Annotated in this window: 111 protein-coding genes, 1 tRNA gene and 1 riboswitch (2 of these 113 only partly in view); of the genes, 66 read left to right on the forward strand and 46 right to left on the reverse strand. The window is 69.0% G+C overall.

Annotation, left to right across the window (positions count from 1 at the left end):
• Positions 1–730, reverse strand: the 5' portion of a protein-coding gene (locus EV192_RS22485) for an alpha,alpha-trehalose-phosphate synthase (UDP-forming) (protein WP_243727000.1). The gene continues 695 nt to the left of window position 1, outside the view; the window shows 730 of its 1,425 coding nt (coding positions 1–730); it begins with the start codon at positions 728–730; its stop codon lies off the left edge, out of view.
• Positions 731–901: 171 nt separating this feature from the next.
• Here EV192_RS22485 and EV192_RS22490 point away from each other — a divergent pair.
• From EV192_RS22490 to EV192_RS22505, 4 genes are all read left to right on the forward strand, one after another.
• Positions 902–977: transfer RNA gene (locus EV192_RS22490), tRNA-Thr, on the forward strand.
• A gap of 197 nt (positions 978–1,174) precedes the next feature.
• A complete protein-coding gene (locus tag EV192_RS22495; protein WP_132118495.1) occupies positions 1,175–2,503 on the forward strand; it encodes a hypothetical protein in 1,329 nt (442 codons plus the stop codon).
• Between the two features lie 28 nt (positions 2,504–2,531).
• On the forward strand, positions 2,532–3,671 hold the full coding sequence (locus EV192_RS22500; RefSeq protein WP_132118497.1) for a type VII secretion target: 1,140 nt from the start codon (positions 2,532–2,534) through the stop codon (positions 3,669–3,671).
• Between the two features lies 1 nt (position 3,672).
• On the forward strand, positions 3,673–4,116 hold the full coding sequence (locus EV192_RS22505; protein ID WP_132118499.1) for a hypothetical protein: 444 nt from the start codon (positions 3,673–3,675) through the stop codon (positions 4,114–4,116).
• Between the two features lie 54 nt (positions 4,117–4,170).
• Here the strand turns inward: EV192_RS22505 and EV192_RS22510 are convergent, their stop codons facing one another.
• The 3 genes from EV192_RS22510 to EV192_RS22520 form a co-directional block, all read right to left on the reverse strand.
• A complete protein-coding gene (locus EV192_RS22510) occupies positions 4,171–4,986 on the reverse strand; it encodes a hypothetical protein (RefSeq protein ID WP_132118501.1) in 816 nt (271 codons plus the stop codon).
• Between the two features lie 114 nt (positions 4,987–5,100).
• Positions 5,101–7,326, reverse strand: a complete 2,226-nt coding sequence (locus tag EV192_RS22515; RefSeq protein WP_132118503.1) for a molybdopterin-dependent oxidoreductase — start codon at positions 7,324–7,326, stop codon at positions 5,101–5,103.
• Positions 7,327–7,383: 57 nt separating this feature from the next.
• Positions 7,384–7,947, reverse strand: a complete 564-nt coding sequence (locus tag EV192_RS22520; protein WP_207926195.1) for a TetR/AcrR family transcriptional regulator — start codon at positions 7,945–7,947, stop codon at positions 7,384–7,386.
• A gap of 105 nt (positions 7,948–8,052) precedes the next feature.
• Between EV192_RS22520 and EV192_RS22525 the strand changes: the two genes are divergently transcribed.
• The 6 genes from EV192_RS22525 to EV192_RS22550 all read left to right on the forward strand — a co-directional run bounded on the left by EV192_RS22525 (position 8,053) and on the right by EV192_RS22550 (position 15,859).
• A complete protein-coding gene (locus EV192_RS22525; protein ID WP_207926196.1) occupies positions 8,053–8,790 on the forward strand; it encodes an Abi-alpha family protein in 738 nt (245 codons plus the stop codon).
• Entirely contained in the window at positions 8,787–10,022 is a 1,236-nt protein-coding gene (locus EV192_RS22530) for a DUF445 domain-containing protein (protein ID WP_132118505.1), read from the forward strand. Before EV192_RS22525 ends, EV192_RS22530 begins: the two co-directional genes overlap by 4 nt.
• A gap of 116 nt (positions 10,023–10,138) precedes the next feature.
• Positions 10,139–10,849 carry a Crp/Fnr family transcriptional regulator gene (locus EV192_RS22535; protein ID WP_165960547.1) on the forward strand — a complete coding sequence of 237 codons (711 nt, stop codon included), beginning with the start codon at positions 10,139–10,141 and terminating at the stop codon, positions 10,847–10,849.
• A 133-nt stretch (positions 10,850–10,982) separates the two neighbouring features.
• On the forward strand, positions 10,983–11,717 hold the full coding sequence (locus EV192_RS22540; protein ID WP_132118509.1) for a hypothetical protein: 735 nt from the start codon (positions 10,983–10,985) through the stop codon (positions 11,715–11,717).
• 68 nt (positions 11,718–11,785) lie between these two features.
• A complete protein-coding gene (mgrA, locus tag EV192_RS22545; protein ID WP_207926197.1) occupies positions 11,786–12,814 on the forward strand; it encodes an L-glyceraldehyde 3-phosphate reductase in 1,029 nt (342 codons plus the stop codon).
• A 282-nt stretch (positions 12,815–13,096) separates the two neighbouring features.
• On the forward strand, positions 13,097–15,859 hold the full coding sequence (locus EV192_RS22550) for an AfsR/SARP family transcriptional regulator (RefSeq protein ID WP_132118513.1): 2,763 nt from the start codon (positions 13,097–13,099) through the stop codon (positions 15,857–15,859).
• A 158-nt stretch (positions 15,860–16,017) separates the two neighbouring features.
• Here the strand turns inward: EV192_RS22550 and EV192_RS22555 are convergent, their stop codons facing one another.
• Positions 16,018–16,794 carry an SGNH/GDSL hydrolase family protein gene (locus EV192_RS22555; protein ID WP_132118515.1) on the reverse strand — a complete coding sequence of 259 codons (777 nt, stop codon included), beginning with the start codon at positions 16,792–16,794 and terminating at the stop codon, positions 16,018–16,020.
• Positions 16,795–17,011: 217 nt separating this feature from the next.
• Here EV192_RS22555 and EV192_RS22560 point away from each other — a divergent pair, with 217 nt between their 5' ends.
• Genes EV192_RS22560 through EV192_RS22580 form a run of 5 tightly spaced genes read left to right on the forward strand, consistent with a single transcriptional unit; the run spans position 17,012 to position 20,762 of the window.
• The gene (locus tag EV192_RS22560) at positions 17,012–17,488 is read left to right on the forward strand and encodes a hypothetical protein (protein ID WP_132118517.1); all 477 of its coding nucleotides are present in this window, start codon (positions 17,012–17,014) and stop codon (positions 17,486–17,488) included.
• A 20-nt stretch (positions 17,489–17,508) separates the two neighbouring features.
• Complete coding sequence (locus tag EV192_RS22565) at positions 17,509–18,042, forward strand: DUF3558 family protein (RefSeq protein WP_132118519.1); 534 nt, start codon at positions 17,509–17,511, stop codon at positions 18,040–18,042.
• An 8-nt stretch (positions 18,043–18,050) separates the two neighbouring features.
• The gene (locus EV192_RS22570) at positions 18,051–19,265 is read left to right on the forward strand and encodes a hypothetical protein (RefSeq protein ID WP_132118521.1); all 1,215 of its coding nucleotides are present in this window, start codon (positions 18,051–18,053) and stop codon (positions 19,263–19,265) included.
• A complete protein-coding gene (locus tag EV192_RS22575) occupies positions 19,262–20,005 on the forward strand; it encodes an ESX secretion-associated protein EspG (protein ID WP_132118523.1) in 744 nt (247 codons plus the stop codon). The genes EV192_RS22570 and EV192_RS22575 overlap by 4 nt, the downstream gene beginning before the upstream one ends.
• A gap of 13 nt (positions 20,006–20,018) precedes the next feature.
• Positions 20,019–20,762, forward strand: coding sequence for a DUF3159 domain-containing protein (locus EV192_RS22580; protein ID WP_132118525.1), 744 nt, complete (start codon positions 20,019–20,021; stop codon positions 20,760–20,762).
• Here EV192_RS22580 and EV192_RS22585 read toward each other — a convergent pair.
• On the reverse strand, positions 20,663–21,613 hold the full coding sequence (locus tag EV192_RS22585; RefSeq protein WP_132118527.1) for an N-acetylglucosamine kinase: 951 nt from the start codon (positions 21,611–21,613) through the stop codon (positions 20,663–20,665). The genes EV192_RS22580 and EV192_RS22585 overlap by 100 nt on opposite strands.
• Positions 21,614–21,776: 163 nt before the next feature.
• On the opposite strand from EV192_RS22585, the gene nagA reads away from it, so the two are divergent.
• Positions 21,777–22,961, forward strand: a complete 1,185-nt coding sequence (nagA, locus tag EV192_RS22590; RefSeq protein ID WP_132118529.1) for an N-acetylglucosamine-6-phosphate deacetylase — start codon at positions 21,777–21,779, stop codon at positions 22,959–22,961.
• A 305-nt stretch (positions 22,962–23,266) separates the two neighbouring features.
• On the opposite strand, the gene EV192_RS22595 is transcribed toward nagA, so the two are convergent.
• A complete protein-coding gene (locus EV192_RS22595; RefSeq protein WP_132118531.1) occupies positions 23,267–24,310 on the reverse strand; it encodes an SIS domain-containing protein in 1,044 nt (347 codons plus the stop codon).
• 163 nt (positions 24,311–24,473) lie between these two features.
• On the opposite strand from EV192_RS22595, the gene EV192_RS22600 reads away from it, so the two are divergent.
• Together EV192_RS22600 and EV192_RS22605 are read left to right on the forward strand one after the other, a co-directional pair.
• A complete protein-coding gene (locus EV192_RS22600) occupies positions 24,474–25,238 on the forward strand; it encodes a GntR family transcriptional regulator (RefSeq protein WP_132118533.1) in 765 nt (254 codons plus the stop codon).
• Between the two features lie 5 nt (positions 25,239–25,243).
• Complete coding sequence (locus tag EV192_RS22605; protein WP_279493901.1) at positions 25,244–26,728, forward strand: MFS transporter; 1,485 nt, start codon at positions 25,244–25,246, stop codon at positions 26,726–26,728.
• 4 nt (positions 26,729–26,732) lie between these two features.
• Here the strand turns inward: EV192_RS22605 and EV192_RS22610 are convergent, their stop codons facing one another.
• Together EV192_RS22610 and EV192_RS53975 are read right to left on the reverse strand one after the other, a co-directional pair.
• The gene (locus tag EV192_RS22610) at positions 26,733–27,680 is read right to left on the reverse strand and encodes a threonine ammonia-lyase (protein ID WP_132118537.1); all 948 of its coding nucleotides are present in this window, start codon (positions 27,678–27,680) and stop codon (positions 26,733–26,735) included.
• A 520-nt stretch (positions 27,681–28,200) separates the two neighbouring features.
• On the reverse strand, positions 28,201–28,338 hold the full coding sequence (locus EV192_RS53975) for a hypothetical protein (protein WP_165960549.1): 138 nt from the start codon (positions 28,336–28,338) through the stop codon (positions 28,201–28,203).
• Positions 28,339–28,799: 461 nt separating this feature from the next.
• On the opposite strand from EV192_RS53975, the gene EV192_RS22615 reads away from it, so the two are divergent.
• Positions 28,800–29,756, forward strand: a complete 957-nt coding sequence (locus EV192_RS22615) for a S1 family peptidase (RefSeq protein ID WP_341770890.1) — start codon at positions 28,800–28,802, stop codon at positions 29,754–29,756.
• Here the strand turns inward: EV192_RS22615 and thiE are convergent.
• Entirely contained in the window at positions 29,737–30,396 is a 660-nt protein-coding gene (gene thiE, locus EV192_RS22620; RefSeq protein ID WP_132118541.1) for a thiamine phosphate synthase, read from the reverse strand. The genes EV192_RS22615 and thiE overlap by 20 nt on opposite strands.
• Before the next feature lie 26 nt (positions 30,397–30,422).
• Positions 30,423–30,533, forward strand: a riboswitch (TPP riboswitch).
• Between thiE and thiO the strand changes: the two genes are divergently transcribed.
• The 4 genes from thiO (at position 30,524) to EV192_RS22640 (ending at position 33,035) form a co-directional block, all read left to right on the forward strand.
• A complete protein-coding gene (thiO, locus tag EV192_RS22625; protein ID WP_132118543.1) occupies positions 30,524–31,591 on the forward strand; it encodes a glycine oxidase ThiO in 1,068 nt (355 codons plus the stop codon). (Overlaps the previous riboswitch by 10 nt.)
• Positions 31,588–31,788 carry a sulfur carrier protein ThiS gene (thiS, locus tag EV192_RS22630; protein WP_132118545.1) on the forward strand — a complete coding sequence of 67 codons (201 nt, stop codon included), beginning with the start codon at positions 31,588–31,590 and terminating at the stop codon, positions 31,786–31,788. Before thiO ends, thiS begins: the two co-directional genes overlap by 4 nt.
• Position 31,789: 1 nt before the next feature.
• On the forward strand, positions 31,790–32,545 hold the full coding sequence (gene thiG, locus EV192_RS22635) for a thiazole synthase (protein ID WP_132118547.1): 756 nt from the start codon (positions 31,790–31,792) through the stop codon (positions 32,543–32,545).
• Between the two features lie 61 nt (positions 32,546–32,606).
• Entirely contained in the window at positions 32,607–33,035 is a 429-nt protein-coding gene (locus EV192_RS22640; RefSeq protein ID WP_165960603.1) for a MarR family winged helix-turn-helix transcriptional regulator, read from the forward strand.
• Positions 33,036–33,161: 126 nt separating this feature from the next.
• Here EV192_RS22640 and thiD read toward each other — a convergent pair whose 3' ends face one another.
• Both thiD and thiC read right to left on the reverse strand, forming a co-directional pair.
• Positions 33,162–33,983 carry a bifunctional hydroxymethylpyrimidine kinase/phosphomethylpyrimidine kinase gene (gene thiD, locus EV192_RS22645; RefSeq protein ID WP_132118551.1) on the reverse strand — a complete coding sequence of 274 codons (822 nt, stop codon included), beginning with the start codon at positions 33,981–33,983 and terminating at the stop codon, positions 33,162–33,164.
• Entirely contained in the window at positions 33,983–35,662 is a 1,680-nt protein-coding gene (gene thiC, locus EV192_RS22650) for a phosphomethylpyrimidine synthase ThiC (protein ID WP_132118553.1), read from the reverse strand. Before thiC ends, thiD begins: the two co-directional genes overlap by 1 nt.
• Positions 35,663–35,851: 189 nt before the next feature.
• On the opposite strand from thiC, the gene EV192_RS22655 reads away from it, so the two are divergent.
• Genes EV192_RS22655 through EV192_RS22665 form a run of 3 tightly spaced genes read left to right on the forward strand, consistent with a single transcriptional unit; the run spans position 35,852 to position 38,091 of the window.
• Positions 35,852–36,454: a hypothetical protein gene (locus EV192_RS22655; protein WP_243727001.1), complete on the forward strand. Its 603-nt coding sequence runs from the start codon at positions 35,852–35,854 to the stop codon at positions 36,452–36,454.
• 31 nt (positions 36,455–36,485) lie between these two features.
• Positions 36,486–37,184 (forward strand): aldo/keto reductase, encoded by a 699-nt coding sequence (locus EV192_RS22660; protein ID WP_165960550.1) that lies wholly within the window; start codon positions 36,486–36,488, stop codon positions 37,182–37,184.
• A gap of 10 nt (positions 37,185–37,194) precedes the next feature.
• The gene (locus EV192_RS22665) at positions 37,195–38,091 is read left to right on the forward strand and encodes a TIGR03619 family F420-dependent LLM class oxidoreductase (protein WP_132118559.1); all 897 of its coding nucleotides are present in this window, start codon (positions 37,195–37,197) and stop codon (positions 38,089–38,091) included.
• On the opposite strand, the gene EV192_RS22670 is transcribed toward EV192_RS22665, so the two are convergent.
• Both EV192_RS22670 and EV192_RS22675 read right to left on the reverse strand, forming a co-directional pair.
• On the reverse strand, positions 38,088–39,380 hold the full coding sequence (locus EV192_RS22670; protein WP_132118561.1) for a caspase, EACC1-associated type: 1,293 nt from the start codon (positions 39,378–39,380) through the stop codon (positions 38,088–38,090). The genes EV192_RS22665 and EV192_RS22670 overlap by 4 nt on opposite strands.
• Before the next feature lie 23 nt (positions 39,381–39,403).
• Positions 39,404–39,976, reverse strand: coding sequence for a peptide deformylase (locus tag EV192_RS22675; RefSeq protein ID WP_132118563.1), 573 nt, complete (start codon positions 39,974–39,976; stop codon positions 39,404–39,406).
• Between the two features lie 167 nt (positions 39,977–40,143).
• Here EV192_RS22675 and EV192_RS22680 point away from each other — a divergent pair, with 167 nt between their 5' ends.
• From EV192_RS22680 to EV192_RS22690, 3 genes are all read left to right on the forward strand, one after another.
• Entirely contained in the window at positions 40,144–40,440 is a 297-nt protein-coding gene (locus EV192_RS22680; RefSeq protein WP_132118565.1) for a DUF3263 domain-containing protein, read from the forward strand.
• Complete coding sequence (locus EV192_RS22685; protein ID WP_132118567.1) at positions 40,437–41,060, forward strand: LytR C-terminal domain-containing protein; 624 nt, start codon at positions 40,437–40,439, stop codon at positions 41,058–41,060. The genes EV192_RS22680 and EV192_RS22685 overlap by 4 nt, the downstream gene beginning before the upstream one ends.
• A gap of 118 nt (positions 41,061–41,178) precedes the next feature.
• Positions 41,179–42,036 carry a S1C family serine protease gene (locus EV192_RS22690; protein WP_424923372.1) on the forward strand — a complete coding sequence of 286 codons (858 nt, stop codon included), beginning with the start codon at positions 41,179–41,181 and terminating at the stop codon, positions 42,034–42,036.
• Here EV192_RS22690 and EV192_RS22695 read toward each other — a convergent pair.
• The 4 genes from EV192_RS22695 to moeA form a co-directional block, all read right to left on the reverse strand.
• Positions 42,033–44,252, reverse strand: coding sequence for an AAA family ATPase (locus EV192_RS22695; RefSeq protein ID WP_132118571.1), 2,220 nt, complete (start codon positions 44,250–44,252; stop codon positions 42,033–42,035). The genes EV192_RS22690 and EV192_RS22695 overlap by 4 nt on opposite strands.
• 110 nt (positions 44,253–44,362) lie before the next feature.
• Complete coding sequence (locus EV192_RS22700; protein WP_132118573.1) at positions 44,363–45,370, reverse strand: CDP-alcohol phosphatidyltransferase family protein; 1,008 nt, start codon at positions 45,368–45,370, stop codon at positions 44,363–44,365.
• A 3-nt stretch (positions 45,371–45,373) separates the two neighbouring features.
• Complete coding sequence (locus EV192_RS22705; protein ID WP_132118575.1) at positions 45,374–46,081, reverse strand: phosphatidylserine decarboxylase; 708 nt, start codon at positions 46,079–46,081, stop codon at positions 45,374–45,376.
• Positions 46,082–46,418: 337 nt separating this feature from the next.
• Positions 46,419–47,642 carry a molybdopterin molybdotransferase MoeA gene (gene moeA / locus EV192_RS22710; protein WP_243727003.1) on the reverse strand — a complete coding sequence of 408 codons (1,224 nt, stop codon included), beginning with the start codon at positions 47,640–47,642 and terminating at the stop codon, positions 46,419–46,421.
• Positions 47,643–47,730: 88 nt separating this feature from the next.
• On the opposite strand from moeA, the gene EV192_RS22715 reads away from it, so the two are divergent.
• The 3 genes from EV192_RS22715 to groL all read left to right on the forward strand — a co-directional run bounded on the left by EV192_RS22715 (position 47,731) and on the right by groL (position 51,494).
• On the forward strand, positions 47,731–48,354 hold the full coding sequence (locus tag EV192_RS22715; RefSeq protein ID WP_132118579.1) for an AIM24 family protein: 624 nt from the start codon (positions 47,731–47,733) through the stop codon (positions 48,352–48,354).
• A 65-nt stretch (positions 48,355–48,419) separates the two neighbouring features.
• The gene (locus EV192_RS22720; RefSeq protein WP_132118581.1) at positions 48,420–49,655 is read left to right on the forward strand and encodes a serine/threonine-protein kinase; all 1,236 of its coding nucleotides are present in this window, start codon (positions 48,420–48,422) and stop codon (positions 49,653–49,655) included.
• Positions 49,656–49,871: 216 nt separating this feature from the next.
• Positions 49,872–51,494 carry a chaperonin GroEL gene (groL, locus tag EV192_RS22725; protein ID WP_132118584.1) on the forward strand — a complete coding sequence of 541 codons (1,623 nt, stop codon included), beginning with the start codon at positions 49,872–49,874 and terminating at the stop codon, positions 51,492–51,494.
• Positions 51,495–51,551: 57 nt separating this feature from the next.
• Here the strand turns inward: groL and EV192_RS22730 are convergent, their stop codons facing one another.
• A complete protein-coding gene (locus EV192_RS22730) occupies positions 51,552–53,723 on the reverse strand; it encodes a HelD family protein (protein WP_132119728.1) in 2,172 nt (723 codons plus the stop codon).
• 168 nt (positions 53,724–53,891) lie between these two features.
• Here EV192_RS22730 and EV192_RS22735 point away from each other — a divergent pair, with 168 nt between their 5' ends.
• Both EV192_RS22735 and EV192_RS22740 read left to right on the forward strand, forming a co-directional pair.
• Positions 53,892–54,209, forward strand: a complete 318-nt coding sequence (locus EV192_RS22735; protein WP_132118586.1) for a hypothetical protein — start codon at positions 53,892–53,894, stop codon at positions 54,207–54,209.
• Positions 54,210–54,222: 13 nt separating this feature from the next.
• A complete protein-coding gene (locus EV192_RS22740; RefSeq protein WP_132118588.1) occupies positions 54,223–54,738 on the forward strand; it encodes a GNAT family N-acetyltransferase in 516 nt (171 codons plus the stop codon).
• A 56-nt stretch (positions 54,739–54,794) separates the two neighbouring features.
• Here the strand turns inward: EV192_RS22740 and EV192_RS22745 are convergent, their stop codons facing one another.
• The 4 genes from EV192_RS22745 to EV192_RS22760 form a co-directional block, all read right to left on the reverse strand.
• On the reverse strand, positions 54,795–55,271 hold the full coding sequence (locus tag EV192_RS22745; RefSeq protein ID WP_132118590.1) for a carboxypeptidase regulatory-like domain-containing protein: 477 nt from the start codon (positions 55,269–55,271) through the stop codon (positions 54,795–54,797).
• Positions 55,268–55,873, reverse strand: coding sequence for an RNA polymerase sigma factor (locus tag EV192_RS22750; RefSeq protein ID WP_132118592.1), 606 nt, complete (start codon positions 55,871–55,873; stop codon positions 55,268–55,270). Before EV192_RS22750 ends, EV192_RS22745 begins: the two co-directional genes overlap by 4 nt.
• 437 nt (positions 55,874–56,310) lie before the next feature.
• Positions 56,311–57,363: a C1 family peptidase gene (locus EV192_RS22755; RefSeq protein ID WP_132118594.1), complete on the reverse strand. Its 1,053-nt coding sequence runs from the start codon at positions 57,361–57,363 to the stop codon at positions 56,311–56,313.
• Between the two features lie 74 nt (positions 57,364–57,437).
• Positions 57,438–57,635: a PspC domain-containing protein gene (locus EV192_RS22760; protein WP_132118596.1), complete on the reverse strand. Its 198-nt coding sequence runs from the start codon at positions 57,633–57,635 to the stop codon at positions 57,438–57,440.
• A gap of 99 nt (positions 57,636–57,734) precedes the next feature.
• On the opposite strand from EV192_RS22760, the gene EV192_RS22765 reads away from it, so the two are divergent.
• The 8 genes from EV192_RS22765 (at position 57,735) to EV192_RS22800 (ending at position 66,571) form a co-directional block, all read left to right on the forward strand.
• Positions 57,735–58,610 carry an AAA family ATPase gene (locus EV192_RS22765; protein ID WP_132119730.1) on the forward strand — a complete coding sequence of 292 codons (876 nt, stop codon included), beginning with the start codon at positions 57,735–57,737 and terminating at the stop codon, positions 58,608–58,610.
• 3 nt (positions 58,611–58,613) lie between these two features.
• Positions 58,614–59,708 carry a vWA domain-containing protein gene (locus EV192_RS22770; protein ID WP_132118598.1) on the forward strand — a complete coding sequence of 365 codons (1,095 nt, stop codon included), beginning with the start codon at positions 58,614–58,616 and terminating at the stop codon, positions 59,706–59,708.
• Positions 59,701–60,822, forward strand: a complete 1,122-nt coding sequence (locus EV192_RS22775) for an XdhC family protein (RefSeq protein ID WP_132118600.1) — start codon at positions 59,701–59,703, stop codon at positions 60,820–60,822. Before EV192_RS22770 ends, EV192_RS22775 begins: the two co-directional genes overlap by 8 nt.
• Before the next feature lie 151 nt (positions 60,823–60,973).
• Positions 60,974–61,516, forward strand: coding sequence for a (2Fe-2S)-binding protein (locus EV192_RS22780; protein WP_132118602.1), 543 nt, complete (start codon positions 60,974–60,976; stop codon positions 61,514–61,516).
• An 11-nt stretch (positions 61,517–61,527) separates the two neighbouring features.
• The gene (locus tag EV192_RS22785) at positions 61,528–63,897 is read left to right on the forward strand and encodes a xanthine dehydrogenase family protein molybdopterin-binding subunit (RefSeq protein WP_132119732.1); all 2,370 of its coding nucleotides are present in this window, start codon (positions 61,528–61,530) and stop codon (positions 63,895–63,897) included.
• Positions 63,894–64,745, forward strand: a complete 852-nt coding sequence (locus EV192_RS22790; protein WP_132118604.1) for an FAD binding domain-containing protein — start codon at positions 63,894–63,896, stop codon at positions 64,743–64,745. The genes EV192_RS22785 and EV192_RS22790 overlap by 4 nt, the downstream gene beginning before the upstream one ends.
• A gap of 5 nt (positions 64,746–64,750) precedes the next feature.
• The gene (locus EV192_RS22795) at positions 64,751–65,401 is read left to right on the forward strand and encodes an SRPBCC family protein (protein WP_132118606.1); all 651 of its coding nucleotides are present in this window, start codon (positions 64,751–64,753) and stop codon (positions 65,399–65,401) included.
• A gap of 21 nt (positions 65,402–65,422) precedes the next feature.
• Entirely contained in the window at positions 65,423–66,571 is a 1,149-nt protein-coding gene (locus EV192_RS22800; RefSeq protein WP_132118608.1) for a CapA family protein, read from the forward strand.
• On the opposite strand, the gene EV192_RS22805 is transcribed toward EV192_RS22800, so the two are convergent.
• The 3 genes from EV192_RS22805 to EV192_RS22815 form a co-directional block, all read right to left on the reverse strand.
• On the reverse strand, positions 66,572–66,973 hold the full coding sequence (locus EV192_RS22805; protein WP_132118610.1) for a DUF5655 domain-containing protein: 402 nt from the start codon (positions 66,971–66,973) through the stop codon (positions 66,572–66,574).
• 107 nt (positions 66,974–67,080) lie between these two features.
• The gene (locus EV192_RS22810) at positions 67,081–67,674 is read right to left on the reverse strand and encodes a DUF4253 domain-containing protein (protein ID WP_132118612.1); all 594 of its coding nucleotides are present in this window, start codon (positions 67,672–67,674) and stop codon (positions 67,081–67,083) included.
• Positions 67,675–67,762: 88 nt separating this feature from the next.
• Positions 67,763–69,424 carry a DNA repair helicase XPB gene (locus EV192_RS22815; protein WP_132118614.1) on the reverse strand — a complete coding sequence of 554 codons (1,662 nt, stop codon included), beginning with the start codon at positions 69,422–69,424 and terminating at the stop codon, positions 67,763–67,765.
• Between the two features lie 60 nt (positions 69,425–69,484).
• Here EV192_RS22815 and EV192_RS22820 point away from each other — a divergent pair, with 60 nt between their 5' ends.
• Positions 69,485–69,982: an LppU/SCO3897 family protein gene (locus tag EV192_RS22820; RefSeq protein WP_132118616.1), complete on the forward strand. Its 498-nt coding sequence runs from the start codon at positions 69,485–69,487 to the stop codon at positions 69,980–69,982.
• A 47-nt stretch (positions 69,983–70,029) separates the two neighbouring features.
• Here EV192_RS22820 and EV192_RS22825 read toward each other — a convergent pair whose 3' ends face one another.
• The 5 genes from EV192_RS22825 to EV192_RS22845 form a co-directional block, all read right to left on the reverse strand.
• Complete coding sequence (locus EV192_RS22825) at positions 70,030–71,034, reverse strand: ABC transporter substrate-binding protein (RefSeq protein ID WP_165960551.1); 1,005 nt, start codon at positions 71,032–71,034, stop codon at positions 70,030–70,032.
• A gap of 204 nt (positions 71,035–71,238) precedes the next feature.
• Positions 71,239–72,108 (reverse strand): ABC transporter ATP-binding protein, encoded by an 870-nt coding sequence (locus EV192_RS22830; protein WP_132118620.1) that lies wholly within the window; start codon positions 72,106–72,108, stop codon positions 71,239–71,241.
• A gap of 5 nt (positions 72,109–72,113) precedes the next feature.
• Positions 72,114–72,926, reverse strand: coding sequence for an ABC transporter permease (locus EV192_RS22835; RefSeq protein WP_132118622.1), 813 nt, complete (start codon positions 72,924–72,926; stop codon positions 72,114–72,116).
• Positions 72,923–73,708, reverse strand: a complete 786-nt coding sequence (locus EV192_RS22840; RefSeq protein ID WP_132118624.1) for an ABC transporter permease — start codon at positions 73,706–73,708, stop codon at positions 72,923–72,925. The genes EV192_RS22835 and EV192_RS22840 overlap by 4 nt, the downstream gene beginning before the upstream one ends.
• A 305-nt stretch (positions 73,709–74,013) precedes the next feature.
• Positions 74,014–75,051: an ABC transporter substrate-binding protein gene (locus EV192_RS22845; protein ID WP_165960552.1), complete on the reverse strand. Its 1,038-nt coding sequence runs from the start codon at positions 75,049–75,051 to the stop codon at positions 74,014–74,016.
• 1,042 nt (positions 75,052–76,093) lie between these two features.
• On the opposite strand from EV192_RS22845, the gene EV192_RS22850 reads away from it, so the two are divergent.
• The 5 genes from EV192_RS22850 (at position 76,094) to EV192_RS22870 (ending at position 82,008) form a co-directional block, all read left to right on the forward strand.
• Positions 76,094–79,180 (forward strand): sensor histidine kinase, encoded by a 3,087-nt coding sequence (locus tag EV192_RS22850; RefSeq protein WP_243727004.1) that lies wholly within the window; start codon positions 76,094–76,096, stop codon positions 79,178–79,180.
• A complete protein-coding gene (locus EV192_RS22855; RefSeq protein ID WP_132118628.1) occupies positions 79,177–79,602 on the forward strand; it encodes a roadblock/LC7 domain-containing protein in 426 nt (141 codons plus the stop codon). Before EV192_RS22850 ends, EV192_RS22855 begins: the two co-directional genes overlap by 4 nt.
• A gap of 25 nt (positions 79,603–79,627) precedes the next feature.
• Positions 79,628–80,407 (forward strand): DUF742 domain-containing protein, encoded by a 780-nt coding sequence (locus tag EV192_RS22860; protein ID WP_243727005.1) that lies wholly within the window; start codon positions 79,628–79,630, stop codon positions 80,405–80,407.
• The gene (locus EV192_RS22865) at positions 80,388–80,996 is read left to right on the forward strand and encodes a GTP-binding protein (protein WP_132118630.1); all 609 of its coding nucleotides are present in this window, start codon (positions 80,388–80,390) and stop codon (positions 80,994–80,996) included. The genes EV192_RS22860 and EV192_RS22865 overlap by 20 nt, the downstream gene beginning before the upstream one ends.
• Positions 80,997–81,105: 109 nt before the next feature.
• The gene (locus tag EV192_RS22870) at positions 81,106–82,008 is read left to right on the forward strand and encodes a patatin-like phospholipase family protein (RefSeq protein ID WP_132118632.1); all 903 of its coding nucleotides are present in this window, start codon (positions 81,106–81,108) and stop codon (positions 82,006–82,008) included.
• Positions 82,009–82,010: 2 nt separating this feature from the next.
• Here the strand turns inward: EV192_RS22870 and EV192_RS22875 are convergent, their stop codons facing one another.
• Positions 82,011–84,278, reverse strand: a complete 2,268-nt coding sequence (locus tag EV192_RS22875) for a helicase-associated domain-containing protein (RefSeq protein ID WP_132118634.1) — start codon at positions 84,276–84,278, stop codon at positions 82,011–82,013.
• 84 nt (positions 84,279–84,362) lie between these two features.
• On the opposite strand from EV192_RS22875, the gene EV192_RS22880 reads away from it, so the two are divergent.
• Genes EV192_RS22880 through EV192_RS22890 form a run of 3 tightly spaced genes read left to right on the forward strand, consistent with a single transcriptional unit; the run spans position 84,363 to position 86,870 of the window.
• Positions 84,363–84,545: a hypothetical protein gene (locus tag EV192_RS22880; protein ID WP_132118636.1), complete on the forward strand. Its 183-nt coding sequence runs from the start codon at positions 84,363–84,365 to the stop codon at positions 84,543–84,545.
• A gap of 25 nt (positions 84,546–84,570) precedes the next feature.
• Entirely contained in the window at positions 84,571–85,953 is a 1,383-nt protein-coding gene (locus EV192_RS22885) for an NAD-dependent malic enzyme (protein ID WP_132118638.1), read from the forward strand.
• On the forward strand, positions 85,950–86,870 hold the full coding sequence (locus tag EV192_RS22890; protein WP_132118640.1) for a molybdenum cofactor biosynthesis protein MoaE: 921 nt from the start codon (positions 85,950–85,952) through the stop codon (positions 86,868–86,870). The genes EV192_RS22885 and EV192_RS22890 overlap by 4 nt, the downstream gene beginning before the upstream one ends.
• Here EV192_RS22890 and EV192_RS22895 read toward each other — a convergent pair.
• Complete coding sequence (locus EV192_RS22895; RefSeq protein ID WP_132118642.1) at positions 86,857–87,777, reverse strand: GbsR/MarR family transcriptional regulator; 921 nt, start codon at positions 87,775–87,777, stop codon at positions 86,857–86,859. The two genes, EV192_RS22890 and EV192_RS22895, sit on opposite strands and share 14 nt — an antisense overlap.
• Positions 87,778–87,974: 197 nt before the next feature.
• Here EV192_RS22895 and EV192_RS22900 point away from each other — a divergent pair, with 197 nt between their 5' ends.
• Both EV192_RS22900 and EV192_RS22905 read left to right on the forward strand, forming a co-directional pair.
• Complete coding sequence (locus EV192_RS22900) at positions 87,975–88,868, forward strand: ABC transporter ATP-binding protein (RefSeq protein ID WP_132118644.1); 894 nt, start codon at positions 87,975–87,977, stop codon at positions 88,866–88,868.
• Positions 88,868–89,716, forward strand: a complete 849-nt coding sequence (locus EV192_RS22905; protein WP_132118646.1) for an ABC transporter permease — start codon at positions 88,868–88,870, stop codon at positions 89,714–89,716. The genes EV192_RS22900 and EV192_RS22905 overlap by 1 nt, the downstream gene beginning before the upstream one ends.
• Positions 89,717–89,797: 81 nt before the next feature.
• Here the strand turns inward: EV192_RS22905 and EV192_RS22910 are convergent, their stop codons facing one another.
• A complete protein-coding gene (locus tag EV192_RS22910) occupies positions 89,798–90,436 on the reverse strand; it encodes a LysM peptidoglycan-binding domain-containing protein (protein ID WP_132118648.1) in 639 nt (212 codons plus the stop codon).
• Positions 90,437–90,820: 384 nt separating this feature from the next.
• The gene (locus tag EV192_RS22915) at positions 90,821–91,096 is read right to left on the reverse strand and encodes a MoaD/ThiS family protein (RefSeq protein ID WP_132118650.1); all 276 of its coding nucleotides are present in this window, start codon (positions 91,094–91,096) and stop codon (positions 90,821–90,823) included.
• Between the two features lie 45 nt (positions 91,097–91,141).
• Between EV192_RS22915 and EV192_RS22920 the strand changes: the two genes are divergently transcribed.
• On the forward strand, positions 91,142–92,008 hold the full coding sequence (locus tag EV192_RS22920) for an alpha/beta fold hydrolase (protein WP_132118652.1): 867 nt from the start codon (positions 91,142–91,144) through the stop codon (positions 92,006–92,008).
• A gap of 5 nt (positions 92,009–92,013) precedes the next feature.
• Positions 92,014–92,595: a TetR/AcrR family transcriptional regulator gene (locus EV192_RS22925; protein WP_132118654.1), complete on the forward strand. Its 582-nt coding sequence runs from the start codon at positions 92,014–92,016 to the stop codon at positions 92,593–92,595.
• Here EV192_RS22925 and EV192_RS22930 read toward each other — a convergent pair.
• Complete coding sequence (locus EV192_RS22930) at positions 92,585–94,213, reverse strand: MFS transporter (RefSeq protein WP_132118656.1); 1,629 nt, start codon at positions 94,211–94,213, stop codon at positions 92,585–92,587. The two genes, EV192_RS22925 and EV192_RS22930, sit on opposite strands and share 11 nt — an antisense overlap.
• A gap of 116 nt (positions 94,214–94,329) precedes the next feature.
• On the opposite strand from EV192_RS22930, the gene EV192_RS22935 reads away from it, so the two are divergent.
• Positions 94,330–94,821: a MarR family winged helix-turn-helix transcriptional regulator gene (locus EV192_RS22935; protein ID WP_132118658.1), complete on the forward strand. Its 492-nt coding sequence runs from the start codon at positions 94,330–94,332 to the stop codon at positions 94,819–94,821.
• Positions 94,821–95,219 carry a TOBE domain-containing protein gene (locus EV192_RS22940; protein ID WP_132118660.1) on the forward strand — a complete coding sequence of 133 codons (399 nt, stop codon included), beginning with the start codon at positions 94,821–94,823 and terminating at the stop codon, positions 95,217–95,219. Before EV192_RS22935 ends, EV192_RS22940 begins: the two co-directional genes overlap by 1 nt.
• On the opposite strand, the gene EV192_RS53980 is transcribed toward EV192_RS22940, so the two are convergent.
• Positions 95,209–95,361, reverse strand: a complete 153-nt coding sequence (locus EV192_RS53980; protein WP_165960554.1) for a hypothetical protein — start codon at positions 95,359–95,361, stop codon at positions 95,209–95,211. The genes EV192_RS22940 and EV192_RS53980 overlap by 11 nt on opposite strands.
• Positions 95,362–95,503: 142 nt before the next feature.
• On the opposite strand from EV192_RS53980, the gene EV192_RS22945 reads away from it, so the two are divergent.
• Positions 95,504–96,289 (forward strand): HAD-IIA family hydrolase, encoded by a 786-nt coding sequence (locus EV192_RS22945; protein ID WP_132119738.1) that lies wholly within the window; start codon positions 95,504–95,506, stop codon positions 96,287–96,289.
• A gap of 54 nt (positions 96,290–96,343) precedes the next feature.
• Complete coding sequence (locus tag EV192_RS22950; protein ID WP_132118662.1) at positions 96,344–97,150, forward strand: metallophosphoesterase; 807 nt, start codon at positions 96,344–96,346, stop codon at positions 97,148–97,150.
• Here the strand turns inward: EV192_RS22950 and EV192_RS22955 are convergent.
• The gene (locus tag EV192_RS22955; RefSeq protein ID WP_165960555.1) at positions 97,132–98,307 is read right to left on the reverse strand and encodes a DUF1444 family protein; all 1,176 of its coding nucleotides are present in this window, start codon (positions 98,305–98,307) and stop codon (positions 97,132–97,134) included. The two genes, EV192_RS22950 and EV192_RS22955, sit on opposite strands and share 19 nt — an antisense overlap.
• A gap of 63 nt (positions 98,308–98,370) precedes the next feature.
• Between EV192_RS22955 and EV192_RS22960 the strand changes: the two genes are divergently transcribed.
• Together EV192_RS22960 and EV192_RS22965 are read left to right on the forward strand one after the other, a co-directional pair.
• Complete coding sequence (locus EV192_RS22960; RefSeq protein ID WP_132118666.1) at positions 98,371–100,008, forward strand: AMP-binding protein; 1,638 nt, start codon at positions 98,371–98,373, stop codon at positions 100,006–100,008.
• A 10-nt stretch (positions 100,009–100,018) separates the two neighbouring features.
• The gene (locus tag EV192_RS22965) at positions 100,019–100,993 is read left to right on the forward strand and encodes a Gfo/Idh/MocA family protein (protein WP_132118668.1); all 975 of its coding nucleotides are present in this window, start codon (positions 100,019–100,021) and stop codon (positions 100,991–100,993) included.
• Here the strand turns inward: EV192_RS22965 and EV192_RS22970 are convergent.
• The 3 genes from EV192_RS22970 to EV192_RS22980 are packed head-to-tail and all read right to left on the reverse strand — an operon-like array spanning position 100,972 to position 103,803.
• A complete protein-coding gene (locus EV192_RS22970; protein ID WP_243727006.1) occupies positions 100,972–102,210 on the reverse strand; it encodes an Nramp family divalent metal transporter in 1,239 nt (412 codons plus the stop codon). The two genes, EV192_RS22965 and EV192_RS22970, sit on opposite strands and share 22 nt — an antisense overlap.
• 10 nt (positions 102,211–102,220) lie before the next feature.
• Positions 102,221–103,189 carry a R2-like ligand-binding oxidase gene (locus EV192_RS22975; RefSeq protein WP_132118670.1) on the reverse strand — a complete coding sequence of 323 codons (969 nt, stop codon included), beginning with the start codon at positions 103,187–103,189 and terminating at the stop codon, positions 102,221–102,223.
• The gene (locus EV192_RS22980) at positions 103,186–103,803 is read right to left on the reverse strand and encodes a TetR/AcrR family transcriptional regulator (protein ID WP_132118672.1); all 618 of its coding nucleotides are present in this window, start codon (positions 103,801–103,803) and stop codon (positions 103,186–103,188) included. The genes EV192_RS22975 and EV192_RS22980 overlap by 4 nt, the downstream gene beginning before the upstream one ends.
• A gap of 82 nt (positions 103,804–103,885) precedes the next feature.
• Here EV192_RS22980 and EV192_RS22985 point away from each other — a divergent pair, with 82 nt between their 5' ends.
• Positions 103,886–104,503 (forward strand): HAD family hydrolase, encoded by a 618-nt coding sequence (locus EV192_RS22985; RefSeq protein ID WP_132118674.1) that lies wholly within the window; start codon positions 103,886–103,888, stop codon positions 104,501–104,503.
• Here EV192_RS22985 and EV192_RS22990 read toward each other — a convergent pair.
• Positions 104,475–104,666 carry a hypothetical protein gene (locus EV192_RS22990; protein WP_132118676.1) on the reverse strand — a complete coding sequence of 64 codons (192 nt, stop codon included), beginning with the start codon at positions 104,664–104,666 and terminating at the stop codon, positions 104,475–104,477. The genes EV192_RS22985 and EV192_RS22990 overlap by 29 nt on opposite strands.
• A 148-nt stretch (positions 104,667–104,814) precedes the next feature.
• On the opposite strand from EV192_RS22990, the gene EV192_RS22995 reads away from it, so the two are divergent.
• Positions 104,815–105,201 (forward strand): cold-shock protein, encoded by a 387-nt coding sequence (locus EV192_RS22995; protein WP_132119742.1) that lies wholly within the window; start codon positions 104,815–104,817, stop codon positions 105,199–105,201.
• Here EV192_RS22995 and EV192_RS23000 read toward each other — a convergent pair whose 3' ends face one another.
• Genes EV192_RS23000 through EV192_RS23010 form a run of 3 tightly spaced genes read right to left on the reverse strand, consistent with a single transcriptional unit; the run spans position 105,202 to position 108,308 of the window.
• Positions 105,202–105,657, reverse strand: coding sequence for a DUF2771 family protein (locus EV192_RS23000; RefSeq protein WP_165960556.1), 456 nt, complete (start codon positions 105,655–105,657; stop codon positions 105,202–105,204).
• Between the two features lie 10 nt (positions 105,658–105,667).
• Positions 105,668–107,485 (reverse strand): MFS transporter, encoded by a 1,818-nt coding sequence (locus tag EV192_RS23005; protein WP_132118680.1) that lies wholly within the window; start codon positions 107,483–107,485, stop codon positions 105,668–105,670.
• Between the two features lie 46 nt (positions 107,486–107,531).
• Positions 107,532–108,308 carry a glutaminyl-peptide cyclotransferase gene (locus EV192_RS23010; RefSeq protein WP_424923373.1) on the reverse strand — a complete coding sequence of 259 codons (777 nt, stop codon included), beginning with the start codon at positions 108,306–108,308 and terminating at the stop codon, positions 107,532–107,534.
• A gap of 37 nt (positions 108,309–108,345) precedes the next feature.
• Between EV192_RS23010 and EV192_RS23015 the strand changes: the two genes are divergently transcribed.
• The gene (locus EV192_RS23015; RefSeq protein ID WP_132118682.1) at positions 108,346–109,089 is read left to right on the forward strand and encodes a DUF3027 domain-containing protein; all 744 of its coding nucleotides are present in this window, start codon (positions 108,346–108,348) and stop codon (positions 109,087–109,089) included.
• Complete coding sequence (locus tag EV192_RS23020; RefSeq protein WP_132118684.1) at positions 109,086–111,935, forward strand: sacsin N-terminal ATP-binding-like domain-containing protein; 2,850 nt, start codon at positions 109,086–109,088, stop codon at positions 111,933–111,935. Before EV192_RS23015 ends, EV192_RS23020 begins: the two co-directional genes overlap by 4 nt.
• Here the strand turns inward: EV192_RS23020 and EV192_RS23025 are convergent.
• On the reverse strand, positions 111,932–112,192 hold the full coding sequence (locus tag EV192_RS23025; protein ID WP_132118686.1) for a DUF2530 domain-containing protein: 261 nt from the start codon (positions 112,190–112,192) through the stop codon (positions 111,932–111,934). The genes EV192_RS23020 and EV192_RS23025 overlap by 4 nt on opposite strands.
• An 18-nt stretch (positions 112,193–112,210) precedes the next feature.
• On the opposite strand from EV192_RS23025, the gene EV192_RS23030 reads away from it, so the two are divergent.
• Positions 112,211–113,368 carry the 5' portion of an NCS2 family permease gene (locus EV192_RS23030; RefSeq protein WP_132118688.1) on the forward strand. Its footprint extends 300 nt past the window's final position, so the window shows 1,158 of its 1,458 coding nt (coding positions 1–1,158); it begins with the start codon at positions 112,211–112,213; its stop codon lies off the right edge, out of view.

The following is a 113,368-nucleotide window of genomic DNA, read 5'->3' on the forward strand; positions in this document are numbered from 1 at the left end:
TCGAGATGGGGAACGCGCCCACCCGCACCGGCCGGTCACCGACGTGGATCAGGCCGGGCCTGGTCCGCACGCCGACCGCGGCCCGGCTCGGCTCCAGCCCGACCAACCGCCGCGCCAGCCACAGAAAGTTCTGCGCACCACCCGGACGGTGGAACCCGACCAGGTCAGCGCCGAGCAGTCCGCGAACGATCTCCGACCGCCACGGCAGCTGCATGAACAGCTCCACCGGCGGGAACGGAATGTGCAGGAAGAACCCGATCCGCAGGTCAGGGCGTTGTTCCCGGAGCAGAGCGGGCACCAGCTGCAGTTGGTAGTCCTGGATCCACACGGTCGCGCCCGGCTCGGCGATGGCCGCGGTGGCCTCGGCGAACCGGTGGTTGACCTTCACATAGCTGTCCCACCAGGCCCGGTCGAACACCGGCGCCTCCACGACGTCGTGGTAGAGCGGCCACAACGTGGCGTTCGAGAACCCTTCGTAGTAGTCCCGCACCTCGGTCGAGGACAACGTGACCGGCGACAGCCGCAGCCCCTCGTCCTCGAACTCGTCGACGTCGACATCGGCCACCCCCGGCCACCCCACCCAGGCGCCCTTCCGGGACCGCAGGAACGGCTCCAGGGCACTGACCAGACCACCGGGGCTGTGCTTCCAACGCTGCGTGCCGTCCGGCGCGCGATCGAGGTCGACCGGGAGCCGGTTGGCCACGACGATGAAATCCGCACCACTGTTCACCGGGAGAAAGCCTCCTTGTGACGACACTGCCTCCACGACAGTAGTCAGTCATTCCCCACGGCGCGTCCGGCAAACGGTTGGGTGGCAGGCGTCACGCTCCCGGGAGTGGCCTGCGCCACTCCGACCGGTGTGCGAATGCGGTGGACTCGTTGCCTACGATGAACGTGTCCGGCCGGTGTAGCTCAATTGGCAGAGCACTCGCCTTGTAAGCGAAAGGTCGCGGGTTCGAGTCCCGCCACCGGCTCCACAGCTTGACCAGCGGGAACAGCTCGTCCGCTGAGCGCTGTAGCTGATCGATGACCGCGGCGGTGACGGCAACTCCCACCAAGGCGTCGGTCCACTCCGCGGCAAAGGGCCGCCGGCCCGCGCGAGGAAAGTGCGAACAAACCACCGACAAAGTGGCGTCAGCAAACCTGAACTGTCAATTGACAGGCAGGGGGAACGATGACGCCATGGGTTCTGTCTCGGCGCACGGGTGTGCTCGCCGCCGCTGGGCTGGCGGTGCTGCTGACCGCGGGGTGCGGCGGCGGTGGCCGGGTCCCGCCGGGTGCGCCGGCGCCGAAACCGGGGGGCATCGCGCGGCCGTCGACCTCGGCGGCCAAGCCGGCCGAACTGCGTGACATCACCGGTGAGGACCTGTGCTCCTTCGTCTCGGCACAGACCGTGGCGAAGAACATCCCCGGGGCGCACACCAGTCCGTCGACGTCCGAGTCGTCCAGGACCGGCAAGAAGGTCCGCTGCACCTGGAGTCGCGACACGACCAACGACAAGCAGATCATCAAGTCCCGCGGCATCGACGTGGACGTCTCCGGGTACCTCGCGCCGGACAGGGACCCGGTGGAATCGGTGAAGAAGACATTTCAGGAGTGGAAGCAGACGGCCCAGCGCAAACACGACGAAGGTCTGCGGACCGGGTCGTCCGGGACGACCACCTACACCGAGCCGCGGGACCTGCCCGGCGTCGGTGATGAAGCGTTCTCCCAGTACAACAGCACCGACGGCAAGCTGAGCGAGACGATGATCCGGCTCCGGGTCGGCGTGTGGCAGGCGGAGCTCAGCTTCCACGGGAAGGACGTGCCGGAGGATCGAAGCACCCCGGCGAAGGCGCTTTCGGACGCCGAATCGACGGCCATCGCCACCGAGTTCGCCAAGGAGATCGCGGTCAAGCTCGCCGACGATTCGGCCAGGGGCGGCCAACAGGGGGCCGGATCCGCACTGTGCAAGCTGCTCTCCGCGGCCACCGCGGAGAAGTACGCGCCGAACGCGAAAACCGAGAACCACGTCTCCACCGGAAGCGTCAAGGTAACGGAATGCTCGTGGCAGAGCTCTGAGCCCCAGGAGGGCGGTAAAGGCCTCAAATTCCGCAGTTTCGGTGCTCGGGTCGAGGAATACGGAAAGCAGGGCCAAGCGATCTTCGACGACCACCGGAAGAAGGCCAAGGAGGACCACGATGCCGGGCCGGTGCACGGAAAGGGACCGGCGACCGAGGGGCAGACCAAGGGTGAGGTGAAAGACGTGCCGGGACTTGGCCAGGCGGCCTACTCGCAAGTGACCGGCAACATCAAGTACCAACCCGGTGAGGCGGGCGGCGCCACGGTCACGGTCCTGCTCAGCGGCGGCCGGATCGCCACGGTGAGTTTCGGTGGCTACGACGGCAAGGGCCTGACCACCAGCCCGGGTCAGGAGGCCGGCCAGGACAGGACTTTGCAAGAGGCCGAAATCCTGGCGGCCGTCAACGCCGCGGCTAAGGAAATCATCCCCGGCCTCGCCTGAGCCGGGCCGACGAGAAAGGAGAAAGAGCATGAGTTTCGAGGTTGATCCGGACGCCTTGGACAGGTTCGCGGCCTTGCTGGGCCGATATGCCGAAGACGCCACGGCGCTCAAGAATCACATTCAGGAAAAGGCCGCCTTCGCCAACTGGTCGGACTGGGGGCTGCTGCTCAGCCAGCTCGCGCCAACGCACGACCTGGCGGTCCAGGTGTCGACGGAACGTGCCAATCTCATGTGGACAATCGGAACCCGCTCGTCCAGCGGCGTCACCGAGGCCGCCTCCTGGTACCGGTCGACCGACCAGGAGAGCGCGGCGGATCTCGACACGACGTATGCGGCGGTGACACCGCAGGAAACGCTGGACGACCGGTTCACCCTGAATTCCTATGGAATGAGTGGCGACGAGCTGAACCGCTTCGCCGACCGCAGCGAACCCACCGCCCTGCTCCAGAACCCCACTGTGGACTGGAACAGTCTTGCGCCCGACGTCAACCCGATCGACACAGCTTTTCGCAATGTGACCGGCGTCATCAGTGGAATGAACTATGTGCGCGAGTTCTGCAAGGACACGTTCGGTCACGACCCGTTCGGCATAGTCGCCGAGTTCCTGGCCGGGGACTGGCAGGACTTCGCCAAGGTCGCGGTGGTCTGGCATGCCTGTGGCGACGCGGTCGCCGGCATGGCGGAGAACCTGCGCTTCAGTGACGAGAGTCTGGCCAGCGTGTGGTCCGGCAACGCCGCCGACGCCGCGATCGACTACTTCCAGCAGTTCCATTCGGCGACCCAGGCCGAGATCAAGCTCTACAACCTGCTGTACAGCAACTACTGCGAATACGTCAAGATCGCCTGCCATGCCGCACAGATCCTGAACGACACCATCGACTCCATCATGGACAAGGTGGTCACCGTTCTGGTCGCGATCGCGGCCGGTTATTCGGCGGACGGTGTCCTCGGGGCCATTTTCGGCGGAATAGTAGGGGCGATCCTGGAGGCCATCGGATTCGTCGTCAACGTCTGCACCTTTGCCCTTGATGCGGCGCGACTCGTCCAGATCGTCGAGTCCTACAGCAATCTCTCCTACGACATACCGCCGTCGGAGCTGGACGCGCTGAGCTATGTCGGCGGATCATCGTTACCCGGGTATCACCACCCGGCGTCCGTGGGGCCGTGACATGGTCGAGCACACACCGCCGGCGTCGTTCGACAAGGACAAGATGCGCAGGTTTACCGAGCTGGCCATGCGCAGGCTGGAGAACGGCCCCGATCCGCTGCTCGCCGAGATGGCCCGCGAGGTCAGGTCCGGCCGAATGACGCTCATTGAAGCGGCCGCCAGCTCCGCCTATCGCGAGGCGTTCGCCACAATCGCCGACAAGGCCACTGAACGGCTGCGTGGCGTGGACATCGACACGCTGGTCGCCGCGGCCGACGATTCGGCGCTCGACAAGCTGATCGCGGAACTCGAAGCCGAGCCGGCCGCCGACGATCCGAAACCGGACCCACCGGCCGAGGACGATTTCGATTTCTCGGCGCCTCTTGCCCAGTCGCAGCCACCGCCGCGTTCCGCGTCTGGAACGCCGCCTCAGCGGGCCCGGTGGAAAGGCCGGCGACAGGGCTGACTTTTTTCGCGGCCCTGACCAGCAGGGGTAGCTGGTCAGGGCGCTGCGGTAGGGCTATCCGCGGGCTGCTGAATAGTTTCGGAACAACAGGTATGTGTTGATGATGTCCGATTTGGCGCTCTCGACGGAACGGTAGATTCCCCACTTCGGGCGCACGTAGTCGCCCTGGTCGGGGATGTTCACGTTCGACATCTTGCCCTGGGCCACGATCGGCGCGCTCGACCCTGTTCCGTTACGGATCACGCAGGCTGCCGTGCCTTTCGAGCCGGGGGTGAAGGTCCACTCGATAGTGATCCACTTGTCGCGCAGCGGGGCCAGGTCGGTCGCGGCGATGTCCGGCGACCCGGAGTTCGCGTAGGCGCGGGCCCGCAGCATTTCCTTGCTGCCGCTGCGGGTGAGGTCCAGGGTGACCCAGGGGCCGCCGTTGGTTGACGGTGTCTTGGTCTGGAAGATGTGGGTGAACCGGCTGGTGCCGTGCAGGGTCGACGGCATGAACATCTCGTAGGCGATCTTCCAGGTCTCGCCGTTGTGCATCTTCAGCGTGGTGCCGTTCTGCACCATGCCCTTGGACTCGGTGCGTTGCCTGTCGCCGCCGCCGGTGGTGTCCCGGTCGTCGGCCCAGATGTTGAAGCGGTAGTGGTCGCCTTCCACGATCACGTACTTGCGGTCCGGGTGGTGGTTGCCGCGGTCGGCCTCGATGCCCTCGAAGGCTTTCAGGCCGTCCGTGGCCGGGTCGGGATGCCACAGTGGCGCGGCGGCGACCGCCTGGTGCAGTGGGCTGAGCATGGCCGGCGCGGCGATCGCGGTGACGGCCAGCGAACGAAGGGCGGTCCTCCGGGAGAATGCGCGGGGGTGCAGGGGTTCCGGCATCGTCGGTGTGTCCTTCCTGGCGGCGTTCGACAGGGGTGCACATCGGGCGGCGGATATCCAGACGCGGACATCCGATGTCTTACCGCACGAACGTAGGACGGTCGGCCATCCGTGTCAATGGAGTGCCCCATTCATCGGAGCGGTCGTGGCCTGGATCCGGGCGGGGACGTGTTTGTGCCAGGGCGTGCCGGACAGCGGGTCCCGCCAGGCGCTGTCGGTCAGCTCGTTCGGCGCCGCGCCGGTCCGGCCCTGGTCGGGGAAGTCGAGGCCGAGCCCGTTGGGCAGGGACACGTGGCCGGGCTGCATCCGGTCGGTGATCTCGACCGCGGTGTGGACCGTGCCGCGGCTGGTGGTGACGACCGCGGTCCCGGTCTCCGAGAGGCCGAGGGACTCGGCGTCCTGCGGGCTGATCCGCAGGGCGCCTTGGGTGTCCTTCCGGCGCCACGACGGGTTCCGGATGATCGTGTTGGCGGTGAACGACCGGCGCTCGCCCGCGGACAGCACGAACGGGAACTCGGCCGTCGTCCACCTGGCCGGGGCGTCCCGCAGGCCGTCCAGTTCGGCCAGCAGGGACGGGATGGCCAGGGTGATCGCCTTGTCCGCCGCGCCGACGTACGTCCAGGTGTCACGGTAGTCGTCGACGGTGAACGTCACCCCCGAAGGCGACGACAGGATGGCTTCGAAGAGGGCGTCGCCGGACGCGTGGCCGGCGCGGCGGACCGCGTCCGGGTAGGTCAAGAAGCACCGCTGGGCGATCAGCCAGAGAGCGGCGGGCGACGGGTTCGGGAGCGTCGGGCCGAGCACCTCGTACATCACGAACGGGGCCAGCCCAGCGAGTTTGCCGGTCATCATCTCGAGGACCGCCTGCGCGAACTGGCCGGCGGCGAGTGCGGCGTGCAACGGGGCGAGGTCCTCGGCCGTGACCACGTCCAGCGCTCTGATCAGCCGGGCGTACATCTCTGGTTCGGTCAGCGTGCCGGGCAACGGCGGCAGGGCCGGTGCGCGCAGGTGGAACGTGTTGCGCGGGAACTCCAGGTTGAAGAACGTGGCCTCGTACTTCTCGAACTGGGACGCCGCCGGCAGGACGTAGTCCGCGTGCCGCGCGGTCTCGGTCATCGCCACGTCGATCACGACCGTCAGGTCCAACGCGGCCATCGCGGCCCGGAACCGCTGGGAGTCGGCCAGCGAGTGGGCGGGATTCGACGACTCCACGACCATCGCGCGGAACCGTTGGGGATGGTCGGTGAGGATCTCGTCCGCGATCACGTTGCCGGGGACGAGGTTCGCGATGAGACGCGCGCCGGTGACCGGGGTGCGCCGGTCGTGCCGGGCGTTGTGCTGAGCCAACGGCTGCAGCCACGAATGCGCGTTCATCGCTCCCCTCTTGGCGAAGTTGCCGGTCAACAACCACAGCAGCTTCTCCAGGTATGACGAGAGTGTGCTGTGCGGCGCCTGCTGCACACCCAGGTCCTCGAAGATCGACACGCTCGCGGCCGATCCGATCCGCCGCGCCGCCGAGCGGATGCGCGAGACGTCCACGCCGCATCGGGACGCGAACTCCGCCACCGGGATCCGGTTGAGCGCGTCCAGGACCGCCGCGGAGTCTCGCGTGTGGGCGGCGAGGAACTCGTGGTCCACGAGGTCTTCCTGGACCAGCACGGCACCGAGGGCGGCCAGGCACCACGCGTCCGTGCCGGGGCGGACCTGCAGGTGGTGGTCTGCCAGGTCAGCGGTCTCCGTCCGGACCGGATCGATCACCACGATGGCCCGGCCCGGGTCGCGGGCGATCTCGCGCAGGGTGACCCGGGCGCGCGGGAAACTGTGCGACTGCCAGGGGTTCTTGCCGACGAACACGGCCACCTCGGCGTGCTCGAAGTCGCCGCGGGTGTGCGCCTGGTACAGCTGCGAGTCCACCCAGAACTCGCCCGTTTTCTCCTGTGCCAACGCGTTCGACCGGTATCGCGCGCCCAGCGCCCGCATCAGCGCGCTGCTGTACATGCCGCCGAGGTGGTTTCCCTGGCCGCCACCGCCGTAGAAGAAGATCGACTCGCCGCCGTGGGCGTCCCGGACCGCGGCGAGCCGGGCGGCGATCTCGGCGATCGCGGTGTCCCAGGAGATCGGCTCGTACGTGCCGTCGGCCTTGCGACGCAACGGGCTCGTCAGCCGGTGCGGTCCGTTCTGGTAGTGCGGCAGGCGCAGTGCCTTGTTGCAGGTGTAGCCCTGGGAGGAGACGTGGTCCTTGTCGCCGCGCACCCGCTCCAGCAGGCCATCGGAGGTGAACACCTCGATGCCGCAGTTGCACTCACAGAGGATGCACGCCGACTTGTGCCACTGCGCCATGACGCCTCCCGACGATCACTATGCCAGTCGTCATAATCGACTGGCCGGCGCGGTCCGTCAAGCCGTGTCCACGAGCAGGTGGCTCACCAGCCGGACCAGCTCGGCCTCGACCCGGTCGAGCGCTTGGACACTGCGCTGGGCCCGAGCGACCACGATCGCCCCCTCGACGGCCGCGATCATCAGCGAGGCCGTCGCCATCGCCCGTGAGCTGGGAACTCCCTGCCGAACGAGGATGCTGGCGACGGCCGTCTCCCACTCGGTGAACGCCGCACCCGCCGCCGCGTACGCCGACGCCGATTCGGCCTCGGCGAGCGCGGCGGCCATCACCGGGCAGCTGGTCCGGAAGTCCCCGCCCAACTCGGCCCGCCAGAATCCGGCGAGTCCGCGGACCAGCGCGACCGGGTCGTCCGCCCGGTCGATCAGCCGGGTCATCAGGCCGGCCGCCCACCGGGTGGCCTCCTGCGCGAGTTGGTCCTTCCCGCCGGGAAAGTGGTGGTAGATCGAACCTCTCGGGGCGCCGCTGTGCTCGACGACGTCCGCCAGTGACGTCCCGGCGACACCGCGTTCCCGGAACAGGACGGCGGCGCTGCGGATCATCTTGGTACGTACGTCGTTGCCCACGGCGCCACTCTACTATGACGGCCGTCATAGCCGGTCGGCATAGGAAGCGTGAGCACCGCGTCTGACCTGTGATAAACCTGATCCGCCGAAGGGTGGGAGGGTGCGGTGGCCGAACAGCGGGATGGGATCGACCGGGTGGTGGAGCAGGCCGGGCGGGTCGCCGGCTGGCTGGCGCGCGCGAGTTGGGAGGCAGCGGCGCGGTTGCCTGGCGGCGAGGCGGCCCAGAGGCAGTTCCGCAAGGCTGAACGGGCCGTGCTCGACCAGATGCGCAAACGCCTGGACGAAGTGGACGAGGAAGGCACGCTGAGCGGCCGGATCATCGCCCCCGCCACGCCGATGGTCCTGGACGGCCAGGTCGACCCGCTGCGCACGGCCATGGCCGAGTTGCTGCGCCGGTCCGCCGAGATGGACCGGGAGCAGAGCCGGGAGTACGTGTTCACGTCCCTCCTGCGCCAGCTCCTGCCGGACGAGGCCCGGATCCTGTCCGCGCTGTCCGACGGGGCCCCGTACGCCCTGGTGCACGTGGCCGCGCGGGCGGCGCTGGGCGGGCAGCAGCGGATCGTGCTGCGCAACGCGTCGTCGGTCGGCCGGGCCGCCGGCGTCACCCTGCCGGACCTGGTGCCGAACTACGTGACCAGGCTGGAGCATCTCGGCCTGGTGGAGGTCGGCCCGGAGGATCCCGGCCTGTCGGTCCAGTACGACATATTGTTGACCGAGGACCGCGTGCGCGCGGCCGAGGAGGAGGTGCGCACGGTCCGCAAGACGACGCCGCGGTTCGCCCGGCGCACCCTGCGACTGTCCACTTTGGGCAGGCAGTTCTGGGACGCGGCCCGGCCCGGATGAGCGAGATCCTCGCGGACTTCGCGCGCAACTGGTACGTCTACGTGTCCATGCCGGTGATCGCCGCGCTGATCGGGTACGGCACCAAGGTGGTCGCGATCCGGATGATGTTCCAGCCGATCGAGTTCACCGGCGTCCGGCCGTTCTTCGGCTGGCAGGGCATCGTCCCGCGGAAGGCCGCGCGGATGGCCGCGATCGCGTGCGACACCATGACCGACCGGCTGATCTCGGCCGGCGAGGTGGTCAGCCGGCTGGACCCGGACCGGGTGGCCAAGGAACTGGAGCAGCCGCTGCTCGAGGCGGTCGGCGAGATCACCCAGGAGATCGCCGCCGAGTACGAGCCGGGACTCTGGGACTCGCTCCCGCAGCAGGTGCGCGACCTGGTCGTGAACCGGGTGCGGGCGGAGGCGCCCAAGGTGGTCAAGGCCATCCTGGCCAGCGTTCAGTCCGATGTGGACTCGGTGTTCGACCTCAAGGGCATGGTGGTCGAGAACCTGGTGAAGGACAAGGAACTGCTCAACCGGATGTTCCAGCGGGCCGGCCACAGGGAGTTCCAGTTCATCGCCCGGTCCGGGCTGGTGTTCGGGTTCGTGATCGGCCTGGTGCAGATGGGCGCGTGGGCGGTGCTGCGGTCACCGTGGGTGATGCCGATCTTCGGCGGGCTGACCGGATGGTTCACCGACTGGCTCGCGTTGCGGATGATTTTCCACCCCAGGGAACCAAAACGGTATTTCGGCGTGTTCCGTTGGCAGGGCCTGTTCCTCAAACGACGCCAGGAGGTCGCGGCCGACTACGGCGACCTGATCGCCAAGGAGATCATCACGCCGCACAACGTGATGGCGGCGGTGCTGCGCGGGCCGTTGGCCGACAGGTTGTTCGCGGTCGTCGAACGGCAGGTCACCGCCGCGTTGGACCGGCAGACCCGGCTGGCCAGGCCGTTGATGGCGGTCACCGTGGGCAGCCGGCGATACCAGGAGATCAAGCACAGCGTCGCGGAGAAGGTGATGCGGCGGATGCCGGACACCCTCGCGTACATCGAGGACTACGCCGAAGAGGCGATGGACATCCGCAACACACTGGTCCAGAAGATGCGGGAGTTGTCGGCCGAAGAGTTCGAGGAACTGATCCGTCCGGCCTTCCAGCAGGACGAGTGGATTCTGATCACCGTGGGCGCCGTCCTGGGCTTCGCTGTTGGCGAGCTGCAAGTCGTCCTGGTCGAGAACCTGACCCACTGATGGCTGCTCGGCGTTATCGGTGTGTCAGTATTGCTAACGGCTAGCGGAAACCCACCGATCGTCGGGTGGTCGGCTCGAGGAGTATCCGCGATTCGGGTCCCCCAGATTCCGGCGAGGTGGGAAAGATCAATTCAAGAAAAGCGCACGCCAGCGCGCTGCCGTACCCCGCTGCCAGCCTTCTCGGCCGGCTCTCCGAGCGGACGAGGGAGGAATTCCTGGCGGTCGGTGTTTCGGAGAGCCGACCGGCCAACGCGACACTCATCAAACAGGGCGAGCAGGATTCGAGCGCGCTGTTGTTGCTGCACGGCTCGGTGAAGGTGCAGGCCACCGACCCGACCGGGGAGCGCACCCTGTTGGCCATCCGGGTCGCCGGCGACCTGCTCGGCGAGATGGCCGCACTGGACGTGGGGCCGCGTTCGGCGACCGTCATCTCGTGCACCGAGATCTTCTACAAGCGGATGAGCCGGGCCGAACTACGCAATTTCCTGGCCCGGCACCCGGACGCGGCGATCGAGGTCGCGAGCATGCTCGGCGAACGGCTGCGCTGGGCCGACCGGCGCCGAACCGAACACGGCCGGCCGGCGAGCGTCCGGGTCGCGCGGGTGCTCGTCGACCTGTGTGAGGCATACGGCACCCGGACCGGCAGCAAGTGGGAACTGGGCGTCCCGCTGACCAGGGAAGAGCTGGCGTCGATCGCGGGTATCAAACTCAGCACGGCCGAGAAGATCATTCGTTCATTTCAGCAGGAGGGGCTGGTGACCGGCCGTTATCGGGGCATCGTCGTGCTCGACATGCCCCGGTTGAAGGAACAGGCCGAGTTAACGTAACGAGCGTACTGACAGGCAGTGGTTCTGCTAATAGTGTTGAACCCGCATCAATACCGCTTTCATACGGAAGAACTATTGCATAGTTACGCAGAGCACCACACTCCCTCGGATGCGTACACGAAAGGGCTAGTGGATGGGACATACGCACTTCCGGCGCTCGTTGTACGTCGGAGTGGATATCCGTGGGTACGGAGCCGCGCCCGAGCAGCGCCAGGAGAAATGGCAGGAGACACTGCTGCGGTGTCTCGACCGGGCGGCCGCGTCGATGCGGCTGAACAGGCAGACATGGGCACGCCAGCAACACGGCGACGCGGAACTGTGCGTCCTGCCGGCCGAGGAACCAGAGCCGCTTGTGGTGGACGGCTTCACCCGTCGGCTGGAGTCCGAACTCCGGGTCTACAACGAGGAAGTGATGCCGTGGGCGCGCCTGCGCCTGCGGATGGCCGTACACCACGGCGTGGTGGTGGACGGTCCCAACGGCTATCCCTGCCGTGACGCGGTGGTGGTGAGCCGGCTGCTGAACTCCAAGCCGCTGCGCGGTGTCCTGGAGCAGTGGCCGCAGGCCAACCTCGCGGTCATGCTGTCCGAACTGGTCTACCACTCGGTGGTCGAGGCCGGGCACACGTCACTGCGGACTGATCAGTTCCGCAGGCTGGCGGTGCGAGAGAAGGAGTTCAAGGGGTACGGCTGGCTGTGGCTGCCGGGCCGCTCGGACTCGATCGACATGTTCAGCCGGCCGGTGGTGCCGAGATGGGACTCCGCCGAGGTGCACGCGCGGCCATATGTTGTCCGTGCCGATGAGGTGTCCGAAGTCGCCATCCGAGGGCGGCACCGGGCAGCTGTGCAGCGCGGGTTCATCGGCGGATGAGGTCGGGGTGGCCTGCCCCCAACGCCGGCCACCCCGCCTGTAACCGTTTTCGCATAGGATCGGTCGCCGTGGTGTACCAGGCCGATGAGCGGCGATACGACAGGGCGGAATTCCGACGGAGCGGGCGCAGCGGGCTGAAGTTGCCGCTGGTCTCGCTCGGACTGTGGCAGAACTTCGGCGGTGCACGGCCGTACGAGAACGCGCAGGCGATCGCCCGGCGGGCGTTCGACCTCGGCGTCACGCATTTCGACCTGGCCAACAACTACGGCCCGCCGTACGGGTCGGCCGAGGAGAACTTCGGCCGGATCATCGCGGACGATCTGCGGCCGTACCGGGACGAGCTGGTCATTTCGACCAAAGCGGGCTATGACATGTGGCCCGGCCCGTACGGCGACCTGGGGTCGCGCAAGTACCTGCTGGCGTCGCTGGACCAGTCGCTTGGCCGGATGGGCCTGGACTACGTCGACATCTTCTACTCGCACCGGTTCGACCCGGACACTCCGCTCGAGGAGACGATGGGTGCGCTCGTCACCGCGGTGCAGTCCGGGAAAGCCCTTTATGTCGGCATTTCGTCGTATTCGCCGGCGAAGACCCGGGAGGCGGCCGAGATCCTGCGGTCGGCCGGGGTGCCGTTGCTCATCCACCAGCCGTCGTACTCGATGCTCAACCGGTGGATCGAGCCGGAGTTGCTGGACACGCTGGCCGAGGTCGGTGCCGGCTGCATCGCGTTCTCGCCGCTGGCCCAGGGTCTGCTGACCGACAAGTACCTGGGCGGCGTGCCCGACGGGTCGCGCGCGGCCCAGCACGGATCGCTGCAACCGTCCCATTTGTCCGATGAGAACCTGGCGCGGGTGCGCGGACTGAACGAGGTCGCCCAGCGGCGCGGGCAAAGCCTGGCGCAGTTGGCGCTGTCGTGGGTGTTGCGGGACGAGCGGGTCACGTCCGCGTTGATCGGTGTCAGCTCGGTCGCGCAGCTGGAGCAGAACCTGGCAGCGCTCGATGGCGCGCCCTTGACCGACGGCGAGCTGGCCGAGATCGACAAGTACGCCGTCGAGTCCGGTGTGGACCTGTGGGCACCGTCACGAAAAGCCGGCTGACCCGGGTGTAGTGGATCACACGCGTTCTGTTACCTTGGACACGCGTTGATTCTCGCTCAGCCAGTTTTGCGGTCACGGGGTCGTGGGTCCTCACTCGGGGTGGGGCCGACGGAGTCGCGACCGGGGCCGGGAGAGTGTGGCCCCTGCCAACCGGATCGGGACCGGGCGGCAGGGGCCCATTTCTGGTTACGCCATGTGGTCAATTGTGCGGTAATCCTTTACCCCCTTCCCGTCGTCGCCTTACGGTGGTCACCGGCAGTAGGGGACGGGGGAGGACAAGCAGTGAGCACGGGGGATGGCCATGCCGTCGTCCGGTTCGGGGTACTCGGACCGGTGCAGGCGGTGGTCGACGGCGAGCCGGTGCCGCTCGGCGGACCGGGCGTGCGTGGCGTGCTGGCGATGCTTCTGTTACGCCCCAACGAAGTCGTGCCGGTCGAGGACATCCTTGACGGGTTGTGGGGGGACGATCCGCCGCTGACCGCGCGCACGATCGTGCAGAACTACGTCTCGCGACTGCGACGGCAACTGCGCCTGGTCGATCCCACTGGCTCGGTGTGGATCGACACCCGCCTGCCCGGATACCAGCTCATCGTCGACGAGGAGCTGATCGACGTCACCCAGGCGACGATCCTGCTCGCCAGGTCCCGCCACGAACATCCGGTCCGCCGAGCGGAGATGCTGCGGGCGTCGCTGGACCTGTGGCGCGGGCCGGTGCTGGCCGACGTGTCGCCCCGGATCAGCGCGCCACAGCTGGAGGCGTTGCGGCTCGCCGTGTTGGAGGCGCGGATCGAGGCGGACCTCGAACTCGGCCGGCACGCCGAACTGGTGGGCGAGCTCTCCACGTTCGCCGAGGCGTACCCGTTCCGGGAGCGGATGATCGCGCATCTGGTGCTCGCGCTGTACCGGACCGGGCGACGCGCGGACGCTCTTGAGGCGTACCAACGGTTTGCCCGGCGCGCGGCCGACGACCTCGGCATCGACCCCGGTCCTGGCCTGCGTGACTTGCACGAACGGGTGCTGAACGACGACGCCACGCTGTTGATCCCCACGCCGGTGCGTGTCGTGCCGCCGAAGGTGGGGGTGCTCGTGCCGGCCCAGCTGCCGCCCGCGCCGGTCGGGTTCGTCGGCCGTGAGTCGGAACTGGGGTGGCTGGACAGCCTGCTGGCCGAGGACTTCGGCGAGGCCACGCCGATCGGTGTGGTCTCGGGGCTGGCCGGGATCGGCAAGACCGCGCTGGCCGCGCTGTGGGGACGTACCGTGGCGGCGCAGTTCCCGGACGGCCAGTTGTTCGCCGGGCTGCGGGGGTTCCACCCGCGGCACGCCCCGGCGGACCCGGGCGAGGTGCTGACCCAGTTCCTGTTGACCTTGGGCGTCCCAGCGGGTGAGGTTCCGGTCGACCGGGACGACCGGGCCGCGCTCTACCGGTCGTTGCTGGCGCGTCGCCGGGTGCTCGTGATGCTGGACGACGCCTTGGACTCCGAGCAGGTCCGGCTGCTGTTGCCGGGCGGGTCGCGGGCGTTCGTGTTGATCACCAGCCGGTTCCGGCTGGAGGGCATGGTCGCGCGCAACGGCGCCCGGCTGCTTGAGCTGTCGACGTTGCCGCTGGCCGAGTCGGCGCGGATCGTCGAGTCGGTCGCCGGCGCCGGCCGGATCGACCAGGAGCGGCTGGACCGGCTGGCCACCCTGTGCGGGTGCCTGCCGCTGGCGTTGCGCATCGTCGGCGCGCGGCTGGCCGCCCGCCAGGACTGGATCGTGGACGAGTTGGTCGCCGACCTCACCGACGAGAACACCCGGTTGGCGGCTTTGGACGTCGAGCGGTCCGACACGAGCGTGCGCGCGGCGCTGGACGTCACGTACCGGCGGCTCGGTGAGTCGGTGGCGACCACGGTCCGGCTGCTCGGGCTCGTTCCCGGGCCGTCGGTCGGACCGGCGGCGTTGGCCGCTTTACGTTCGCCGCCCGGCGATGTCGCCGAGGCGCGGCGCGCCCTGCGGACGTTGGCGAACAGTTTCATGGTCACCGAGACCAGGCGCGACGTCTTCGTCATGCACGAGCTGGTTCGTCTGTACGCCAAGGAGTCCGCGCCGCGGGGCGACGAGCGGGACGCCGCGCTCGGCCGGCTGGTCGCCTACTACCTGAGCGCGGCCGACCGGGCCAGGCGACAGCTGCGTCCGGTCGTGGACGGTTTCGAGTTCGATTCGGTCGACCATCCGGAGATCACCGACGCGGAGTCCGCGTTGGCCTGGTTCGAACGGGAATGGCTCACTATCGTGACATTGGTCGACACGGCCCCCGCCGCCGACGCGTGGCGGCTGGCCAGGATGGCGCACGACTTCCGGGCCGTCCGATCCACGTTCGACGACTGGCTCCCGATTCTCCAAAAAGGACTGTCCGCTGCCGTCTCGGCTGGTGAGAAGTTCGGTGAGGCGTGGATGCTGCAGAGCAAGTGCGCGGCGTACACGAGGTTCGACCGGGCGGGCGAAACCCTGGACGACGCCAGGCGAGTCGTTGCGCTGGCAACCGAACTGGCCGACACCCGGTTGCTCGCGGTCGGCCACGACGCGGTCGCCTCCGCCTACTTCGGACAGTCGAAATACGACGAAGCCCTTGCCGGCTATGCGAAAGCGCTTGAACTCGACCCCGAACCGGCGATCGAGGCGCACGCGCGCAACAACATGGCACAGGTGCTGCGGGTACTCGGCCGGGCACAGGACGCGGTCGAGTCCCAACGTCGAGCTGTCCAACTGTATCGAGAGGTGGGCGAAGTCGGATTCGCCGCGTTCGCGGTCGGCAACCTGGCCGAGTTGTTCACCGAAATGAACAAGGTCGACTTCGCGGAACGCCATGCGCGGGAAGCGATCGATCTTTCTGTCGCCTCCGGACTCGTGCTGGCCGAAGCGTTCGGGCGCGAGGTGCTCGGCCAGGTGCTTCGCTTGCGTGGCTCGCATTCCGCCGCGCGCCGGCAGTGGGAACGGGCGCTGGCACTGTACACGCAGGTCAGATCGGTTCGGGCGGAACAAGTACGGGTTCTGATCGACGAGGAATAGCTCCGGCGTTTAGCGCATGGTTAGTGGCCTGACCAGATCAACTGGCAGGCTGTCCGCCGACGCGTCGACGACGCGCCCTGGAGGTGGCGGCCAGGGGCGAGTCGCCACCTGTACGGCCGGCCGGCACGCCGAGGGGGAGTGCCGGCCGGCCACGGTCGTCACTCCTTCACCCCGTCCCGCAACGGCAGCAGCTCGGGACGTTTCGCGGACACACCGTCCCCCATGGACTCGCCACGCAGGTGCCTGCGGATCCACGGCACGAGATGGGTACGCGTCCAGTCCAGGTCCGCCTTGCGCGACTGGAACCAGGAGGTCACTTTCGGTTGCTCCGGCCACGGTTCCCGCCAGTCATCCTCGGTCGGCACGCCCAGGACCTCCGCGGTGCGCAGGGCGATCCGCCGATGCCCCTCCGCGGAGAAGTGCAACCGGTCGTCACTCCACGCCCGCGGGTCACCGAGCACGTGCATCGCCCACAGGTCCACGATCCTGGCGCCGTGCCGATCCGCGACCGCGTGCAGGTGCTCGTTGTAGATGGCCACCTTCGCGCGCACCCGCCGGACCATCGGCATGGCCTTGGGGTCGGGCCCGGCGAACAGCAGCACCTCACTGCCCGCCCGCTGAAGCTCCACAATGGCCTCGTCCATCTTGGCGGCCAACTCGTCCACGTCACTGCCGGGCACGATCAGGTCGTTGCCGCCGGCACAGATAGTCACCAGGTCCGGCGCCGCGGCGATCGCCGCGGGCACCTGCTCGGCGATGATCTCGTCCATCATCTTGCCGCGAACCGCCAGGTTGGCATACCGAAACCGCGGCTCACCCACAGCCATCAACTCGGCCAACCGATCAGCCCACCCCCGGAACCCACCGTCCAGCCCCGGATCGCTCAACCCCTCGGTGAAGCTGTCCCCCACAGCCACCCAGCTGCCCCAGCCCACGTCATCCCTCCACTCCTCGCACCCCCAACTGACAGTCCAGGATGCCCGCCGGATCGCTACCTACGCCACCGTCGGTTGTAACGCAGTGACCACCGTTACACACTGTTATGGTCACTGTCCCATCACGACTGCCTGTGCTTGCGGGAACCAATCACGGCCAGGACCCATCCCAGTTACGATGCGGAGTTGGAGAGCGATCGCCTAAACGGGGGACCTGATGCCAGACGGTTCGCAGCAGCCGCCGGTGAATCCGGACGCGCAGCGTGCGGCAGAGCAGATGCGCCACTGGAAGGAGCAGCACCGCGACCCCAACACCGGCGGCTGGCTCGGCAACGTCGTCGCCACCGTCGACGAACTGTTCGCCGCGGCCGAGGCCGGCCAGTTCGCCGTCAGCCCGGACACCGGCGAGGCCATCATCAAGCAGCTCACGCAGGTCCAGGACCAGGTCACCGAGATGCGAGCGGACGGGGTCATGGCCGGCTACATGGGCGCCCAGCGGCTCGGCGGTGGATATGCGACGAACATCGCCACGTTCAACCAGCAGGTCACCGAGGAAGGGCCGAGCAAGGCCCTGGTGCAGTTCGCGAAGGAGCTGGAACAGCTCAAGGCGACGATCAGCAGGAGCATCGCGAACTACGGGGCGAGTGACAGCGCCAACCGGCGGCAGATCGACACCGCGGGGGGCGACCAGTGAGTCGGCGCAGGTTGGTGTTCATGGCGGTGACAGGTACGGCCGCCGTCCTGTTGGCGGGTTGTTCGGACAAGACCGCTGGTTTGCCGCAGGCCAGTGGCGACGTGACCGCCACCACCTCGACCTCGACTCGGCCATCCACCGGGTCGACGTCGTCGAGCGCACCGAAGGTGGACGTTGACGATCCTTGCGGTCTGATGTCCTCGGCCGAGGCTGGCGGTGTGGGCTACCACGATGGCACCGCCAAGACGGTTCTCGGCAAATACACGGTCTGTAATTGGGGCGGTGCCTCAGGTGGTGAGGGGCTCGCGATCGGCCACGCCAAGAACAGCCTGGCGGGGCTTGGCGGTCACAGCACCGACATCGGTACGCGGCACAAGGCCGCCACACTCCCGCCCGTGCCGTACATCGGCAGCGGCGGATGCACCATCGGCTTGGAGCTGTCGGACTCGACCTCCCTGATCATCATCGGCAACCCGCCGGGCGGACAGCCGGACGACGTGGCATGTCCGAAAGTGAATCAAGTGGCCAAGATCATCGATCCGAAGTTGTCGTAGGGGGCGACATGGTTGACGGTCCCAAGGTTCCCAAGGCTGACACCCACTACATGGGTGTCGACCACCGCGAGCTGAAAGCTTGGACTGACGCCGGCCAGCCGGGTGATGCCAACGATCTCAGCGATGTGTGGAAGTCGATGGGCAACGGTCTCAACGACGCCGCCGAGAAGTTGATGGTCGCGGTGTTCGGCTCGGAGTCCGGGTGGACGGGGGCGGCCGCCAACGCGATGCGGGCCCAGTTGCAGAAGGTCGCCGAGTGGAGTGAGCAGACCGGCGACTCGTTCACCAAGGCCAGCCAGGCGTTCGTCAAACAGGGTGAGTCGGTTGGCGCGGCCAAGTCGGCGATGCCGGAGCCGGTGGACTACGACCCGACGAAGATGATCAGGGACGCGGCTCTCAGCGCCAACCCTGTGCAGATCGCCATGCTGCCGTACGACATGCACAAGCAGCACCAGGCTTCTCAGGAGGCGCATCAGCGGGCCGCTGATGTCGTGCAGAAACGGGACACCGAGTTGGCGGCCGCCGCTCAGTCCATTCCGCCGTTCGAGCCGCCGCCCGCGTTGGGCGGGGAGGGTGCCAAGAAGCCGGACCAGCATGGGCCGTCGGTGCCCGGCGGGCCCGGGTTGCCCGGTGGTCAGCCGCGGGTCGGCGGCGGGGGCAATGGTGGTGGCGGTCGCCCTGGTGGGGGGCGTGGTGGCGGTCCTGGCACGGGCGGACCTGGTGGGCGGCCCGCTGGTGGTGCCGGGCCGGGTATGGGGGCGCAGCCCGATGACCGGGACAACAACAATCCCCCGCCGCCCAGCTTTGGGATGCCGTCGTTGCCGATGGGGACGGGGACGTCCGGGTTCGCGCCGTCCGGCAGTCCGCCGACGAGCGGGATCGGACCGGGTGGTGGCCCTGGGTTCGGTGGGGCGGCGGCCGCCGGTGGTGGCGGTGGCTTCGGTGGTGGTTTCGGCGGCAGTGCTTTCGGGTCGCCGGGTGCCGGGTTCGGGCCGACCGGAGCAGGGGCGGGAGCCGGCGCAGGCACGCCACCTGGACCGGGCGGTGCGCGGGGTGCGGCGGGCGGTCGCGGCGGGGGTGCCGGTGGCATGGGCGCCGGCGGGCACAAGGGTGAAGGCGGCGAGGACGAGCAGCACCAGCGGCCGTCGTACCTGGTCGAGCCCGACCCGGACGCGATGTTCGGCACGGACCAGATGACCGCGCCACCGGTGATCGGCGGATGATCTCCGAGCTTTCGTTGCCCGCACTCGACATGCTGTGGGAGGACATGAAGCTCGGTACCTTCCCGTTCCCGCTGGAGATCCGGTCGCACGGCGAAACCGTCGAGGAGCGCATCCGGATCAAGACCGCGGTGTACTCCGACCTGGAGCGCCGCGGCCTGGTTCGGGGGCGGCGGCCGGAGCCGGAGCTTGAGGACGTCCTGCGTCTGCTGGCCCGTCCGACGATCAGCATCGACGCCGTCGCCATGGTCGACATGGCCGGTGAGCCGACAAAGGCCATGGTCGTGGCTACCGGGAGGCACGCTCTCCTTGCCGTACAAGGAGATCTGACTGTCACGCTCACATCCGTCCGGGAGACCGCGCTGACGTCCTCGATCGTGGAGGTGTTGCCGCACGTCAAAGCCGGCCCCGGGGTGCCGGTGAGCATGCCGGTGGACGACCTGAACGCCCGTGGCGCGCACCGCAGGCCGGACCCCGAGGACAAGATGAAGCTGCAACGCCTCGCGGCGGTGATGCAGCGGCCGGTTGTCCGCGCCGGTCAGTTCGGCATCACGGTCCGGGATCCGCACGGCAAGGCCACCAGGCTCCCCGGCATCACCTGGTTCGACACGGATGCCGGCCGGTACATGAACGTGCTCCGGGCCGCGAGCGACGGCGAGGAGTGGCTGACGCTCACCCCGGCCGACAGCGGCCGGATATCCCACCGGTTGTCCGAGGAACTTCTGCACGCCCTGAAGCGTTAGGGGAGCCTAAGCTATAGGTGTGGAGAAGCGGGAGTCGCTCGGGGAGGTGCTCGGCGGGCGCCGAGGAGCGCTGGACGCGAGCATTCCGCCGGTCGCCTTCGTGGTGGGCTGGCTGGCGGCGCACCAGTCGATCGGGATCGGCGCGGCCGCGGCGGTCGTCGCCAGCGTGCTTCTGGGCACGTACCGGCTGGTTCGTGGTGGCAACGTGGCGGCGCTCGTGGTGAGCGTGGCGATGGTCTCGGCGGGTGCGCTGATAGCGCTGCACACCGGACGGGCACAGGACTTCTTCCTGATCCGGCTGATGTCCAACGCGGCGAGCGCGTTGCTGTGGGCGGCGAGCATCGTGATCCGCTGGCCGTTGCTCGGCGTTGTCGTCGGGTTCGTGGTCGACTGGGACAAGAGTTGGCGGTTGGGCCGGAAAACCCGGTGGCGCAAGGACCCTGACCTGCTGCGGGCGTACGGCCGGGCCAGTTGGGTCTGGGTGCTGCTGCAGTACACGCTGCGGGTGGTCGTGTGGGGATTGCTGTGGTGGGCTGGCGAAGTCGTCGCCTTGGGTGTGGTGACTGTGGTGTTGAGCTGGCCGTTGGTGGCACTGACGGTGGCGGTCAGTGGAGTTGTGCTGTTCCGCTCACTCCCGAAGGACCACCCCGGCCTGCGTCACCCGCGAACGAGTTCGGACGGCCGCGGCGCGGACGGCCCGAGCACGTCCACGGCCGCCAACCAGACCGCGCCGGTCGCGCCCTCGGTAGAGAAGTAGATCGGCAGGTCCTGAAGCCGTTGCCGGAGCAGCACGCCCACCGGGCTCTCCGGCCCGACCACGCTCCCGATCAGCACGAGCGGCGACCGTTCCTCCGGCGCCCGCGTCTCTTGCACCATCCTGACCAGGACGTCCACGGTCCGGTGCACGATGTCCATGGCCACCGGGTCCTCTTCGCCGAACGCCGCGCTGACGAATGGCGCGAACCGGGCCAGCCGGATGGGCTGCTCGGCGTTCGCGGCGGTGATCAGCCGGGCGCGGATCTCGTCCCGGTCGCGGTTGTACGTGCCCAGCGCCTCATTGAGGACGGCCTTGGCCAGCGCCCCGTCCGGAACGTGCGTCTCGACGAGTTTCAGCACGGCGCGGACGGCTTCGCGGCCCATCCAGTACGCGGAGCCCTCGTCACCGAGCAGCCAGCCGATGCCGCCGATGGTCTTCACGGCCCGCCGTTGCTCGATGCGGGAGGCGATGGAGCCGGTGCCGGCGACCAGGATCGTGCCCACGGGCTCGCTGGTCATCGACGCGAATGCGGCCTCCTGGTCGGTCACCACGCGAGGTGTGCAGCCGAGGCCGATCCGCGCCCACGTCTCGTGGAACACGCCGGCGACCGAGGGATCGGAGAGCTTGGCCGAACCCGCCATGCCCACCACGCAAGCCTGGCAGCCGGCCGGGTCGAGGTCGGCCACGGCGAGGGTGATCGCCTCGGCGATCCGGCCCGCCGCCACATCGAAGGGGTGCGAGTTGGGGTTCGCGCCACCGGAGGCGCCCCGGCCGAGGCGGAACCCCGCCAGGTCAACCGCCAGTGCCCGGGTTCCGGTGCCGCCCGCGTCCACGCCGACCACGTAGCTCACTGCTGCTCCATTCGGAGTAGTATGGACGTTGCCCGCTTCGCCCCACCCCCTCGGCGAAGCGGGTTTCTCACATCGTGACTCGGAATCTGGTCAATAATTAACTAGACTCGGTGGATTGTTCGCGGATACGCTAGCACTGGTCTGGACCAATTGGAGGGGAAGTTTGAGTACTGTCCTCGCCGCGGAGAAGGCCCTGATCGGCCGCGGCATCACCGGTCCCGTGTCAGTTCGCATCGAGGACGGTCGGATCGTCGAGGTCACCGAGGGTGCCGCCGACGGTGCACGTGCCGGCCTGCTCACCCCCGGTCTGGTCGACATCCAGGTGAACGGCGCGTTCGGCGCGGACTTCGCCGAGATCGACGAAGAGGGCATGCGCCGCATCGTCAGCGACCTGCCGCGGACGGGTGTGACCCGGTTCCTGCCCACGCTGATCACCGCCGACCTGTCCCAACTGCTGGAACAGGCACGGATTGTACTCAACGCGGTGTCCACTGTGAACGGTCAAGGCGCACGCTCCCTTGGCGTGCACCTGGAAGGACCATTCCTCTCCCCCAAACGGCCGGGTGTGCACGACCCCAGCCTGATGGTCCCGCCGACACCCGAACGCGTCGAGAAGATGCTTGAGCTGCCGTCACTGCGCATGGTGACGCTCGCCCCCGAGATGCCAGGAGGCATCGAGGCGATCCATCGGCTCACCGCCGCGGGCGTCCTGGTCGCGGTGGGCCACACGGACGCGACCGGTGTGCAGACCACCCACGCGGCCGACGCGGGCGCCGGGATGATCACCCACCTGTTCAACGCCCAGCGCGGTCTCGGCCACCGGGAACCGGGCGTCCCCGGAGTCGCCCTCGTGGACGACCGCTACACCCTCGGCCTGATCGCCGACCTAGCCCACGTGGGCGCGGACGCGTGCCGCCTGGTGTTCAAGGCGGCCGGCGACCGGGTGGCACTGGTGACCGACGCGGTCGCAGCCGCGGGCATGCCGCCGGGCGTCTACCGCCTGGGCGGCGCCGACGTGCTCCTGTCCGACGATGGAGTGCCCCGTTCGGCGGACGGCACCATCGCGGGCTCAGCCCTGACGCTCGACCGCGCGGTGCGCAACATCATCTCGATCGGCGTTGACCCCGTCGTGGCCTTCCGAGCCGCCACAATCGTCCCCGCGGACACCATCGGCGAGCCGGCGATGGGCCGGATCGAGGTCGGCGCCCTGGCCGACCTGGTGCTGTGGGACGACGAACTGAAGCCCGCCAAAGTCTGGGTGGAAGGCAAACTCGTCCACGACAAGGAAACCGCCGAACCGGAAACCCCGATCCCCCCACACCGCGAGACCGCGCCCCAACCGTCGTAAAAGATCCATTGCCACCCGCCTCAACCGCGGCGGCAAATCCCCCACCCTCTCCGGGGGGCGACCCCGGGGCCAGCGTATCGCTGGAGAGGGTGCGGGTGGGGGTTTCGGGGATGCGAGCCCGTGCGAGTGGGCCGCTCGCGCGGGAATCACCCAAGTGGGGGATTGGGGCTTGCCTCGGAGTCCCGGCCGCGAAAGCCGAGGTGGCGCCACCGCCGAATACAACCAAGGTATTAGGGCGCAACTGCGGCGACGCCAGGAACCGCCTCGATGCCAACGCTCATCGAACGGGGACTTCGAGCAACGACCTAGAGGGTGCGGGTGACTTTGGACAGGCCGCGTGGGTTGTCGGGGTCTCCGCCACGGGCCAGGGACAGGCCGAGGGCGAGGCTTTGCAGGGGCAGCACCTCGAGGATGGGGGCTACTTCCTCAGCGGTGGTGGGCAGCGGGATTCGGGAACTGGCGGGCATGTCCTGGGCGGCGGAGCCGACGGCGAGTACGTCTGCTCCGCGCTGCCGCACGGCCTGGACGATCTCGCGCATGGCTTCGCCGCCTTTGCCGGCGCTGGTGACGGCCACTACGCCGGTGTCGGAGTCGATGGCGGCGACGGGGCCGTGCAGGAGGTCGGCGCCGCTGTAGGCGCGGGCGGCCAGGTATGTTGTCTCGGCCAGTTTGAGGGCGCCTTCGGCGGCTGTGGCTGAGGAGTAGCCGCGGCCGGTGGTGACCATCCGTTCCACGTAGCGGTACCGGGCGACTGCTTCGGTCACTGGGGATTCCATGGTGGACAACGCTTCCGCGGCCAGTGCCGGCAGGTCCATGGCGTCCGTGCCGTGTCCACCTCGGACGGCGTCGATCAGGAGGTAAAGGCTCAGCAGGGTGGCCGAGTAGGTTTTGGTGGCCGCTACCGCTATCTCCTTGCCCGCGCCGATGTCGACGGACAGTTCCGCCGCCGAGTTCAGGTCCGAGGTGGGGTTGTTGGTCACCGCGACGGTCAGTGCGCCCTGCAGGCGGGCCTGCCGGGTGGCTTCGATCAGGTCGGGGGAGCCGCCGCTCTGGCTGACTACCAGGTACAGCACGTCGGACAGGTCGGGTTTGGCCCCGTACAGCGTCGTGGTGGAGGCCGACACCAGCCCGGCGGGCAGTTCCAGCAGCACCTCGATGAGATATTTGGCGTACAGCGCCGCGTGGTCGCTGGAGCCACGGGCGGCGAGCAGCACGAACCGGGGCCGGCGTTCGGCCAGTACGGTGGCCACCTGTGCGATCTCGGCCTGGCGTGCGGTGATGGCGGCGAACACCTGGGGCTGCTCGGCGATCTCGGCACGCATGTGCTGGCCGGGCGCGGCGTCGGTCATCGTCCCTCCTTAGGTCTAGACCAATCGTATCGCGTGGGCAATCGTGTCCGGCGGGTGAGACGACTGGTGCCAGTTTGTCACTCCAACGGGCAACTCGGCGGGGTTTGATCGCATCTGAGCCGGTGGCAGGGCATGCTGTGGGGGTACGCCTGAGGAGGAGGCCATGCTGGAGACATCGTCCGCCGCCACGCCGGACACCGCCACTGCAGCGCGCCTGCAGCGGGAGCCGAAGTACTGGGGCCTGAAGCGGCATCTGCTTGACCTGCTGAGCGCGCTGCCCGCAGGGTCACCGATCCCGACCGAGCGCTCGCTCGCGGCGGAGTTCGACGTGTCCCGCACGACCGTGCGTCAGGCGTTGGCGGAACTGACTGTGGAGGGTCGGCTGCTCCGCGTCCAGGGCAAGGGGACGTTCGCGGCTGAGCCGAAAGTGGCGCAGCGACTGCATCTTTCGTCGTACACCGAGGACATGCGAGCGCAGGGACGTGAACCTTCTTCACGTTTGCTCGAGGTGTCCGAGTTGCCGGTGGAAGCTGAGCTGGCGCGGCTGTTGGGCATCCGCGCGGGCGCGAAGATCCTGCGGCTGCACCGGTTGCGGTTCGCCGACGGCGAGCCCATGGCGCTGGAGACCACCCATCTGCCGCTCGGCAGGTTCCGTGGCCTGCGGCGCTACATCACCAGTGGCGGCTCGCTGTACCAAGTCCTGCGCGAACGGTTCGGGGTCGAACTGGGGCACGCGGAGGAGACCATCGAGACCGGCCTGGCCGGGCCGCAGGAGGCGGAGCTGCTCGGCGCCGACGTCGGCATGCCGATGCTGCTGCTGTCGCGACACTCGTTCGGCACCGACGGGCGCCCGGTGGAATGGGTCCGCTCGGTCTACCGCGGCGACCGGTACAAGTTCGTGGCGACCCTGAACCGTCCAAACGGGTAGCCAGAGTGAGCATTCGCTGGGGGACGCCCGTCGCGCGTGGCGTGCTGGCCACCACCATCATCGGTTCCGGCATGGCCATGCTCGACGGCACCGTCGTCAACGTCGCCCTGCCACGGATCGGCAAGGAGCTTGACGCGTCCGTCGCCGGGCTCCAATGGATACTCGACGGCTACCTGTTGTCGCTGGCCTCGCTCATCCTGATCGCCGGATCGCTCGGCGACCGGTACGGCCGGCGCAAGGTGTACATGATCGGGGTCGTCTGGTTCGGCGCGAGCTCCCTGCTCTGCGGTCTCGCACCGAACACCGGGCTGCTCGTGGCCGCGCGCATCCTCCAGGGCGTCGGCGGCGCGCTGCTCACCCCGGGGTCGCTCGCGATCCTGCAGTCCTCTTTCGACCGTTCCGACCGGGCACGGGCCATCGGCGCGTGGTCCGGTTTGGGCGGTATCGCGGCCGCGGTCGGCCCCCTGGTCGGTGGTCTGCTGGTCCAGGCGTGGTCGTGGCGGCTGGCGTTCCTGATCAACGTGCCGGTCGCCGTCCTGTGCATCTGGATGTCGCTCAAGTACGTGCCGGAGTCCCGCGACGAGCAGCTGCACGGCCGGCCGGACATCACCAGCTCGTCCCTGGGCGCGATTGGTCTGGCTGGTCTGACCGCCGCGTTGGTCGAGGCGCCGGTGCGTGGCATCGCCGACCCGCTGGTGCTGGTCGCGATCGTGCTCGGCGTGGGCGGGCTTGTGACGTTCGTGACCATGCAGTTCCGGCTGCGGGATCCGCTGGTGCCGCCGGAGATGTTCCGGGACCGCACCTTCACCGTGTCCAACGCGTTGACGTTCGTGGTCTACACCGCGCTCGGTGGCGTGATGATGCTGATGGTGCTGCAACTGCAGGTGTCCCTCGGCTACCAGCCGACGGTCGCCGGGATCGCGGGCCTGCCGATCACGATCATCATGCTGTTGACGTCGTCGTGGTCAGGCAAACTCGCGTCCCGGATCGGCCCACGGCTGCAGCTCGTCGTCGGGCCGTTGATCATCGCCGTGGCCATGCTGCTGTACATGCGGATCGGTCCGGGAGCGTCGTATCTGACGGAGGTGCTCCCGGCGGTCGTCGTGTTCGGACTCGGGCTCACGTGTGTGGTCGCTCCCGTGACGGCGACTGTGCTCGCGTCGGCCGAGGACAGACACGCGGGCGTTGCCTCGGGCGTCAACAACGCCATCGCGCGGACAGGCGGGCTGTTGGCGGTGGCCGTGTTGCCCTCGGTCTCTGGCCTGACCGGCGAGGCGTACACCGATCCCACTGCCCTCACGAGCGCGTGGCGTACGGCGCTGGTGATCTGCGCGGTGCTCGCGGCCGTGGGCGGACTCATCGCCCTGGGCGTCCGCAACGACGTCTTCGCGTCCCCGCCCGCCGCGGAACCCGAAGCGCCCGCTCCTGGCGACTGCCTGCACTGCGGGGTCGAAGGGCCGCCGACTCACATCAAGCCGGCGCATACCTGAGTCCTCAGCCGGCGAGGATCTCCCGCAGCATGGGTGGCTCGATGTTGCCGCCGGAGATGACCACCACCGTCCGGCCGGGTGGGGTCGCCTGCTTCAGGTACGCCGCCAGCGGGGTGGCGCCGCTGGGTTCGGCCACCAGGCGGGCCTGGTAGGCGAGTTGCCGGACGGCGTCCCTGATCTCGTCCTCGGTGACCGTGATCATGCCGTCCAGGACCTGCTGCAGGTGTGCGAACGTCAGGTCGCTCGGCTGGGACCGCAGGCCGTCGGCGATCGTCCGGTTGCGGTCCTCGATCGACCAGTCCACCCGGTGCCCCAGCCGGAGGCCTTCGACGGTGTCCGCGGCCAGTTCGGGTTCCACGCCGTAGACCCGGGCGTTCGGGCACAGCGCCTTGATGGCCGTGCCGACCCCGGCGGCCAGGCCGCCGCCGCTGACCGGGACGAGCACGTTCTCGACGTCCGGCAGGTCGTGCGCGATCTCCAGGCCGATCGTGCCCTGGCCGGCGATGACGTCCGGGTGGTCGAACGGCGGCACCAGCACCCCGCCGGTCCGCTTGACCACCTGGGCGGCGACGATCTCGCGCTGCCCGGGGCCGCAGATGACGACCTCGGCGCCGTACCCGCGGGTCGCCTCGATCTTGATGTCGGGCGTCTCCTCGGGCATCACGACGTGCGCCGGAACCCCGAACGCGGCCGCGGCGAAGGCGACGGCCTGCGCGTGGTTCCCGCTCGAGTAGGTCACCACGCCGCGGGCCCGGACGGGTTCGTCGAGCCGGGCGAGCGCGTTGAACGCGCCACGGACCTTGAACGCCCCGATGGCCTGCAGGCTCTCCGGTTTGATCCACAGTGGACGGTCTGGGTCGGCCCACCCGGCCGGGAGCAGTGGCGTACGGACGGCGACGTCCCGGATCCGGTCCGCCGCGGCTTTGATGTCGTCGATGGTCACCATGCGCACACCGCAGAGTCTGCCACTGTCCCGCTGTGTCCTTTGTGGACCAAACGGGTGGCGGTGGTCACGTTCGGTCAACCGGATCGGCGTTTTGGCCGTCCTACGTCACGATGAGTGCTGAGAAGAGCGGATTCCATCCGATTCAGATCCTGCCGGGAGCGCTGGCCGCGGTGACCGCGGCCGTCCTTGGGTCAACACTCGGAGTCGCTGGGACGATACTCGGCGCGGCGGTCGCCAGCGTCGTCACCACGATCGCCACCGAGGCCTATCGGCGACCTTTGCGACGGGTAGGGGCTCGGGTTACCAAGTCCGGGGAGACACCGGTTGATAATGCGGAACCCAAGCCGTCACGGCGCGTACGGTGGCAATTACTTGCCGGTGTGAGTGCCGCCGCATTTGTGCTTGGCATGGTCGTCATCACCGGCGTGGAATGGGTTCGCGGATCACCTCTTTCGGGTGACGGGAAGACCACAATCGGTGGTGTTCTTCGACCCGCACAACCGTCGTCGGGCAACAAACCATCGACTCATGTCGAGCCGCCGGACCCGTCGACTGTGACGGTCACCACGCCGCCCTCGACACCCGGGACCACCGGCAGTACGCCGCCACCGAGCGCTACCGGGTCGAGCTCATCCAGCTCCAGCCCGTCGACCACGTCGAGCACTGACCCGGTTCAGTCGTCGTCCAGCAGCCCGCCGTCCAGTACGCCCTAAGAGCGTTCTGTCCTGGGCTGATTACCCAAAGTGAGATCAAGAGTGTGATTTGGAACACATTTTCGCCCTGAGCGGGGGATTGTGTAACGCGCACGCGATTCATACGCTCGGATGCGGAGGGTGACCCGTAAGAGTGACGCTCGAACGAGTGACGGGGTGAGTCGACCACCCCGTCACTCATTCTCCTGATCGCCCGAGAGGTCGGCCCTGCATCCGACTCTCGGGTCCCTGCACCCAAGGAGACGACATGAACCCAAGGAAAACGGCGCGGTTAGCCGCTGCCGTCCTCATTGCCGCCACCATGGCTGTGCCAACGAGCATACCCGCATTTGCCGCCTCTTCGAGCGGCACTTCAGCAACAGCTTCGGTAATTGACGAGTTCGAGGCCGCCAATCCGGGACTGCTTGCCGCAATGGAGCGGGATCTGGGGCTTGGCGCGGACGCCGCGCGCACCCTCGGCGCCCGCCAGGATGCCGCCACCGCGACCGAAGAAGTGCTGCGTACGGCGTTGGGCGACACCTTTGGTGGCGCTTACTTCGACATCGCGTCCGGCACGTTGACCGTCGGCGTGACCGATGTGAGCAAGGTCGCTCAAGTTGCTTCGGCAGGTGCCACACCGCGTGTCGTGCCCCGCTCAGTGGCCCAATTGGACTCGACACTGGCTCGGCTCGGCAACCGTGACACTGTTGCGCCGCGCTCGGTTACCGGTTGGTACGCCGACATTGTCACCGACCAGGTCGTGGTGACCACTTTGCCAGGAACGTCCCCGATCGCGAAAGCCTTTGCCGGACCGGACGTCCGCGTGGTCGAGACGGCCGCACCGCGCACGTTCGCGGACATCAAGGGCGGCGACGCGTACAACATCGGCGGTTCCCGGTGTTCGGTCGGCCTGTCGGTACAGGGCGGGTTCGTCACCGCCGGGCACTGCAACGTGCTGACCGGCGGCGGGGCGTTGACCCGCAACGGTGTCGCACTCGGCACGTGGGGCGGTGCCGCGTTCCCGGGCCGCGACTACGCCTGGGTGCGGACCAACTCCAACTGGACACCGCGTGGTCTCGTCGGTGCGGTCCGTGTCGTCGGCTCGACAGCGGCGGCGACCGGTTCAGCGGTGTGCAAGTCCGGTTCCACGACCGGTTGGACCTGTGGCACGGTCGGCGCCAAGAACCAGACCGTCCGGTACGCGGAGGGCACAGTGACCGGGTTGACCGCGTCGAACGTGCGTTGCCAGCCCGGTGACTCCGGCGGCGGCTTCGTCACCAACGCCGGCCAGGGCCAGGGCACGGTCTCCGGCGGGAACACGGCCACGTGCTTCTTCCAGCCGCTCGGCCCGATCCTGTCGGCCTTCGGCCTCACGCTGGTTCGTGGCTGACCAGGAGTGATCTCAACCTGCTGGCCGCGGCGCGCGGATCCGCCGCGTCGGTGATCGCGCGCACGACCACCGCACGGCTCGCGCCCGCGGCCAGCACCTCCGGCATCCTGCCGGCGTCGATACCGCCGATGGCGAACCAGGGTCGTGCCGGGTTGGCCTCGGCGGTTCGTCGTACCAGGTCCAGTCCGGGCGCCGGCCGACCTGGCTTGGTCGGTGTTGGCCAACACGGGCCGGTACAGAAATAGTCGACACCGGGTTCGCGCGCCGCCGCCATCGCCTGGTCGACGTCGTGCGTGGACCGGCCGATGACCATGTCGTCGCCGACGATCCGGCGCGCGGCGGGCACCGGAAGATCGTCCTGGCCCAGATGCAGGACGTCCGCGTCTACAGTCGCGGCGATGTCCGCGCGGTCGTTCACCGACAGCAGCGCACCGTGCCGGGCGCATGCCTCTGCGATCATCTGCAGGGCGGCGATCTCCTGACGTGCTTCGAGTGACTTCGCCCGCAACTGCACGATGTCCACGCCGCCCGCGAGCGCCGCGTCGACGAATTCGGCCAGGTCGTCGCGGATGTCCGTGCACAGGTAGAGCCGCGCGTCGGCCAGCTTGCGGCGCAGTTCGGCGCCATCGAGTCCGGGCATGCCTTGATTCTTACGCTAAGCTCGATGCTGGTCCGCACGGGAGCCTGGCGTCACCGGGCTGAGAGGGGACTTGGAGAGTCCCGACCGTCGAACCTGATCCGGGTCATGCCGGCGCAGGGAGCGAGTGGTGTCATTGGGAAAGATCGCAGTCGTCGGGGCCGGCGTCATCGGCCTGTCCATCGCGTGGCGTGCGTTGGCGGCGGGCTGGGAGGCCGTCGTTGTCGACCCGGCGCCGTGTTCCGGGGCGTCGTGGGTGGCCGGTGGCATGTTGGCGCCGGTCACGGAGGCGTGGCCGGGCGAGGAACCCTTGTTGGAACTGGGTGAGGCGTCGCTGCGGATGTGGCCGGAGTTCGCCGCCGAACTGGGTGATGTCGGTTTACGGACCGAGGGCACGGTGGTCGCGGCCTTCGACTCGGCGGACGCCGAGCAGCTGGCGATCCTGGCCGCGCACCTCGCTTCGATCGGCCGGGACGTGGCCCAGATGTCCGGGCCCGAGCTGCGGCGGATCGAGCCGTCGCTGTCCACATCAGTCCGAAGTGGACTGTCAGTGCCCGGGGATCTGGCCGTGGACAACCGGAAGCTGTTGGGCGTCCTGCGATCCAAGGCGGCGTTCGTGCACGAGTCCGCACGGGCCGTGCGGGCGGGCGAAGTCGAGCTGGCCGACGGATCCGTGGTGCGTGCCGACGCGGTCGTGATCGCCGCGGGCGCCTGGAGCCGGAACCTGCACCCGAGGCTGAACTCGTTGGTACGTCCGGTGAAGGGCGAGATCCTCCGGCTCCGGCCGGGGCGCGGCGCGGTGCCGTTGACCCGGACCGTTCGTGCCCTGGTGGAGTCCAGACCGATGTACCTGGTGCCGCGCGAGGACGGCGAGATCGTTCTCGGTGCCACCCAGTACGAAGCTGGATACGACACCGAGGTGACCGTCAAGGGTGTGCGGGATCTGTTGCTGGACGCCGAACGGGTCGTCCCCGGGGTGACGGAGTTCCACTTGACGGAAAGCGCGGCCGGGGTTCGGGCGTCGAGCCCGGACAACCTGCCGTTGATCGACTGGGTGGAGCCGGGCGTGATCGTCGCGACCGGGCACCACCGCAACGGGTTGCTGCTGGCTCCGATCACCGCCGACGCGGTCGTCGCGATGGCGGGCGGCGAACCGGTGCCGGAGGCGGTCGCGGCCGCCAGATTGGAGTCGCGGTGAGGGCGACAGTGAACGGCGTCGTGCGGGAGCTGGCCGACGGGACCACGGTCGCGGACGTGTTGCGGCTGCTGGAGATCGCACCCGGCGGGGTCGCGGTGGCGGTGAACGGCTCGGTCGTGCCACGCGCCGAGCATCCCCGGACGGTACTGGCCGAGGGCGCCGACATCGAAGTCCTCACCGCTGTGCAAGGAGGGTGACATGGACGATCCGTTCATCATCGGTGGCAGAGAGTACTCGTCCCGCTTGATCATGGGCACTGGTGGCGCGGCGAACTTGGCCGTCCTCGAACGTGCGCTGGTCGCGTCGGGAACGGAGTTGACCACGGTCGCGATGCGCAGGGTCGACTCGGACGGCGGTACGGGTGTTCTGCAAACGTTGCGACGCCTGGGGATCGACCCGCTGCCGAACACCGCGGGCTGCCGGACCGCCGCCGAGGCCGTCCTCACCGCCCAGCTGGCCAGGGAGGCGTTGGGCACCAACTGGATCAAGATCGAAGTGGTCGCCGACGACCGGACACTTCTTCCCGATCCGGTGGAGCTGCTGGACACGGTGCGGCGGCTCGTCGCCGACGGGTTCACCGCGCTCGCGTACACCAACGATGATCCAGTTCTGGCGTTGCGCCTGGAAGAAGCGGGTGCGGCCGCGGTCATGCCACTGGGTTCCCCGATCGGCACGGGGTTGGGAATTCGCAATCCGCACAACATCGAACTGATTGTCGCCAGGGCTTCTGTTCCTGTTGTGCTGGATGCTGGAATCGGTACCGCGTCGGACGCCGCGCTGGCCATGGAGTTGGGCTGTGACGCGGTGATGTTGGCGACCGCCGTGACCCGGGCGAGTGATCCCGAAAAAATGGCGGCGGCGATGCGAAACGCTGTTACAGCAGGTAGATTGGCTCGTTCGGCCGGACGTATACCGCAACGGTTCTGGGCACAGGCATCCAGCCCTCCTCGGTGAGTGCCGAATAAACAGCCATCATTGACCGATGGAGCCACTCCACGAAGGAGGCGCGAAAGTGCTGACGCCTTCGACCGCTGACGACGTGCCGGCGCGGCTGTATCTGGCCATCGGGCGGCTGTCCCGCTCGCTGCGCCGCAGCGGCGCGTCCGGCCTCGGCCACGGGTCCATCTCCGCGTTGTCCACCCTGGTCGGCTGTGGTGAGCTGCGCCTCGGCGACCTGGCGACCAAGGAGGGCGTGGCCGCACCGACCATGTCCCGCATCGTGGCCGCCCTGGTGGAAGCCAAGTACGTGCAGCGCGAACCGGATCCCGCGGACCGCCGGGCCTGGCTGGTGAAAGCCACCCCGGACGGCGAGCGAATGGTGTCCGGGCTGCGCTCGACCCGCGTACAGGAACTGCGCAGGCGAATCGACCGGCTGGCCGAGGACAGGCAACAACAATTGATCATGGCGATCCCGATACTGGAGGAACTCCTGTCCGAGGAATAGCACCGCCGGCGGGTGAACACCCGCTGAAGAGCCGCCACTCGGCAGCCAGGTCGGCAAGGACATCATCCGATCACTCGGTGACCGGGCGTGCGGCGATCCGCGGAATCCGGTGCTGTGCCGGCCGTCCTAGACCGATTCGCTCGACAGCCGCCAGAACGGCGACACCGGCCCGTGCCCTTTCCCGAGCGAATACGAGTCCCGGACCGACCGAACGATGAACCGCTTGCCGAAAGCGACCGCCGCCGGCACGGCAACCCCTTGGGCCAGCTGGGAAGCGGTCGCCGAGGCCAACGTGTCCCCACTGCCGTGGGTGTTCCCGGTGTCGAAGCGGGGACCTGGCAGCTCGTGCACGTCCGTGCCGTTGGACAGCAGATCCACGCAGTCGTCGACGTTCCGCATGTGCCCGGCTTTGACCAACGCCCACTCCGGTCCGTACGCCAGCAGCGCGTCGGCCGCCTGCTCCTGGGTTTTCCGGTCGGTCACGTCGATCCCGGTGAGCAGGCGGACCTCGTCCAGGTTCGGTGTCACCAGGGTCGCGCGGGGGAACAGTTCGGTCCGCAGGGCGTCCAGGGCGTCGTCCCGGAGCAGCTGGTCGCCGCCCATCGAGGCGCAGACCGGGTCGACGATGAACGGGATGTGCCCGTCCTTGCCGATGCCGACCCGGTCGCAGGCGCCGGCCACCGCGACGATGATCTCCGCGTTGGCCAGCATGCCGGTCTTCGCCGCCTGAACGCCGATGTCGACCGCGACCACTTCGATCTGGTCGGCCACCACGTGCGCGGGGATCTCCACGATCCCCGTGACACCGATGGTGTTCTGCACGGTCACCGCGGTCACCGCCGTCATTCCGTGGACGCCGCAGGCGAACAACGTCCTGAGGTCGGCCTGCAGGCCGGCACCACCGCCGGAATCGCTTCCGGCGATGGTGAGCACGGTCGGTGGTGTCATCAGTCGGTCTCAGTGCTGAAGCTCGACCCGGCAAGCAGGTCTTCGGTCGGGAGGTACACCTTGTCGCCGTGGTCGTGGAACTGTTGTGACATCTCCTGCATCCCGGCCTCAATCGCGTCCACAGTAGACAGATGGTGCTCCTCGGCGTACTTGCGCACGTCCTGGGTGATCCGCATGGAACAGAACTTCGGGCCGCACATCGAGCAGAAGTGCGCGGTCTTGGCCGGTTCCGCCGGCAGCGTCTCGTCGTGGAAGGCGCGCGCGGTGTCCGGGTCGAGCGAGAGGTTGAACTGGTCCACCCAGCGGAACTCGAAGCGCGCCTGGGAAAGCGCGTCGTCCCACGCCTGCGCGCCCGGGTGGCCCTTGGCCAGGTCCGCGGCGTGCGCGGCGATCTTGTACGTGATCACGCCGGTCTTCACGTCGTCCCGGTTGGGCAGGCCCAGGTGCTCCTTCGGGGTCACGTAACACAGCATCGCCGTGCCGGCCCAGCCGATCTGGGCCGCGCCGATCGCCGAGGTGATGTGGTCGTACGCCGGCGCGATGTCGGTCGCGAGCGGGCCGAGGGTGTAGAACGGCGCCTCGCCGCACCATTCCTCTTCGAGCCGGACGTTCTCCATGATCTTGTGCATCGGCACGTGCCCGGGGCCTTCGATCATCACCTGCACGTCCCGCGCGCGGGCGATGTGCGTCAGTTCGCCGAGCGTGCGGAGCTCGGCGAACTGGGCTTCGTCGTTGGCGTCGGCGATCGAGCCGGGCCGTAAGCCGTCGCCCAGTGAGAAAGTCACGTCATACGTGCGCAGAATGTCGCACAGTTCCTCGAAGTTGGTGTAGAGGAAGCTCTCCTTGTGGTGCGCGAGGCACCACGCCGCCATGATCGAGCCGCCGCGGGACACGATCCCGGTGACCCGCTTGGCGGTGAGCGGGATGTACCGCAGCAACACACCGGCGTGCACGGTCATGTAGTCGACGCCCTGCTCACACTGCTCGATCACGGTGTCGCGGTAGGCCTCCCAGGTCAGCGCGGCCGGATCGCCGTTGACCTTCTCCAGCGCCTGGTAGATCGGAACCGTGCCGATCGGGACCGGCGAGTTGCGGATGATCCACTCGCGGGTCTCGTGGATGCGCCTGCCGGTGGAGAGGTCCATCACGGTGTCCGCGCCCCACCGGGTGGCCCAGACCATCTTGTCCACCTCGGCCTCGATCGACGAGGACACCGCGGAGTTGCCGATGTTGGCGTTCACCTTGACCAGGAACCGCTTGCCGATGATCGCCGGCTCGGACTCGGGGTGGCACCGGTTCACCGGGATGACCGCCCGGCCGGTGGCCACCTCCTTGCGGACGAACTCCGGGTCCATGTTCTCGCGGGCCGCGACGAACCGCATCTCCTCGGTGACGATCCCGGCCTTGGCGTACGCCAACTGGGTCACCGCGCCGTTCACCGGCGGCCGCCGCCAGCCCTCGCGGATCCGGGGGAGTCCACTATGGACGTCGATCACTGTGTTGTCGTCGGTGTACGGGCCGGACGTGTCGTACAGGTCGAAGTGCTCGCCGTTGGTGAGCTCGACCCGGCGGAACGGCACGCGAACGCCGGCCCCGACGTCGCGGTACTCCTTGTGCGAGCCGGAGATCGGCCCGGTGGTGATGGTCGGCTGGACAGAACGGTCCTCAAGCGCCGTCATAACGCCTTCCTTCCCTACGCCGGCATTACCCGGTCAGGTTCATGCGGTCGGCGGCACCCGGTCCATAAAGGACACGAACCGCCCTCTCAGCCCGCTGTGGCGCGAGCTCCCGCGACGTTGCAAAAAAGTCATCTCGACCATAGCCATCATGACCGCGCAATGCCAAGCCGACCGGCGTACCGTTTCGCTGTGACCTCCGTACCGGGCCTGCGTCAGCTGGCAAGACCCGACGGGGTCGTGCCGTGCGCGGACTGCGGCGAACCGGCCGGCCGCGGCTACCCGGCGTGTCCGGCGTGCGAGGACTTCGTCGACCGGTACTGGGCGGCGGACTGGCTGGCGGCGCTGGCCGGCACCCCGGCGGACCTGATCACGGCCGTCCTGGTGGACGACGGCGGCACGTACCCGTGGACGTGCCTGGACTGGGCGTTGCGGCTGTCGAACTGCGCCGGCTGCGGCCGGGAGGCCACGACCGGCGAGATCGAGTGCGCCCACTGCGCCATCGCGGACGAGAAGCGGTGGATGGCCGGCGGTGACATGACCCCGAACGAGCACTCGCTGCGTCAGGCCAGGGTCGCGCTGCGGGCGCCGCACCGGCACCGGTCGTCGCAGGTCCAGTACTGGCGGCTGGTGCTGCCGTTTCTGCTGGCCGGCGCCTACTTCACGGCCCGGCAGGCGCAGCGGCTGCGGTCGTTCCTGATCGCCGGCCGGTACACCGAGCTGGCCTCGTTCGGGACGTTCGAGGAGATGGCGTCCCTGCCTGATCTGCCGTGGCGCGAGGTGGCACCGGCTTGACGCCCATTTACTACATTCCTAGTGTATAGCCGTGGTGAGACTAGGGGTGGGCACACGCGGGCTGGCGGCGGTCGACGATCCGCAACGTCTCCTGCGCCAGGCGCTCGACGCGGGGATCACGCTCTTCGACACGGCGGACATCTACGAGACCGAGGAACTGCTCGGCCACGCGTTCGCCGGCATGCGTGATCAGGTCGTCATCGCGACCAAATGGGGGCACACAGCCGACGGTCCTGACGGGCGCGTGTCGTACGTGCGCAAGGCGCTGACCGCGTCGCTACGGCGGTTACGGACCTCGTACGTGGACATCTACCAACTGCACGTGGCCGACATGTCCACGTACGCGGCGACGGCACTGCGGGAAGAGTGCGAGAACCTGGTCGCCGAGGGGCTCATCCGCGCCTACGGCTGGTGCACACCCGACCCAGCCCGCGCCGCCGTGTTCGCCGCCGGCCCCAACTGCGCCACCATCCAGGCTCCCTACGACGACGCCCTGCTGCCCGTGGTGGACGAGTACGACCTGTCATTGCTGTGCCCCGAGCCCTTCGGCCCGCCCGTGCGCCTCGGCGGCCGCACACCCCTGCAAGGCGCGTTGGCACGGCTGTGGGCACACTGCCCGCGAGCCGTCGCGCTTCCGCGCGTGCGCACGGTCGCGGACGTCATGGAGTTGGCAGGAGCGGTGACTCACGGACCCCTCACCATGCGGGAGTTGGCCGCGGTTCGTGGTTAGGTTGTCAGATATGGAGATCGGATTCGGCGCACCCGTGTCAGGCGCGTGGGCGACCCCGGCGAACCTCGCCGCCTTCGCCACCAGCGCCGAGTCGCTCGGCTACTCCTCGCTCTGGACGTTCCACCGGCTGCTGACCCCCGAGGCCCCGCTGATGGACCCGGTCTACCGCAGCGTGCTCGACCCCCTCATGGCCCTGTCGTACATGGCCGCCCGGACCGAACGAATCCGCCTCGGCGTGGCCCTGGTCAACCTGCCGTTCGTGTCCCCGACCTACCTGGCGAAACAGGCGGCGTCACTGGACGTGCTGTCCGCCGGCCGGCTCGACCTCGGCCTCGGCGCCGGCTGGCAACAGGAGGAGTTCGCCGCCACCGGCGCCACCATGGCCAGGCGCGGCGCCCGCACCACGGAGTACGTGTCCGTGCTGCGGACCCTGTGGGCGGACGACGTCAGCTCCTTCGACGGCGAGTTCTACACCGTGCCACGAAGCCGGATGAACCCCAAACCAGTCCAGCGTCCAGGCCCACCGGTGCTGCTCGGCGGAGTCGTGCCGGCGGCACTGGCCCGGGCCGGCCGGATCGCGGACGGCTGGATGTCCCGCAGCGCGACGAACCTGGACGCGATCGCCGACCAGATCGCGGTCGTCCGCGCCGCGGCCACGGCGGCGGGGAAGGATCCGGCCCGAGTCCGGATCGTCTGCCGTGGCGTGGTCCGTCCTGGCGAGCGCGGGCCGAGGCTGTCCGGATCGATCGCACAGATCAAAGCGGACGCCGAATGGCTCGCCTCCCAGGGCGTGACCGAACTGTTCTACGACCTGAACTGGGACCCACGGATCGGCGACCCGGACGTGTCGCCGAAAGCGGCCACCGAACGAGCCCAGGAACTCCTTGAGGCCCTCAAGCCAAGCTAGTTCTTTGGGATGTACTCCTTGGTGACGATCACGATGACACCCGGAGGGGCGTCCTTGATGCCCTCGAATCGACGGTCATAGCGCAACCCGAACTCGTTCGCCAGTGCTATCGCCGTACTCTCTTCGGTGGTTTTTGGCCGGTAGTAGACCGTTGTGACGGCGATTGGCTCGGCATAGTTGCCGCTCGTCTCGATGGTCCAACCGGCGTTGCGGAAGTCGTTGGCGGCGCGGTCGGCCAAGTCTGGGATGTTGCTGTTGTTGTAGACCCGTACCGACACATAGGGATATCGCCCCGCCGAGGCAGGGGGGCCGGTGATTGCCGTGCTGGTATCGGTGAGCACGGGCGGCGGGGGAACCACGCCCGCCGTGGTCGATGAGCTGGTTGTGGGCGTCAGCGGAGGGTCGCTGGGCTTGACCGAGTTCGCGTCCGGCTTGATCACCAGCCACACGCTGACAGCCGCGGCAGCCACGAAGACCACGACCGCTATGGCCAGCAGCACCTTCCTGCCCCTCGGCGGCCCGTCCGGCTCGGCCACAGGTTCCCGCTGGTGGGCCGGGTTGCGGGTGAGCGCCAACTGATCCGCCGTGTCCGTACCTCGCTGACCGGGCTTGGGCAGTCCTTCGGCGGTCAGCCTCCGGTGCAGGACCTGGTAGATCGTGCCGAGGCTGAGCAACTCGGGTCCGTCCGGGATCCCGTGCTCCAGAAGGGTCAGCAGCTCGCCCGTGAAGGCCGTGTACGTCGCGCCGGCCGGTGCCAGGGCCACGGCGTTCGCTGGCGTCGCGGCGAGGGTGTACGTCCCGCTGATCTCCACCTGGCCGAGGACCTTGTGCCGGTGCGCGCCCATGAAGCCGGCGGTGGCCCGGCCGCTGAAACAGCAGTCGAGGATCAGTACCCGGTTGCGCGCCGGGCACTCCTGGAAGATGTCCCTGATCATGTCGAACGACAGGGCGCTGACAGGTAGCTCTTCCGGGTCCGTGTCGGACAACGTCAGGTACAGGTCGTGGCGGAGTTCGCCGGTCAGCCCGTGGCCGGCGAAGTACACCAGGAACGTGTCCTCGGCCTTCGCCGCGTACTCGCGCAGGAGGCGGTACGTGCCCCGCGTGATCGCCGTATCACCGGCGATCCCGCATCGCTCTCGCACGAACCCGCCGCACCGCGGATCGGTCAGCGCGGCGACCATCCCGTCCAGGTTGTTGCGCACCGCGGGAAGGTCGGGCAGATCGGTGGACTGGTAGGTGCTGGCACCAATCAACACCGCGTAGGAACGTTGAGGGTCAGGCAGCCGCATCGCGGACTGGAGAGTACTCCCGGTCACTCATCGAACGGGTCGGGCTCCTTGGCTGGGTCCCACGACAGGTCGGGGACTCCCCACCCGTTGCTCTTGACCATTCGCTTCGCCTGCTTGGCGTACCGGCCCACCAGGCGGTTCAGGTACAGCAGGCCGTCCAGGTGATCGGTCTCGTGTTGCAGGCAGCGGGCGAAGAAACCCGTCCCCGCCACCTCGACCGGCTCGCCGTCCTTGTCCTGGCCGGTGACCTTGGCCCAGCTGGCGCGGCCGGTGGGGAAGGACTCGCCGGGCACCGACAGGCAGCCTTCGAAGTCGTCGTCCGGGTCGGGCATGGTCTCCGGGCGTTCCGAGGTCTCCAGGACCGGGTTGACCACCAGGCCCTTGTGCCGGACGCCGTCGTCGTCCGGGCAGTCGTACACGAACAGCCGTAGCGGGACGCCGATCTGGTTCGCCGCCAGGCCGACGCCGTGGGCCGCCGCCATCGTTTCGAACATATCTTCGATCAGCTGGTGAAGTTCAGCGTCGAATGTGGCAACTTTGTCGGTGGGGTTGTGTAGAACTGGGTCACCGACGATCCGGATGGGGTGAACGGCCATGCGTGTCACTATCCAGCACAACCTCTGTCCGGCTCTGTCCAGGGGAGCAGCGGCACACGGACGCGCCGGTGACGTGGCGCACGGCGACGAGTGGGGGCGTGATGTAATGGCAGTGCGGAAATCACAGGTGTGTGATTCCCAGGTGGACACGGGATTCGGGGAGTCGGATGGACGCCGCAGAGGCACTGGTGCCGGACGGTGAGCCGCGGGGCGGCTTGACCGACCGGGAACGGGTGATCCTCGCCTTCGAGCGGCAGTGGTGGAAGTACGCCGGCGCCAAGGACCAGGCGATCCGGGAGATCTTCGGGATCACGCCGACCCGGTACTACCAGTTGGTCAACGACCTGATCGAGAAGAACGAGGCCCTGGCGGCCGACCCGTTGCTGGTGAAGCGGCTGCGCCGGCTGCGCACCGGACGGGTCCGCTCGCGTGGGGCGCGAAAGCTGGGTGTCGAGCCACAATGACCAGCCCGGAGGGGGCAGGACCAACCCGGCCGGGCCGCCTGGCCGGACTGGCCCTGCTCGCGGTGGCCGCGATCGCCTTGGTGGTCGGCCTGATCTCGGTGTTCGGCGGAGGCGGGTCGGACCAGCCCACGAACAACACGGCCGGCACGCCCGCCGCCGGCACGCCGTCGCAGGAGCCACCGTCCAGCCCGGGGTCGCCACCGCCGTCCTCGGCCACGCCGCCTTCATCCGAGACGCCGCCGAGTTCCCCGCCGCCGTCGTCGTCGAGTTCGACGCCGTCCAGCGAGGCCCCACCGTCCCCGCCACCGGACACCACGCCCGGCCATGTCCAGCCGGTGCAGGTCCTCAACAACAGCAAGATCACGGGGCTGGCCGATCGGGCCGCAACCGATTTCCGCAACAGGGGCTGGAACGTCACGGCGGTGGACAACCTTTCGGAAACGCAGGCCAAGGTCCCCTTCACCACGGTCTACTACCGGCCGGGCACTGCCGAGGAGGCGGAGGCCAGGGACCTGGCCAACCAGTTCGGCCTGCACGTGGACCGTCGCATCGAGGGGCTCAGGAACTTCGGACCCGGCCTCATCGTGGTCGTCGCCAAGGAATACAACCCGAAGAACTGACTGCCCTGGAACAACCCCGCGCGCGAAACGTTGTAGTTGGTGCAACGGTGTAATCACGCATGGGTTGGTGGTGGCGGTGGACGAGTACTCCAAGACGGTCAGCTCCGTCGCTAGATCGGTGACACCTCACGTGGCGAGCGTGCGCCTCGGCGCGGGTAGCGGCTCGGCCGTGGTGTTCGAGAACGGCCGGATGCTCACGAACGCCCATGTGGTGGGCAGTTCACGCAACGGCACGGCGACGTTCGCCGACGGCACCGAGTCGACCTTCGAGGTCGCCGGTGTGGACCCGTTGTCCGACCTGGCCGTCCTGACGGTGCAGGGAACGGCCCCGGCGCCGGCGACGTTGGGCAACGCGGACGACCTGGTGGTCGGCCAGCTCGTGGTCGCGGTCGGGAACCCGTTGGGGCTCAACGGTTCCGTCACGGCCGGCGTGGTCAGTGGGCTGGGTCGCTCGTTACCGGTCAGGCAGGGCAAGGCGGCCCGGGTGATCGAGGACGTGATCCAGACGGACGCCGCGCTCAACCCTGGCAACTCCGGTGGCGCGCTGGCGGACTCGACGGGCAAGGTGGTCGGGATCAACACGGCGGTCGCTGGGTACGGCCTCGGGCTCGCTGTTCCGATCAACGTGACGACCATGCGGATCGTGCAGACCCTCATCTCCGACGGCCGGGTGCGCCGCGCGTTCCTCGGCCTGGTGAGCACGCCCGCGCCGCTGCCGGACGACGTGGCCGCCCGGACGGGCCAGAAGGCCGGGCTGCGGATCGTCGAGGTGGTCTCCGGGAGTCCGGCCCAGCGGGCCGGGCTGCACGCGGGCGACCTGGTCCTCACGGTGGGCCGCAAGCAAGTCAACGACGCTCAGGGGATCCAGAAGCAGCTGTTCGCCGAGGCGATCGGGGAGGAACTGCCGGTGACCGTGCTGCGCGGCGGGGCGATGGTCGACGTGTTCGCCACGCCGACCGAACTCAGCGTTCGCTAGCGCGACTTGGCGTACGCCTCCAAGGAGGCCAGCTGCGCGGGGTCGAGCGACGGGCGCACGGCCTCGCGCGCCTTCTGCAGATGCGCGTTGGTGACTTGGCGGGCTTCCAGGGACTCACGCATCGCGGTCAGGGCCGCTTCCCTGATCAGCGCGGCACAGTCCGCGGCCGAGTAGCCGTCGAGCGCCGTGGCCACGTCGTCGATGTTCACGTCGTCCGCCAACGGCGTGTTGCGCGCGGACGAGCGCAGGATCGCGGCACGGGCGTCGCTGTCGGGCGGTGGCACGTAGATGACGCGTTCCAGCCGACCCGGCCGCAACAGGGCGGGGTCGATGAGCTCCGGGCGGTTGGTCGCGCCCACCACGATCACGTCCCGCATCGGCTCCACGCCGTCCAGTTCGGTCAGCAGCGCGGCGACGACCCGGTCGGCTACGCCTGAGTCCGAGGACTGACCGCGGCGCGGCGCCAGCGCGTCCACCTCGTCGAGGAACACCATGGCCGGTGCGGCGTCGGCCGCGCGGCGGAACAGTTCCCGGACCGCTCGTTCGGACTCACCGACCCACTTGTCCATCAGCTCCGCGCCCTTCACCGCGAGCACATTCAACCGGCCGGAGCCGGCCATGGCGCGGATCAGGAACGTCTTGCCGCATCCGGGCGGGCCGTAGAGCAGCACCCCGCGCGGCGGCTGGACACCCAGGCGGGCAAAGGAGTCCGGGTACTGCAACGGCCACAGCACGGCCTCGGTCAGCGACTGCTTCACCTCGACCATGTCGCCGACCTCGTCCAGGGTGAGGTCACCGGTCCGCAGGTTGTCCGATGTGGACATCGAGGTGGGCCGGACCGTCTCAAGCGCGCCGGCCAGGTCGTCCGACGAGATCCGGGGCTCCGGCGAGTCCTTCTGGCGCAACGCCGCGCGCACGGACGCCTCCCGGCGCAGGGCGACCAGGTCGGCGACGACGAAACCCGGTGTGCGCTCGGCGATCGAGCCGAAGTCCACTTCGGACTCCGTTGGCACGTCCCGCATGATCACCCGCAGCAGCTCGGTGCGGGTGTGCTCGTTGGGCTGGCCCACCGAGACCTCGCGGTCGAGCAGCTCGACGGACCGCAGCCGCGGGTCGATCGCCTCGGGGTGGGCGGTGGTCGCGACGATCGCCAGCTGGGGCGTGTTCACGGCGCCACGCAAGGAATCCAGGACGACCGTGGCGATCGGCGGCGGGTTGGTGCCGGGCAGCAGAGCGTCCACATCGGTCACCAGCAATACGGAAGGCGTGTTCTGCACAGCCTCCGCGACGACCGCACGGAACTGGGTCGCCGCCGCGTTGGCTTCGAGGGCCGCGATGGTGGGCGCCGAGACCTCCACGATCCGCACGTCCGCCGCGTTGGCCACGGACCGCACCATGGTGGCCTTGCCGACCCCCTCGGGGCCGCTGACCAACGCGCCGAGCCGCGGCTCGGCACCGAGCCGCCGCAACAACTCCGGGCGCTGGAAGGCGAGGTCGAGCCACTCGGCGAGCTTGCGGGCCGCGTCCGTCGCGCCCACCAGGTCGGTGACCGGGATGGGCGTCTCGGCCGGCGCGGTGGACATCGCGGTCACCACCGGTGCCTCGATCTGCTGGACCACGACCACGTCACCGCTGGGGACGGCTTCGACCGCGGCCACCCCGTCCCGCCAGTTGACCACTGTGGACGGGGTGATCGACACCGGTCCGTTCGGGTCGGCCGACGTGATGGTGATCAGCTCGTTGGTCCACGTCATGCCGATCGCCGTGGACAGCCGCTGGCGGGCCGCGATCACGTCCGCGTCCGGCGGCGGCGCCAAGTCCTGGGGGAGCAGCGACACCGCGTCACCGACCGTGAAGACCTTGCCCAGCAACGCCAGTCGCAGCGTCTGCGGGCTCAGCGACGTCGACGCCAGCCGGGAGCCGGCGACCGTGATCGCGCGGGCCGCGGCCACGGTCACCGGGGTGATCACCACCTCGGACCCCTCGACGATGCCGATGTTGGTCAACGTGATGTCGTCCAGCAGGATCACGCCGGGCAGGTCCTCGCTCGCGGCGGCCAGCGCGGCGCTCGCCCGGGCGCCGGTCAGCCGGACCGCGTCCCACTGCCGCAGGCCCAGGGCGTCCAGCACCTCCCGGTGCAGGCGCACGACGCCACGGCGGGTGTCCAGCGCGGACGGCGACAGGCGAGCGGTGAGCGTGATCTGGGGCGAAGTCACGCCCGTGAGCCTATCGTTCGCTGTGTTTGACTGCCCTCGCTCCGCTCGGGTGTGGCTGGGGCGATGTCGGGCGTGTCGCGTGGCGTAAATGACCGGCGCGACCAAGCGAACTAACGTTCGCCACGAGGCGGTCGTTGTGTACGCCGTAGACCTATCCGCCGCCAGGTGCGGCGCTTCGGCAGCGGGCCGATGATCCGTGGTGGCTGCTCCGGCGGCAGGTACGACTGCCAGGTCACGTGCGGCTCGCGATCGCCGTTGCGGCGCAACCGAACCCGCCTGGCCACCCCGGCGACCCGGCGGGACAGTGGCGGCCGTAGGCCGAGGCGGCGGGCCTGGCTGCGGATCGCTCTGCGTTGCGCCGGTGGCACCGCCCACGCCTCCGGGTGGTGCGCCAGCCAGTGCTTGCGGCGGACGGCGTACGGCAGGTGCGCGAGGTAGATCACCAGCGCGATGCCCAGTGCCGCGACCGGATACGTGACCACGACCGCCGCGAGCATCGTCAAGCCGACGAGCAATGGCACGACCATCCGCGGCGGCACACGGACCGTCTTCACCGACAGCGTCGGGATCCGGCTGATCAGCAAAGCCGCCACGAACACCGTCCAGCCCATCACCACGGCCTGGTTGGACCACCAGCCGTCCGTGCCGAACTCCTGCTCGGCGATCAGCGGCAGCAACACCAGCAGGCCGCCGGCGGGCGCGGGCACGCCGACGAAGAACTCCTTGGCGTACGGCGGCTGGTCGGGGTCCTCGAGCAGGGTGTTGAAGCGCGCCAAGCGAAGGATCATGCACACCGCGAACACGAGCGCGAAGATCCAGCCCAGCCGGTTGTCCCCGGCACCGAGTCTCCAGTGGTACAGCACGAGCGCGGGCGCGACACCGAACGAGATCGCGTCGGACAACGAGTCCAGCTCCGTGCCCATCTTGCTGGTGGCGTCCAGCAGCCGCGCGATCCGGCCGTCCAGGCTGTCCAGGATCGCCGCGGCGAACAACGACGCCAGCACGGCCTTCCACTGCTCGTGCCACGCGAACTGGACCGCGGACAAGCCCGCGCACATCGCCAGCACGGTGATGGCGTTCGGCAGCAGTCGGACACCCGGCGGGGTGCGCGCGGCCATGACTCAGCCCTCCGAACCGGGCAGTTCGGCGAGCACGGTCTCGCCGCCGATGGTCTTCTGCCCGGACTCCACCATGACCCTGCTGCCACGCGGCACGTACAGGTCGACGCGCGACCCGAACCGGATCAGCCCGTACGTCGCACCCGCGGCGACCTTGTCACCCTCGTCGACGTGGCACACGATCCGCCGGGCCACCAGGCCGGCGATCTGCACGACCACCAGCCGGTGGCCGTCGACCGTGCGCAGCAGCAGCGTGTTGCGCTCGTTGTCCTCACTGGCCTTGTCCAGGTCCGCGGACAGGAACTTGCCCGGCCGGTAGACCTTGCGCAGCACCTCGCCGGTCGCCGGCACCCGCTGGACGTGCACGTCGAACACGGAGAGGAACACGCTGACCCGCAGCATCGGCTCGTCGCCCAGCTCCAACTCGGCCGGCGGGACGGCTTCGGCTACGTGCGACACCGTTCCGTCGGCGGGCGCGACCGCGATGCCCGGCCGGCTCGGCGTGACCCGCTTCGGCTCGCGGAAGAACCACGCCGTCCACCCCGTGAGCACCGCGCCGACGACACCCAGCGGCCGGGAGATCCGGCGCAGCAGCAACGTGAGGACGGCGGCGGCCAGCACGAACGGCCGCCCGGCCGGGTTCATGGGTGGAACGATGCCACGCGCCAACTCGACGATGTGGGCGACGGGTCGCTCGTTGGATGCAGTCACTGGGCCCTTTTCTCTCCAGGCTTGGGAGTCACCAGTCTGCCCGATTCCCCATCAAGTGCCGATGCATCCCCCGACGCGATGCATCGGCACCGTTCGGTTTACCCAGATGAGCCATCTGTCGCGAACTATTCTAAGTGACGGAAAAGGTGGGATCAATGGCTGTATACACTGCCCTCGCTCCGCTCGGGCGGACTTGGCCGCCTTCAGCCGACCATTTCCACCCCGCACCACGCGGCCGACATCTTCGCTCGGGCTGGCTACCGCCGTGGCTGGGGCGATGTCGGGCGTGTTGCGGGGTGGAAATGATCGGCGCGGCCAAGTCGGGGCTGGTCGAAGGTCACCGTTGGGTCAGCATCACCAGGTCGACCTCGGCGCCTTCGGGTATCTCGGTGACGTCTTCCGGGATTTCGATCAGGCAGTTCGACTGGGCGAACGCGGCCAGCAGGTGTGAGCCCGGTCCGCCGACCGGTACGGCCTGCACCGAGCCCGCGTCGTAGAGGCCGCGGCGGTACTGGCGGCGGCCCGCGGGGGACTTCATGGCCATGCTGGCCCGTGCTCGCAAACGCTTGCGATCGATCTCGGTGTGGCCCATCGCGGCCAGCAGCGCCGGCCGGACGAAGATCTCGAACGACAGCGCCGCGCTCACCGGGTTCCCTGGCAGGGACAGCACAGGCAGGCCCTGGTACCGGCCGGAGCCCTGTGGTCCGCCGGGCTGCATGGCCACTCTGAGGAACTCGACCCCTTCGCCCTGCAACGCGTCCTTGACGACCTCGTACGCGCCCGCGCTCACACCGCCGGTGGTGATCACCACGTCGTGGTCGGCGAGGTGCGGCCGCAGTGTGGCCCGTAACGCGTTCACGTCGTCCGGCACGAACCGAAGCACGTGCGCGACACCACCGATCTCTTCCACAGCCGTGGCGATGTACATGCTGTTGGACTCGTAGATCTGTCCCGGCTTCAGCGGTTGGCCCGCCTCCACCAGTTCCGTGCCGGTGGACAGCACCAGCACGTGCGGCCGTCGACGCACAGGCAGCGCGGCGATGCCCAACGCCGCGACCAGACCCAACTGCGGCGGGCCGAGAACAGTGCCTTTCGTCAGCACGACTGTGCCCTCGCGCACATCCTCACCCGTACGACGCAGATGTGTGCCCACGGCCACAGGCGCGAACACGCGGACCCGTTGCACGCCTGAGTCCGTCAGTTCGACTTGGACGACGGAGTCCGCGCCCGGCGGCAGGGGAGCACCGGTCATGATCCGGTGCGAGGTGCCCGGCAACAGGGGGACCACGTCCGTGCGGCCGGCTGGGATGTCCTCCGGCACGGGCAGTTCCACCGGGGTGTCCTCGCTCGCGCCGACCACGTCCACGGACCGGACCGCGTACCCGTCCATCGCGGAGTTGTCGAACGGCGGCAAGGAGATCGGTGCCGTCACGTCCTCGGTCAGCACCAGGCCGCGGCAGTCCGCCACCGGGAGTCGCACACTCGGCAGGTCACCCACCAACGCGGCGACGGACGCGCGGTAGGAGTCGACGCTGCGGAGTCTGGTCGCTGTGTTCGGCACGGATGCATCCTGCCTCGTATCGCCGTGCGAACACACGCCGCCGTGCAAGACTGCGCTTCGGAACAGTGGATCCATCAGGGTGGGGAACGTGCAGGTCCGGACTCGGCATACCCCGGCGTTTGGCGTCGCGCGGTTGTTGCTGGCGCCTGGCGAGGCGGTACAGGCCGACTACGACGCGATGCTCGCGACCAGTTTCGGGGTGCTCATCGACCTCCGGCCCAAGGGGCGCGGCCGGGGGTATTCGGCCGTGTTCACCGCGCCCGCCGAGGGCGGTTGGGTGGATCTGGCGCCGTCGCTGCCTGGTGAGGTGTACACCGTGGAACTGGACGGTCTGGGCGGCTGGTGTGTGGCGCGGGGGGCTTGTCTGGCGGCGTCGGTGCACGTCCGGCAGGACGCGTCCTGGCAGGGGTTTCGGCCCATGTTCGGCGCTGACCACGGGTTCCTGGAGCACGTGTCCGGGCAGGGTGCGGTGGTGCTCGCGTCGTGCGGGGCGTTGGACGTGGTGAATCTCGAAGCGGGTGTGGCCATCACCGTCGCGCCGACCAGCCTGGTCGCGTACACCGAGGGGGTGCAGACCCGGCTGCGCGCGGTCAGCCAGTCGGTGAACCAGTCGATCCGCACCGGTGAGGGCCTGTTGCTGGACTGTGCTGGACCGGGGCAGGTGTTCACCCAGACCCGCCGGGCGGAGGCGATGGCGGCGGCCCTGTCCTGAGGTCCCTATCTTGAGTTCCATGAACCGACCGCGCGGCGTGCGTCGCGGACGTTAGGCTGCGCTGCGTGTCGGAGGACCTCACCGGGCGTCGCCTGGGGCATTACCGGATCGATGGTGTGCTCGGGCGCGGTGGCATGAGCGTGATGTACAAGGCCACCGACGTCCGGCTCGGCCGAAAGGTCGCGTTGAAGGTCATCGGCGAGCATCTGGGCGAGGACGCCGAGTTCCGGGAACGGTTCGTCGACGAGGCCAGGAACACCTCCGCGATCGACCACGCCAACGTGGTGCCGCTCTACGACTTCGGCGAGGTCGACGGGCTGCTGTACATCGCCATGCGGCTGGTGGACGGCTCCGACCTGGCCAGTCTGATCAAGGACGGCCCGATCTCGGTGGAACGGACGCTGTCGCTGCTCGGCCAGGTCGCCGAGGCGCTGGACTCGTTGCACGACCGCGGCTTGGTGCACCTGGACGTCAAGCCGGCGAACGTGCTGGTGACCAGCAGGGAGACCTCCACCGAGCACGTGTACCTGGCCGACTTCGGCCTGACCAGGCGAGGCGCGACCGGCCACCGCACCCGCAGCGGCGACTTCCTGGGTTCTCCGACGTACGCGGCGCCCGAGCACCTGCGCGGCGAGCCGGTGGACGCGCGGACCGACGCCTACTCGTTGGCGTGCGTGCTGTTCGCGTGCCTGACCGGCCGGCCGCCGTTCCAGGGCAAGGTCCCCGAGGTCATCCAGGGCCACCTCAACCTCGACCCGCCCAAGATCACGGCGTTGGTGGCGTTGCCCGGCGCCGTCGACGAGGTCATCCGGCGCGGCATGGCCAAGGACTCCAAGGTCCGGTACGCCACGTGCAAGGAGTTGATCGCGGCGGCCCGGCAGGCGTTGTCGCAGGCGGCGCGCCAGGAGCCGCCCCGGCCGGCCGCCCCGCCGGTCCAGTACCAGCAACAGCCGCAACAACAGCCGCGCCGGCCCGCCACGCAGCCCGCGCCGGGTCCGGGCGAGTTCGTCCGGCTGCGGCCGCCGGTCCCGATCGGGTCGAGCGCGTTCACCGCGGAGAAGACCAGCAGCGGCCGCAAGTGGGTGCTGCCGGTGGTGGTCGGGGTGATCGCCATCGCCGCGATCGTCCTGGCGATCGTGTTCCTGTCGTCGAAGGGCGGCGGGGGCGGCGGGAACACGCCAGGCACGAATGGGCCGCAGATCACAGTGGCGCCGCGGGACAGCGGCGGCGGCTCGACCTCGCCCACGACCAGCTCCCGCCGGACGCTGCCGTCTCTGTCCGGGCTGCCGACAAGCGGCTGACCTGGCCTTCTTGCACTCGCCGGGACCGAGTGCTAAACACGTATTAGCACTCACTAGAGTGGAGTGCTAGGTCGGGACGGTGAGGCTCGGGTTCCCGGGTCGTCCGTCGCGGGCACCGCGCCTGGCTTAAGCACCGTGTTAAGCACACTGTTCCGCTGTGCGGCATGCCTCACAGCGCCCAAAACGTTTACATATGCAGGCGGAGGACACACCGCAATGGCCAAACTGATCGCGTTTGACGAGGACGCGCGCCGCGGGCTTGAGCGCGGCCTGAACACCCTCGCCGACGCCGTCAAGGTGACGCTCGGTCCGAGGGGCCGGAACGTCGTGCTCGAGAAGAAGTGGGGCGCGCCGACCATCACCAACGACGGCGTTTCCATCGCCAAGGAGATCGAGCTCGAGGACCCTTGGGAGAAGATCGGCGCCGAGCTGGTCAAGGAGGTCGCCAAGAAGACCGATGACGTGGCCGGTGACGGCACCACCACGGCCACCGTGCTGGCGCAGGCGCTGGTGCGTGAGGGTCTGCGCAACGTCGCGGCCGGTGCGGACCCGCTGTCGTTGAAGCGTGGCATCGAGCAGGCGGTCGAGGCGATCACCGAGCAGCTGCACAAGGCGGCTCGGGAGATCGAGACCAAGGAGCAGATCGCCGCCACGGCGTCGATCTCCGCTGCTGACACGACGATCGGCGCGCTGATCGCCGAGGCGTTGGACAAGGTCGGCAAGGAAGGCGTCATCACCGTCGAGGAGAGCAACACCCTGGGCCTCGAGCTCGAGCTCACCGAGGGTATGCGCTTCGACAAGGGCTTCATCTCCGGCTACTTCGTGACCGACCCGGAGCGTCAGGAAGCGGTCCTGGAGGACCCGTACATCCTGCTGTTCGGCTCGAAGATCTCGTCGGTCAAGGACCTGCTCCCGCTGCTGGAGAAGGTCATGCAGGCCGGCAAGCCGCTGCTGATCATCGCCGAGGACGTCGAGGGCGAGGCCCTGGCGACCCTGGTCGTGAATAAGATCCGCGGCACCTTCAAGTCCGTCGCCGTCAAGGCGCCGGGCTTCGGCGACCGCCGCAAGGCGATGCTGCAGGACATGGCCACCCTGACCGGCGGCCAGGTCATCTCCGAGGACGTGGGCCTCAAGCTGGACAACGCCGACATCACGCTGCTGGGCAAGGCGCGCAAGGTCGTCGTGACCAAGGACGAGACCACCATCGTCGAGGGTGACGGTGACACCGAGGCGATCCAGGGCCGGGTCAACCAGATCCGGGCCGAGATCGAGAAGAGCGACTCCGACTACGACCGCGAGAAGCTGCAGGAGCGGCTGGCCAAGCTGGCCGGCGGCGTCGCGGTGATCAAGGCCGGCGCCGCCACCGAGGTCGAGCTCAAGGAGCGCAAGCACCGCATCGAGGACGCGGTGCGCAACGCCAAGGCCGCCGTGGAAGAGGGCATCGTCGCCGGTGGCGGCGTGGCCCTGCTGCAGGCCGCCGGCGAGGCGTTCGCCGGGCTGAAGCTGACCGGCGACGAGGCCACTGGCGCCAACATCGTCAAGGTCGCCGTCGAAGCCCCGCTCAAGCAGATCGCCATCAACGCCGGCCTCGAAGGCGGCGTCGTGGTCGAGCGCGTCAAGGGCCTCAAGGAAGGCGAGGGCCTGGACGCGGCCACCGGTGAGTACCGCAACCTGATCGACGCGGGCATCATCGACCCGGCCAAGGTCACTCGCTCGGCCCTGCAGAACGCGGCCTCCATCGCGGCCCTGTTCCTGACCACCGAAGCCGTGGTCGCGGACAAGCCGGAGAAGGCCTCGGCCGCTCCGGCCGGCCCGGAAGCCGGCGGCATGGACTTCTGAGTCCTTTTTGTGCCAGCACCGAACCCCCAGGGAGCTTCTCCCTGGGGGTTCGGTCGTTCACGCGGTGTCGGCCAGCCGGGACAGGGATTCGGGCAGTTCGCCGGGGTGGATCACGCCGAGCCGCTGGGTGGCGCGGGTCAGTGCCACGTAGAGGTCGTTGGCGCCGCGCGGTGACTGGGCCAGGATCAGGGCCGGGTCGACCACCAGCACCGAGTCGAACTCCAGTCCTTTCGCCTGCCCGACCGTGAGCACCGAGACCTGGGCGTCCACATCGGCCGATGTCTCGCTGAGTCCACTGGGGACGATGACGGCCAGGGTGCCGTCACCGACGGCGGCGACCTCCTTGGCGACGATCTCGTCCAACTGGGCCTGGATGTCCGGGACCCACAGGTGCCACGGCTCGACGCCGGAGTCGCGCACCGATGTCGGCGCCGCCATGCCGGGGCCGAGGACGTCCGCCGCCACCGCCATGATCTCCGACGGGGTGCGGTAGTTGACGGTCAGCTGCTCCAGCCGCCACCGGTCTTCCACGTACGGCTCCAGCACGGTCTGCCACGACGTGGTGCCGGCCGGGTCACCGGTCTGGGCCACGTCGCCGACCAGGGTCATGGACCGGCTGGGGCAGCGGCGCATCAGCATCCGCCAGGCCATCGCCGACAGTTCCTGGGCCTCGTCCACGATCACGTGCCCGAACACCCACTCACGGTCCGCCGCGGCGCGTTCGGCCGCGGTCCGGTGGTCGGTGTCCTCGTACCGGCCGGCCAGGCGGCGGGCGTCGATCAGGTCGGTCGCGGTCAGGATCTCCGGGTCGGCGTCGTCCTGCATGTCGAGGATGTCCAGCACGCCGCTGGCGTAGTCGATCTCCTCCTGCCGTTCCCGCGCCTGCGCCGCCCTGGTGGCGGTGTCGTCGATGCCGAGCAACTCCGCCGCCTCGTCGAGCAGTGCCGCGTCCGCCGGTGTCCAGCCGCCCGGCTCCCGGTGCAGCAGGTCGCGTTCGCGCTCGGTGAGCTTCGGCGCGGCCTTGGCGAGTTTGTCCTTGTCCCGGAACAGGTCCTCAAGCAGCTCGGTCGGGGTGACGGTCGGCCACAGCCAGTCGAGGGCGGCCTGGACGCCGTCGTCCTCGCTCAGCTCGCGCCGGATGTCCTCGATGTCCGTGGGGTCGAGAAGGTTCTTGCCGCCCAACGGGTCCGCGCCGATCCGGTCGGCGTACTGGCGGGCCAGGCTGTCCAGGATCACCGGCACGATCAACGGCTTCGCCTTGTTGTGCACCCGCCGCGACCGCCGGGCCCGCGCCCTGGCCTGCACGCACGTCTCCCGGTCCAGCTTCAGGACTTCGCGCTCGAACCGGATCTCCAGGTAGTCCTCGGGCACCCGCTGGCATTCCTTGACGGCCGTGGCGATCACGTCCGTCATCGCGACCCGGCCCTTGACCGACGCGGCCTCGACCGGCTCGGTCCGATCCGGTTTCACACCAGGGAAAAGCTCGCCGACCGTGGCCAGCAGCACACCCGTCTCACCGAGCGACGGCAGCACCTGGCCGATGTACCGCAGGAATGTCGAGTTTGGACCGACGACGAGCACGCCCCGTCGAGCCAGCTGCGCGCGGTAGGTGTACAGCAGGTACGCGGCCCGGTGCAGCGCGACCGCGGTCTTGCCGGTGCCCGGACCTCCTTGGACCACAAGGACTCCGTTGAGCCCGGAGCGGATGATCTTGTCCTGCTCGGCCTGGATGGTCTGGACGATGTCGGTCATCCGGCCGGTCCGGCTGCTGTTCACCGCGGCCAGCAACGCGGCCTCACCGGTCAGGCCTTCGTGTTTGGTGACGTCGGCCGTTGCGAGGTCGAGCACTTCGTCGTCGACCGCGGTGACCTTGCGCATGCTGGTCCGGATGTGCCTGCGCCTGTTCACCCCGTCCGGCGCCGCGGCGGTCGCGAGGTAGAAGGGGCGGGCGGCGGGCGCGCGCCAGTCCATCAGCAGCGGCTCGTAGTCGTGGTCCTCGTCGAAAACGCCGATTCGGCCGATGTGCTGATGGGCGCCGTCCTGGAAATCGAGCCGGCCGAAAACCAGACCGTTTTCCACGGCGCTGTACTGGCTGAGCTGTTCCGAGTACATCGCCGTCGAGGCGTCGCGTTCGGTGCGCGCCTGCGGGGTGCCGCCGGTTTCCCGCAGCACCCTCGCCAACTGGTCCGCCGCCCTGCTCCGAAGATCGTCGAGACGGCCGTAGAGCATGGACACGACCTGCTGTTCCCGCTCGATTTCCTCGCTTGACAACCGGCTTTCCTTTCGCTAAAATCCTCGCTATGGCCATTTGCTGGTCGTCTTTGTGACGGTTGCATACCGCGTGCCTGTGGCCTTCCAATATAGCAATTCCCTCGGCTTTTCGCCTACCCTCCTCTCATGGATGACGAGGGGCCGTCCCCCAACTCCGGTGCCGCGCGACTGGTCGTGGTGCTGTGCGCGTTCGGGTTGGCCACGGTCGGGGCGTTCACCGCGTTCTTCGCCACCGAGATCCTCGCCGCGGTCATGAAGACCCCCACCCGCCCGTCCACGCTGGTACTGGTCTTCTGTGCGCTCGTCCCGGTCCTGGCGGCGGTGGGGGCGCTGGTGATCTCGGTACGAGCCAAGGGTGTGGGCAGGATCCTGGGACTGGGCTGCGGCACGTTGATCCTCGGTGGTCTCCTCACCGCCGTCGTCATGTTCGTCGCGGCTATGTGACGTAGGGTGTCGCGTGCTCATTCGACGCGAAACCAACGCTGACATCGACGTCATCCGAGCGATCACCGCTGCCGCGTTCGCCACGCCCGACCAACAGGCTCCAGTGGAGGCCGGCTTGGTGGACGCGCTACGCGCCAGTCCCGCGTGGTTGCCGGCCTTGTCGTTGGTGGCGACCGACGCGGACGGAACCGTGATCGGACATGTGGTGGCCACCCGTGGACATGTGGACACGGTGCCCACGCTGGGATTGGGGCCGTTGAGCGTCCGCCCAGGTCGCCAGCGTGGCGGGGTCGGCAGCGCTTTGATGCACGCGGTGCTCGGCGCCGCGGACGCGCTCGACGAGCCGCTCGTCGCCCTGCTGGGCGATCCGTTGTACTACCAGCGGTTCGGGTTCCGCCTCAGCTCCGAGTACGGCATCGCGCCGCCCGTACCCGAGTGGCAGCAACACTTTCAGGTCCGCACACTCGCCGCGCACGATCCGCGGCTGCGCGGGACGTTCACCTATGCCGAACCGTTCGACGGCCTGTGAACCCACATTGAGTATGAGTACTCAAGACGTCCGCTGTGGACGGCGATAGGCTTTCCTCACAGCAGCACAGTGGGAGTGACAACCGTTCGGGCCGGCGGACCGTCCAGCTGGATGATGATCTGGGTGGTGCCGCGCGGGACCGCGTCGAGGACGAACCGGCCGCCTTCGTCCGACGTGGTCGCGGTCGAGCCGAACTCGGCGACCCGGACTTCGACGGAGTGCTCGCCGGCGGGCACGAGCCAGCCGTCGATCCGGTTGTTCTCACCGACCCGGGTCAGGTTGATCATCACCGTCAGGTCGTTGACCGTGAAGGTGATCGTGCCCGGATCGCCGCCGCGCACGCCGGCCAAGCCGTCGGCGTGCTCCCATCTGGCGACCTCGACGTCCAGGTCCTCCAGGGCGATCGCGAACTGGATCCGTTCGACCAGCCCCGGTGGGGGCGGGTCGAACTGGTCGATCATCCGGTCCAACTGGGCGAGCAGGGTCTCGTCGTCGGGGTGCGCGTGGCCCCCCGACGGTTCCGTCTTGGTCATCCGCCGCCCCCTTCGGTGTCCAGAAGCTCCCTCAGCGTGTTGAGGCAGCGCCCCCTGGTCGGGCCGATGCTGCCACGCGGCATCCGCATGGCCTCGGCTACCAGGCGATATTCGGTCCGGCCGGCCAGCACGGTCAGCCGCAGCAGCTCCTGACATCGCTCCGGCAACCCGGCGAACGCCTTCCACAGCCGGTCGTCCCGGTCCACCCGCAGCGCCTCGTCCTCGGGCTGGGGGTGGTTGCTCGGCAACGTCTCGGCCATCTCGTCGGTCAGCGGCAGCTGGGCGGCGCCTTTGGTGCGCACCCTGGTGGCCTCGCGGCGGGTCGTGGTGATCAGCCAGCCGGCGAGGGCCTTGGGTTCGATGAGCGTGTCGATGTGGCTGAACAGGGCCAGCCACACGGTCTGCACCACGTCCTCGGCCACGGCCCGGTTCAGGCCGTGGCCCCGCGCGACGTGCCAGACGAGTGGCGTCAAGTCCTCGACGAGCGTTTCGCGCGCCCTGCGGTCGCCGCCTCTGGCCGCGTGCAGGCACAACGCGTACCGCTCGGAGCCGCGCAGGCCCTCCCATGGAGGATCCGCTTCCGCGGTTCGAACGTCAGTCACCACGCCCACCCCATCCTGGGTGTCGGCCATCAGCTGGCGACGGAAGTATCGCGACCATCGTGAAGTACATGAATGACGAGTCGCTCCCTGGATACGTAACTCGGTCAATCGGGCTACCAACAGGCCCCGCGGGCATGCCGGCGAACCGAGCGTAATTGATGCGGTCATGAGTGGTCGCCCGCTTGGAGGTTGAAACACGTCGAGCCGGCCGGTCCGTTGTCGCCAACGGCCGGCCGGCTTCGATCCCCATCCCCCGGTTTTCTCCCCTCGGCACACTCGTCAAGCTGGGCGAACGATCCGGCCACGGCCCGGTCGGTGGGTCCGGTCATCTCGGTGTGGCCTTTCTCGTTCGGTGGGATGTGGTGGCCGGCAACCCCCCTCGTGCTGCCGGCCACCACGTCCCTTCTGTGCGGCCCCCCTCGGCCGGTCTGTGGTGTTCAGACAATGAGCTGGTCGATCTGCCCGTCGCACGTCACGAACGGCCGGACTGGGTGTCCGCTCGCCCGCGCGTGCGTGAGTAACGCCAGGTTCTCCGAGGCCAGCGTGGTCCAGCCAAGGTTCTCCAGGTAGGCCCATGCGTTGGTGTCGTTGGCGGTCGCGAACAGGCGCAACGCGCGCTGCGCTGGCAACCACGCGCGCAGCGGGACGGCGGTGCACCCGAGGACGCTCCAAGTCTCGACGAGCGACGAGCCGTACGCGATCCGGCAGAACCCCTGTTCGCCCCATCCCGTGCCCCACGAGTTCTTCGCGATCCAGCAGCCGGCGTCGTCGTCCCAGCCGACCAACGCCACGCAGTGCCCGCCGTCGGGTGTGGCGGTGGGCTGGTAGACCCCGCACGCGTAGTGGAAGAAGTCGGTGTGCACCAGGACGGCCGCGGCGACCGGCCCGTACGAGAACATGTGCTGCTTGATGGCGGCGGGGTCGCCGGTCAGGTCCGTCACGCCGGCGGCCCTGGCCTTGCGGTTCGGCCAGTCCGGGTTCAGCGTCCCGTTGTCCGGGAAGTAGTCCTCGAACGTCACGCCCTCACCCGCGACGACGGCGAAATGCCCGGCCAGGTGCTTGCCGGCCCGCGCGCGCAGGTGGGCCTCGGAGAGGTCGAGGTTCAGCCCCGGCACCCCCCGGGTGTACGCGGCGGTGGCCTCCAGCACGGCGATCACGCCGAACGAGGCACTCGAACCACGGTCGCCCTGGTCCCGGACCTGGGTGACGAAGTCACGCCCACTGACGTCCCGCAGGTCGAAGGACGCGGGCAACGTGCCGGCGGGCGCGGTGGCCGCGACGACCGGTCGGCCGGTCGCCGCCACCGCGGCCGCCGCCACGTCGGCCCGCGCCACGATCTCCCCCGAACGTGGCGCGGGCACACCCAGACGGACCTGCCTGGCCCGGTCGGAAAGGTGGCTGAGCCGGGTCTGGCCGGCCTGCCACGGGTCGCCGAGCGCGGCCAGGATCCCGCGGATCTCCGCGATCTCCGGCTCCTGCGATCGGCTCATTACTTCCTCCAGGTCGAGCGGGTCTTCGCTGTGACAAGAGCGAGTGACCCCAGCCTGGATACATCGCGTTGGATTTATTCTTCCGGCATCAGGACCCAGCAGATCAGGTACAGGATCGCGCCGGTGCCGAGGCCGAGGATGGTCGCGGCGACGAGCAGGATGCGCAGCAGCGCCGCGTCCATGCCCAGCATGCGTGCCCAACCACCGCACACCCCGGCGACCATCCGGTCGGAGCGGCTGCGACGAAGCTTGCGGACCTGCGTTTCGTTCATGCCATAAGCCTGGGTCGCCGGCGGCTCGGAAACATCGGGGAGCGCCCTGGCCGACCCCGGAATCAACCACCCTGACCTACCCTCACCACTATGGAGTGGATGTCGGTGCCGAGTCCGCAAGATCTCGCCGCGACTCTGGACGGCGTCGGGTATCTGGCCGACGAGGGGGTGGCGACGGCCGCGTTCCTGGCGCTGCGGATGCGTCGCCCGCTGTTCTGTGAGGGCGAGCCGGGCACCGGCAAGACGTCCCTGGCCACGTCCCTGGCCCAGGCACTCGGGGTTCCCCTGATCCGGCTGCAGTGCCACGAGGGGCTCGACGCGACCCAGGCGCTGTACGACTGGGACTTCCCTCGTCAGCTCCTGCATCTGCGGGCCCTTGAAGCGGCGTCGGACGGCCAGCTGGACGCGGACATGGCCGAGCAGTCGCTGTACACCGAGCGGTTCCTGATCGCCCGGCCGTTGCTGCGTGCGCTGCGTGAGGCGCCGTGTGTGCTCCTGGTGGACGAGATCGACCGGGCCGACGACGAGTTCGAGGCGTTCCTGCTGGAGGTCCTCAGCGAGAACGCGGTGACTGTGCCCGAGTTCGGCGAGGTGCGCGCGGACGTCGCGCCGCTTGTGGTGTTGACGTCGAACCGGACCCGTGAGGTGCACGACGCGTTGAAGCGGCGTTGTCTGTACCACTGGCTGGAACACCCGGACCTGACCAGGGAGATCCAGATCCTGCGCCGCCGGCTGCCGGGCATCGGCGACCGGCTGGCCACCCAGGTCGCCGGGGCTGTCCGCCGGCTGCGGACCGCCGAGCTGCTCAAGCCGCCCGGGGTGGCGGAGACCATCGACTGGGCCGAGGCGTTGCTGGCGTTGGGCCGGACCGAACTCGACGCCGCGTCGGCCGCGGTGACGTTGGGCGCGGTGTTGAAGTACCGCGAGGACGCCGACCGGGTCCGCGGTGATCTCGACCGTTTGCTGGCGGGGTGACCTGTGGACCCGGTGCCGGGATTTGTCGGCTTCACGGCGGCGCTGCGGACCGCCGGGTTGCCGTGTGAGCCGGAGCGGGTCCAGGCGTACCTCCAGGCCGTCGAACACGTCGACGTGTCCGTGCCGGACGAGCTGTACTGGGCCGGGCGGCTGACGCTGTGCGGCGAACCGGACGACTTGCCCAAGTACGACGACGCTTTCCAGGCGTGGTTCACCCATCGTCCGGTCAGGAAACCGAGAACGGAGAGCCGCGCGAAGCCGAAGTCGAGCGTGATCGCGGCGATGGTGCCGATGCCCGTTTCCGGCGACGGTTCGACCGACCCGGACCAGCTGGGTGTCGCGGCCAGTGACACAGAGGTGTTGCGTCGCAGGGACATCAGTGAGCTGACCGGACCCGAGCGGGCGCACCTGCGTGAGCTGATGGACCTGCTGAGGCCGGATCCGCCGATGCGCGCCGCGTTGCGCCGCCGGCCGCATCGCACGGGTGCGCTGGATCCGCGCCGGACCATGCGAAACATGCGGGCCGCGGGTGGCGAGCCGATTCGGTTGGCGTATCGAAGGAAGGGAAAGCGGCCCCGGCGGGTTGTCCTTCTCGTGGACGTTTCCGGCTCCATGAGCCCGTACGCCGACGCGTTGCTGCGGTTCGCGCACGCGGTGGCGCGTCGAATGCCGGCCGAGGTGTTCACGCTGGGTACCCGGTTGACGCGGGTGTCCCGGCAGTTGCGCCAACGGGATCCGGAGATCGCTCTGGCGGCCGCGGCCCGGGCCGTCCCCGACTTCGCCGGCGGCACCAGGCTGGGCGACACCCTGCGCGCCTTTCTGGACCGGTGGGGACAGCGGGGGGTTGCGCGGCAGGCCGTCGTGGTGCTGTTCTCCGATGGTTGGGAGCGGGGCGATCCCGGCCTGCTCGGCGAGCAGATGGCTCGGCTCAGCCGGTTGGCCCACGCGGTGCTGTGGGTCAACCCGCACGCGGGACGGGCCGGCTACCGGCCGGTGCAGTCGGGGATCGTGGTCGCCCAGCGGCACGTGCGGAAGCTGCTGGCCGGGCACAGCATGGAGACGCTGGAGGAACTGTTGGTGGAGGTGCGCCGTGCGTGACGTGCTGGACGAACTGGTCAAGCGTTACGAGGCCGGCGAGACGGTCGGGCTGGCGACGGTCGTCGCCACGTTCAGCTCGGCCCCGCGGTCGCCTGGCGCGGCCATGATGGTCACCCAGGACGACCAGGTGTACGGCAGCGTGTCCGGCGGATGCGTCGAAGGCGCCGTGTACGACCTTGGCCAGAAGGTGATCCAGAGCGGTCGGCCGGTGATGCAGCGCTACGGCGTCTCGGACGACGACGCGTTCGCCGTGGGCCTCACCTGCGGCGGGATCCTGGACGTGTACGTGGAGCCGGTCAGCCGGGACACGTTCCCGGCGTTCGGCGAACTGGCCGCGTCGATCCGGTCCGAGCACGGCGTCGCGTTGGCGACCGTGGTGGAGCATCCGGACGCCAGCCGGGTCGGCAAGCGCATGGTGATCTGGGCCGACCACGTCCACGGCGACCTCGGGTCGGCGCGGGTCAACGACGCGGTGACCGACGACGCGCGCGGAATGCTCGCGACCGGCCGGACCGGGACGATGCACTACGGCCCGGAAGGGCAGCGGCGCGGCGAGGGCATGGCGGTGTTCGTGGCGTCGTTCGAGCCGCCGCCGCGGATGCTGGTGTTCGGCGCGATCGACTTCGCCTCCGCGATGGCCCGGCTCGGCTCGTTCCTCGGCTACCGGGTGACGGTGTGCGACGCGCGGCCGGTGTTCGCCACCAGGAGCCGGTTCCCGGAGGCGGACGAGGTGGTCGTGGACTGGCCGCACCGGTATCTCGCCGCCGAGGCCGCGGCCGGCCGGGTGGACGCGCGGACCGTGGTCGCGGTGCTCACCCACGACCCGAAGTTCGACGTCCCGGTGCTGAAGGTGGCGCTGCGGCTGGACCTTGGGTACGTCGGCGCGATGGGGTCCCGGCGGACCCATCTCGACCGGTTGGAGCGGTTGCGCGAGGCCGGCGTGACCGAGACCGAACTGTCCACATTGTCCTCACCGATCGGCCTGGACCTCGGCGCCCGAACCCCTGAGGAAACCGCTGTTTCGATTGCGGCGGAGATCATCTCGCTGCGCTGGGGCGGTCAGGGCGAACGGCTGATGACCACCGCGGGGCCGATTCACCGCGAGAACTCGTAGGCAAGTGGTCCGTACCTGCGGATGGATGAGCCGGTTTCCTCCGCATGTGCCAATACCGTCTTCGCGGGGGTTGATTGCCCCCGCGATCCGGAGCAGGCTCGACAAGTCGTGAGCGAGATCACGTTCCGTCAGAGCCTGCGCTGGAGGCGCGATGCGGATCAACGTCAATGTCGACGGCACCACATACACCGACGAAGTCGAGCCTCGAATGCTGCTGGTGCAGTACTTGCGCGAACGGCTCGGCAAAGTCGGCACCGTGGTCGGTTGCGATACGAGCAACTGCGGTGCGTGCACCGTGCATCTCGACGGACACAGTGTGAAGTCCTGTTCGGTACTGGCGGTCCAGGCCGACGGGTCCGAGGTCACCACGGTCGAGGGCCTCGCGCGGGATGGCCGACTACACCCCGTACAGCAAGCGTTCCATGACAATCACGCGCTGCAGTGCGGGTTCTGCACGCCAGGGATGATCATGCAGGCGATCGACCTGCTCGCGGACAACCCGGACCCGGACGACGAAGCCGTCCGTCAGGGCCTGGAAGGCAACCTGTGCCGGTGCACGGGATACCAGAACATCGTGCGTGCCGTCCGGGACGCCGCGCACCACATGCGTCCCGGCGCCGGGCCTGAGGCCGAACAGGTCAGCGACACCGAGATCACCGGCCGCGCGCCCAGCCACACCGGAGGCGGGGCATGACCACTGTACCGATAACTGCGGTGGCGGAACCCGAGGTCGGCAAAGCCCGGCTGCGCAAGGAGGACGCCCGGCTGATCACCGGCCGGACCCGGTGGACCGACAACATCGTGCTGCCCGGAATGCTGCACCTCGCGGTGAAACGCAGCCCGATGGCACACGCCAAGATCACCAGGATCGACGTGGCCGAAGCCCGGTCCATGCCTGGTGTCGTCGCCGTCTACACGGCCGCTGACCTGGACCCGGAAGGCACGATCTCGGCGCCGTACGCGTGGCCGATCACCCCGGACATGAAGGCGCCGCGCCGCCCGGTCCTGGCCGCGGGCAAGGTGAACTTCGCCGGCGAGGGCGTGGCCGTGGTCGTCGCGCGGTCGGTCGCCGAGGCGCAGGACGCACTCGACGCGATCGACGTCGACTATTCAGCGTTGCCGGTCGTACTGGACATGGAAGCCGCGCTGACCGACGGATACGCCCTCGTCCACGACGAACTCGGCACGAACCGCAACGCGCTGTGGGTGTTCGACTCCGCCGAGGCGGGCAGCGGCGGCAATGTGGACGACGCCATCCGCGACGCCGAAGTGACGGTGACCCGCCGGTTCCGGCAGCAGCGGCTCGCGCCCGCGTTCATGGAACCCCGGTCCACCGTCGTCGACCCGACCGGCAACCAGATGACCATCTGGGCGGCCACCCAGATCCCGCACATCCTCAAGACGATGACCGCGTTGACACTCGGGTTGCCCGAGCACAAGCTGCGCGTGATCGCACCGGACGTCGGCGGCGGTTTCGGCGGCAAGATCGGCGTGCTGCCCGAGGACCTGATGTCCGTGCTCGTGGCGCAGAAGCTCGGCCGTCCGGTGAAGTGGACCGAGACCCGGTCGGAATGCATGATGACCGCGCACCACGCCCGCGACCAGATCCAGGACGTGACCATCGCGGCCAACCGGGACGGCACCGTCACCGGCCTGAAGGTCGACCTCATCGCGGACATGGGCGCGTACTGCGGCCTGGTCGGGCCCGGTGTGCCGATCCTCGGCGCGTTCATGTTCAACGCCATCTACAAGTTCACCGCGTACCGGTTCGCGTGCACGAACGTGTTCACCAACAAGACGCTCACCGACGCCTACCGCGGCGCGGGCCGGCCCGAGGCCACCTTCGCGATCGAACGGATCATGGACGAGCTCGCGGTCGAGCTCGACATGGACCCGATGGCGTTGCGGGAGAAGAACTGGATCAAGCATGAGGAGTTCCCGTTCACCACGGTCGCCGGGCTGACGTACGACACCGGGAACTACGAAGCCGCGACGGCAAGGGCGAAGGAACTCTTCGACTACGACGGCCTGCGCCGGGAACAGGCCGAGCGGCGCGCGTCCGGCGATCCCGTCCAGCTGGGTATCGGGATTTCCACATATACCGAGATGTGCGGGCTGGCACCGTCGCGTGTGCTCGGATCGTTGTCCTATGGCGCCGGCGGCTGGGAGCACGCGGCGATCCGGATGCTGCCCACCGGCAAGGTTGAGGTCGTCACGGGTTCCTCGGCGCACGGGCAGGGCCATGAGACGGCGTGGAGCCAGATCGTGGCCGACCAGCTCGGCGTTCCCTTCGAGGACGTGGAAGTGCTGCACGGCGACACCCAGACCTCGCCCCGGGGCCTGGACACGTACGGGTCCAGGTCGTTGACAGTCGGCGGCACGGCCATCGTCAAGGCGGCTGAACGTGTTGTCGCCAAAGCGAAGCCGATCGCCGCGCACATGCTGGAGTGTGCCGAGGACGACCTGGAGTTCACCGGCGGCAGGTTCACCGTCCGCGGCACCGACCAGGCCGTCGGCATCCAGGACATCGCGTTGGCCGTGTTCACCGCGCACGACCTGCCGGACGGGATAGAGCCACACCTGGACTCCGAGGCCGTGTACGACCCGGAGAACTTCTCGTTCCCGCACGGCACCCACCTCTGCGCGACCGAAGTGGACACTGAGACCGGGAAGGTGCGGATCCGCTCGTACGTGTGCGTGGACGACGTCGGCAAGGCGATCAACCCGCTGATCGTCGAAGGCCAGGTGCACGGCGGCTTGGTGCAGGGCATCGCGCAGGCGCTGTACGAAGAGGCCGTGCACGACGAGTCCGGCACGTTGACCAACGGCACGTTCGCCGACTACCACGTGCCGACGGCCGCGGACATGCCGACGTTCACCGTCGACCGGACCGAGACACCGTCGACGACCAACCCGTTGGGCGCCAAGGGAGTCGGCGAGGCCGGCACGATCGCGTCCACCCCGGCCGTGGTGAACGCGGTCGTGGACGCGTTGCGGCACATGGGTGTCCGCGAGGTCGAGATGCCCTGTACGCCGATGCGCGTGTGGCAGGCGATTCACGGAGGTACGCGATGATCCCGGTGTCGTTCGACTACGTCGCACCGACCACAGTGGACGACGCGGTGCGCGAGCTGGCGGCGGCCGGCGAGGACGGCAAGGTCCTGGCCGGCGGTCAGAGCCTGCTGCCGGTGCTGCGGATGCGACTGGCCGCGCCGGCCAAGGTCATCGACCTCGGCCGGGTTCCCGAGCTGCACGGGGTTCGCGAGGACGGCAACGACGTCGTCATCGGGGCGATGACGACGCACTACGAGGTCCAACGAGACCCGTTGGTGCGGGAACACCTGTCGTTGATCGCGCTGGCGACGGAAACGGTGGCGGATCCACAGGTACGGCATCGCGGCACGTTCGGCGGTTCGCTGTGCCACGCCGACCCCGCGGGTGACCTGCTGGCGCCCGCACTCGCGCTGGACGCCGTGATGACGGTCGCCGGACCGTCCGGTCGTCGGTCCATCCCGGCGGCGGAGTTCTTCGTCGACTACTTCACCACCGCGATGGCCGAGGACGAACTGCTCGTGGAGGTGCGGATGCCCAAGTTCACCGGGTGGCACGCGCACTACGAGAAGTTCAGCGTGTCCGCGCAGGCCTGGTCGGTGGTGTCGGTCGGCGTCGCGGTCCGGGTTTCCGGAGTGACCATCGCGGAGGCGCGGATCGGGCTGACGAACATGGCCGCCACACCGGTCCGGGCCATGGCCGTCGAGGAAGCGCTTGTGGGCCAACCGGCTTTCGCGCACAACATCACGGCCGCGGCCGCCCACGCCGCGGAGAACACAAGTCCGACGACCGACGGTGACGCCGACGGCGAGTTCCGTAGCCACCTGGCTCGGGTGCTCACCGGTCGTGCCGTGACCGCTGCGATTGGTTAGTGCCTGTGCGACTGGAACATCAGTTCACTGTCAACGCGCCGGTCGACGTCGTGTGGCAGGCACTGCTGGATCCGGAACGGGTGGCGCCGTGCATGCCCGGCGCCACCCTGACCAGCGTGTCCGGCACCGAGTTCACCGGCACGGTGAAGGTCAAGCTCGGCCCGATCTCGTTGCAGTACAAGGGTTCTGGTTCGTTCGTCTCGACCGATCCGGACAGCCGTGAGCTGCGCATCAACGCGTCCGGGAAGGACGCGCGCGGCAACGGCACGGCCGCCGCCGACGTGGCCGTCACGCTGTCCGAAAAGGACGGTGTGACAACCGGTGACGTGGTCACCGACCTGGCCATCACCGGCCGGCCGGCGCAGTTCGGCCGCGGACTGATCGGTGAGGTGGGCGGGAAGATCCTGGCGACGTTCGCGGGCAACCTGGCCGCGGTGGTCGAGACAACCGGTGAACCGGTCAACGAACCGGCGGACGACCCGCCGCCCGAGCCGGCGGCGCAACCAGTGCGACCGGTACGTCCGCCTGGACCGCCTGTGGCCGACGAGATCGACCTGCTGGCGTACGCCGGATCCCCGGTGGTCAAACGGGTCGTGCCCTTGATCGTCCTGGGTTTGCTGGTACTGATAGTGCTGGCCCGCCGACGCCGGAAATAACTTACTGGCAGGATGGCGCGCATGCGTCGGCTCCTGCTCGCGATCTCGTCCGCGGTCACGCTCGTCGCTTGCGGCACGGCGCCGAGCCCCGGGGACGCGAAGATCACTGTGCCCAGCGGGTCGTCCCAGCCACCGGCCCAGCCGCTCAACACGGCCTCGGCGGCGGACCCGACTGGCTTCACTCTCGTCGCGAGCGGGGACGTCCTGATCCACCCGCCGCTCACCGACCAGGCCACCCAGGACGGCAACGGCAAACGCGACTACAGCAAGATCATGGCTGGGGTGAATGCCACGGTCAGCGGCGCCGACCTGGCGATCTGCCACATGGAGACGCCGATCGCGCCGGCTTCGGGACCGTTCAAGGGATATCCGGAGTTCAGCGCCCCGCCGGAGATCGTCACCACCCTCAAGGACATCGGCTACGACGACTGCTCGACCGCGTCGAACCACACCATCGACCAGGGCGACGGCGGCGTGAAGCAGACCCTGGACACGCTGGACGCGGCCGGGATCAAGCACACCGGCTCGGCCCGGTCCGCCGAGGAGGCGCGCAAGCCGCTGATCATGGACGTGAAGGGGGTCAAGGTCGGGCACGTCTCGTTCGCCTTCGGGTTCAACGGCCACAAGCTGCCCGCGGACGAGCCGTGGCTGGCCAACACCATCGACCCGGACGCGGTGATCGCCGCGGCCAAGGCCGCCCGCGCGGCCGGCGCCGAAGTCGTGGTGGTGAGCCTGCACTGGGGCACCGAGTACGTGCAGGACCCCACCGCGGAGCAGAAACGGATCGCGCAGAAGCTGCTGAACGACCCCAACATCGACCTGATCATCGGGCACCACGCGCATGTGGTGCAGCCGTTCGAGAAGATCAACGGCAAGTGGGTCGCGTACGGCATGGGCAACGAGATCGCGCGGCACTCGGAGCCGAAAGGCGTCACCGAGGAAGGTGTGATCGCCCGCTTCCACTTCACCAAGAAGCCCACCGGCTGGACGGTCGACAAAGCGGAGTACGTGCCGCTCCTGATCGACCTCGGCCCGCCGATCCGCCTGCTCGACCTCAGCCAGCCCAACACCGTCGACGCGGCCCGCCGGAACCAGGCGCTGCAACGAACCGACCAGATCGTGCTCAGCCGCGGCGCCGGCGACCAAGGACTCACCCGGCCGGGCAAGTGATCAGCCGGCGAAGTCGTACGCCAGTGACAGCCAGTCCCTGAGCTGGTCGTCCATGTCGTCCACAGTGGTGAGTTTGACCTGGTGCCAGGTGTCGCCGAACTTCAGGGTCAGCCGCGGGTCGCTGACCGGGTGGGGCAGCACCAGGTACATCCGCAGGCTGCGGGCCATCGGCCGGACCTCAGCCAGTTTCCGTTCGTGCAGAAGGAAAACGCCCACCCGCACGACGTCGGCATGCACCGGGCCGAGCGACGTGAGGTGGGCCAGAATCGCGTCGTAGATCACCCGCTGGACGGGATCGCGGCCGGCGAACGCCTCGTCGAGCGTGCACCCGGGAACGCACACATGCCCCTGGTTGGCACGACCGAACTCCCGATCGCACCGCGGACAAGTCCACCGAGCCACACACCCACCCTAAGCCCGCCCCCCGCCAGCGTGTCTCGCGTTCCGGGACGGGAATTTCGTTGTCCGGGAATGCGCGACACACTATCCGGGAACGCGCGACACGCGGGTCAGCGCCAGCGGAACTGCCAGCGGCGCAGGCGGATCAGGCCACGGGAGAGCTGGGGGAGCGTGCCGGGGACGCGGGGGCAGAACGACCGGTGCTCGGCCGCCACCACTAAGGCCCGGTGCAGTTCGGTCGGCGGTGCGGTGACCGACAGCGTCATCTCCCGGGCGCCCAGGACCACCAGGGTCGCGCCGAACCGGTCCTCCCAGCTGCGTAGCACCGCCGACATGCCCGGACGGCCCAGGCGGGCCGGCACGTCGGCCGGGCGGCGGGCCTCGACCAGGCCCAGCCGGTACATCGGCCGCTTGTTGGCCACCAGGACGGCGCCGGAGATGCCCGCCTCGGCCTGCGGGTCGTGCCGGTCGACGGCGTGCCTGGCCGCGTCCGGCACGAACGACACCTCGGGCGGGATGCCCAACCCGTCCCGCGGCACCAGCACCGGCCACAGGTGGGTCCGCGGATACTCGGCGACCCGTTCGAGATACGTGTGCGGGTCGGTGATGACCTGGTCGGTCAGCCAGATCTCGCCGTGCCAGCTGCCCAACCTGGCCGGCGCCACTCCTGTGTCGATCAAAGCTGTGTCGATCAATGCAGTCATCAGTCGAACCCCTCACAACTCGAACGTGTGTTCGAATCTAATCGTAGCGGAGGGGTCTGACAATCCCGGATCACCCGACCGGGGAGGTTCAGCTGACCTCCGGGATCGGCGGGCCGAGCAGGTCGTCCGCGTCCACGATGGTGTACGCGTAGCCCTGCTCCGCCAGGAACCGCTGCCGGTGCGCCGCGTACTCGGTGTCCAGGGTGTCCCGGGAGACCACCGAGTAGAAGTGGGCCTGGCGGCCGTCGCCCTTCGGCCGCAGCAGCCGGCCGAGGCGCTGGGCCTCCTCCTGGCGGGAGCCGAACGTGCCGGAGACCTGGACCGCCACGGACGCCTCGGGCAGGTCGATGGAGAAGTTCGCGACCTTCGAGACCACCAGGGTGGGCAGCTCCCCGTTGCGGAAACGGTCGAAGAGCTCCTCGCGTTCCCTGTTCCTGGTCGAGCCCTCGACGATCGGCGCGTTCAACTCCTTGCCCAACTCGTGCAGCTGGTCCAGGTACGCGCCGATGACCAGCGCGGGCTCGCCCGGGTGCCTGTCCAGGATGCTGCGCACCACGTTTGCCTTGGTGTGCGCGGTCGAGCAGATCTTGTAGCGCTCCTCGGGCTCGGCGGTCGCGTACTGCAGGCGCTCCGCGTCCGTGAGCGTCACCCGGACCTCGACGCACTCGGCGGGCGCGATCCAGCCCTGGGCCTCGATGTCCCGCCACGGCACGTCGTACCGTTTCGGCCCGATCAACGAGAACACGTCGCCCTCACGGCCATCCTCACGGACCAACGTGGCCGTCAGGCCGAGGCGGCGACGGGACTGCAGGTCGGCCGTCATCCGGAACACGGGCGCGGGCAGCAGGTGCACCTCGTCGTAGACGATCAGGCCCCAGTCCCGGGAGTCGAACAGCTCAAGGTGCCGGTACTCGCCCTTGGTCTTACGGGTGATGACCTGGTATGTCGCGATCGTGACCGGCCGGACCTCCTTGCGTTCGCCCGAATACTCACCGATCTCCTCTTCGGTGAGCGAGGTCCGGGCGATGAGTTCCCGTTTCCACTGCCGCCCGGCGACCGTGTTGGTGACCAGGATCAGCGTGGTGGCCTGGGCCTCGGCCATCGCGGCCGCGCCGACCAGCGTCTTGCCCGCGCCGCAGGGCAGCACGACCACACCCGAGCCGCCCGCCCAGAAGGTCTGGGCGGCCTTGCGCTGGTAGTCGCGCAGCTGCCAGCCGTCCTCCCGCAGGGCGATCGGGTGGTGCTCGCCGTCGACGTAGCCGGCGAGGTCCTCGGCCGGCCAGCCGATCTTCAGCAACGCCTGCTTGAGCCGGCCGCGCTCGCTCGGGTGCACGACTACCGTGTCGTCGTCGATGCGCGTCCCCAGCATCGGCGCGATCTTCTTGTGGCGCAGCACCTCTTCCAGCACCGCGCGGTCCAACGCGTTCAACACCAGGCCATGCGCCGGGTTCTGCATCAGCTGCAGCCGCCCGAAGCGGCCCATGGTGTCCACGACGTCGATCAACAACGGTTGGGGCACGGCATAGCGCGAGTACCGCGACAAGGCGTCCACGACCTGCTCGGCGTCGTGCCCGGCGGCCCGTGCGTTCCAGAGCGCCAGCGGCGTGACCCGGTAGGTGTGCACGTGCTCGGGGGCGCGTTCCAACTCGGCGAACGGCGCGATGGCCATCCGCGCGTCATCGGACTGGGGGTGGTCGATTTCGAGCAGCAGGGTCTTGTCGGACTGCACGATCAGTGGGCCGTCGGTCACAGCACTCCTCTTGGTTGTCCATCACCAGTGTGCCCCTACCATGGGGGCGCCGAGAAAGGAGTGGTCCTGACCTGGCACCGGAGCCTCAAGATCGCCGTGGGAGCCGTCGCCCTCGCGGCGGCTGGTTTCGCCGGATATCTCCTTGTCGACGGGACCCAGGGTGCGACCGCGGCCGCGCAGGGCGACTGCATCGAAGTCGTGTCCGCGGCCGAGGCCAGGATCGTGCGGGCGGACTGCGGCTCGCCGGCGGCGATCTACCGGGTCGGCAAGCGGATCGACAACCCGGCCGCGGCCTGCCCGACGGGCGAGTACAGCGAACTCACCACCGGCGCCGCCAAGCTGTGCCTGACGCTGAACACCAAGGAAGGCGACTGCCTGACCACCACTGCCGCGGGCCGCAACCAGGTGCACCGGCGTGTCGCCTGTGACCGGACGGCGGAGTTCCGGGTGCGCAAGGTGATCAGTGGCAAGCAGGACAGCACGTTGTGCGACCCGGGCAACGTGGTGGCGTCCTATTCGGAGCCGCCCGCCACCATCTGCCTGACCAACCAAATTTGAGAAAGAACCCGGCCGGACAAGGGAATCCGGCCGGGGCTCGGGGCCGGCTACTTGTTCTTCGCGGTGTCGATGATCATCGAGTCGACGTTGATGTCCTTGTCCAGCATCTTGTACTTCTTCATCAGGTCGACCGTGCGCTGCAGCCGGGTGCGGTCCAGGCTGGTCGGGTACGTGCCGATCCGGACCAGCTGCGCGACCTGCTTGTCGATCTTGGCGTACTGCACGACGGCGTCCTCGACGGTCGGCCGGTCCCTGGCCGTCTCGGAGGCGCGCATCAGCGCCCGGCGGACCGCCTCGGTGGTCTTCGGGTTGTTCTTCACGAAGTCCGCCGTGGCGGTGTAGCCGGAGATCGGGAAGTCCTTGGTCGGGCCGCTGGAGGTGTCCAGGATCGGCACGGCGCCGTTGGTGCGCTCCGCCTGGGTGACGTACGGCTCCAGGATCACCGCCGCGTCGACGTCACCCGCGGCCAGCCGGGCGCCCATGTCCGGGAAGGAGGCCTCGACCCACTGGATGTTCTTGATGTCCACCCCGGCGGTCTCCATCGCGGAGCGGGCCAGCAGGTCGGTGATGCTGTTCTTGGTGTTGGTGGCGATCTTCTTGCCGGCCAGGTCCTTCGGGTCCTTGATCGTCGAGTCCTTCTTCACCATGATCATGAAGATGTTGTCGGCGGTCTGGTAGCTGTCGGCGACGAACTTGAAGTCGCCGGTTCCCTTGGCCTGCGCCTGGAAGACGGGCACGTAGGCGCCGTACGTGAACTGCAGGTCACCGGAGATCAGCTTCGGGATGGCGGTCGCCGCCCCCGTGACGGTCTCCAGCTTGACGTCGAGGCCCTCGTCCTTGAAGTAGCCCTTCAGCGCGGCCAGCTGCACCGGCGCCGAGTCCATGATCGGCATGGCCCCGATCGTCAGGTTGGTGCGTTCGAGCTTGTCGCTGCTCTTGGCGTTGTTGTCGGAGCCCCCCAGGAGCCCACAGCCGGTGACGGCGGCGAGGATGCCCACGGTGCCCAGGACGGCGGTGGTGACCCGGCGGGGCCGTCTGGAACCTGCTGTCAAGCGGCTTGCTCGTCCAAGCATGTGATGCCTTATCTGCGCGTGGATGATGGACAGCTTGCTCACGTGTGACCCGATCGGCTGACACGGGGGGCACGATCAGTCACCATGCGTGGCCTACTTGGTGTTTTATACACCATTTGGGGGGCTAGTAGACCACCGTTATCAGAAAGCCATGGTGAACGGAAATTCACCGCCCGCATGCAGTCAGCCGGTGGACGTGGCCCGCCGGACCTGCTCGCGCTCCGCCTCCAGGAACCGTTGCGCCGCGGCAGAGTCCTCCGCCGGTGTCGGTCGGTGCGGCACGGTCTGCCCAGCCGTTGGCGCGCCGTGCAGCAGCCGCGCCACCTCGCCACGCAGGGCGACGAAGTTCTTCGACTCCCGGGTGGTGATCTGGTCCCGCTCCGCCGGCAGGTCCACGGTCAGGTCGGCGACGATCGACGCCGGCGACTTGGACAGCACCAGCACCCGGTCACCGAGGTAGACGCTCTCGTCGATGTCGTGCGTGACCAGCAGGACCGTGCTGGAGTGCTCGTGGCGCACCCGCAGCAGCAGGTCTTCGAGCTCGAACCGGGTCTGCGCGTCGACCGACGCGAACGGCTCGTCCATCAGCAACAGCGACGGCTGGCACGCGAGCGCACGGGCGATGGACACCCGCTGCTGCATCCCGCCGGACAGCTGCCACGGGTACTTCGCGCCGGCACCGGACAGGCCGACCCACTCCAACGCCTCGGCCGACCGGCGCCGACGCTCGGACTTGCCGATTCCCCTTGAGCGCAAGGGGAATTCGACGTTGCCACGGACCGAAAGCCAGGGGAACAACGACCGGCTGTAGTCCTGGAAGACGACCGCCAGGTCGGACGGGGTCCGCTCGATCAGGTCGCCGTGCAGCGACACCGTGCCGTCAGTGGGCTTGATCAGCCCGGCGATGCAGCGCAGGAGCGTCGACTTGCCACAGCCGGACGGGCCGACGATGCACGCCAGCTCGCCGGTGGCCACGGTGAACGTGAGGTCCTGCACCGCGGTGAACGAGCCGTAACTGTGGCGCAGCTCGGCGACTTCCAGCATTGCCGTCATGTGTGTCAGCCTCCGGCCTTGACGGTACTAGGTTGCGCGTTACGTGTGGGTTGCCAGGCAAGGACCTTGCGTTCTACCAGCAGGAGCAGGCTGTTCAGGCCGTAGCCGAGGATGCCGAGCATCACGATGACCGACCACATGCTCGGGAACTCGAACTGGCGCTGGTAGTACGTCAGCTGGACGCCGATGCCGTCGACCGCGAAGCTCAGCTCGGAGATGATCATCAGGATCAGGGCCAGCGACAGCGACACCCGCAGGCCGGCGAAGATCTTGGGCAGGGCGGCGGGCAGCACGACCATGGTGATCCACTGCCACCGGGGTACGCCGAACGACCTCGCGGTGTCCATCTTGACCGGGTCGACCGAGCGGGCGCCGTCCACCGAGTTCAGCAGGACCGGCCACAGCGTGCCGAACGCGATCAGCGAGATCTTCTCGGTCGACTCGATCCCGAGGAGCACCACGAAGAACGGCAGCAGCAGCACCGGTGGGATGGCCCGGAGGAACGCGAACAGCGGCCCGAAGTACTCGATGCCGTGCTTGGACCGGCCGAGCGCGACGCCGGCGGCGACGCCGATCACGGCGGCGCCGAGCCAGCCGACCAGCATCCGGCCCAGGCTGGGAAGGAAGTGCGTGTACACCGTGTCGGACAGGAAGAGCTGGGCGGCCGGTCCGCCGAACCACATCGTGAAGCCGGCCGGGACGATCTCGGTTGGCGGCGGAAAGTACTTGGACTGGGCGGCCAGCGTCGCCAGCTCCCACACCACCAACACGCCGGCCAACAAGATCCAGCGCTGGGCCACTCCGCGCAGGCGCGTCATACCGCCGCTCCGGTCGTCTGGTTCCACTTGAACAGCACCCGCTGCAGCTTCAGGAAGCCGTTGTCGAGCAAGTAACCGATCAGTCCAGCGAGCACCGTGACGGCCAGGATGATGTCCGGCCGGGTGGTGCCGCTCGCCCAGGTCAGGATGAACCTGCCAAGGCCGATGTCGCCGCTGGCGAGGTACTCGGTGCTGATCACCACGATCAGCACCACCGCACTGGCCAGCCGGATCCCGGTGAACACGAACGGCGCCGCGTTCGGCAGGCCGACCCTGAGCATGGTGCGCGCCCTGCTCAGGCCGAACGAGCGCGCGGTGTCCAGTTGCAGCGGGTCGATCTCGTCCAGCGCGTAGATCGTGTTGAACAGGATCGGCCAGATCGCCGCGAACACCGACAGCGAGATCTTCGCCTCCGGCCCCGATCCGATCATGATGATCACCAGGGGGATCAACGCGACCGACGGGATCGGCCGGAGGAACTCGACGATCACCCGGCTGGCCGTCCTGGCCAGGGGCACGCTGCCGAGCAGCAGCCCCAGCGGCACGGCGATGCCGATGGCGATCAGCAGCGAGACGAACCACGCGGCCATGGTGGCCACGAAGTCGGCGACGAAGGTGCCCTGGGTGTCGTCGAAGACGCCGGTGAACAGCTTCACGACAGTGGGCAGCACTGTGGTGGGCGGCGGGATGTAGTCCTCGGGGAACACCCCCGTGAACGACCCCAGCTGCCAGAGGGCGAGGACGAACAGAATCCCCAGTAGGCCCCTGATGAACCGGATCACGCCGGCTCACCGGTGACCGCGTTGGTCAGCACACCGAACTCCATGAGCGGTTGGAAGACGGGTTAACCCGGCGATGCCAGGTGGTCACTCTAGAGAGTGATGGCAGCACTCGACAAACCGATCCCCGTTACCGGTAACCGACTACTGAGTGAAATCGACCGAACGGGTGAACGATAGCGGAGTAGCTGTGTACTCCGAGTGGTCCTGTCCCGCTGGTCCTGGTGCGGGCGGACGGCCCTCAGGAAACCGACAGGCCCAGGAGCGTCCGCCCCTGGGCCTGTGGGTGAAGAGCCTGCTGGTGGAGATCAGTTCTGGCTGGGCGCGGGCAGCAGCATCGGCGCCACGTTCAGCTTCTCGGGGATCACGTTGAAGTCCTTCATCAGGTCGGCCACCCGCTGCAGCCGGACCGGGTCGAGCGTCTCCGGGAAGTCCGCGATGTGCACCAACGCGGCCGTCGCCTGGTCGACCTTGACGTACTTGACCAGCAGCGGCTCCAGTTTGGACCGGTCGCTCTTGACGTCCGTGACGCCCTTGGCCAGCCCGCGCTGGAACGCCGCGAACGTCTTCGGGTTCTGGGTGGTCTGCTTGTCCACCGCGGCCCAGCCGGACAACGAGATGTCCGCGGTCGGCCCGGTGGACACGTCAAGCACCGGCACGGCGCCGTACTGCTTCTCGGTGGTGGTCACGAACGGCTCCACGACGACCGCCGCGTCGATGTCGCCCTTCTGCATCGCCGGCCCCATCGCCGGGAAGCCCATCGCCACCCACTTGATCTTGCTGACGTCCACCTGCTGGGTCTTCAGCACCGACATCACGCCCAGGTCGGAGATGGATCCGGTGCTGGTCACGGCGATCTTCTTGTCCACGGCGTCCTGCGGCTTCTTGAACGTGGAGTTCGGCGTGGCGACCAGCACCAGGTGGCCGGGCCGGGCCGCGTACGCGTCCGACACGATCTTCAGGTTGGCCATGCCCTTGGCCTGCGCGGCGAAGGCGCCGGGGTAACTGGTGAACGCGATGTCCAGGTCACCGCTGATGATCTGCTGGACCCCCTGCGGGCCGCTCGTCAGCACGACCGGATCCACGTCCAGGCCCTGCTCCTTGAAGTAGCCCTTCTCGATCGCCTCGTACAGCGGGGCGACGTCGACGACGGGCAGGACGCCCACCTTGATCTTGGCCTTCTCCGGCGCGCCCGCCGCGCCGTTCGGCTTGTCGGCCGAGCCGCCGCTGTTTCCGCCCAGCATTCCGCAGCCGGCGGCCGCGGTCAGCAGGGCGAGGGTGGCGGCGATGATCGGGATCCGCACGCGTGACCGGTGCACCGTGCCGGTGCCCCCGCGTCCAGGCATCTTGCCTCTCCTCATGGGATTGGGTTCGAGTCGTAGTGAATCTTTCGCAGAGTCGCTCCCCGACTACCGGCGACACTCTAGGGACCGGTCCGGCTCGGTCACAACGGGTGCTGAACCGGTTTCCCTCGGCAGCGCAAGTCGCACAATCGGGTCAAAAACCCGAATGGAGCAGTCGCCGGAAAAATGATGTTCGTGGAGTGATCGCCACGGCCGCCGGCCGGCCGGGGATCATCCGATGTCCGGCGTGCGGGTTATGCGGCCGATGATTTGTGAGAGCGGACACGGGCCGGACGCGCGGACAGGTGCTCCGGCGAGTCTGGCAACACCACTCGAATGGCGGCACGCAGCTCGCGTGTACGCTGAGTCACTACTCGGGAGCATATGGTGGCGTAGGGAGAACGGGTGTCCCTCGAACGGCGGAATGCCTGCTCCAAAGGGGCGCATGACGCAACAAAATGATCGTTACGGTAATCCTGGTCAGGCCTTCCCTACGCCAGTGGCGGGAACCGAAAGTCCGGCAATGCCCGTCAGCGGGCTTACATCTTGGCCTCGTTTTCGCTACCTTCCGTACCCACAGTGAGGTGGAAGCGCCACCGATGTAGTGAGGAGGCTGCCCGGATGTCGGGTTGACGGCGATGCCGTCGCCGGGTAATCAGGCGGGCTCGAGGGGAACACCACGGTCGCGGCGGCCAGCCCAGGTCGGGATGGGTTGACCAAGGTGGCCTTGGGCCGTAATGCTACGCGCCGGAACGTCGCCCAGACGGGTGACGCCGGACCGGGCGGAGCGGATGGGTGCCGCGCGCCGTGAACGACAGGTTGTGAGGACTGGAGCTATGTGACCTGACGTTTCGGTGTACCGCGCGACGCGGTGTGAACCGTGCGCGCGTGTGTCCTACTCATTGCGGTAATCGTCCGTTGGAGCTGGCCTTCCGGGTACCGGGCTACTGGCTCAAACGCAGGGAGTGTGCTGGGAGTGCCCGACCAGAACGCTGGGGTCGCAGGTAGCTCGGGGAACAGTCGGATGGCGATGACGCCTGCCGAGATGACCGAGACAGGACCCCGGCCTCAAGACGTCCGCCCCGCCGGCCCCCGTGGTGCCCGCGCGGGGTCGCCGTGGCGTGTGCGCAACTGGCGGTTGCGTACCAAGATCCTCGCGGTTCTCATCGTGCCGACGCTCACCGCGCTCGCCCTGGGCTTCCTTCGCGCCCAGGCGGACCTCAAGAGCGCCGACGACTTCAAGCAGACGGTCAACCAGGTCGACCTGGCCAGGAACGTCACCCTCGTCGTGCACGAGCTCCAGAAGGAGCGCACCCTCGCGGTGGACAACGTGGCCCGCGGCCGGTCCGCCGACCGAGCCCAGCTCGACCAGCAGGTCAACACGGTCGAGAACGCCCGGCGGTCGCTGTCCAAGGCAGCGGACCTCGTGCGTACCGACGACGAGGACGCGCGGGCCCGCTACAACCGCGGCCTGCAGCGCCTCGCCGGCCTGGACGCGCTGCGTACAGCGGCCAAAGAGACCCAGTACCCGCACCTCGCGGTCAAGGCCGCGTACACCTCGATCATCACGTCGCTGGTCCAGCTCGGCCGCGAGGTCAACACCGCGGTCACCGACCGCGACCTGCTCCGCCAGGCCACCACGGTCCAGGCGCTGTCCGAGGCCAAGGAGTTCGCCTCGGAGGAGAACGCCGACCTGCAGATCGCCGCGGTGGTCGACAGCTTCCCGTCCGGCCTGCTGGACGACACCCGCGCAGCCGAGGCCAGCTTCCAGGCCGCCCGCTCCGGTTTCCAGGCCAACGCGAACCCGCAGGAACTGCAGTTCTACTCGGACACCGTGAGCGGTCCCGAGGTGGACGGCCGGGAGCGGATCAAGTCGACCGCGTTCAACAAGGCCGAGTCCGGCGACACCACCCTGACCATCCCGCAGGGTGAACTGGTCCAGGACGGCACCACCACCGTGAACAAGCTCCGCCAGGTGGAGGACACGCTGCTGTCCGCCCTGCGCGACCGGGCCAACCAGCTCGCCCTGGACAAGACGAACTCCGCGTGGACCAACGCGGGCATCGTGCTCGGCCTGCTGGTCATCGCGCTGATCCTGATGGCCATGGTGACCAGGTCGATCCTGAAGCCGCTGCGGACCCTGCGGACCAACGCCCTGGACATCGCGTACACCAGGCTGCCGGAGACGGTGCAGCGCATCCTGGCCGACCCGGACCCCGTCGCGGCGTCCAAGCACGCGGTCGAGCCGATGCCGGTGTTCACCCGGGAGGAGACCGGTGAAGTCGCCCGGTCGTTCGACGCGGTCCACGAGCAGGCCGTCCGAATGGCCGCCGAACAGGCGCTGTTGCGGGACAACGTCAACTCGATCTTCGTCAACCTGTCCCGCCGGTCGCAGGCGCTGGTGGAACGCCAGCTGAACCTGATCGACCGGCTGGAGCAGGACGAGCAGGACCCGGACCAGCTGGCCAGCCTGTTCGAGCTGGACCACCTGGCGACCCGGATGCGGCGCAACTCGGAAAGCCTGCTGGTGCTCTCCGGCACAGGTCTGTCCCGGCAGCTGACCCGGCCGGTGCCGGCCGCCGACGTGGTGGGCGCCGCGGTGTCCGAGGTGGAGCAGTACGCCCGGATCGACGTGCTGTCCGCGCCCGAGGTCGCGGTGCAGGGCCGGGCCGTCAACGACCTGGTGCACCTGATCGCCGAGCTGCTGGACAACGCCACGTCGTTCTCCGAGCCGGAGAAGAAGGTCAACGTCCGGATGGCCGCCACCCGCAAGAAGGAACTGGCCATCCAGATCACCGACCAGGGTGTGGGCATGTCCCCTGAGGAGATCGAGACGGCCAACCGGCGCCTGGCCGACCCGCCCGACATGGACGTGTCGGTGACCCGGCGAATGGGCCTGTACGTGGTGGCCCGGCTGGCCCAGCGGCACAACATCCAGGTCCGCCTGCGGGACAACGAGGACATCGACGGCGGCCTGATCGCGCGGATCATCGTGCCGGCCGCGCTGATCCAGTCCTCGCGCGGTGTCCAGCCGACCAACCTGACCCCCACCGGCGGCATCCCGACCCTGGCACCCGGCGAGATCACCGGTGCCGGCCTGACCACCGGCGGCGGCCAGAGCACCACGCCGCCGCGGGCCGGCGGCGGCATCGCCAGCGCGTTCACCGGCAGCCTGCCGCGGGTGAAGCCGGAGGACTCGGACCCCGGCCTCGGCTCGTTGCCGCCGTACACGCCGCAGACCTACCCGTCGCCGACGGACAACCCCACGAACGGCACTCCAGCGAACACTGGGGACCAGACGGTCCGCTGGGATCCCAGCCGGCTCGACCGGCCGCAGGACCCGGAGCCGCACACCGTCGTCCAGCCGTTCGAGCCGGAGGTGCCGGAGGAACCGGCCGCGGTGTCGCTCTTCGGCGACGCGTTCGCCGAGCAGAAGGCCGCCCGCGAGGCCCAGCAGCCCCGCCGGCCGGACCCGCAGCAGCCGCAGCAGCAGGAGAACCGGGACCTGGACGCGCCGACCGAGCGGCTGCCGATCTACGAGGCCGTGCTGTCCCAGTGGTTCGAGGAGGGCGACAGCGACAAGCGGACGCCGGCGTCGGAGCGGATCACCTCGGCCGGTCACGACACCGTCGCACCGCCGTTGCCGGTCCCGCCGATCGTTCCCTCGCCGGCACCGGCACCGGTGACGCACACTAATGGGGTGAACGGAACAGGCGGGCATGCCGAACCGCCCGCTCCGCAACCTCGGCCGGAGCCGGAACCCGCGCCACCCGTCGAGGAACCGGAGCCGGTGCGGGCGTCCACGTCGGCCTGGCAGTCGCCGGGCGACGAGGGCTGGCACGCCGCGCAGAACCTCACCAAGGCCGCCCCCGAAGTGATCACCTCGGCCGGTCTGCCCAAGCGGGTACCCAAAGCGCAGCTGATCCCGGGTTCGGCACCGTCCCGGCCGACCGCCACCGGCCCGACGCAGACGCAACGCACCCCAGCGTTGCCGCCGCGTTCGGCTGACGCGGTCCGTGGTCGGATGTCAAGCTTCCAGCAGGGAATCCGCAGGGGTCGGCACGCGATGGTCGACGCTTACGCTGGTGACCAGGATTCAGTCGAGATCCGTCAAGACGAGGAGCAGGAGTGACGACCGCGACGACACACCAGCCCGGCAGTTTCGGCTGGCTTATCACCGATTTCGTCCGGCAGGTCCCCGGAGTCGCGCACGCGGTGGTGGTCTCCGCGGACGGCCTGCTGCTGGCGGGGTCGCAGGGCCTGCCACGGGACCGGGCGGAGCAGCTGTCCGCGGTCGCCTCCGGGCTGGTCAGCCTGACCGCGGGTGCCGCGCGCTGCTTCGAGGCCGGCGGGGTGAACCAGACCGTGGTCGAGATGGACCGGGGATATCTCTTCCTCATGTCGATCTCGGACGGATCGTGTCTGTCCGTCCTGGCCGCGCCGAACTGCGACATAGGCTTGGTCGCCTACGAGATGACGCTTCTGGTCGAGCGAGTCGGCCAGCAGATGACGCCCGAACTACGGGCCCAGCTGCAAGGCGCGCAGCGAAGATAAGCGGGTTTGGGCGGGGTGAGAGCAGATGGCTAGAGGTCACCGAGCCTCGGGTGGCCGGTTCGGCGCGGACTTCTCCTACCGGGAGTGGGCGCAGACCGGGTTCCGCTTCGAAGAGCCGGACGCAGGCGGCCCCGAAGAGGAGGGCGCTGTCGCCGAACAGGCGTCCTATCACGAGCCCGATGAAGCGTTGGGTGAGCACGACCAACGGCTGCCGAGCCGGCCGGAGCGGAGGCAAGAACAGATGCCGGAGCGAGGTTGGGAGGACCTGCCCGAGCACGGACTAGGGGATCCACCGAACCGGATCGACCTGGGCGACTACCGAGCACGACTGTTCGGTGGCCCAGGCGCGAGTCTGTACGGGGACCCGGGGGTGCCCAGGCAGAACGACTGGAACTCCGACCAGTTGCCGGCAGTACCTGCCGTCACCGAATGGGAGGACCCGGTCAGGGCCGAGCCAGTGGCCGAGACCGGATCGCTGGTCCGTCCGTACACCAAGACCGGAGGCAGGACCAGGTCGGACTACGACCTGGCGATCGAGGCGCTGGTGTCCACCAGCGACCGAGGCAGGCTGCCCGAAGCGGCGGTGCTACCGGAGCACAGGTCCATCTGTGGACTGTGCCTGGACACTCGTTCCGTCGCCGAGGTGGCCGCCCACCTCAGGCTGCCCCTCGGGGTGGCCAGGGTGCTGATCGGTGACATGGCGGGCATGGGGCTCGTGCTGATCCACCAGAGCGGCATGGTCGTCGGCGACCGGCCGTCGATCGAGTTCATGGAAAGGGTGCTCAGTGGGCTCCGCAGGCTCTAGTCCGCACAACCCGCGGGCCGTGGCGCGTCAGGCGACGACGTCCGCGAAGATCGTCGTGGCCGGAGGCTTCGGCGTCGGTAAGACCACCTTCGTCGGAGCGGTGTCGGAGATCGTGCCGCTGACCACCGAAGCCGTGATGACCGAGGCCAGCCAGGACGTCGACGACCTCTCGGCCACCCCGAACAAGACCACCACCACGGTGGCCATGGACTTCGGCCGGGTGTCCCTGGACTCCGACCTGATCCTGTACCTGTTCGGCACGCCCGGCCAGCACCGGTTCTGGTTCATGTGGGACGACCTGGTGCGCGGCGCCATCGGCGCGATCGTCCTGGTCGACACCCGCCGCCTGGCCGACGCCTTCGCCGCCATCGACTTCTTCGAAGACCGCCAACTGCCGTACATCGTGGCCATCAACTGCTTCGAACGCGTGCTGCACCACCGGGTCGACGACGTCCGGGACGCACTCACGATCGAACCCTCGGTCCCCGTGGTCACCTGCGACGCCCGAGACCGCGAATCCACCAAGGAAAGCCTGATCACCCTGGTGGAACACGCGATGCACCAACGGATGTCGGCCCGCGCGGTCTGACCCCGCCGTGAGTACCTGTGCCGCGCCATCACAGGTACTCACAAGGACGTGGTGTGCGCGGTTCAACCTGGCCACGGGACCGGCGGGGCTCAGTGCGAAACTTTCCTCTGTGCACCCCGTAATGCGCCTGATCTCGCGGCGACACGCTGATGGCAGCCGACCCGGTTTTCGCTCGGACGGCCACCGGATCGCGCTCGCGATCGAAGGCGGCAGCAGCCGGGGGACGTACTCGAGCGGCATGGTGATGGCGCTCGAAGAGCTCGGTCTGACCAGGTGTTTCGACGCTGTGTACGGATCTTCGGCCGGCGCGCTCAACGGGGCGTGGCTGCTGTCCGGGCGGGCGCTCACCGGGATGCGCGGGTGGTGGGACCCGGAGATCATGCGCCGGGTCGTCAACCCGTGGCGGTTCCTGCGCGGGCGGCCGGTGTTCGACACCGACTACCTCGTCAACACGGTCTACCGGGACGTGACGCCGATGGACTTTCCGGCCATTCTGGCGAATCCGGTGACGTACCACCCGTTGGCGACAGACGCGGACACCGGCGACTCGGTGGATCTCCGGCCGTACATCCACCAGGTCGAGGACCTGCAGAACGCCCTGCGGGCCACCACGTGCCTGCCGATTCTCGCCGGTGGGCCGATCCGGTTGGGCGGCCGGCGGTTCGTGGACGCCGGTGTGGCCGAACCGCTGCCGTTCCGGACGGCGTTGGGGCAGGGGGCGACGCACATCCTGATGCTCAGGACCCGCCGTGCGACCGAGCGGCCCGCGAAACCGCCGCGCAGCCACGACATTCTCGTCCCGCGTGCGTTCCCGGGCCTGCGGAAGGTCTGGGGGGAGCAGCACGAACGGGACGTCGCCGACGAACAGCTGCTTACTGAGATGCAGTCGGTGATGTCGGTTCGCCCGCCGAGCGGCGCGCCCAACGTGACCGCGATGGAACGTGACCCGAAGGTTCTGCGCCGAGCGGTGATGCTGGGCCGGCAGGCCGTGCACGCGGCACTGGCCGCGTAGCGCTATTCCTCGTCCACGAGGGACACTGCGGTGATCCGGTGCAGGGCGAACCTGTGCAGCTCGGACCGGGTGGAGTCGAGTCCTTCCAGGACACCGCCGCCGATCCGGACCGGTTCGATGACACGCTGCGAAGCCGTGCCGCGGGAGTCCACGTAACCGATGAACACACTTCGGCTCTGGGCGACCGCTTCCTGAAGCAGCGCAATGGTCGCCGACGTGTCCGCGCCCGCGCCGGCAGCAGGTGACACCGTTTTCCCTCGGCGCGTTGCGGCCGCACGGTCACCCGCGCGCAACGCGCTGATCAGGTCCGCGAGTTGCTCCGGCGTCGGCGGCTTCGGCAACGTTCCGGAGCGCGGACGTTGCCGCACCGGCACGCGGATTCCCTTGGTACGCAAGTCAAGCAGCTGACCGTCATGACCTTCGGCGGACGGCGCGAACCCGGCGTTCCGTAGTTCCTCCAGCACGTCCGCCAACGGCACCGGGCTGACCAGGACACCGGGCGCGATCTTCCGAAGCTCCAGCCGGACACCGGCCGGACTGGCCGCGACCTGCGTCAACAACACCTCGTCGTCACACCGCAGGAACGACATGCACGCGCCGCCGCGCAACAAGCCGTGCCTGCGGGCGACGTCGTCGATCATGTACGTCAGCGACTGCGGCACGGGCGTGCGGGAACGTGTGCGGAACAGTTCATGCAGGTCCGTTGACGTCCGGCCGGCGTCCAGCGCGCGCCTGATGGTCGCGTCGCTGACCCGGTAGACCGTTGCGCTGCCGGCGGATTCGACGTTCGCGACCAGGTTGATCTCCTGCGCGAGCGTCTGTTCCAACGGCCCCGGTGCGACGACCGTCAGGTCCGCCTGGACGAGGACGTGGTCGACCGGCTGCGGCATCGCCTCGACCATCCGCTTGGCCGCCGCGGCCGGGCCGTCCGCGAGCAAGGCATGGCCAGCGGACGTCAAGGCGCCGAACGCCACCAGTCCGAGCGCGTTGGCCTCGCGCAACGTCCACCGAACCGTCTCGTCGCGCAACCGGCCACCCCGGCGCGGCGCGCGCCAGGCGAGCAGACCGGCGACCTCGTCGGCCGAGTCCATCCCGGTGCCGAGCGGGAGATCCGCGAGGGTGCCGAGCACCCGCCGACGGCCGGCGGGCGCGAGGGGCCGCCGCAGTTCCTCCGACAGCGGTGAGACGAGCTTGTCCTTGAGGTCTTTCGTGCCGGACAGGCCGGGCAGGCGGGGGAGTTCGAGCCAGGCGTGCGCGAGCGTCGCCCAACGCTGCGGAGGTGACGCTGCCAGCCACACATCCGCGTGGGTTGTCGGCGCCCACTGCGGCGAAGTGGTTTCGGTGTCCGTCACCAGACCGGCGCCGTACGCGATCTCGACGATGACGGTGGCGCGCGGCTCGTCCGCCCCGATGTCCCGGGCGAACCGGCGCAGCTCGCGGACGCCGAGGCCGCCGGTCCGCAGCACGGGCGGCGGTTCGGCGGACCACAACGTGATCAGGGTTTCGGTGTGCCGCACCAGCTCCATCGCCTCACCGGCGGCTGTCGCGTCCACTGTGGCCGGATCGTGGCCGGTGGTCTGCACCGGCGGCGGGTCGAACCTGAGCTGGCCCATCGGGTTGGCGCCGCGCAACACCAGCCCGACCTGTCGGGGCAGTTCGACCGTCCCGGCGTCCCGGCGCAGCAGCAGCCCCTGGGCCAGCAGCCGCTGGATCGGGGTCCGGGCCTCCTCGATCGGGACGACCAGGTCCGCGTCCTTGGTGCGGCCGGTCGGGGTGCCGTCGGACAACGCGGTCAGGACCTTGCGCTCCGGCTCCGCGAGCGCGGCCAGCATCGCGGCGACGTCCTGGCCATCGAGCGCGGTCGAATAGCCGCCAAGGCCGCCAGGGAAGTGGCCGGTGGTCTCCCGGGCCGACGGTGCCACGGTCAGCGCGTCCTCCGGCCCCCACGCCAGAGCGAGCTCGACCAGGGCGGCCACGGCCGCACGCACACGTTTGCGCGGCACCTTCGCGCCCAGCATGGCGGCGACGTCGTCGACCCGGACGGTCCGCGTGTCCGCGTCGCACAGCAGAAGGGCGTCCAGCACGGCCAGGGTGAACGTGTCGAGCCCCTCGGCGGCGCGGGCGACCGACGCGCGGCTGCCGGCCCGGGTGGCGAGGACGGTCGTGTCGGCCGGCACGGGCGTGGCCAGGTCAGGGCGTGCGCCGAGCAGCCTGGCCAACTGCGCGTCATCCCGGTCCCGCAGCCACTCGGTTAGCGTGAAACCTGACACTCTGACCACGGTATACGTGCGTGCACGACCACGTGTGAGGTCGGGTACCGTACGGCTGGATTCCGCAGTCTTCGAGGAGGATCGGTGGCGAAGGGCAACCCGGACCGGATCGACCCAACCTGGCCGGACGCGTCCGACGGTGAGCACCCGGTGAGTGAGCTCGTGGCGGACCGGCAGGGTGCGCTGTCGCCGTTCGGCGACGTGACGTTCCCGCTGCCTGTCGAGGACCTGGGCTACGAGCACCCGGTGACGGAGATCAACAAGTAAACAGTCATAGCGCGGGGAGCTGAAGATGCCGGTACCCGGTCCTGGTTATTCGATCACCATCCGGGTCGAGGCCCCGCCGTCGGCGAGCGCCGCCGGCGACCTGACCTCGGCCGTCGGCCGGGTAGGCGGTGTCATCACCGCGTTCGACGTGGTGGAGTCGCACACCGACCGGGTGGTCGTGGACATCACGTGCAACGCGACGTCCGCCGAGCACGCCAAGGACATCACGGACGCGCTGGACCAGATGCCCGGCGTGTCGGTCCGCAAGGTGTCCGACCGGACGTTCCTGATCCACCTCGGCGGCAAGCTGGAGGTCCACTCCAAGGTCGCGCTCCGCAACCGTGACGACCTGTCCCGCGCGTACACGCCCGGTGTCGCGCGCGTGTGCCAGGCGATCGCCGCGAACCCCGAGGACGCCCGTCGCCTGACCATCAAGCGCAACACCGTCGCCGTCGTCACGGACGGTTCGGCCGTGCTGGGTCTTGGCAACATCGGCCCGGCCGCCGCCCTGCCGGTGATGGAGGGCAAGGCGGTGCTCTTCAAGAAGTTCGCGGACGTGGACGCGTGGCCGATCGTGCTGGACACCCAGGACACGGACGAGATCATCCGGACCGTTGAGCTGATCGCCCCGGCGTACGCGGGCATCAACCTGGAGGACATCGCGGCGCCGCGCTGCTTCGAGATCGAGGCGCGGCTGCGGGAGAAGCTGGACATCCCGGTGTTCCACGACGACCAGCACGGCACCGCGATCGTGGTCGTCGCCGCGTTGCGCAACGCGTTGCGCGTGGTCGGCAGGGACCTGGCGGACTGCAAGATCGTGGTGTGCGGCGTCGGCGCGGCCGGCTCGGCGATCATCCGGCTGCTGCTGCATCGCGGGCCTGCGGACATCGTCGCCGTGGACATCGACGGCATCGTGCACAGCGAGCGTGGCGACCTGGACCCCAACCTGATCTCGATCGCCGCGGCCACCAACAAGGACGGCATGTCCGGCACCCTGCACGACGCGCTGGTCGGCGCGGACGTGTTCATCGGTGTCTCGGCGCCCAACCTGTTCGGCGCCGAGCAGGTCAAGACCATGGCGTCGAACGCGATCGTCTTCGCGCTCGCCAACCCGGACCCGGAGATCGACCCCCTGGAAGCCCAGCAGTACGCGGCGGTCGTCGCCACCGGCCGCAGCGACTACCCGAACCAGATCAACAACGTCCTGGCGTTCCCGGGTGTCTTCCGCGGGCTGCTGGACGCGCATGCCAACACGATCACCGATTCGATGCTCCTGGCCGCGGCGGACGCCATCGCGGACATCGCCGACGGCGGCCGGATCAACGCGTCGTTCATCGTGCCCAGCGTGTTCGACGCGGCCGTCGCCCCAGCGGTCGCCGAGGCGGTCCGCAAGGCGGCAACGGCGTGACGTCCACGGCGCGGGTCATCACGGCCTCCAATCGTGCGGCGGCCGGGGTCTACGAGGACCGGACCGGCCCGGTGATCGTGGACTGGCTGCGGGTCCGTGGCTACGACGTGCCCGCGCCGATCGTCGTCCCGGACGGCGGCCCGGTCGCCTCGGCGCTGCGTGAGGCGATCGCCGAAGGTGTTTCGGTCGTCATCACGACCGGCGGAACGGGGATCACGCCGACCGATCGCACGCCCGAGGCCACGTCCAGTGTGCTCGACTACGAGATCCCTGGCCTTGCGGACGCTGTGCGGGCGGCTGGGCAGCCCGAAGTGCCCACTGCGGCTCTGTCCCGGGGTTTGGCGGGTGTGGCGGGCAAGACGCTGGTGGTGAACCTGCCTGGTTCCACCGGTGGGGTCCGGGACGGTCTGGGTGTGCTGGACGGTGTCCTTGACCATGCGGTGGACCAGTTGCGTGGTGGTGACCACGCACGGCAGGCGGGCCAGATCGTGCCTGCTCGGGTGGTGCGCGCGGTGGTGACCGAGGAGCCGCTTTCGGTGGATGAGCACGCGTCGCTGGTGGCGGACCGCGCTGCTGGGGCCGTGGTCACTTTCGCGGGAGTTGTGCGGGACCACGACCGGAACCGGGCGGTGCGGGAGCTGGCGTACAGCGGTCATCCGAGTGCGGCCGAAGTCATCGAACGGGTCGCCGCCAAGATCGCTGGGTCTCGGCCAGGGCTTCGTGGGGTCGCGGTGAGCCATCGGATCGGGCAGTTGCGGATCGGTGATGTGGCGTTGGCGTGCGCGGTGTCCGGTGAGCACCGGGCGGAGGCGTTCGAGGCCTGCTCGGACCTGGTGGACGAGGTGAAGCGGCAGTTGCCGATCTGGAAGCACCAGACCTTCGCCGACGGCACCGACGAGTGGGTCAACTGCCCCTGAGGGCCTCGCGCTGGGCCGCGGTCAGTCGCCCGGGTCTGGCGGCGGCGGTGTAGGCGCCTGAATCGAGCCGGTGGACGGTGACCGGGTCGGTCATGTCTGGACGTCGTCGGGCGTCGTTCAGCGCGGTTGCGACGCGGTCCTTCGGCCAGTCCAGGGCCACGGCCAGTTCGTCGATGGTGCGTGGTTCGCCGAGGGCGTGTACGAGGGCCGCCAGCACGGTGAACGCGTCGTCGGAGGTTGGTGGTGTGGTATCGCCGGCCATGTCCTGGCTGAGCTGGGCGAAGAACCGGCCCATCTGCGCCATCCGCGCCCCGGACGGGGTGGCGGCGCCGAAGATGTCGGCGCCTTCTTGGGCGGCGTCCGCCCACATCGCGTTCTGCTTGGCACTTGTCAGCCAGGTCCGCAGCCAGATGTCGTCGTCGATCAGGTACCGCTCCTGCCGGCGCGGGCCGCGTTCCCGTTCGATCAGATCCAGCGACTCCAGGTAGCCGACGGCCTTGGACACCGACGCTGGGCTGACCGTCAGGCGTTGCACCAGCTCGACGGCGGTCAGTGCACCGGAGTCGGTGGTGATCAGGCAGGTGAACACGCGAGCCGCCATCCGCGGCATCCCGGTCTGGACCAGCAACGCCGCGAACCGTTCCACGAAGTCTCGCGCCGCCACTGGATCGCCTGGCATGGCCGGTCGCCGAGCGGTGGTGAGCTTGGGCCGCCGGGCCCGCCGCCAGGTGGCTCGGTGGGCCTGGTCGGCTTGGTAGGCGCCGGGGCCGCCGTTGCGGGCGATCTCCCGGCTGACGGTCGAGGTCGGCCGGTCCAGCCGTCGCGCGATCTCGGCGTAGCCGAGGCCGCCGGCCAGTCCGGACGCGATGTGCTGCCGGTCCCGTTGGGTGAGCCTGCCGCCCGCCACCGTGTCCACCTCCGCGTTGCTGATTGATCAGCCCCAGTGTGCGTTCACGATCTGAACATTGCAACAAGCTGTTGCGTTCACCGACACAACGTCGCATCAATTTATGCCTTGTTACCTGCGAAACAGAAGAATCTGTCGTTGACGCGTTTGGAAAACGCAACATAGCGTTCACGCTGACCTGAACGAGAGGAGGAGCGATGACGACGAGCGACAGCGTCGTGGTCGACGTCGACGGGATGCGCATGCGGTACGGCTCGATCGATGTCCTGCACGGCGTGGCGTTCCAGGTCCACCGCGGTGAGGTGTTGGCCCTGCTCGGGCCGAACGGCGCCGGGAAGACCACCACGATCGAGATCCTGGAGGGGTTTCGGATGCGGTCGGCGGGCCGGGTGGCGGTGCTCGGCGCCGATCCGGCCCACGGCACCGAGCAGTGGCGGGCGCGGGTGGGGATCGTCCTGCAGTCCTGGCGGGACCACGGCAACTGGCGGGTGCGGGAACTGCTCAGGCATCTCGGTTCCCTCTACGCCTGTTACTCCACCGATCGCGTCCGGCGGCCCAGAGACCCGGACGAACTCGCCCGCGCGGTCGGGCTGACCGAGCACGCGGACCGGAAGATCAGGACGCTCTCCGGCGGGCAGCGCCGCCGGCTGGACGTGGCGATCGGCATCGTGGGCCGGCCCGAGCTGCTCTTCCTCGACGAGCCGACGGCCGGGCTCGACCCGGAGGCCCGGCGGGTGTTCCACGACCTCGTGCACCAGCTCAGCGCGCAGGACGAGACGACCATCCTGCTCACCACGCACGACCTGAACGAGGCCGAGAAACTCGCCAGCCGGATCGTCATCCTCAACGGCGGGCGGATCGCCGCGGACGGCACCGCCGCGGAACTCGCGCGGCGGATCGCGGGCGAGGACGAGGTGCGCTGGACCCGCGACGGCAGGCACTTCGTCCAGTCGACCACCGAGTCCACCAAGTTCGTCCGTGAACTGTTCGGCGAGTACGGCGAGGCGGTCGCTGAGCTCGAAGTCCGTCGTGCCTCGCTGGAGGACACCTATCTCGCCCTGGTGCACAAGGCCGAAGCCGAGGTGGCGTGATGACCCCGACCGCGACCGCGTTGCGCGGCGGCTGGTCCCGCGGCTTGATCGAGCTGCGGCAGTCGTTCACCAACGGCACCGAGCTGGTGGGTCACTTCTTCTGGCCCACGCTGATGGTGGTCGTCACGTTCCTGCTGCGGGACACGACCTTCGGCGGCACCGGGTTCCTGCTCGGCACCTTGGTCCTGCCGGGCATTCTCGGCATGAACGCCGCGATGTCGTTGGTCAGCATGAGCCAGCAGCTCACCGCCGACCGGGAGGACGGCACGCTGCTGCGCGCGAAGGCCACGCCGAACGGAATGCTGAGCTACCTGCTCGGCAAGATCATCTCGGTGGCCGGCGGCCTGGTCGTGGACCTGGCGATCTTCCTGATTCCCAGCATGATCCTGGTGCGCGGGCTCGCGGTGGGCAGCGTGGGTGCCTGGCTGCACATGGCGTGGGTGCTGGTGCTGGGGCTGCTGGCGGCCCTGCCGATCGGCGCGGTGCTGGGGTCGCTGTTCACCAGCGCCCGCAGCCAGGGCCTGCTCACGCTGCCGATCCTGGCGCTGATCGGGATCAGCGGGATCTTCTACCCGATCACCGCGCTGCCGGACTGGCTGCAGTGGCTCGCCCAGGTCTTCCCGATCTACTGGCTCGGCCTGGGCATGCGGTCCGCCCTGTTGCCGGACGGTGCGGTGAGCATCGAGATCGGCCAGTCCTGGCGGCATCTGGAGACCGTCGGTGTCCTGGGCGCGTGGCTGGTGCTCGGGCTGGTCGTCGCGCCGGTCGTGCTGCGGCGAATGGCTCGCCGGGAGTCTGGTTCGAGCGTGGCCGAGCGGCGCGAGCGGGCCATGCGCCGGGTCGGCTGATCCTCGTCCGGGAAACTGGCTGAAGCCGGATTCCCGTTCGTGTCAACGGGAATCCGGCTTCGATCAGCTAACCGCCAACGGTCACTTGGTGACCAGGTTCTGACCCGGGAAGATCAGGTTGGGGTTGGTGACGCTGCCCTTGTTCTTCTCGAACAGGGCCTGCCAGCCGCCGGGGACGTTGAGCTGCTCGGCGATCTTGGACAGCGTGTCGCCGGCCTTGACCACGTAGTCGCCGGGGTTCTGCTGCTGGACCGGGGCCGCCTGCTGCACCGGCGCGGCCTTGGGGGCCGCCGGCTTCGGGGTGGCCTTCTTGGGGGCCACAGCCGCCTTCTTCGGGGCCTTCTTCGCCGGGGCCGACGAACCGCCGCCGAGGCCCTTCGGGCCACAGTGCGGCCAGGCCTTGATGCCCTGGCTCTTCAGGACGTTCTCGGCGACCCGGATCTGCTCTTCGCGGGAGGCGTTCTGCGGGCTGCCGGAGCCGCCGTTGGAGCGCCAGGTGCCCTGGTTGAACTGCAGGCCACCGTAGTAACCGTTGCCGGTACTGGTTCCCCAGTTGCCGCCACTTTCACACTGGGCGACGGCATCCCAGTTGACGCCTTCAGCCTGCGCCGGAGCTGCCGCCAGGGCCAGGGGCGCACCGACCGCGATGCCGGCGAGGGCGACGCGAGCGATGGCGCGGGTGGCGATGGTGGACTTGCGGTGCTTGCCGGGGTTGGTCATTTCGGTCTCATCTTCAGCACCTGCTTACTGCCTGCCAGAGGGCGTAGCTCGGGGCGACCCTCCTGCTCCCGTCCGGAAGTTGGCTCTCACTCGGGGTTCGGGTCCCGTGAGCCCACCGGACGGGGTTCGGTGCTGCGGGCTCTCGGGGTGGTGCCGGGCTGGTCGGGTCCAGCCCGAGAGCGACCGTACGTAACCGCGACCGAGATCGGAAATTTATGCGGCCGTGACCTAGGTCACAGTAACGTCACGCAACCCGGTGCGATCGACAGTGTCTGTGCAGGTAGGTACGTCGTTACCGGGCCGTGTCCTGGCCGAGATATTTCACGCTAAGTGAGACGTGGGTCATGCGTGTCGCAGCCCGATTGGGCCGTTGGTGGACGCTCGTCAGCCGCCCGCGAAGGGTGGGAGCACGTCCAGTTGCACCCCGTCGGACAGTCTGGTGGCCGGCTGGCGAACGGCGATTCCGTCCAGCAGGTAGCTGCAAGCTGTCAGAACGCCTGCCAGTCGATCGCCATGTCGCTCCGCGATGGCCCGCGCGGCGTCACTGACCGTGCTGCCGGCCGGCAGGGCAAGGGGTTCCTCGTCGAGCCCGGAGGCGGCACGGGCGCCGGCGAAGTAGCGAACCTGGATGGTGACCTTGTCACTCACCCCCGTCAGCATAGTATGCAATAGACATACATACGGAATGTATGTTTTGATGGGGGCATGGCGATCAGCGACGAACTGGGAACGGCGAAATCGGTCTGGCTGAGCCGGGCGAAGATCGAGTACCGCGAACGTGGCGCGGGGCCGCCGGTCGTGTTCGTGCACGGCCTGCTGGTGAACGCGGACATCTGGCGCAAGGTCGTGCCCGCCGTCGCGGAGGCCGGAAACCGTTGTATCGCACCGGACTGGCCGCTCGGGGCGCACAGCACGGCGGTGCCGGGAGTGGATCTGAGCCCGCCGGCACTCGCCGACATGATCGCCGAGTTCCTGGACACTTTGGACATCCGGGACGCCACGATCGTCGCCAACGACACCGGCGGCGCACTCGTCCAACTGCTGATGGTCCAACGACCGGACCGGATCGCGCGGGTCGTGCTGACTCCGTCGGACTGCTTCGAGTCGTTCTTCCCGCCCGTGTTCGCGCCGCTGCCCAAGCTCGCCCGGGTGCCCGGCTTCCTGTGGCTGCTCGTCCAGGCCGCGCGGCTGCGGCTGGTCCAGCGGTCGCCGCTGGCGTTCGGTTGGGTCGCGAAACGACCGCTCGACAAGGACATCGTCGAGTCGTACATCGCCCCGAGCCGACGGCTGGAGATCCGGGACGACCTGCGCCGGTTCCTGTTGACCGTCCACAACCGACACACGCTGGCCGCGGCCGAGCGGTTCGGCGAGTTCGACAAGCCGGTGCTGCTGGCGTGGGCCGAGGAGGACAAGCTGTTCCCGATCAAGCTGGCCCACCGGCTGGTCGAGGCGCTGCCCAACGCGAGCCTCACCGCGGTCGCCGACAGCTACACGTTCATCCCGGAGGACCAGCCGGCCAAGCTGGCCGAGCTGATCACCTGGTTCATCGCCGCGGAGCTCGCGGCACACTGATACGTATGCCACGGACTCAGGAGGACCGGTCCCGGTCGACCCGGAACGCCCTGCTCGCAGCCGGCCGCCGACTGTTCGCCGAGCGCGGGTACGCGCAGGTCTCGGCGGACGAGATCGTGGCCGCGGCCGGGCTGACCCGTGGCGCGCTGCACCACCACTACAAGGACAAGCAGGGCCTGTTCCTGGCCGTGTTCGAACAGATCGAGCAGGAGTTGCGCGCCGAGATCGCGGCGAGCATCGAGGCCGCGCCGGACGTGCCCGGCCGGATGGCGGCCGGCTTGACGTCCTTTCTGGACGTCTGCCAGCGGCCCGAGATCCTGCGGATCGGCCTGCTGGACGCGCCGACCGTGCTCGGCTGGGAGACGTGGCGCGCGATCGAGAGCGAGCACGCGTTCGGTCTCATCGTCGACCTGCTGGACAAGGCGGCCGCGGACGGGCTGCTCAAGCAGCCGCCGTCCGCGGTCCTGGCCCGGTTCATCCTCAGCGCGGTCATCGAAGCGGCGCTGATGATCGCCCACGAGACGGCGACCCGCGCCGAGGTCGAAGCGTCCCTCGGCGCGATGCTCACCGGCGTGTTCAGTGGTTGAGTTGGGTGGCGTCGGCCGGCAGCCGGCGCGGCAGCAGGAAGCTGAGCAGGGCCACCACGCCGAGCGCGGCCACGATGTACCAGGACATCGTGCTGAACGTGTGGGTGAACGTCTCCGCCCGGACCGTGCCGAGCACAGACCCGACCGCCGGGTCGAGGGCGCCGCCGCCGGCCTGGCAGCTCGGCGGCAGCAGAGCCGGGTCGCTCATGCCGACCATGTCCACGTAGCAGTCCTTCATCCCCGCGACGGCCTGGCCCGGCACACCCGCCGCCTGTAGCTGGCCGGTGTGCGCGTCGAACACGGTGCCCGCGCTCGACGTCAGGTTGTTGAAGAACAGCACGCCCAGCAAGGAGATGCCGAGCGCGCCGCCCAGCTGGTCACTCGCGTTCAGGGTGCCGGAGGCCGCGCCGGCGTCCTCCTGGCGGACCTTCGCGCCGGCCATCGCGAACACCGGGCCGATCACCGCGCCCATCCCGAGCCCGGCCAGCAGCAGCCACGGCACCATGTCCCAGAAGTCGGTCCGGGCGTCCATAGTGGACAGCATGCCGACCATGGCGGCGGCGAAGCCGAGCGCGCCCACCGTGCCGACGTACCGGCCGAACCGCTTGACCAGGGCGTCGCCCGGGATGATGGTGATCATCGTCCCGATCGAGAACGGCAGGGACGTCAGGCCGGACTTCAGCGGCGTGAACCCGAGGCCGACCTGCATCGTGAGGGTGTACGCGAGGAAGAACGCGGACATCCCGCCGAAGAACACGCCCAGCATCGCGGCGCCGCCGGCGAAGCCACGCGACTTGAACAGCCGGATCGGCACGAGGGCCGAGATGCCGCGGGCGCGGGAGCTCCAGACGAACAGTGCGAAGAACGGCAGCGACAGCGCCATCGAGACGAAGGTCCACGTCGGCCAGCCCAGTTCCCGGCCCTGCACCAACGGAACCAGCACCAGCAGCAGCGCGACCGTCACCAGGACCATGCCCCGCAGGTCGGGCTTGAGCGGGTGGTCCGAGCGGGTGTCCGGCACGACGATCCAGGCGGCGATCAGGGCGGCGATGCCGACCGGCACGTTCACCAGGAAGATCGCCCGCCAGCCGAGGTCGAACACCGAGTTCTCCACGAGCACCCCGGACAGCAGCGGGCCGAGGATGGCCGCGAGCCCGGCGATGCCGCCGAACATGCCACCCGCGGACGCCCGCTCGGACGGTGGGAACGTGGCGTACAGGGTGCTCAGGATCTGCGGGATCATGACCGACGCCGAAAGGCCCTGGAGCACGCGGGCCGCGACGAGCGTCTCGGGCGACCAGGCCAGTCCGCACAGCAGGGAGAAGACGGTGAACCCGGCCATGCCGAGCAGGAACATCCGCTTGCGGCCGTACAGGTCACCGAGCCGGCCGCCGGTGATCATGCCGACCGCGAAGGCCAGCGTGTATCCCGCGGCGACCCACTGTACGGCCGAGTATCCGGCGTTCAGGTCGCCGCGGATCGCGGGTAAGGCGACGTTCACGATCGTGGTGTCGAGCAGGTCCATGAATCCGGCGATCATCAGCACGGCGAGCGCGGCCCACCGTCGGGGATGTCCGGTCTGTTCCGGCGGGGCCGGGGCTTCCAGCGTGCTGTTCACGGGTGTCTCCAGCGTATGATGTCTCTAGAACGAAGCTTTCGCTCCAGCTGTAATTTCTAGTTACTAAGTCTCTTAGTTGCTAAGATGACTGGAAGAGTAAGAGGAGTGGGTGGGTCATGTCAACCGAGACCGAACGCGGCACGTACCCGGTGCCCCCGGACGAGCTGCAACGGTTCGGGAACATGGGCAGGGAGATGAGCGGGCTGACTGTGCTCGCGCACTCCCGCATCGCCGACCAGATGGGTGTGTCGGCCACCGACTACAAGTGCCTCGACATCGTCATGCAGGGCGAAAGCCCGCTGACCGCCGGCCAGATCGCCAAGATGTCGGGCCTGTCCACCGGCGCGGTCACCGGCGTGATCGACCGGCTGGAGAAACGCGGTTTCGTCCGGCGCGTCCGCGATCCGCACGACCGCCGCAAAGTACTGGTCGAAGTGACCACAAAGGACATCTCGCGGTACGACCACCTGTTCGCGCACCTGGCCGCCGGCATGGCCGAGGTGCTTGCCCGGTTCAGTCCGGACGAGCGGGCGGTGATCGAGCGCTACCAGCGTGAGATCATCGACCGGTTCCGCAAGGACGCGTTCAGTGGCTTGGAGAGGTCCTGATGCCCCAGTTCCGCTTCGCCGAAGCGGCCCGCCTGCTCGGCGTGAGCGACGACACCATCCGCCGGTGGGCCGACGCCGGCGAACTCACCGCGCGGCTGGACACCGCCGGGCGCAAAGTGGTCGACGGCGCCGAGCTGGCCGCGTTCGCCAGCGCGCACGCCAACGAGACCCCCGACCCGTCCGGCGTCGGCCGCTCGGCCCGCAACCGGTTCGTCGGCCTGGTCACGTCGATCGTCGCCGACCGGGTGATGGCCCAGGTGGAGATCCAGTGCGGCCCGCACAAGGTGGTGTCGCTGATGTCGTCCGAGGCCGTGCGTGAACTGGGCCTGGAGCCGGGATCCCTCGCGGTCGCGGTGGTCAAGGCCACCCAGGTGATGGTGGAAACCCCTAACGGCTAGCCGACGTCGCCGGCGGGCCCTGCACGCCCGCGGGCTGCGGGACCACGATCCGGCCCGCCCGGTCGCCGGGGGACAGCAGCACCACGGTGACCCCGATGCAGAGGGTCAGCAGCCCGGCCAACACGACGACTGTCCAGTTCACCGGCCCGCGACTCGGTTTGCGTCTGCGACCCAACTCGACTCCTCGCCGTTACTCCGGTCGCCATTACTATCGTTCCGCCGGTTGGCCGGTCAAGCCCAACCGGGCGCCCTGGTGGGACGTTCGCCGTGGCGCTGGGATCATGATGCCCATGACCTGGAACTACCTGATGGACATGGACGGCGTGTTGGTCCACGAGGAGCACCTGGTGCCCGGTGTGGACGAGTTCCTCGCCGAACTGCGTGCCAACGGCATCCGGTTCCTCGTACTGACGAACAACTCCATCTACACCCCCAGGGACCTGCGGGCCCGGCTCGCCCGGACCGGACTGGACGTGCCGGAGACCGCGATCTGGACGTCCGCACTGGCCACCGCCAAGTTCCTTGACACGCAACGGCCCGGCGGTTCCGCGTTCGTGATCGGCGAGGCCGGACTGACCACCGCGCTGCACGAAGTGGGCTACGTGCTGACCGACCGCGACCCGGACTACGTGGTGCTCGGCGAGACCAGGACCTACAGCTTCACCGCGATCACCCAGGCGATCCGGCTGGTGGAGGAGGGCGCGAAGTTCATCGCCACCAACCCGGACGCCACCGGCCCCAGCCGGGAGGGGTCGCTGCCGGCCACCGGCGCCGTGGCCGCGTTGATCGAACGGGCCACCGGCTTCCAGCCGTACTTCGTGGGCAAGCCGAACCCGCTGATGATGCGCTCGGCCCTGCGCGCGTTGTCCGCGCACTCGGAGAACACCCTGATGATCGGCGACCGGATGGACACCGACGTCAAGGCCGGGCTGGAGGCGGGCCTGCGGACGATTCTGGTTCTCACGGGCATTTCGACCGATCAGACCGCCGAACAGTTCCCGTACCGGCCGACCAGGATTCTGAACTCGGTCGCCGACCTGATCGGGCACACCTTGGAACCGTTCTCCTGACCCAGCGGAGCTTGCGCGGCGCGCATCTGTACCGACCGTTTATGGTGTCGTTTCGTGCGGGATGAGCAACGGACCTACGTGGTCGGGGACGTGCATGGGCACCGCGCCGAGCTGGCGGACGCACTGGTCGCCGCGGGCCTGCTCGACGAGGGCGGCAACTGGGCGGGCGGCGCCGCCCACCTGTGGTTCCTTGGCGACTTCGTGGACCGCGGGCCGGACGGCATCGGCGTGATCGACCTGGTCATGCGGCTGTCGAAGGACGCCGAGGCGGCCGGCGGCGAGGTCGACTCCCTGCTGGGCAACCACGAGATCCTGCTGCTGGGTATGCACCGGTTCGGTGACACCGAGGTGCCGTCCGACTTCGGGCCGCGCAGTTTCGCCCGCAGCTGGGAGATCAACGGCGGCCGGGAGACCGACCAGGCCGCGCTCACCGAGGCCCACCTGGACTGGCTCACCAGTCGGCGGGTGCTGGCGATCGTCGACGACCACCTGCTGATGCACTCGGACACCCTGGAGTACCTGCAGTGGGGCGAGACGGTCGACGACATCAACACCGCCGTCGGGGCCGTCCTCGGGTCGGACGACCTGGGCGACTGGTGGGAGTGCTGGCGGCGGATGACCACCCGGTACTCGTTCCGCGGGCCGCACGGGCCGGAGGTGGCCGCGCAGCTGTTGGACATCCTCGGTGGCAAACAGGTCGTGCACGGGCACAGTGTCATCGCCGACCAGCTGGGCATCCTGCCGTCCCAGGTGGAGGCCCCGTACGAGTACGCCGGCGGCAAGGCCCTCGGCGTCGACGGCGGCCTGTTCGTCGGTGGCCCCTGCCTGGTCGTGCCGTTGCCCTACACGCCGGAGGACTGACGGAGCCTGGCCAGGGTCTCGTTGTCCGGCCAGCGCAGCGTCCGCCGGCGGGGCGGCGTGGTCGGCGCCTCCTCCCACTCGGTGCCCAGGATCCGCTCGGCGCACGCCCAGGTGACCCGGAACGGGCCGGTCTCCACCGGGAAGATGATCTCGTCGGTGTACGGCAGCAGGGCGTCGCCCCTCGGCCAGGTGGTCACGCTGCGCGGACCGGGCTCCAGCACGTACTCGCCGACCTGCAGGGTCTCGCCGGCCTGCTGGAACAGCTTCTCCATCCGGTCCTTCTGCTCGCGGTACTCGAACGTCTCAAGGGACCGGTCCGCGAGCCGGATCTTCGCGTGCGACGGGTGGCTCTCGCCGGGGCGCCATGGCACCACGATGCCGTCCTCGTCCGGGTGGTACGGGACGGGCGACAGCCAGCGAGGATGGTCGTTGAACACGCGCAGGGCCTCGTCGAGCATCCAGGTCAGGGCGGGCACGTCGCCCGCGTCGGCGATGAGCATGGTGTCGCGGGCCGGCACCACGGCGACCGGGTCGAGGCCCAGCTCCTCGCCGAGGCCGGCGAGCCAGCCGGGGACGATCAGCCGGGACGACTCGTAGGTGTCCTCGCTCGCCACCGCCAGCACGCCGTTGTCGAGCCGGGCCAGGTGGGTGCCCTCGGCCATCAGGTTGTGCGCGGCGCGCTCGTTGGCCTCGTCGAACGTGACCCCCCACTGTTCCAGGCTGTCCGCGTTGACCAGGCTCATCCGGTGTTCGTGGTCGATCACCAGCATCTCCACCAGGTGGCGCATGGACGGCCGGCTGGCCACCGCGATGCCGCCGACCTGGCCGGCCTGCGCGTACGACGACGTCCGCAGCACCGGCCGCAGCCGCGGCGCCGCCTCCTCCCAGTCCTCCGGCTCGTCCGGCTGGGTGAACATGGCCGTGACGAACTGGCGGACCGCGGCCGTGCGCTCGGCGTTGTCCAGGTGCTTCACCTCGGCGAACAGGTTGCCGAGAAAGATGGAGTGCGAACCGGTCTCGCCGACCCGGCGGACCTCGATGCCGAAGTGCTCGGTCCGGGTGATCCGGGTGATCCCGGGCAGCCGGTTGATGGTGCTGACGAACTCGTCGGTGAACCGCTCCTCCGGTGTCCGCGACCGCCCGAACACCTTCCGCATTCGCCCCAGAAAAGCCATACCCCATCTTGCCCCGGATGGATCCCCGAGTTCTCACCGGCCAAAATGGGTGACGTACGCCACATCACAGGAGGTCGTGCCGTGTTGAGCTATGTGTCCGGTGTGTCCGCTAAACCACTGCTCGGCGACACCATCGGCGCCGACTTCGACCGGACCGTCGCGACCCACGGCGACCGGCTCGCCCTGGTCGACCGCGCGGCCGGCCGGCGCTGGACCTACCGCGAGCTGTCCGACGAGATCGGCCGGGTCGCCGTGGGCCTGCTCGAGTTGGGCGTGCGCAAGGGCGACCGGGTCGGCATCTGGGCGCCCAACCGGGCCGAGTGGACGTTCGTCCAGTACGCCACCGCGAAGATCGGCGCGATCCTGGTGAACATCAACCCGGCGTACCGGACGCACGAGCTGACGTACGTGCTGAACCAGTCCGGCGTCCGCACGCTGGTCGCCGCCGCGACGTTCAGGACATCCGACTACGCGGCCATGATCGACGAGGCCCGGCCGTCCTGTCCGGCGCTGGTCGACGTGATCCTGCTGGACAGTCCATCGTGGACGGACCTGGCCGGTCACCAGCCCGACCCGGAGCGCCTCGCCGGGATCGAGCTGTCCGCCGACGACCCGATCAACATCCAGTACACGTCCGGGACGACCGGCTTCCCCAAGGGCGCCACGCTGTCGCACCACAACATCCTCAACAACGGCTACTTCGTCGGCGAGGGCTGCGGCTACACGCACGAGGACGTCGTCTGCATCCCGGTGCCGTTCTACCACTGTTTCGGGATGGTGATGGGGAACCTGGCGTGCACGTCACACGGGGCGTGCATGGTGATCCCAGCGCCCGGCTTCCAGCCCGCGGACACCCTCGCGGCGGTCGCCGAGGAGCGGTGCACGTCCCTGTACGGCGTGCCAACGATGTTCATCGCGATGCTCGCGGACCCCGGGTTCGACTCGTACGACCTGTCGAGCCTGCGTACCGGGATCATGGCCGGGTCGCCGTGCCCGGTCGAGGTGATGAAGCAGGTCATCGAGCGGATGGGGATGGCCGAGGTGACCATCTGCTACGGCATGACCGAGACGTCACCGGTGTCCACCCAGACCACGGCCGAGGACTCGCTGGACCGCCGGGTGTCCACTGTGGGCAGAGTGCACCCGCACCTTGAGGTGAAGGTGGTGTCCCCGGAGACCGGGCTGACCGTGCCGCGCGGCGAGCCCGGCGAGTTCTGCACCCGCGGCTACTCGGTGATGCTCGGCTACTGGGAGGAGCCGGACAAGACCGCCGAGGCGATCGACGGTGCCCGCTGGATGCACACCGGCGACCTCGCGGTCATGGACGACGAGGGATACCTCAACATCACCGGCCGGATCAAGGACATGGTCATCCGGGGCGGCGAGAACGTCTATCCGCGGGAGATCGAGGAGTTCCTGTACACGCATCCGGATGTTCTTGACGCGCAGGTGATCGGCGTGCCGGACGAGCGCTACGGCGAGGAGCTGATGGCGTGGGTGCGGATGCGTGACGGGGCGACGCCGTTGACGGCCGAGGCGTTGCGGGAGTTCTGCGCGGGGAAGCTCGCGCACTACAAGATCCCCCGGTATGTCCATGTCGTGGCCGAGTTCCCGATGACCGTCACCGGGAAGGTCCGCAAGGTCGAGATGCGCGCCGCCGCACGGGAGATCCTTGGCCGATAGGGTCGACGGCATGATCGGATGGGGAGTGGTCGCCACCGGCGGCATCGCGGACGTGGTGACGTCGGACATGAAGCTCGTCGACGGCACGGAAGTCCGGGCAGTGTCCTCCCGGGACCCACGGAAGGCCGCGGATTTCGCCGAACGGCACGGGATTCCACGGTCGTATGGGAACAACGACGAGCTGATCGCGGATCCGTCGGTCGACGTCGTGTACGTGGCGACGCCGCACAGCAGCCACTACGAGGTCGCCAAGGCGGCGTTGGTCGCGGGCAAGGCTGTGCTGTGTGAGAAGCCGCTGACTGTGACGCTCGCCGCCGCTGAGGAACTGGTCGCCCTTGCCCGCCAGCAGGGTGCGTTCCTGATGGAGGCCATGTGGACCCGGTTCAACCCGCTCGTCCGCAAGCTGCGGCAATGGGTGGCCGAAGGTGTCATCGGTCAGATCCGCGGTATCCACGCGGATTTCGGCGCGTTGTTCCCAGCCGACCCGACACATCGCGGGTGGAATCCTTTGCTCGGTGGGGGATCCCTGCTCGACCTGGGTGTCTATCCGGTGTCGTTGGTGCAGATGCTGTTGGGAGAGCCGACAGCTGTCGTGACGCACGGATTGGTGCGCAACGAGGTTGACGCGCAGGCGGCGATGTTGCTGCGCTACCCGGACGGGGTGTCCGCACAGGTGACGTCCTCGATGATCAGCGACCACCCGGTCCGGGCGACCATCGTCGGCACCAACGGGCGGATCGAGTTGTCGCCCGACTTCTTCCGGGTCGAGGAGATGGTGGTACAGGTCGGTGCCGACCGCCGGGTGGAGCGGGTCGAGCTCACCGGCCACGGGTACACGTACCAGATCGCCGAGGTGAACGCGCGGGTTCTGGCCGGGGACAAGGAAAGCCCCGAGATGACCTTGGACGACACATTGGCCGTGATGCGGATCTTGACCACCGGGCTGACCCAGCTCGGTGTGCGCTACCCGGACACGGTCAGGTAGATCAGGGCGATGTTGAGGACGATCACGGCGGCCGCTACCAACCAGGCGAACACCGTGGTCGTCCTCGTGTTGGCGTACGCACCCATCACCGACCGCCGGGCCGTCAACGACACCAGGGGAACCAGCGCGAACGGGATCCCGAACGACAGCACGACCTGCGACACCACCAGCGCCCACGTGGGGTTCACGCCGGCCGCCAGCAGCGCCAACGCCGGCACCAGCGTGAGCAGACGCCGTGCCAGCAACGGAATCCGGCGACGCAGCAGGCCGCCCATCACGACCGCGCCCGCGTAGACACCGACCGAGCTGGACGCGAAACCCGACGCCAGCAAGCCGATCGCGAACAGCAGCGCGATCCCCGCACCCAAGTGGTCGCCGACGGCGGCGTGCACAGCAGGGAGTGTGTCCACGCCGTCGGTGCCGGCCAACGCGGTTGCGGCGAGCAGGAGCATGGCCAGGTTCACCGCGCCCGCGAACACCATCGCGATGCCCACGTCGAACCTGGTCGCGACCAGCAACCGGGCCAGCGGCCGCCCGGTCTGCGTCCCGTGCCTGTCCCGGGCCAGCGCCGAATGCAGGTACACGGCGTGCGGCATCACTGTCGCGCCAAGCATTCCGGCCGCCAGCAGCACACTCTCCGATCCGTCGAACCGCGGCACCAGCCCGCCGACCAGGCCAGCGCCGGACGGCGCCGACACGAACAGCCCGGCCGCGAACCCGACCGCGATCACCAGCAACAACCCCGTGATCACCCGCTCGAACGGCCGCTGCCCGGCCCGGTCCCGGACCAGCAGCAACCCGGTGGCGACCACCCCCGTGATGGCGCCGCCGAGCGGCAACGGCAGGTCGAACAGCAGGTTCAGCGCGATCGCCCCACCGAAGACCTCGGCCAGGTCCGTGGCCATCGCCACGATCTCCGCCTGCACCCAGTAGGCCAGCCGGGACGGCGTCGCCAGCCGCTCTCGGACGGCTTCGGGCAGGGACATGCCGGTGACCAGGCCAAGCTTCGCGGAGAGGTACTGCACGAGCCCGGCCATGACGTTCGCCACCACGACGACCCACACGAGCAGGTAGCCGAACCGGGCACCCGCGGCTGTGTTCGTGGCCACGTTGCCCGGGTCGACATAGGCGATGGCAGCCACGAAGGCCGGCCCGAGCAGAGCCGCGCCGGCCCGCACTCTGGGCAGGACACCGGCGGCGGACCTGGTCGTGGACACCCCAGGAACCTTACTGCGAACCGCTGGCGACAACCTCGGCGAACACTTTGGCGTCCTCCTCGCCGAACTGGTCCTCCAGGACCTCGGGGGAGTAGTCCAGGTCGATCTGGCCGACCGGGGTGCCGCGGGCCGACGAGATCGCGCCCAGTCGGCGCTGGGCCCGGTCGGCCGCGTAGGTGATGTACTCCTGCGGGTCGGTCTCGAACGGCCGGGGCTCCTCGAACTGGTCGCTTACCCACTGGATCATGTTCAACGCGATCGGCAGCAGCTCGCCCATCCGTTGGGTGATCGCGTCGAACATCGAATCGTCCGCGGCCACGTGCCTGCGGCAGGTGAACGTGCCCCACGCCATGTGGCGGCGCTCGTCGTCGCCGATCCGGCGGACCAGCTCCCGCATGCCCGGCAGGATGCCGCGGCGGGCGCAGATCTTCTGCCACGCGTAGTAGCCGGTCAGTGCCAGTGTGCCCTCGATCACGTGGTTGTACGTGACGCTGGCCCGGATCTGGTTGAGCGGGCTGGGATCCGACTCGAGCACCCGCAGCGAGCCGGGCAGCTCCTCGTAGAAGAGCTTGCGGTAGTAGGGGTTCTCCGCGACGAACGGGTGCAGGTCGGCGGTCAGGCCGACCGCGTCCATCCAGCGCCGGAACACCTCGGTGTGTTTGGCTTCCTCGTAGCAGAACTGGGTGAGGTACATGCCGTCGGCGAGCCTGCCCTCGGTGGCCATCGCCTTCATGAACGGCTGGATGTCCTCGGTGACCGCCTCCTCGCCGGCGATGAACTGGGCGACCAGGTACGTGGCCGACCGCTTCTCCTCGGCCGTCAGGGTTTCCCAGTCGGCGGCGTCCTTGCTGAAGTCGATGTCCGCCGGGTTCCAGAACTTGGCGTTGCCCTTCACGAACAGCCGCAGCGGGAAGGAGTCCCAGTTCAGCCCGCCCTGGCGGAGCGAGCCGAACCCGGCGCGGTACTCGGTGGTTGTCATGAAGGACGCTCCTTTGCGGCTGAAGTGGAGGAACACCGGATCGCGGGCATGAGCACGTCGCGGACGGCGGCCGCGGCCTCGTCCGGGTCGGCGGTGGGCAGCAGCATGTGGCTGATCGCCAACCGGACCGACGTCTCGGCGACCACCACGGCGGTCGGCTCGGGCAGGGTGGGCACCCGGGCGAGCAGGTGGCGGACGCACTGCTCGACACCGAGCCGCAGAACGGGCTCGCCGCGCGTGGTCAACAGTGGCAACAGGTCTTCGGCCTCGGCGCCGCCGAGCACCGACGCGACCAGCCTGTTCTCCCGGCCGTGCCGGATGGTGTACGCGACGGTGCCGTGGATCGCGTCCGCCAGGTCAGCGGAGGTGGTCCAGATCTCCTCGGCGCCCTCGATGAACTCCGACAGCGTGCGCATCGCGACCGCGTCGACCAGGGCGGACTTGTTGCCGAACTCGTTGTAGACCGTCTGCCTGCTGACCCCGGCCGCACCGGCCACGTCCGCCATCCGCAGGCCGGCGAAGCCGTGCTCGGCCAGCAGTTCGGCGGCCGCGTCCAGCAGGGTCTCGCGCAACGACAGCCGCACCCGTTCGGTGAACGGTGTGATCTCGGTCATGTTGGGAGTCTTGACACACTGGCCAGTCGTGTCAAGGCGGTGGACAGCGATATGCGGTTCGTAAAGCCCATAGGGTGATGGGGTGACCATTACCGTCGGATTCGACCTCGACATGACCCTGATCGATGCGCGACCGGGTGTGGTCGTGGCCATGGACGCGCTGGGCGAGGAGTTCGGCATCCGGCTCGACGGTCAGTACGTGGTCGCCAACATGGGCCCGCCGCTGCCGGACGTGTTCCGCGAGTTGGGTCTGCCCGAACAGGACATCGACCCGATGGTGGCGCGGTTCCGCGCGATGTATCCGTCGCTGGCGATCCCGTTGACGACTCCGATGCCCGGCGCGGAGGACGCGCTCGACGCCGTGCGGGCGGTCGGCGGCACGACGATGATCGTGACCGCGAAGTACCAGCGCAACGCCGACCTGCACATCCAAGCGCTCGGTTGGGACGTCGACCACGTGATCGGCGACCTGTGGTCGGCCGGGAAGGCGGAGGCGCTGAAGCGCCATGGCGCGTCGGTGTACGTGGGCGATCACGTGGGAGACATGAAAGGCGCGGCGGCGGCGGACGCGTTCGCGGTCGGTGTCGCGACCGGACCGTGTTCCGCGTCGACACTGACCGAAGCCGGGGCGCACGTCGTGCTCACCAGCCTGACGCAGTTCCCCGCCTGGCTCACCGACCACCTCGGCGGACGACGCTGAACACCGCCAGCGCCAAGCCGACCGGCAGCATCATCGCCGCGACGTACAGCCACACAGTGAGGTTGTGTTCGCCCGCCGCGTAGAGCCCGAAGACCGTGATGATCGCGGCCAGGCCGATCGCGAACAGCGTGATCGCGGCGGGCAACAGTTTGGATCTCGGCACGAGAACAGACTATGCGTTACGCCAGGGCACGTATTTGGCATAGGCTTGTACGACGCGTCTCGGGCGTGCCCGGGGCGCGTTAGTCGTGTGGCAGGGAGGCCAGATGGGCCGCGCGACTGCAGGAGTCGACGAGGGAACGGTGAGGGCTGTGCCGACCGGACGGGTCAAGTGGTACGACTCGGAGAAAGGCTTTGGGTTCGTCACGCAGGAAGGCGGGGAGGACGTGTACGTCCGCGCGTCCGCGTTGCCGCCCGGCGTCCCAGGACTCAAAGCGGGACAACGCATTGAGTTCGGCGTGGCGGACGGCCGCCGCGGCCCGCAGGCGTTGTCGGTCCGGCTGGTCGATCCGATCCCCTCGGTGGTCGAGGCCCACCGCCGGCCCGCGGAGGAGTTGCACGGCCTCGTCGAGGACATGATCAAGATGCTGGAAGCCACGATCCAACCGGACCTGCGCCGCGGCCGTTACCCGGACCGCAAGTCCAGCAAGCGAATCGCCGAAGTGGTCCGCGCGGTCGCGCGGGAGCTGGATCCGTAGCTACGGCGTGACGTCGAGCGCCCAGATGGCGTTGGCGAGGAACATGGGTTCCTTGTCCGGGGCCAGGGCGATCCCGCCGCCCAGCTGGCGTACTTCGACGTGGGTCAGCTGGTCGCCCGCGGTGGGGGCGACCAGGGTGTACGCGTACTTCTTGTCGTTCGGGGTGAAGACCGCGGTCCGGGCCTGTTGCTCGGTGCCGTCCTGGCCCTTGTACTTGAAGACCACCACCCAGGGGACGCTCGCGACCTTGCCGGGCACCGAGATGTTCACGAACTTCCCGCTGGGTACGGAAAGCCGGCCGGTGGCGTCGCAGACGTCGAGTTCGGGGTGGCACGTGGTCGGGGCGAGCCGCACGGTCGTCCGGTCGGCGAAGAACGTGACCTCCTGCGGTTCGCGCGCGCATCCGGCGAGTACCAACGCACCTGCGACCAGCGAAGCGATTCCGTAACGGCGCACGTCAGACAGGTTACGGCTGCCCTGGGCGCGGGGCGACGCCGCCCTGCCTGCGCACCATGTTCAGCAACGACGTGCCGCGGTTGGCCATGATCGTCTGCAGCAGGCCGAGCGCCAGCAGCAACGAGACCACCAGGAAGCCGACCCAGAACGTGGCCGGCAGCAGGACGCCCAGCGCGCCACCGAACACCCAGCCGAGCTGCAACACCGTTTCCGACCGGCCGAACGCGGACGCCCGCGATTCCTCCGGCAGGTCGTCCTGGATCACCGCGTCCAGGCTGTTCTTGGCCAGCGCGGCAGCGGTCGCCGCGATCAGGCCGACCACGGCCATCGTGCCGATACCGGGCATGATCGTGGCCAGGACGGTCGCGCACAGGGACGCGATCACACAGCCGATCACCATCTGCTCCGGCTTGTGTACGTGCAGGCGGGTGCCGATCGCGTTGCCGCCGAAGCTGCCCACACCGGCCGCCGCGGCGATCAGGCCGAGCAGCAGCAGCTGTTGGATCGGTTTGCCCTCGGTCTCCGCGCGGACCGCGAACGCCGAGAACATCATCAGGAAACCGGTCAGCACCTTCACGGTTCCGTTGGCCCACAACGAGACCACCACGTGCTGGCCCATCGGCTGGCGTTTGGGCTTCACCGCCGTCGCGGACAGGGTCGCCGGCACCTCGCCCTCGGTGACCTCCACCCACGCCGGGATCTTCATCGCCTGCACGGCCCCGACCACACAGATGATCGCGGTGAACCACAGCGCCCCGGACGAGTCGAACAGCTTCAGCATGCCCGCCGCGATCCCGCCGAACACCATGCCGGCGAAGAGGCCGAACACGGTCAGCCGGGCGTTCGTCTTGGACAGGGTGATGTCCGGCGGCAGCACTCTCGGCGTCACCGCCGCCTTGAGCACGGTGAACGACTTGGAGAGCACCATTTTCCCGAGCGCCGCCGGGTACAGCCACCAAGTGGTGAACTGGGTGGCCATGAGCACGCACATCAGTGCCTGCCCGGCCGACGCGACGCACATCGCCAGTCGGCGGCCGCGCTGGATCCGGTCGAGCGCGGGGCCGATGACCGGCGCGACCAGTGCGAACGGCGCGACCGTGATCAGCAGGTACAGGGCGATCTTGCCCTTGCTGCTGTCCGCGCTCGCGGCCGCGAAGAACAACGTGTTCGCCAGTGCCACGGCCATCGCCGCGTCGCTCGCGTAGTTCAGCATCGTCGCGTACGTCAACGCGGTGAGGCCGGACTTGTCGGCGCCGTCGGCGTTCGCGGCCCGCTTGAACGCGTGCACGGCCTGCTGGGTCAGCTGCTTGCTGCGCAGCGCGGCGACCCGCGTGACCGTGAGCTTCTTCGGCGCCTGCGGCAGGCCGCCGGTCGGTCGGGAGGGCGCCGCTTCGAAGCCGTGCTGCGCCTCTGGCTGCTTGGGCGCCTCGGGCTCGGACTCGTAGTACTCGTACGGCCCCGTCTGGCCCGTGCCGGCCACGGGATAGCCGTCCGGGCCGTAGCGCGACGACGGCGGAGGCGGTGGCTCGCGACGGACCGGCGTGGTCTGCCGGTACTCCTCCGGGATGGGCGGCGGCCCGGCTGGCTGCTGGTACTGCGGCTCGTAGTGCTGCTGCTGTGGAGGCGGGGGCGGAGGCTGGTACTGACGGGTGCGGGGGTAGGGCGGCGGCGGTTGTTGGGGCGGCGGTGGTTGCGGCGGCGGGTTCCCAGGGTTCCCACGGCTGAACTGCTGCGGCTGTTTGGCCGTCCACTTCCTCCCTTTTTTCCGGTTCGACCGATCACCGCGGTTCGAGTCACCGCTGTGATCGTCTGAGCCGGAACGCAACATAAGTCCATCCTGCCGCATCTTGTGTTCTCGTAGCACATGGACGTGACTATCGCGTCGTGACGAACTTCACCCGGAAGATCTTCGGCCAGTTCTTTCCCGTGACCAGGAACTCGTCCGTTCCGGGGACGGCCGCGATGCCGTTCAGCACGTCTGTGTTCGCCCGCTCCGCGGCCGACAACAGACCGGACAGGTCGACGCTGGCCGTCACATCACCGGATCGGGGGTCGATCCGGACGATCGTGTCGGTCTGCCAGATGTTCGCGTAGACGCCGGCCGGCGTGCACTCCAGCTCGTTGAGCATGGCGACCGGCTCGCCGTCCGCCCGCACCGACACCTGCCCGACCTGGGCGAACGTGTCCGGGTCGCGGAACGTCAGCTGGTCGGTGCCGTTGCTCATGACCAGGCGTTCGCCGTCGTGGCAAAGACCCCAGCCTTCGCCGTCGTACCGCGCGCGTCTGATCTCGGCGAGGGTGTTCCGGTCCCGTTGGATCGCGACACCGTCCTGGTAGGTCAGCTGCCACAGCTTGTCGCCGACGACCGTGATGCCCTCGCCGAACATCGAGGCGGGCAGCGCCACCCGCTTTTTGACCGCGCCTGTGGCCGGGTCTGTGACGCGGACATCCGACTTGCCCTCAAGCCCCGTGCCCTCGTACAGGTCGCTGCCGACCAGCTCCAGGCCCTCGGTGAACGCGCCTGTGTCGTGCGGCATGGTCGCGAGCACCTGTGCGTGCATGTTCGCGGGCGGGGGCGTCGGTCGAGGTGTGCTGCTACACGCCGCGGAGACGACTGCGGTTATAACGATGACGGCGAGGAGCACCTTCACGGCATCACCCTCGCATGCGTGGTGCACAATCTTCGTGATGAGCACGAGCCCCGAACCAGACCACGCCCTCGTCGGCGCAGTCGATCTTGCGCGCGCCGCCGCCGTTGAGGAGGCGGGCGACGAGGTCGGCGCGCACGTCGGCGTGCAGCCCGAGGACGAGGCGTCCCTGACGCACTTGTTCGAGGCGAACAAGACCGGCTACCGCGGCTGGCGGTGGGCCGTGACGGTCGCGTTCGCGGGACCGGACACCACGGTGTTGGTCAGCGAGGTCGTGCTGCTGCCCGGCCCCGACGCCCTGGTCGCGCCCGCGTGGGTGCCATGGGAACAGCGGGTCAAGGCGGGTGACTTGGGGGTCGGTGACCTCCTGCCGACCGCGCCGGACGACCCACGCCTGGTCCAGGCCTATGTCGCGTCCGACGACCAGGCGGTCGAAGAGGTCGCCATGGAGATCGGCCTCGGCCGGGTCCGGGTGATGTCCCGGCCGGCGCGGCTGGAGGCGGCCGAGCGGTGGCAGCTCGGCGAGTTCGGGCCACGGTCGGACATGGCCCGCGGCGCGCCGGAACACTGCGGGACGTGCGGGTTCTACCTGCCGGTCGCGGGGTCGCTGCGGGCGGCGTTCGGGGTGTGCGGCAACGAGATCGCGCCGGCCGACGGGCACGCGGTGCACGCCGAGTACGGCTGTGGCGCGCATTCCGAGCTGCGGATCGACCAGACCTCGCCGGTTCTGGTCGCCGACCTGATCTACGACGACTCACTGTTGGACATCGAGCGGTCCGAGTGACTACCCAGGATCCGTTCGGCACGCGCCGGTTGCGCGAGGCCGTGTTGTCGGCGTGGAGCGCCTCGCCCACGCGTTTCCGCGAGGACGCCAACGCCGAGGAGGACCTGCGGCTCGGCGCCTACAAGGACCGGCTGCTGGTCGAGCTGGCGCAGAACGCCGCGGACGCCGCCGGGTCGGGCGGCGTGCTGCGGCTGTCTGTTGTGGACAACGAGCTCCGGGCCGCCAACACCGGCACGCCGCTGGACGCCGACGGGGTCGCCGCGCTCGCGTCGCTGCGTGCGTCGGCCAAACGCGACGGCGGCACGGTCGGGCAGTTCGGTGTCGGTTTCTCCGCCGTGCTGTCGGTGAGCGACGAGCCCGCGGTCGTGTCGACCACAGGCTCGGTCCAGTTCTCCGCCCAGCGGACCCGCGAGATCCCGGAACTGGCCGACCACGTGGCCGCGCGGTCCGGGCAGGTGCCGGTGCTGCGACTGGTGTGGCCGATCGAGGCGACGGCGCCCCCAGGGTTCGACACCGAGATCCGGCTGCCGCTGCGACCCGATGTGGACCAGGCCGCGCTGCTGGCGTCCTTCCGTGCGCAGGCGCCGGATCTGCTGCTCGCGTTACCGGGCCTGACCGCCATCGAGGTGGACGGGTCGCGGTGGACGTGCACGGATCTCAACGCCGACACCGTCCAGCTGTCCGGCCCGGACGGGGAGACCCGCTGGTTGTTACGCCGAGCGTCCGGGAAGCTCGCCGACACGGCCGGGCTCGGCCTTGAGGCGAGTCCGGAGTGGACGGTCTGTTGGGCGGTGCCGCTTGACCCGTCCGGGGCGCCGCGACCGTTGCGGGAAGACGTGCTGCACGCCCCGACACCTACGGACGAACGGCTTTCCTTGCCGGCGCGGCTGATCGCCAGCCTGCCCATCGAGCCGTCCCGTCGCCGCGTGATGTCCGGCCCTGGCGTGACCGAGGTGCTCGCCGAGGCCGCTCGCCTGTACCCGTCGCTGGTGTTCGCGGTCGACCCGATGCACCGGACGGCTCTTGTCCCGGTCCCGGGCTTCCCTCGGTCCGATGTGGACTCGACAGTCCGGGACCTGCTGATCGCCGAACTGCGGTCCGCCGCCTGGCTGCCCGGGGTGACCGAGTCGCTCGCGCCCGCGTCCGCCAGGGTCCTGGAGATCCCGTCGGACGACCTGGCCGATCTGCTGTCGGACGTGGTGCCGAACCTCGCGGCCGCGCGACTGGCCGAGCCGGAGCACGCGCACGCGTTGGCGGCGTTGGAGATCTCGCGGCTGCGGATCCCCGAGGTGGTCGTCGCGGTCACCGGGATCGACCAGTCGCCGGAGTGGTGGCATCGGGTGTATGCCGCCTTGGCGCCGTTCGCCGAGAACGACAGCACGATCAGGGACAACCTGAGCGGGTTGCCGGTGCCGTTGGTGGACGGCCGGACCCTGCCCGGTCCGCGGGGCACCCTGCTCGCCGACGACCCGGAGTTTCTGTCCGATTTGGACGTTCCGGGCCTCCGGCTGGTGCACCCGGACGCGGCCCATCCGTTGCTGGAACGGCTGGGCGCCAGGCCCGCGGGCGCTTCGGAACTGCTGGACTCGTTGCAGGAAGCGGTCGAGCGCAGTGTGGCGGACGCGTCCGCCGGGCTGATGGTCGCCGGGTTGGCGCACGCCGTGCTCGGGCTGGTCGGCCAGGCCGGCGGCCGGCCGTGGCTGAAGGCGCTCGCACTGCCCGATGTGGACGGTGACTGGCGGGAGGCGGACGAGCTGGCCGTGCCCGGGTCACGGTTCCTCGACGTACTGGCCGACGACTCGCCGTTGGGGCTGCTCGACCCGGAGTTCGCCGAGCGGTGGTCGGCGGACGTGCTGGCGTCCGTCGGGGTGCTGACCGGGTTCGCGGTGATCGTGGACGAGGAACCGATCGGGCCGGAGCACGACCTCGCCGACGAGGACGAATGGTGGTCCGCCGGCGAGGAGCCCAACCGGGTCGTGGCCGTACGCGACCTGGACCTCGTGGCGGACGACAAATGGCCGGCGGCGCTGCGGCTGTTGGCCCTGGAGCCGGCCACCTGGCGGGCGCTGCGTGAGCCCGGTGGGTATACGGCCTGGTGGATCTCGCGGTACGCGTCCCTGAACGGCCACCCGCCCAGGGAATGGCGGACCGCCGGGGCGTCCGACCTGGTCGGCCTGTACGACCCGCTCGAACTCGACCTTGGCGACGACCTCGCTGCCGCGGCCGGCGTCCGGACCGGTCTTCAGGTCAAGGACGCGGCGGACGCGGCCGACCTGCTCGACCGGCTGGGTGATCCGGAACGTGTTGTGCCGCACGGAGTTTCGTTGCGGGCACACGCGGCTTTGGCGGGATCGGCGGATCCCGCCGAACTCGACGCGCCTGAGCGCGTGCGGGTCCTGTCCGGTGACGCGGTGCTCGCCGACGACTGCGTCGTGCTGGACGCACCGTGGCTGCTGGCGGTGTTGCAGCCGGACAAGGTCGTCGCCGCGTTGGACGACGACGCGGCTGAGCCGTTGGCCGAACTGCTCGACCTGCCGTTGGCCTCCGAGTCCGCCGGCGACGTGTCCGGCGGCGAACTCGTGCCGTGGAGCGAACTGGGTGCCGTGGTCGTCGCTGCCGAACTGCTGGGCTTCGACCTGCCGCTGGACGGTGTGACCGTGCACGACGAGCTGACCGCCGACGGGCAGCGGGTGCACTGGTGGGTGGACGGCGAACGGCGGGTGCACGCCGAGGACACCCCGGAGGGGCTCTCCCGCGCGCTCGCCTGGGCGGCCGACCGGTGGATCGACCGGCACGTCATCCACGCCCTGCTGGACGACCCCGATCCGCGGACCGTGCTGGGCTAAAGACCCTGCTGGGCGGTCTTGGAGCCGCGGCGGGCCGCGGCGCGTTGCCAGCGCATGATCGCTTGGCCGATCCCGCCGAGGACGGCGCCGGCAAAGGCCGTCCAGGCCAGGATGTGCGGGCCGGTGAACAACGCCACCACCAGCACCACGAGCCAGGCAGCAGTCCCGATCGTCACGATCCGCGGCAGGCCCACCAGCCCCGCGGGGGGCGGCGGGGGTGCCGGAAGTGACTTTCCCGCTTCCTTTTTGGACGCCACATCAGCGAGGCTACCCGCATGGCGAACAGCGACACCCGGGGCGGGCTCGACCGGTTCTTCCAGATCAGCCAGCGTGGCTCGACCGTGTCCCGGGAGGTTCGGGGCGGCCTTGTCACGTTCGTCACGATGGCCTACATCGTGGTGCTGAACCCGCTGATCATCGGCAGTTTCAGCAGTACCGGGCCGGCCGCGCACCGGGACGTGCTCGGGAACATCCTGCCGGTCGGGCAGGTGGCCGCGGTCACCGCGCTGGTCGCGGGCGTGATGACGATCCTGTTCGGGACGATCGCGAACTACCCGTTCGCGCTCGCCACCGGGCTGGGGATCAACAGCCTGGTGGCGGTCACCATCGCGCCGCAGATGACGTGGCCGGAGGCGATGGGCCTGGTCGTACTCAGCGGCGTGGTGATCTTCGTGCTGGTGCTCACCGGTGTCCGGAAGGCTGTGTTCAACGCGGTGCCGCCCCAGTTGAAGGCGGCGATCGCGGTCGGCATCGGGCTGTTCATCACGTTGATCGGTCTGGTCGACGCCGGGTTCGTGCGGCGGATCCCGGACGCGGCCAACACCACGGTCCCGGTGGGCCTCGGGATCGGCGGGTCGATCGCGTCGTGGCCGACGTTCGTGTTCGTGGTCGGGCTGCTGGTCACAGGCATCCTCGTGGTCAAACGGATCAAGGGCGCGATCCTGATCGGCGTGGTGTTCTCGACCGTGCTGTCGATCGTGGTCGAGGCGATCGCCAAGGCCGGTCCGTCCATGGGCACCAATCCGAAGGGCTGGAACCTCGGCTACCCCGGCCTGCCGGACAGCGTGTTCTCCCTGCCTGACCTGTCGCTGGTCGGCCACTTCTCGTTCGACGCGTGGGCCCGGGTGCCGGCGATCACCGCGGCGCTGCTGCTGTTCACGTTGGTGCTGACGGACTTCTTCGACGCGGTGGGCACGATGACCGGGCTGGGCAAGGAAGCCGGGCTGCTCGACGAGAAGGGGCAGCTGCCCGCGGTGGGTCGCGCGTTGACGGTCGAGTCGCTCGCCGCGGTCGCCGGAGGTGCGGCGTCGAGCAGCTCGAACACCGTGTACATCGAGTCGGCGTCCGGGATCGCGGAAGGCGCCCGGACCGGGTTGGCGAACGTCGTCACCGGGCTGTTGTTCATCGCGGCCATGTTCCTCACGCCGCTGTAC

Origin of the sequence: Actinocrispum wychmicini (genome assembly GCF_004345645.1) — a bacterium.
In the GTDB taxonomy this organism is placed as follows: Bacteria; Actinomycetota; Actinomycetes; order Mycobacteriales; family Pseudonocardiaceae; genus Kibdelosporangium; species Kibdelosporangium wychmicini.

Excerpts from the sequence above, each read along its gene's own strand:
- EV192_RS22495 (WP_132118495.1), top strand. The coding sequence starts at position 1,175 with ATGACGCCATGGGTTCTGTCTCGGCGCACGGGTGTGCTCGCCGCCGCT.
- EV192_RS22500 (WP_132118497.1), top strand. The coding sequence starts at position 2,532 with ATGAGTTTCGAGGTTGATCCGGACGCCTTGGACAGGTTCGCGGCCTTG.
- EV192_RS22505 (WP_132118499.1), top strand. The coding sequence starts at position 3,673 with ATGGTCGAGCACACACCGCCGGCGTCGTTCGACAAGGACAAGATGCGC.
- EV192_RS22510 (WP_132118501.1), bottom strand. The coding sequence starts at position 4,986 with ATGCCGGAACCCCTGCACCCCCGCGCATTCTCCCGGAGGACCGCCCTT.
- EV192_RS22515 (WP_132118503.1), bottom strand. The coding sequence starts at position 7,326 with ATGGCGCAGTGGCACAAGTCGGCGTGCATCCTCTGTGAGTGCAACTGC.
- EV192_RS22530 (WP_132118505.1), top strand. The coding sequence starts at position 8,787 with ATGAGCGAGATCCTCGCGGACTTCGCGCGCAACTGGTACGTCTACGTG.
- EV192_RS22540 (WP_132118509.1), top strand. The coding sequence starts at position 10,983 with ATGGGACATACGCACTTCCGGCGCTCGTTGTACGTCGGAGTGGATATC.
- EV192_RS22560 (WP_132118517.1), top strand. The coding sequence starts at position 17,012 with ATGCCAGACGGTTCGCAGCAGCCGCCGGTGAATCCGGACGCGCAGCGT.
- EV192_RS22565 (WP_132118519.1), top strand. The coding sequence starts at position 17,509 with ATGGCGGTGACAGGTACGGCCGCCGTCCTGTTGGCGGGTTGTTCGGAC.
- EV192_RS22570 (WP_132118521.1), top strand. The coding sequence starts at position 18,051 with ATGGTTGACGGTCCCAAGGTTCCCAAGGCTGACACCCACTACATGGGT.
- EV192_RS22575 (WP_132118523.1), top strand. The coding sequence starts at position 19,262 with ATGATCTCCGAGCTTTCGTTGCCCGCACTCGACATGCTGTGGGAGGAC.
- EV192_RS22595 (WP_132118531.1), bottom strand. The coding sequence starts at position 24,310 with ATGACCGACGCCGCGCCCGGCCAGCACATGCGTGCCGAGATCGCCGAG.
- EV192_RS22600 (WP_132118533.1), top strand. The coding sequence starts at position 24,474 with ATGCTGGAGACATCGTCCGCCGCCACGCCGGACACCGCCACTGCAGCG.
- EV192_RS22615 (WP_341770890.1), top strand. The coding sequence starts at position 28,800 with ATGGAGCGGGATCTGGGGCTTGGCGCGGACGCCGCGCGCACCCTCGGC.
- thiE (WP_132118541.1), bottom strand. The coding sequence starts at position 30,396 with ATGCCCGGACTCGATGGCGCCGAACTGCGCCGCAAGCTGGCCGACGCG.
- thiG (WP_132118547.1), top strand. The coding sequence starts at position 31,790 with ATGGACGATCCGTTCATCATCGGTGGCAGAGAGTACTCGTCCCGCTTG.
- thiD (WP_132118551.1), bottom strand. The coding sequence starts at position 33,983 with ATGACACCACCGACCGTGCTCACCATCGCCGGAAGCGATTCCGGCGGT.
- thiC (WP_132118553.1), bottom strand. The coding sequence starts at position 35,662 with ATGACGGCGCTTGAGGACCGTTCTGTCCAGCCGACCATCACCACCGGG.
- EV192_RS22665 (WP_132118559.1), top strand. The coding sequence starts at position 37,195 with ATGGAGATCGGATTCGGCGCACCCGTGTCAGGCGCGTGGGCGACCCCG.
- EV192_RS22670 (WP_132118561.1), bottom strand. The coding sequence starts at position 39,380 with ATGCGGCTGCCTGACCCTCAACGTTCCTACGCGGTGTTGATTGGTGCC.
- EV192_RS22675 (WP_132118563.1), bottom strand. The coding sequence starts at position 39,976 with ATGGCCGTTCACCCCATCCGGATCGTCGGTGACCCAGTTCTACACAAC.
- EV192_RS22680 (WP_132118565.1), top strand. The coding sequence starts at position 40,144 with ATGGACGCCGCAGAGGCACTGGTGCCGGACGGTGAGCCGCGGGGCGGC.
- EV192_RS22685 (WP_132118567.1), top strand. The coding sequence starts at position 40,437 with ATGACCAGCCCGGAGGGGGCAGGACCAACCCGGCCGGGCCGCCTGGCC.
- EV192_RS22700 (WP_132118573.1), bottom strand. The coding sequence starts at position 45,370 with ATGGCCGCGCGCACCCCGCCGGGTGTCCGACTGCTGCCGAACGCCATC.
- groL (WP_132118584.1), top strand. The coding sequence starts at position 49,872 with ATGGCCAAACTGATCGCGTTTGACGAGGACGCGCGCCGCGGGCTTGAG.
- EV192_RS22730 (WP_132119728.1), bottom strand. The coding sequence starts at position 53,723 with ATGCTCTACGGCCGTCTCGACGATCTTCGGAGCAGGGCGGCGGACCAG.
- EV192_RS22735 (WP_132118586.1), top strand. The coding sequence starts at position 53,892 with ATGGATGACGAGGGGCCGTCCCCCAACTCCGGTGCCGCGCGACTGGTC.
- EV192_RS22745 (WP_132118590.1), bottom strand. The coding sequence starts at position 55,271 with ATGACCAAGACGGAACCGTCGGGGGGCCACGCGCACCCCGACGACGAG.
- EV192_RS22755 (WP_132118594.1), bottom strand. The coding sequence starts at position 57,363 with ATGAGCCGATCGCAGGAGCCGGAGATCGCGGAGATCCGCGGGATCCTG.
- EV192_RS22760 (WP_132118596.1), bottom strand. The coding sequence starts at position 57,635 with ATGAACGAAACGCAGGTCCGCAAGCTTCGTCGCAGCCGCTCCGACCGG.
- EV192_RS22765 (WP_132119730.1), top strand. The coding sequence starts at position 57,735 with ATGTCGGTGCCGAGTCCGCAAGATCTCGCCGCGACTCTGGACGGCGTC.
- EV192_RS22780 (WP_132118602.1), top strand. The coding sequence starts at position 60,974 with ATGCGGATCAACGTCAATGTCGACGGCACCACATACACCGACGAAGTC.
- EV192_RS22790 (WP_132118604.1), top strand. The coding sequence starts at position 63,894 with ATGATCCCGGTGTCGTTCGACTACGTCGCACCGACCACAGTGGACGAC.
- EV192_RS22800 (WP_132118608.1), top strand. The coding sequence starts at position 65,423 with ATGCGTCGGCTCCTGCTCGCGATCTCGTCCGCGGTCACGCTCGTCGCT.
- EV192_RS22810 (WP_132118612.1), bottom strand. The coding sequence starts at position 67,674 with ATGACTGCATTGATCGACACAGCTTTGATCGACACAGGAGTGGCGCCG.
- EV192_RS22830 (WP_132118620.1), bottom strand. The coding sequence starts at position 72,108 with ATGACGGCAATGCTGGAAGTCGCCGAGCTGCGCCACAGTTACGGCTCG.
- EV192_RS22835 (WP_132118622.1), bottom strand. The coding sequence starts at position 72,926 with ATGACGCGCCTGCGCGGAGTGGCCCAGCGCTGGATCTTGTTGGCCGGC.
- EV192_RS22845 (WP_165960552.1), bottom strand. The coding sequence starts at position 75,051 with ATGCCTGGACGCGGGGGCACCGGCACGGTGCACCGGTCACGCGTGCGG.
- EV192_RS22850 (WP_243727004.1), top strand. The coding sequence starts at position 76,094 with ATGACCGAGACAGGACCCCGGCCTCAAGACGTCCGCCCCGCCGGCCCC.
- EV192_RS22860 (WP_243727005.1), top strand. The coding sequence starts at position 79,628 with ATGGCTAGAGGTCACCGAGCCTCGGGTGGCCGGTTCGGCGCGGACTTC.
- EV192_RS22885 (WP_132118638.1), top strand. The coding sequence starts at position 84,571 with ATGCCGGTACCCGGTCCTGGTTATTCGATCACCATCCGGGTCGAGGCC.
- EV192_RS22900 (WP_132118644.1), top strand. The coding sequence starts at position 87,975 with ATGACGACGAGCGACAGCGTCGTGGTCGACGTCGACGGGATGCGCATG.
- EV192_RS22905 (WP_132118646.1), top strand. The coding sequence starts at position 88,868 with ATGACCCCGACCGCGACCGCGTTGCGCGGCGGCTGGTCCCGCGGCTTG.
- EV192_RS22910 (WP_132118648.1), bottom strand. The coding sequence starts at position 90,436 with ATGACCAACCCCGGCAAGCACCGCAAGTCCACCATCGCCACCCGCGCC.
- EV192_RS22915 (WP_132118650.1), bottom strand. The coding sequence starts at position 91,096 with ATGCTGACGGGGGTGAGTGACAAGGTCACCATCCAGGTTCGCTACTTC.
- EV192_RS22920 (WP_132118652.1), top strand. The coding sequence starts at position 91,142 with ATGGCGATCAGCGACGAACTGGGAACGGCGAAATCGGTCTGGCTGAGC.
- EV192_RS22925 (WP_132118654.1), top strand. The coding sequence starts at position 92,014 with ATGCCACGGACTCAGGAGGACCGGTCCCGGTCGACCCGGAACGCCCTG.
- EV192_RS22935 (WP_132118658.1), top strand. The coding sequence starts at position 94,330 with ATGTCAACCGAGACCGAACGCGGCACGTACCCGGTGCCCCCGGACGAG.
- EV192_RS22940 (WP_132118660.1), top strand. The coding sequence starts at position 94,821 with ATGCCCCAGTTCCGCTTCGCCGAAGCGGCCCGCCTGCTCGGCGTGAGC.
- EV192_RS22945 (WP_132119738.1), top strand. The coding sequence starts at position 95,504 with ATGCCCATGACCTGGAACTACCTGATGGACATGGACGGCGTGTTGGTC.
- EV192_RS22955 (WP_165960555.1), bottom strand. The coding sequence starts at position 98,307 with ATGCGGAAGGTGTTCGGGCGGTCGCGGACACCGGAGGAGCGGTTCACC.
- EV192_RS22960 (WP_132118666.1), top strand. The coding sequence starts at position 98,371 with ATGGGTGACGTACGCCACATCACAGGAGGTCGTGCCGTGTTGAGCTAT.
- EV192_RS22965 (WP_132118668.1), top strand. The coding sequence starts at position 100,019 with ATGATCGGATGGGGAGTGGTCGCCACCGGCGGCATCGCGGACGTGGTG.
- EV192_RS22975 (WP_132118670.1), bottom strand. The coding sequence starts at position 103,189 with ATGACAACCACCGAGTACCGCGCCGGGTTCGGCTCGCTCCGCCAGGGC.
- EV192_RS22980 (WP_132118672.1), bottom strand. The coding sequence starts at position 103,803 with ATGACCGAGATCACACCGTTCACCGAACGGGTGCGGCTGTCGTTGCGC.
- EV192_RS23005 (WP_132118680.1), bottom strand. The coding sequence starts at position 107,485 with ATGTTGCGTTCCGGCTCAGACGATCACAGCGGTGACTCGAACCGCGGT.
- EV192_RS23015 (WP_132118682.1), top strand. The coding sequence starts at position 108,346 with ATGAGCACGAGCCCCGAACCAGACCACGCCCTCGTCGGCGCAGTCGAT.